The sequence below is a fragment of the Pantoea sp. NPDC088449 genome (assembly GCF_044753225.1).
In the GTDB taxonomy this organism is placed as follows: domain Bacteria; phylum Pseudomonadota; class Gammaproteobacteria; order Enterobacterales; family Enterobacteriaceae; genus Pantoea; species Pantoea floridensis.
Window position 1 is genome coordinate 403,701 of the sequence record NZ_JBIVMT010000001.1, and the last position, 113,071, is coordinate 516,771.

At 56.9% G+C, this 113,071-nt stretch carries 104 protein-coding genes and 1 riboswitch (2 of these 105 only partly in view); of the genes, 66 read left to right on the forward strand and 38 right to left on the reverse strand.

Features of this window, described 5'->3' with window-relative positions; all coding sequences use genetic code 11:
* The 6 genes from gpmA to modE form a co-directional block, all read right to left on the reverse strand.
* A protein-coding gene (gene gpmA, locus ACIP6T_RS01960) for a 2,3-diphosphoglycerate-dependent phosphoglycerate mutase (RefSeq protein ID WP_008109047.1) crosses the window boundary here: on the reverse strand, positions 1 to 612 show its 5' portion. 141 nt of this gene lie to the left of the window's left edge; only the first 612 of its 753 coding nucleotides appear in the window; the start codon lies at positions 610 to 612; its stop codon lies off the left edge, out of view.
* A gap of 151 nt (positions 613 to 763) precedes the next feature.
* On the reverse strand, positions 764 to 1,798 hold the full coding sequence (galM, locus tag ACIP6T_RS01965) for a galactose-1-epimerase (RefSeq protein ID WP_097094530.1): 1,035 nt from the start codon (positions 1,796 to 1,798) through the stop codon (positions 764 to 766).
* Positions 1,792 to 2,940 (reverse strand): galactokinase, encoded by a 1,149-nt coding sequence (gene galK / locus ACIP6T_RS01970; protein ID WP_097094529.1) that lies wholly within the window; start codon positions 2,938 to 2,940, stop codon positions 1,792 to 1,794. Before galK ends, galM begins: the two co-directional genes overlap by 7 nt.
* Positions 2,941 to 3,984: a galactose-1-phosphate uridylyltransferase gene (gene galT, locus ACIP6T_RS01975; protein WP_097094528.1), complete on the reverse strand. Its 1,044-nt coding sequence runs from the start codon at positions 3,982 to 3,984 to the stop codon at positions 2,941 to 2,943.
* Between the two features lie 268 nt (positions 3,985 to 4,252).
* Positions 4,253 to 5,725, reverse strand: coding sequence for a molybdate ABC transporter ATP-binding protein ModF (modF, locus tag ACIP6T_RS01980; RefSeq protein ID WP_400455079.1), 1,473 nt, complete (start codon positions 5,723 to 5,725; stop codon positions 4,253 to 4,255).
* Between the two features lie 76 nt (positions 5,726 to 5,801).
* The gene (gene modE, locus ACIP6T_RS01985) at positions 5,802 to 6,584 is read right to left on the reverse strand and encodes a molybdenum-dependent transcriptional regulator (RefSeq protein WP_400455081.1); all 783 of its coding nucleotides are present in this window, start codon (positions 6,582 to 6,584) and stop codon (positions 5,802 to 5,804) included.
* Positions 6,585 to 6,702: 118 nt separating this feature from the next.
* Between modE and ACIP6T_RS01990 the strand changes: the two genes are divergently transcribed.
* The 4 genes from ACIP6T_RS01990 (at position 6,703) to modC (ending at position 9,510) form a co-directional block, all read left to right on the forward strand.
* Positions 6,703 to 6,861 (forward strand): AcrZ family multidrug efflux pump-associated protein, encoded by a 159-nt coding sequence (locus ACIP6T_RS01990; protein ID WP_097094525.1) that lies wholly within the window; start codon positions 6,703 to 6,705, stop codon positions 6,859 to 6,861.
* Between the two features lie 128 nt (positions 6,862 to 6,989).
* Positions 6,990 to 7,763, forward strand: coding sequence for a molybdate ABC transporter substrate-binding protein (gene modA, locus ACIP6T_RS01995; protein ID WP_097094524.1), 774 nt, complete (start codon positions 6,990 to 6,992; stop codon positions 7,761 to 7,763).
* Complete coding sequence (modB, locus tag ACIP6T_RS02000; RefSeq protein ID WP_097094523.1) at positions 7,760 to 8,452, forward strand: molybdate ABC transporter permease subunit; 693 nt, start codon at positions 7,760 to 7,762, stop codon at positions 8,450 to 8,452. Before modA ends, modB begins: the two co-directional genes overlap by 4 nt.
* Positions 8,452 to 9,510 carry a molybdenum ABC transporter ATP-binding protein ModC gene (gene modC, locus ACIP6T_RS02005; RefSeq protein WP_097094522.1) on the forward strand — a complete coding sequence of 353 codons (1,059 nt, stop codon included), beginning with the start codon at positions 8,452 to 8,454 and terminating at the stop codon, positions 9,508 to 9,510. The genes modB and modC overlap by 1 nt, the downstream gene beginning before the upstream one ends.
* 56 nt (positions 9,511 to 9,566) lie before the next feature.
* Here modC and ACIP6T_RS02010 read toward each other — a convergent pair whose 3' ends face one another.
* Positions 9,567 to 10,385, reverse strand: coding sequence for a pyridoxal phosphatase (locus tag ACIP6T_RS02010; protein WP_400455086.1), 819 nt, complete (start codon positions 10,383 to 10,385; stop codon positions 9,567 to 9,569).
* A 148-nt stretch (positions 10,386 to 10,533) separates the two neighbouring features.
* Here ACIP6T_RS02010 and pgl point away from each other — a divergent pair, with 148 nt between their 5' ends.
* On the forward strand, positions 10,534 to 11,526 hold the full coding sequence (gene pgl, locus ACIP6T_RS02015) for a 6-phosphogluconolactonase (RefSeq protein ID WP_097094520.1): 993 nt from the start codon (positions 10,534 to 10,536) through the stop codon (positions 11,524 to 11,526).
* 70 nt (positions 11,527 to 11,596) lie between these two features.
* Here the strand turns inward: pgl and ACIP6T_RS02020 are convergent, their stop codons facing one another.
* A complete protein-coding gene (locus tag ACIP6T_RS02020; protein WP_097094519.1) occupies positions 11,597 to 12,073 on the reverse strand; it encodes a kinase inhibitor in 477 nt (158 codons plus the stop codon).
* Between the two features lie 29 nt (positions 12,074 to 12,102).
* The gene (gene bioA, locus ACIP6T_RS02025; protein WP_400455090.1) at positions 12,103 to 13,398 is read right to left on the reverse strand and encodes an adenosylmethionine--8-amino-7-oxononanoate transaminase; all 1,296 of its coding nucleotides are present in this window, start codon (positions 13,396 to 13,398) and stop codon (positions 12,103 to 12,105) included.
* Positions 13,399 to 13,487: 89 nt separating this feature from the next.
* On the opposite strand from bioA, the gene bioB reads away from it, so the two are divergent.
* The 4 genes from bioB to bioD are packed head-to-tail and all read left to right on the forward strand — an operon-like array spanning position 13,488 to position 17,078.
* Positions 13,488 to 14,519: a biotin synthase BioB gene (gene bioB, locus ACIP6T_RS02030; RefSeq protein ID WP_345827049.1), complete on the forward strand. Its 1,032-nt coding sequence runs from the start codon at positions 13,488 to 13,490 to the stop codon at positions 14,517 to 14,519.
* Positions 14,520 to 15,671 (forward strand): 8-amino-7-oxononanoate synthase, encoded by a 1,152-nt coding sequence (gene bioF / locus ACIP6T_RS02035; RefSeq protein WP_400455093.1) that lies wholly within the window; start codon positions 14,520 to 14,522, stop codon positions 15,669 to 15,671.
* Positions 15,655 to 16,410: a malonyl-ACP O-methyltransferase BioC gene (gene bioC, locus ACIP6T_RS02040; protein WP_400455095.1), complete on the forward strand. Its 756-nt coding sequence runs from the start codon at positions 15,655 to 15,657 to the stop codon at positions 16,408 to 16,410. Before bioF ends, bioC begins: the two co-directional genes overlap by 17 nt.
* Positions 16,407 to 17,078: a dethiobiotin synthase gene (gene bioD / locus ACIP6T_RS02045; protein ID WP_400455097.1), complete on the forward strand. Its 672-nt coding sequence runs from the start codon at positions 16,407 to 16,409 to the stop codon at positions 17,076 to 17,078. Before bioC ends, bioD begins: the two co-directional genes overlap by 4 nt.
* A 123-nt stretch (positions 17,079 to 17,201) precedes the next feature.
* Here bioD and ACIP6T_RS02050 read toward each other — a convergent pair whose 3' ends face one another.
* The gene (locus tag ACIP6T_RS02050; RefSeq protein ID WP_097094513.1) at positions 17,202 to 17,918 is read right to left on the reverse strand and encodes an ATP-binding cassette domain-containing protein; all 717 of its coding nucleotides are present in this window, start codon (positions 17,916 to 17,918) and stop codon (positions 17,202 to 17,204) included.
* A gap of 903 nt (positions 17,919 to 18,821) precedes the next feature.
* Here ACIP6T_RS02050 and uvrB point away from each other — a divergent pair.
* Positions 18,822 to 20,843 carry an excinuclease ABC subunit UvrB gene (gene uvrB, locus ACIP6T_RS02055; RefSeq protein ID WP_097094512.1) on the forward strand — a complete coding sequence of 674 codons (2,022 nt, stop codon included), beginning with the start codon at positions 18,822 to 18,824 and terminating at the stop codon, positions 20,841 to 20,843.
* 86 nt (positions 20,844 to 20,929) lie between these two features.
* Here uvrB and yvcK read toward each other — a convergent pair whose 3' ends face one another.
* Positions 20,930 to 21,832, reverse strand: a complete 903-nt coding sequence (gene yvcK / locus ACIP6T_RS02060) for a uridine diphosphate-N-acetylglucosamine-binding protein YvcK (RefSeq protein WP_400455102.1) — start codon at positions 21,830 to 21,832, stop codon at positions 20,930 to 20,932.
* Between the two features lie 196 nt (positions 21,833 to 22,028).
* A riboswitch (molybdenum cofactor riboswitch) is annotated at positions 22,029 to 22,164 on the forward strand.
* Between yvcK and moaA the strand changes: the two genes are divergently transcribed.
* The 7 genes from moaA to ACIP6T_RS02095 all read left to right on the forward strand — a co-directional run bounded on the left by moaA (position 22,154) and on the right by ACIP6T_RS02095 (position 26,793).
* Positions 22,154 to 23,140, forward strand: coding sequence for a GTP 3',8-cyclase MoaA (moaA, locus tag ACIP6T_RS02065; RefSeq protein ID WP_097094510.1), 987 nt, complete (start codon positions 22,154 to 22,156; stop codon positions 23,138 to 23,140). It overlaps the preceding riboswitch by 11 nt.
* Before the next feature lie 17 nt (positions 23,141 to 23,157).
* A complete protein-coding gene (gene moaB, locus ACIP6T_RS02070; protein WP_097094509.1) occupies positions 23,158 to 23,673 on the forward strand; it encodes a molybdenum cofactor biosynthesis protein B in 516 nt (171 codons plus the stop codon).
* 2 nt (positions 23,674 to 23,675) lie between these two features.
* Positions 23,676 to 24,161 (forward strand): cyclic pyranopterin monophosphate synthase MoaC, encoded by a 486-nt coding sequence (moaC, locus tag ACIP6T_RS02075; RefSeq protein ID WP_345827045.1) that lies wholly within the window; start codon positions 23,676 to 23,678, stop codon positions 24,159 to 24,161.
* Positions 24,154 to 24,399, forward strand: a complete 246-nt coding sequence (moaD, locus tag ACIP6T_RS02080) for a molybdopterin synthase sulfur carrier subunit (RefSeq protein WP_097094507.1) — start codon at positions 24,154 to 24,156, stop codon at positions 24,397 to 24,399. Before moaC ends, moaD begins: the two co-directional genes overlap by 8 nt.
* Before the next feature lie 2 nt (positions 24,400 to 24,401).
* Entirely contained in the window at positions 24,402 to 24,854 is a 453-nt protein-coding gene (moaE, locus tag ACIP6T_RS02085) for a molybdopterin synthase catalytic subunit MoaE (protein WP_400455108.1), read from the forward strand.
* Between the two features lie 80 nt (positions 24,855 to 24,934).
* The gene (locus tag ACIP6T_RS02090) at positions 24,935 to 26,029 is read left to right on the forward strand and encodes a DUF1615 domain-containing protein (protein WP_097094505.1); all 1,095 of its coding nucleotides are present in this window, start codon (positions 24,935 to 24,937) and stop codon (positions 26,027 to 26,029) included.
* Between the two features lie 56 nt (positions 26,030 to 26,085).
* Entirely contained in the window at positions 26,086 to 26,793 is a 708-nt protein-coding gene (locus ACIP6T_RS02095) for a Bax inhibitor-1/YccA family protein (RefSeq protein ID WP_097094504.1), read from the forward strand.
* A 93-nt stretch (positions 26,794 to 26,886) separates the two neighbouring features.
* On the opposite strand, the gene ACIP6T_RS02100 is transcribed toward ACIP6T_RS02095, so the two are convergent.
* Genes ACIP6T_RS02100 through ACIP6T_RS02110 form a run of 3 tightly spaced genes read right to left on the reverse strand, consistent with a single transcriptional unit; the run spans position 26,887 to position 29,863 of the window.
* Positions 26,887 to 27,861: a lysylphosphatidylglycerol synthase domain-containing protein gene (locus ACIP6T_RS02100; RefSeq protein WP_400455111.1), complete on the reverse strand. Its 975-nt coding sequence runs from the start codon at positions 27,859 to 27,861 to the stop codon at positions 26,887 to 26,889.
* A complete protein-coding gene (clsB, locus tag ACIP6T_RS02105) occupies positions 27,861 to 29,105 on the reverse strand; it encodes a cardiolipin synthase ClsB (RefSeq protein WP_400455114.1) in 1,245 nt (414 codons plus the stop codon). Before clsB ends, ACIP6T_RS02100 begins: the two co-directional genes overlap by 1 nt.
* Positions 29,102 to 29,863, reverse strand: a complete 762-nt coding sequence (locus tag ACIP6T_RS02110; RefSeq protein ID WP_097094501.1) for an endonuclease/exonuclease/phosphatase family protein — start codon at positions 29,861 to 29,863, stop codon at positions 29,102 to 29,104. The genes clsB and ACIP6T_RS02110 overlap by 4 nt, the downstream gene beginning before the upstream one ends.
* Before the next feature lie 177 nt (positions 29,864 to 30,040).
* Between ACIP6T_RS02110 and ACIP6T_RS02115 the strand changes: the two genes are divergently transcribed.
* The 4 genes from ACIP6T_RS02115 to ACIP6T_RS02130 all read left to right on the forward strand — a co-directional run bounded on the left by ACIP6T_RS02115 (position 30,041) and on the right by ACIP6T_RS02130 (position 34,403).
* Positions 30,041 to 30,433, forward strand: a complete 393-nt coding sequence (locus tag ACIP6T_RS02115; RefSeq protein ID WP_400455117.1) for a YbhQ family protein — start codon at positions 30,041 to 30,043, stop codon at positions 30,431 to 30,433.
* Positions 30,434 to 30,648: 215 nt separating this feature from the next.
* Positions 30,649 to 32,034 (forward strand): ATP-dependent RNA helicase RhlE, encoded by a 1,386-nt coding sequence (rhlE, locus tag ACIP6T_RS02120; RefSeq protein WP_097094499.1) that lies wholly within the window; start codon positions 30,649 to 30,651, stop codon positions 32,032 to 32,034.
* Between the two features lie 4 nt (positions 32,035 to 32,038).
* The gene (gene dusC, locus ACIP6T_RS02125) at positions 32,039 to 32,989 is read left to right on the forward strand and encodes a tRNA dihydrouridine(16) synthase DusC (RefSeq protein ID WP_097094498.1); all 951 of its coding nucleotides are present in this window, start codon (positions 32,039 to 32,041) and stop codon (positions 32,987 to 32,989) included.
* A gap of 205 nt (positions 32,990 to 33,194) precedes the next feature.
* Positions 33,195 to 34,403: an MFS transporter gene (locus ACIP6T_RS02130; protein ID WP_097094497.1), complete on the forward strand. Its 1,209-nt coding sequence runs from the start codon at positions 33,195 to 33,197 to the stop codon at positions 34,401 to 34,403.
* Here the strand turns inward: ACIP6T_RS02130 and ppk2 are convergent.
* Positions 34,400 to 35,320 (reverse strand): polyphosphate kinase 2, encoded by a 921-nt coding sequence (gene ppk2, locus ACIP6T_RS02135; RefSeq protein ID WP_097097568.1) that lies wholly within the window; start codon positions 35,318 to 35,320, stop codon positions 34,400 to 34,402. The two genes, ACIP6T_RS02130 and ppk2, sit on opposite strands and share 4 nt — an antisense overlap.
* 12 nt (positions 35,321 to 35,332) lie before the next feature.
* Complete coding sequence (locus ACIP6T_RS02140) at positions 35,333 to 36,943, reverse strand: inorganic phosphate transporter (protein WP_400455121.1); 1,611 nt, start codon at positions 36,941 to 36,943, stop codon at positions 35,333 to 35,335.
* Positions 36,944 to 37,108: 165 nt separating this feature from the next.
* On the opposite strand from ACIP6T_RS02140, the gene ACIP6T_RS02145 reads away from it, so the two are divergent.
* Positions 37,109 to 38,134, forward strand: coding sequence for a transporter (locus ACIP6T_RS02145; protein ID WP_400455124.1), 1,026 nt, complete (start codon positions 37,109 to 37,111; stop codon positions 38,132 to 38,134).
* A gap of 133 nt (positions 38,135 to 38,267) precedes the next feature.
* On the opposite strand, the gene ACIP6T_RS02150 is transcribed toward ACIP6T_RS02145, so the two are convergent.
* Entirely contained in the window at positions 38,268 to 39,320 is a 1,053-nt protein-coding gene (locus ACIP6T_RS02150; protein ID WP_097094494.1) for a L,D-transpeptidase family protein, read from the reverse strand.
* 196 nt (positions 39,321 to 39,516) lie between these two features.
* A complete protein-coding gene (locus tag ACIP6T_RS02155) occupies positions 39,517 to 41,331 on the reverse strand; it encodes a glycoside hydrolase family 15 protein (RefSeq protein ID WP_400455126.1) in 1,815 nt (604 codons plus the stop codon).
* 117 nt (positions 41,332 to 41,448) lie between these two features.
* On the opposite strand from ACIP6T_RS02155, the gene ACIP6T_RS02160 reads away from it, so the two are divergent.
* Positions 41,449 to 42,225, forward strand: a complete 777-nt coding sequence (locus tag ACIP6T_RS02160; RefSeq protein ID WP_400455128.1) for an SDR family oxidoreductase — start codon at positions 41,449 to 41,451, stop codon at positions 42,223 to 42,225.
* Here ACIP6T_RS02160 and ACIP6T_RS02165 read toward each other — a convergent pair whose 3' ends face one another.
* Positions 42,226 to 42,801, reverse strand: coding sequence for a DedA family protein (locus ACIP6T_RS02165; RefSeq protein WP_097094491.1), 576 nt, complete (start codon positions 42,799 to 42,801; stop codon positions 42,226 to 42,228).
* A 167-nt stretch (positions 42,802 to 42,968) separates the two neighbouring features.
* On the opposite strand from ACIP6T_RS02165, the gene ACIP6T_RS02170 reads away from it, so the two are divergent.
* The 3 genes from ACIP6T_RS02170 (at position 42,969) to ACIP6T_RS02180 (ending at position 47,391) form a co-directional block, all read left to right on the forward strand.
* Positions 42,969 to 43,556: a Yip1 family protein gene (locus ACIP6T_RS02170; RefSeq protein ID WP_097094490.1), complete on the forward strand. Its 588-nt coding sequence runs from the start codon at positions 42,969 to 42,971 to the stop codon at positions 43,554 to 43,556.
* A 214-nt stretch (positions 43,557 to 43,770) separates the two neighbouring features.
* Complete coding sequence (gene pbpG / locus ACIP6T_RS02175) at positions 43,771 to 44,709, forward strand: D-alanyl-D-alanine endopeptidase (RefSeq protein ID WP_345827038.1); 939 nt, start codon at positions 43,771 to 43,773, stop codon at positions 44,707 to 44,709.
* Positions 44,710 to 44,946: 237 nt separating this feature from the next.
* Complete coding sequence (locus tag ACIP6T_RS02180) at positions 44,947 to 47,391, forward strand: DUF3772 domain-containing protein (protein ID WP_400455131.1); 2,445 nt, start codon at positions 44,947 to 44,949, stop codon at positions 47,389 to 47,391.
* A gap of 87 nt (positions 47,392 to 47,478) precedes the next feature.
* Here the strand turns inward: ACIP6T_RS02180 and dld are convergent, their stop codons facing one another.
* A complete protein-coding gene (dld, locus tag ACIP6T_RS02185) occupies positions 47,479 to 49,188 on the reverse strand; it encodes a D-lactate dehydrogenase (RefSeq protein ID WP_400455133.1) in 1,710 nt (569 codons plus the stop codon).
* A 155-nt stretch (positions 49,189 to 49,343) separates the two neighbouring features.
* On the opposite strand from dld, the gene bglX reads away from it, so the two are divergent.
* From bglX to idi, 5 genes are all read left to right on the forward strand, one after another.
* Positions 49,344 to 51,641, forward strand: coding sequence for a beta-glucosidase BglX (gene bglX, locus ACIP6T_RS02190; RefSeq protein WP_400455135.1), 2,298 nt, complete (start codon positions 49,344 to 49,346; stop codon positions 51,639 to 51,641).
* 152 nt (positions 51,642 to 51,793) lie between these two features.
* Entirely contained in the window at positions 51,794 to 52,657 is an 864-nt protein-coding gene (locus tag ACIP6T_RS02195; protein WP_097094485.1) for an oxygenase MpaB family protein, read from the forward strand.
* Between the two features lie 114 nt (positions 52,658 to 52,771).
* Entirely contained in the window at positions 52,772 to 53,884 is a 1,113-nt protein-coding gene (locus ACIP6T_RS02200) for a suppressor of fused domain protein (protein ID WP_400455137.1), read from the forward strand.
* 152 nt (positions 53,885 to 54,036) lie between these two features.
* A complete protein-coding gene (locus ACIP6T_RS02205) occupies positions 54,037 to 55,932 on the forward strand; it encodes a methyl-accepting chemotaxis protein (protein ID WP_097094483.1) in 1,896 nt (631 codons plus the stop codon).
* A 540-nt stretch (positions 55,933 to 56,472) separates the two neighbouring features.
* On the forward strand, positions 56,473 to 57,006 hold the full coding sequence (idi, locus tag ACIP6T_RS02210; RefSeq protein ID WP_345827032.1) for an isopentenyl-diphosphate Delta-isomerase: 534 nt from the start codon (positions 56,473 to 56,475) through the stop codon (positions 57,004 to 57,006).
* Positions 57,007 to 57,117: 111 nt separating this feature from the next.
* Here the strand turns inward: idi and ACIP6T_RS02215 are convergent, their stop codons facing one another.
* Complete coding sequence (locus ACIP6T_RS02215; RefSeq protein WP_345827031.1) at positions 57,118 to 58,584, reverse strand: MFS transporter; 1,467 nt, start codon at positions 58,582 to 58,584, stop codon at positions 57,118 to 57,120.
* Positions 58,585 to 58,799: 215 nt separating this feature from the next.
* Between ACIP6T_RS02215 and ACIP6T_RS02220 the strand changes: the two genes are divergently transcribed.
* From ACIP6T_RS02220 to ACIP6T_RS02235, 4 genes are read left to right on the forward strand one after another with little or no spacing between them, the layout of a single operon-like run.
* Positions 58,800 to 59,708, forward strand: coding sequence for an ABC transporter substrate-binding protein (locus tag ACIP6T_RS02220; protein WP_400455140.1), 909 nt, complete (start codon positions 58,800 to 58,802; stop codon positions 59,706 to 59,708).
* A 3-nt stretch (positions 59,709 to 59,711) separates the two neighbouring features.
* Entirely contained in the window at positions 59,712 to 60,878 is a 1,167-nt protein-coding gene (locus ACIP6T_RS02225; protein WP_400455143.1) for an ABC transporter permease, read from the forward strand.
* Positions 60,871 to 61,806, forward strand: coding sequence for an ABC transporter ATP-binding protein (locus ACIP6T_RS02230; protein WP_400455145.1), 936 nt, complete (start codon positions 60,871 to 60,873; stop codon positions 61,804 to 61,806). The genes ACIP6T_RS02225 and ACIP6T_RS02230 overlap by 8 nt, the downstream gene beginning before the upstream one ends.
* Complete coding sequence (locus ACIP6T_RS02235; protein WP_400455147.1) at positions 61,806 to 62,537, forward strand: ABC transporter permease; 732 nt, start codon at positions 61,806 to 61,808, stop codon at positions 62,535 to 62,537. The genes ACIP6T_RS02230 and ACIP6T_RS02235 overlap by 1 nt, the downstream gene beginning before the upstream one ends.
* Before the next feature lie 170 nt (positions 62,538 to 62,707).
* Here the strand turns inward: ACIP6T_RS02235 and ACIP6T_RS02240 are convergent, their stop codons facing one another.
* Positions 62,708 to 63,442 carry a MerR family transcriptional regulator gene (locus tag ACIP6T_RS02240; RefSeq protein WP_097097566.1) on the reverse strand — a complete coding sequence of 245 codons (735 nt, stop codon included), beginning with the start codon at positions 63,440 to 63,442 and terminating at the stop codon, positions 62,708 to 62,710.
* A 151-nt stretch (positions 63,443 to 63,593) separates the two neighbouring features.
* On the opposite strand from ACIP6T_RS02240, the gene ACIP6T_RS02245 reads away from it, so the two are divergent.
* Together ACIP6T_RS02245 and ACIP6T_RS02250 are read left to right on the forward strand one after the other, a co-directional pair.
* Positions 63,594 to 64,157 carry a helix-turn-helix domain-containing protein gene (locus tag ACIP6T_RS02245; RefSeq protein ID WP_097094477.1) on the forward strand — a complete coding sequence of 188 codons (564 nt, stop codon included), beginning with the start codon at positions 63,594 to 63,596 and terminating at the stop codon, positions 64,155 to 64,157.
* Positions 64,154 to 64,672, forward strand: a complete 519-nt coding sequence (locus ACIP6T_RS02250; protein ID WP_097097565.1) for a GNAT family N-acetyltransferase — start codon at positions 64,154 to 64,156, stop codon at positions 64,670 to 64,672. Before ACIP6T_RS02245 ends, ACIP6T_RS02250 begins: the two co-directional genes overlap by 4 nt.
* 233 nt (positions 64,673 to 64,905) lie before the next feature.
* Here ACIP6T_RS02250 and ACIP6T_RS02255 read toward each other — a convergent pair whose 3' ends face one another.
* Positions 64,906 to 65,877, reverse strand: a complete 972-nt coding sequence (locus ACIP6T_RS02255; RefSeq protein ID WP_097094476.1) for a LysR family transcriptional regulator — start codon at positions 65,875 to 65,877, stop codon at positions 64,906 to 64,908.
* 157 nt (positions 65,878 to 66,034) lie between these two features.
* Between ACIP6T_RS02255 and argH the strand changes: the two genes are divergently transcribed.
* From argH to ACIP6T_RS02290, 7 genes are read left to right on the forward strand one after another with little or no spacing between them, the layout of a single operon-like run.
* Positions 66,035 to 67,462: an argininosuccinate lyase gene (argH, locus tag ACIP6T_RS02260; RefSeq protein WP_400455151.1), complete on the forward strand. Its 1,428-nt coding sequence runs from the start codon at positions 66,035 to 66,037 to the stop codon at positions 67,460 to 67,462.
* A gap of 10 nt (positions 67,463 to 67,472) precedes the next feature.
* Complete coding sequence (locus ACIP6T_RS02265; RefSeq protein ID WP_097094474.1) at positions 67,473 to 68,348, forward strand: amino acid ABC transporter permease; 876 nt, start codon at positions 67,473 to 67,475, stop codon at positions 68,346 to 68,348.
* Between the two features lie 13 nt (positions 68,349 to 68,361).
* Entirely contained in the window at positions 68,362 to 69,126 is a 765-nt protein-coding gene (locus tag ACIP6T_RS02270; RefSeq protein WP_097094473.1) for an amino acid ABC transporter ATP-binding protein, read from the forward strand.
* 16 nt (positions 69,127 to 69,142) lie between these two features.
* On the forward strand, positions 69,143 to 69,964 hold the full coding sequence (locus tag ACIP6T_RS02275; RefSeq protein ID WP_097094472.1) for an ABC transporter substrate-binding protein: 822 nt from the start codon (positions 69,143 to 69,145) through the stop codon (positions 69,962 to 69,964).
* Positions 69,965 to 69,976: 12 nt separating this feature from the next.
* On the forward strand, positions 69,977 to 70,822 hold the full coding sequence (locus ACIP6T_RS02280) for a polysaccharide deacetylase (protein WP_400455155.1): 846 nt from the start codon (positions 69,977 to 69,979) through the stop codon (positions 70,820 to 70,822).
* A complete protein-coding gene (locus tag ACIP6T_RS02285) occupies positions 70,815 to 71,702 on the forward strand; it encodes a polysaccharide deacetylase (protein ID WP_400455157.1) in 888 nt (295 codons plus the stop codon). The genes ACIP6T_RS02280 and ACIP6T_RS02285 overlap by 8 nt, the downstream gene beginning before the upstream one ends.
* Positions 71,686 to 73,047: an MmgE/PrpD family protein gene (locus tag ACIP6T_RS02290; protein WP_400455160.1), complete on the forward strand. Its 1,362-nt coding sequence runs from the start codon at positions 71,686 to 71,688 to the stop codon at positions 73,045 to 73,047. Before ACIP6T_RS02285 ends, ACIP6T_RS02290 begins: the two co-directional genes overlap by 17 nt.
* 172 nt (positions 73,048 to 73,219) lie before the next feature.
* Here ACIP6T_RS02290 and ACIP6T_RS02295 read toward each other — a convergent pair whose 3' ends face one another.
* Positions 73,220 to 74,305, reverse strand: coding sequence for an iron-containing alcohol dehydrogenase family protein (locus ACIP6T_RS02295; protein WP_345827024.1), 1,086 nt, complete (start codon positions 74,303 to 74,305; stop codon positions 73,220 to 73,222).
* Entirely contained in the window at positions 74,305 to 75,261 is a 957-nt protein-coding gene (speB, locus tag ACIP6T_RS02300) for an agmatinase (RefSeq protein WP_400455162.1), read from the reverse strand. The genes ACIP6T_RS02295 and speB overlap by 1 nt, the downstream gene beginning before the upstream one ends.
* A 124-nt stretch (positions 75,262 to 75,385) precedes the next feature.
* Between speB and ACIP6T_RS02305 the strand changes: the two genes are divergently transcribed.
* Genes ACIP6T_RS02305 through ybiB form a run of 3 tightly spaced genes read left to right on the forward strand, consistent with a single transcriptional unit; the run spans position 75,386 to position 79,502 of the window.
* Entirely contained in the window at positions 75,386 to 76,282 is an 897-nt protein-coding gene (locus ACIP6T_RS02305; protein ID WP_345827022.1) for a LysR family transcriptional regulator, read from the forward strand.
* 54 nt (positions 76,283 to 76,336) lie between these two features.
* Positions 76,337 to 78,481, forward strand: a complete 2,145-nt coding sequence (gene dinG, locus ACIP6T_RS02310) for an ATP-dependent DNA helicase DinG (RefSeq protein ID WP_097097564.1) — start codon at positions 76,337 to 76,339, stop codon at positions 78,479 to 78,481.
* Between the two features lie 52 nt (positions 78,482 to 78,533).
* A complete protein-coding gene (ybiB, locus tag ACIP6T_RS02315; RefSeq protein WP_400455165.1) occupies positions 78,534 to 79,502 on the forward strand; it encodes a DNA-binding protein YbiB in 969 nt (322 codons plus the stop codon).
* 122 nt (positions 79,503 to 79,624) lie between these two features.
* Here ybiB and ACIP6T_RS02320 read toward each other — a convergent pair whose 3' ends face one another.
* The 3 genes from ACIP6T_RS02320 to hutH (ACIP6T_RS02330) form a co-directional block, all read right to left on the reverse strand.
* Positions 79,625 to 80,782, reverse strand: coding sequence for a M20 aminoacylase family protein (locus tag ACIP6T_RS02320; RefSeq protein ID WP_097094464.1), 1,158 nt, complete (start codon positions 80,780 to 80,782; stop codon positions 79,625 to 79,627).
* 275 nt (positions 80,783 to 81,057) lie between these two features.
* Positions 81,058 to 82,743 carry a urocanate hydratase gene (hutU, locus tag ACIP6T_RS02325; RefSeq protein WP_345827019.1) on the reverse strand — a complete coding sequence of 562 codons (1,686 nt, stop codon included), beginning with the start codon at positions 82,741 to 82,743 and terminating at the stop codon, positions 81,058 to 81,060.
* A 10-nt stretch (positions 82,744 to 82,753) separates the two neighbouring features.
* Positions 82,754 to 84,307 carry a histidine ammonia-lyase gene (hutH, locus tag ACIP6T_RS02330; protein WP_400455167.1) on the reverse strand — a complete coding sequence of 518 codons (1,554 nt, stop codon included), beginning with the start codon at positions 84,305 to 84,307 and terminating at the stop codon, positions 82,754 to 82,756.
* Between the two features lie 319 nt (positions 84,308 to 84,626).
* On the opposite strand from hutH (ACIP6T_RS02330), the gene hutC reads away from it, so the two are divergent.
* Positions 84,627 to 85,382, forward strand: coding sequence for a histidine utilization repressor (gene hutC / locus ACIP6T_RS02335; protein WP_097094461.1), 756 nt, complete (start codon positions 84,627 to 84,629; stop codon positions 85,380 to 85,382).
* Here hutC and ACIP6T_RS02340 read toward each other — a convergent pair.
* On the reverse strand, positions 85,366 to 85,905 hold the full coding sequence (locus tag ACIP6T_RS02340; RefSeq protein WP_400455169.1) for a HutD family protein: 540 nt from the start codon (positions 85,903 to 85,905) through the stop codon (positions 85,366 to 85,368). The two genes, hutC and ACIP6T_RS02340, sit on opposite strands and share 17 nt — an antisense overlap.
* Positions 85,902 to 87,257: a formimidoylglutamate deiminase gene (locus tag ACIP6T_RS02345; RefSeq protein WP_400455172.1), complete on the reverse strand. Its 1,356-nt coding sequence runs from the start codon at positions 87,255 to 87,257 to the stop codon at positions 85,902 to 85,904. The genes ACIP6T_RS02340 and ACIP6T_RS02345 overlap by 4 nt, the downstream gene beginning before the upstream one ends.
* Positions 87,258 to 87,342: 85 nt before the next feature.
* Here ACIP6T_RS02345 and hutI point away from each other — a divergent pair, with 85 nt between their 5' ends.
* From hutI to hutH (ACIP6T_RS02380), 7 genes are all read left to right on the forward strand, one after another.
* Entirely contained in the window at positions 87,343 to 88,560 is a 1,218-nt protein-coding gene (gene hutI, locus ACIP6T_RS02350) for an imidazolonepropionase (protein WP_345827015.1), read from the forward strand.
* Positions 88,557 to 89,348 (forward strand): N-formylglutamate deformylase, encoded by a 792-nt coding sequence (gene hutG / locus ACIP6T_RS02355; RefSeq protein WP_097094457.1) that lies wholly within the window; start codon positions 88,557 to 88,559, stop codon positions 89,346 to 89,348. The genes hutI and hutG overlap by 4 nt, the downstream gene beginning before the upstream one ends.
* A 377-nt stretch (positions 89,349 to 89,725) precedes the next feature.
* Positions 89,726 to 90,577 carry a transporter substrate-binding domain-containing protein gene (locus ACIP6T_RS02360; protein WP_400455174.1) on the forward strand — a complete coding sequence of 284 codons (852 nt, stop codon included), beginning with the start codon at positions 89,726 to 89,728 and terminating at the stop codon, positions 90,575 to 90,577.
* Positions 90,578 to 90,589: 12 nt separating this feature from the next.
* On the forward strand, positions 90,590 to 91,309 hold the full coding sequence (locus tag ACIP6T_RS02365; protein ID WP_400455176.1) for an ABC transporter permease: 720 nt from the start codon (positions 90,590 to 90,592) through the stop codon (positions 91,307 to 91,309).
* Positions 91,310 to 91,320: 11 nt separating this feature from the next.
* A complete protein-coding gene (locus ACIP6T_RS02370; RefSeq protein ID WP_097094454.1) occupies positions 91,321 to 92,049 on the forward strand; it encodes an ABC transporter permease in 729 nt (242 codons plus the stop codon).
* A 1-nt stretch (position 92,050) separates the two neighbouring features.
* Positions 92,051 to 92,845, forward strand: a complete 795-nt coding sequence (locus tag ACIP6T_RS02375; protein ID WP_097094453.1) for an ABC transporter ATP-binding protein — start codon at positions 92,051 to 92,053, stop codon at positions 92,843 to 92,845.
* The gene (gene hutH, locus ACIP6T_RS02380) at positions 92,842 to 94,323 is read left to right on the forward strand and encodes a histidine ammonia-lyase (protein ID WP_400455178.1); all 1,482 of its coding nucleotides are present in this window, start codon (positions 92,842 to 92,844) and stop codon (positions 94,321 to 94,323) included. Before ACIP6T_RS02375 ends, hutH (ACIP6T_RS02380) begins: the two co-directional genes overlap by 4 nt.
* A gap of 87 nt (positions 94,324 to 94,410) precedes the next feature.
* Here the strand turns inward: hutH (ACIP6T_RS02380) and ACIP6T_RS02385 are convergent, their stop codons facing one another.
* A complete protein-coding gene (locus tag ACIP6T_RS02385) occupies positions 94,411 to 95,046 on the reverse strand; it encodes a flavin reductase family protein (RefSeq protein WP_097094451.1) in 636 nt (211 codons plus the stop codon).
* A gap of 151 nt (positions 95,047 to 95,197) precedes the next feature.
* Between ACIP6T_RS02385 and ACIP6T_RS02390 the strand changes: the two genes are divergently transcribed.
* The 6 genes from ACIP6T_RS02390 (at position 95,198) to rlmF (ending at position 100,614) form a co-directional block, all read left to right on the forward strand.
* Entirely contained in the window at positions 95,198 to 96,103 is a 906-nt protein-coding gene (locus ACIP6T_RS02390) for a LysR family transcriptional regulator (RefSeq protein ID WP_400455181.1), read from the forward strand.
* Between the two features lie 110 nt (positions 96,104 to 96,213).
* Positions 96,214 to 98,097, forward strand: a complete 1,884-nt coding sequence (locus ACIP6T_RS02395; protein WP_400455182.1) for an FUSC family protein — start codon at positions 96,214 to 96,216, stop codon at positions 98,095 to 98,097.
* Entirely contained in the window at positions 98,087 to 98,281 is a 195-nt protein-coding gene (locus ACIP6T_RS02400; RefSeq protein WP_097094448.1) for a DUF1656 domain-containing protein, read from the forward strand. The genes ACIP6T_RS02395 and ACIP6T_RS02400 overlap by 11 nt, the downstream gene beginning before the upstream one ends.
* Positions 98,274 to 99,194, forward strand: coding sequence for an efflux RND transporter periplasmic adaptor subunit (locus ACIP6T_RS02405; RefSeq protein ID WP_400455185.1), 921 nt, complete (start codon positions 98,274 to 98,276; stop codon positions 99,192 to 99,194). Before ACIP6T_RS02400 ends, ACIP6T_RS02405 begins: the two co-directional genes overlap by 8 nt.
* Before the next feature lie 18 nt (positions 99,195 to 99,212).
* On the forward strand, positions 99,213 to 99,608 hold the full coding sequence (locus ACIP6T_RS02410) for a hypothetical protein (RefSeq protein ID WP_097094446.1): 396 nt from the start codon (positions 99,213 to 99,215) through the stop codon (positions 99,606 to 99,608).
* Between the two features lie 79 nt (positions 99,609 to 99,687).
* Complete coding sequence (rlmF, locus tag ACIP6T_RS02415) at positions 99,688 to 100,614, forward strand: 23S rRNA (adenine(1618)-N(6))-methyltransferase RlmF (RefSeq protein ID WP_345827007.1); 927 nt, start codon at positions 99,688 to 99,690, stop codon at positions 100,612 to 100,614.
* Between the two features lie 2 nt (positions 100,615 to 100,616).
* Here rlmF and ybiO read toward each other — a convergent pair whose 3' ends face one another.
* From ybiO to rhtA, 6 genes are all read right to left on the reverse strand, one after another.
* The gene (gene ybiO / locus ACIP6T_RS02420) at positions 100,617 to 102,893 is read right to left on the reverse strand and encodes a mechanosensitive channel protein (RefSeq protein ID WP_400455193.1); all 2,277 of its coding nucleotides are present in this window, start codon (positions 102,891 to 102,893) and stop codon (positions 100,617 to 100,619) included.
* 157 nt (positions 102,894 to 103,050) lie between these two features.
* Positions 103,051 to 103,773: a glutamine ABC transporter ATP-binding protein GlnQ gene (gene glnQ, locus ACIP6T_RS02425; RefSeq protein ID WP_097094443.1), complete on the reverse strand. Its 723-nt coding sequence runs from the start codon at positions 103,771 to 103,773 to the stop codon at positions 103,051 to 103,053.
* The gene (gene glnP, locus ACIP6T_RS02430; RefSeq protein ID WP_097094442.1) at positions 103,770 to 104,429 is read right to left on the reverse strand and encodes a glutamine ABC transporter permease GlnP; all 660 of its coding nucleotides are present in this window, start codon (positions 104,427 to 104,429) and stop codon (positions 103,770 to 103,772) included. Before glnP ends, glnQ begins: the two co-directional genes overlap by 4 nt.
* Before the next feature lie 83 nt (positions 104,430 to 104,512).
* Entirely contained in the window at positions 104,513 to 105,259 is a 747-nt protein-coding gene (gene glnH / locus ACIP6T_RS02435; protein WP_097094441.1) for a glutamine ABC transporter substrate-binding protein GlnH, read from the reverse strand.
* Between the two features lie 322 nt (positions 105,260 to 105,581).
* The gene (gene dps, locus ACIP6T_RS02440; RefSeq protein ID WP_097094440.1) at positions 105,582 to 106,085 is read right to left on the reverse strand and encodes a DNA starvation/stationary phase protection protein Dps; all 504 of its coding nucleotides are present in this window, start codon (positions 106,083 to 106,085) and stop codon (positions 105,582 to 105,584) included.
* A gap of 299 nt (positions 106,086 to 106,384) precedes the next feature.
* Complete coding sequence (gene rhtA / locus ACIP6T_RS02445) at positions 106,385 to 107,290, reverse strand: threonine/homoserine exporter RhtA (RefSeq protein ID WP_400455196.1); 906 nt, start codon at positions 107,288 to 107,290, stop codon at positions 106,385 to 106,387.
* Between the two features lie 378 nt (positions 107,291 to 107,668).
* On the opposite strand from rhtA, the gene ompX reads away from it, so the two are divergent.
* Complete coding sequence (gene ompX / locus ACIP6T_RS02450; RefSeq protein ID WP_097094438.1) at positions 107,669 to 108,181, forward strand: outer membrane protein OmpX; 513 nt, start codon at positions 107,669 to 107,671, stop codon at positions 108,179 to 108,181.
* A 152-nt stretch (positions 108,182 to 108,333) separates the two neighbouring features.
* Here the strand turns inward: ompX and ACIP6T_RS02455 are convergent, their stop codons facing one another.
* Positions 108,334 to 108,528, reverse strand: coding sequence for a hypothetical protein (locus ACIP6T_RS02455; protein WP_097094437.1), 195 nt, complete (start codon positions 108,526 to 108,528; stop codon positions 108,334 to 108,336).
* Between the two features lie 231 nt (positions 108,529 to 108,759).
* Here ACIP6T_RS02455 and mntR point away from each other — a divergent pair, with 231 nt between their 5' ends.
* From mntR to ACIP6T_RS02475, 4 genes are all read left to right on the forward strand, one after another.
* Positions 108,760 to 109,218, forward strand: a complete 459-nt coding sequence (gene mntR / locus ACIP6T_RS02460; RefSeq protein WP_008102536.1) for a manganese-binding transcriptional regulator MntR — start codon at positions 108,760 to 108,762, stop codon at positions 109,216 to 109,218.
* 19 nt (positions 109,219 to 109,237) lie between these two features.
* Positions 109,238 to 110,347: an SLC13 family permease gene (locus tag ACIP6T_RS02465; RefSeq protein ID WP_097094436.1), complete on the forward strand. Its 1,110-nt coding sequence runs from the start codon at positions 109,238 to 109,240 to the stop codon at positions 110,345 to 110,347.
* 116 nt (positions 110,348 to 110,463) lie between these two features.
* Complete coding sequence (locus ACIP6T_RS02470; protein WP_097094435.1) at positions 110,464 to 111,594, forward strand: HlyD family secretion protein; 1,131 nt, start codon at positions 110,464 to 110,466, stop codon at positions 111,592 to 111,594.
* Positions 111,591 to 113,071, forward strand: the 5' portion of a protein-coding gene (locus ACIP6T_RS02475; RefSeq protein ID WP_345827004.1) for a DHA2 family efflux MFS transporter permease subunit. The gene runs 88 nt beyond the window's last position; 1,481 of the gene's 1,569 nt are visible here — the first part of the coding sequence; it begins with the start codon at positions 111,591 to 111,593; its stop codon lies off the right edge, out of view. Before ACIP6T_RS02470 ends, ACIP6T_RS02475 begins: the two co-directional genes overlap by 4 nt.

Sequence of the window (113,071 nt, forward strand, 5' to 3'; positions counted from 1 at the left end):
AAGGATTTCATCTTCGCTCAGGTTATCGAGGTATTTTACCAGTGCGCGCAGGGAGTTACCGTGTGCGGCAACGATCACTTTCTCACCGCTCTTGATGCGCGGCAGAATGCTTTCGTTCCAGTAAGGAATAACACGTTCGATGGTCAGCGCCAGGCTTTCGGTGGTTGGCAGCTGCGCGTCAGTCAGTGAAGCGTAACGCGGATCGTGGCCTGGGAAACGCTCATCAGCGCGGTCCAGTTCCGGTGGCGTGATGGCAAAGCCACGACGCCACTGTTTAACTTGCTCGTCACCGTATTTAGCGGCGGTTTCTGCTTTATCCAAACCTTGCAGCGCACCGTAGTGACGCTCGTTCAGACGCCAGGTTTTCTCAACCGGCAGCCAGGCCTGATCCAGTTCATCCAGCACGTTCCACAGCGTGTGGATAGCGCGCTTCAGCACTGAGGTGTAAGCAAAATCAAACACGAAACCTTCTTTCTTCAGCAGCTGACCAGCTGCTTTGGCTTCCGTGCGACCTTTGTCAGACAGATCCACGTCGTACCATCCGGTGAAGCGGTTTTCCTGGTTCCACTGGCTTTCGCCGTGTCGCACCAGTACCAGCTTAGTTACGGCCATAGCTTTACTCCTTAATGCTCGATTTACGATTAGTATTGAAACCGGCTGCGGCCGCCTAAGAAGCGGCTCACTAATAGCGCCATACCATAGCCGAAAACAGCGCACTGCGTAAGCCTGTCGGTGACGCAGTGCGCGTTTTTCATCCGGCGGCTCAGTGCGGCGTGAAGCGATAACGCGTCACGGACTGCCAGCTGTCGCCAGGTTGCAGCCAGCAATCGGGCTGCGGCCATTCAGCATGGTTGGGCGAATCCGGTAAAAATTCACTTTCAAGAGCAATGCCCTGGAAAGCAGTATAGCTGTCTTGCTCACGGGCGCGGGTGCCCGCTAAATAGTTACCCGTATAAAATTGCAGCGCCGGTGCGGCGGTAAAAACGCTCAACTCCAGCTTGCCATCCGCAGACCACAAATGGGCCGCGGGCTGGCTGCTGTCGCCTGCCGTGTTGAGTAAAAAGGCATGGTCATAACCTTTCACCGCTTTTTGATCGTCATCGGCAAGGAACTCATCAGCGACGCGCTTCGGCTGGCGGAAATCAAAACTGTTTCCAGCCACTTCTTTCAGCGGCGCGTTGGGGATTCCCTCGCTATCCACCGGCAAGTAACGATCGGCGTGCAGTTGTAAGCGATGCTGGCGCGCATCGCCATGATGCGCATCAAGGTTAAAGTAAGCATGATTGGTCAGATTGACCGGGCAGGGTTTATCCGTCTTCGCTTCATAGCGAATCGACAGGCAATTATCATCATCCAGGTGATAGATCACGTCAGCAATCAAATTGCCGGGATAACCCTGATCGCCATCGGGCGAATCGAGGCGATAGTGCACCTCGCTTTCGCTCTGGCTAAGAATTTGCCAGCGACGTTTATCAAAACCTTCCGGTCCGCCGTGCAGCTGATGTGCACCTTGATTAGCGGCCAGCAGCAGATTAAGCGGCTTAAGTTCTGCCGAGGCGATGCGGTTGGCGTAGCGGCCGATGGTAGCGCCGAGATAGGCATCCTGATGCAGATAATCGGACGGTGTGGCGCAGCCGAGCAGCGCTTCACGCACGCTGTGATCGCGCATTGGCACGCGTGCCGATAGCCAGGTGGCGCCCCAATCCATAAAGGTGGCGACCATGCCGTTGCGATTGCGCAACACGGTGATGCGCCACGGTTGCCCATCTGGCGCGTGTGAATTAACGTCAGTTACCATTGGCCTGCTCCTGCGGAGGCTTTGCACACGTAGAAGGTTTCTTTAATGCCGGTTTGCGCTTCATACTTTGCGGCCACTGCCGCCTTCACGGCATCGACCAGATCGATTGGCATCAGCGCCACAATACAGCCGCCGAAACCGCCGCCGGTCATGCGCACGCCGCCGCGCGGGCCGAGCTCTGCTTTCACAATTTCAACCAGCTGATCGATTTGCGGTACGGTGATTTCAAAATCATCACGCATCGAGGCATGTGATTCAGCCATCAGTTCGCCCATACGCTTCAGATCGCCCGCGCTTAAGGCATCGGCCGCTTCCAGCGTACGCGCATTTTCCGTAATGACGTGGCGCACGCGCTTCGCTACCAGCGCATCCAGCTCACCTTCGGAGGCTGCAAACTCCTCCAGCGTGACATCACGCAGTGCGGGTTTGTTGAAGAAGCGGGCGCCGGTTTCACACTGTTCGCGACGCGTATTGTATTCGCTGCCCACCAGGGTGCGCTTGAAATTAGAGTTGATGATCACCACCGCGATGTCTTCCGGCATGGAGACCGCGCGCGTACCCAGCGTGCGGCAATCGAGCAGCATGGCGTGATCGGGTTGGCCGAGCGCAGAAATCAGCTGATCCATAATGCCGCAGTTACAGCCTACAAACTGGTTCTCGGCTTCCTGACCGTTCACCGCAATGGCGGCGCCGTCCAGCTTCAACGCATACAGCTGCTGGAACACGGTGCCGACCGCCACTTCCAGAGATGCCGATGAACTTAAGCCTGCGCCCTGTGGCACGTTGCCGCTGATCACCATATCCACGCCGCCAAAGCTGGCATCGCGTTTCTGCAGATGTTTCACCACGCCGCGCACGTAGTTGGCCCACATCGGCTCTTTTAACGGCTCAATGGGTGCATCCAGCGAGAAACTGTCTTGCTGATTGTCGTAATCAACGGCAATCACGCGCACTTCACGATCATCGCGTTTGGCGCAGGCAATCACGGTTTGATAATCGATGGCGCACGGCAGCACGAAGCCATCGTTATAGTCAGTGTGTTCGCCGATCAAATTCACGCGGCCCGGCGCCTGAATGCTGTGGGTGGGTTGATAGCCGAAAGTGTCAGCGAAAACCTGTTGAGTAATGGATTTTAATGACATTTATTGCGCCTCGCGGAAATGGACATCGCTGACAGAACGCAGACGTTCAGCTGCCTGTTCCGCCGTTAAATCACGTTGGGTTTCGGCCAGCATTTCATAGCCAACCATAAATTTGCGCACCGTGGCTGAACGCAGCAGCGGTGGATAGAAATGGGCATGCAGCTGCCAGTGATCGTTGGCTTCACCGTTAAACGGCGCACCGTGCCAACCCATCGAATAGGGGAATGAGCACTGGAACAGGTTATCGTAGCGGCTGGTCAGCTGCTTGAGCGCCAGCGCCAGATCGGTGCGCTGCGGTTCCGTTAAATCGGTAATGCGCTTCACATGGGCTTTTGGCAGCAGCAGCGTTTCAAACGGCCAGGCGGCCCACCAGGGCACGACCGCCAGCCAGTGCTCGGTTTCCACCACCGTGCGGCTGCCATCTTTCAGTTCGCGCGCCGCATAATCAACCAGCAGCGGCGAACCTTTCTCATCAAAATAACGGCGCTGATTGTTGTCTTCTTTTTGCGCTTCGTTAGGTAAGAAACTGTTGGCCCAAATCTGGCCGTGCGGATGGGGATTAGAGCAGCCCATCGCCGCACCTTTGTTTTCGAACACCTGAACCCAAGGGTAATGCTGCCCGAGGTCGGCGGTCTGTTCCTGCCAGGTACGCACAATGTCTTCCAGGCCGCTCAGCGGCAGCTCAGGCAGCGTTTTGCTGTGGTCCGGCGAGAAGCAGATTACGCGACTGGTGCCGCGCGCGCTTTCGCAGCGCATCAACACATCTTCGCTCTGCGGCGCGTCGGGCGTATTGGTCATCAGCGCAGCAAAGTCGTTGGTAAAGACATAGGTGCTTTTGTAGTTGGGATTTTTGTCGCCGGTAATGCGGGTGTTTCCAGCACACAGGAAACAATCAGGATCGTGAGCGGGCAGCTGTTCCAGCGCCGGCGTTTCCTGCGCGCCCTGCCACGGACGCTTAGCGCGATGCGGCGAAACCAGCACCCATTGGTCGATCAATGGGTTATAGCGGCGATGCGGATGATCAACCGGGTTAAATTTTTCCATGATAAGTCCTGGTAAACGGCAAAAAGATAAAAATGATTTTGATCAAAGTAGCACAAAGACCCGCGTGAAAGCGTGATCCAGTCTGGATAAATGGTATCGTTTACACAAGGTGACGATTCTCATTTTGTGGGGTTATCGCGTGTGATTGTTGATTTACCAGGCAATGAAATGGTAGCGGTTACATTAAGGGGGGATTTTAATTCCGGTGCGCATGAATGCGCATCCTACTAAGCGCTTTCGTAGGGTCGCCATTAATGGCGACCGCCAATTACCGCAGTGCTTCCTGCAGGAAACCGTAACCCTGTTCTTGCGCGACAAAACTTAAGCGATGCGTGATGCACTGCGGAGCATCTTCGGCATGATGGGACACAAACAGCAGCTGTGTACGGCCTTCACCAATCAGCACATCGACAAAGCGACGCACCAGCTGGCGGTTTATCGGATCAAGTCCTTGCAGTGGTTCATCGAGGATCAGCAGCGTGGGATGTTTGACCAGCGCACGCGCAATCAGCACCAGCCGCTGTTGTCCCCACGACAAACTGTGAAATGGCGCGTCGGCCAGCTGATTATCCATGCCGAGCAGCGCCAGCCACTGCCGCGCCAGGGCTTTTTGCCGATCGGACACCGCTTGATACAGGCCAATGGAATCGAAGAAACCGGAAAGCACCACCGTGCGCACATTGCAGCTGACGCGATAATCAAGGTGCAAGCTGCTACTAACGTAGCCGATATGCTGCTTGATATCCCAGATGGTTTCGCCGCTGCCGCGTCGGATACCGAATAGCGTTAAATCGTTGCTGTATCCCTGCGGATGATCGCCGGTGACCAAACTGAGCAGGGTCGATTTTCCTGCGCCGTTCGGCCCAACAATCTGCCAGTGTTCACCGGGATTCACCTGCCAGGTTAAACCATCAATTACCGCTTTATCGTTGTACGACACCACGCCGTTACGCAGTATCACGCGCGGCGCATCTTCGGCCAGCTGCGGCAGTTGATCGGGCTGATCTGCTTCCGGCAGCGCCATGCCGGAAAGCGTCTCGCTGTGCGCCAGCTGTGCTACCAGCGCCTCGGCCAGCACGGCACGACGCTCGCCCACATGCATCAGCGTGCATTCCGCCAGCACGCCCACTTTCTCCACGAAATCGGGAATATCGTCAAAGCGATTCAGCACCAGCACCACGGTGTAACCGTTTTGATGCAGATCGTTGAGAGTGTGTGCCAGGCTGGCGCGTGATGCCACATCCAGCCCATCAAAAGGTTCATCGAGGATCAGCAGATCCGGTCGCGCCATCAGCGCCTGACACAGCAGCGTTTTGCGCGTTTCACCGGTGGAGAGATATTTAAAGCGGCGATCCAGCAAATAGCTGATACCAAATTGCTGCGCCAGCGTCTGACAGCGCGCGTCATCTTTAACTTCGTCCTGGATGATCTGCGCAGCCGTGCGACCGGTATCGTCTTCGCCATCACTTAGCAGGTCGGTGTTATTGCGTTCCCACTCATCGCTCACCAGCTTCTGCAGCTGCTCGAGTGAAAGACGTGCACGGCGTTGGAAATCCTGCCGCACGCTGCCTTTACCCGGCAATAACTCGCCGGAGAGGGCGCGCGCCAGCGACGATTTACCGCTGCCATTTGCGCCGACGAAGGCCCAGCTTTCGCCGCTGTTGAGGGTTAAATCGCGAAGGGACAGTGCTCGGGAGTCGCTAAGGTGAAATGTGCCTTGCGAAATTTGCAATGAAGCCATGATTCATTCCGTTTTTTGCATCGTGTCGTTCTGTTTTAACCAGCGATACCCGCGAAGTCAAATCATGGCGCTGAATTCAGAGCAGTGTGGCGATGATGGCGTGTTCGGCATTAAAACTGGCGGTCACACTGGCGCCAACCTGTAGATTCTGCTGTTTAACCTCGTCGTTGGTGACGGTGGCGCATAGCGTCTCTCCGCTCGGCAGCGCCATTAGCACTTCGCTAACCAGCTCGCCAGGCTCAATGGCGCTAATGTGTGCCGCCAGCTGGTTACCGCTGTGGCCTGGCGCGCTGCTGACGTGAATCCACGGCGCTTTAATCAACACCAATACCTCTTTGCCGCTATCGAGTTGCAGCCGCTCGGCGCTGCGTTCGGTGATGGCCACCTGTAAACGCGTAACGCCGTCGGCGAGCAGCACGTCAATATGCTGTTGTACATGCTGGTGATCGCTGGCCAGCACTGTAGCAAACAGCTGGTTACGCGCGCTGGTTTGCAGCGAGAAACGTGCAATCGCCGCCAGCAGACTGTCGAGCGGCAAGCTGTCGTTTTGCAACACATCGAATGCCTTCTGCTGAATCTGCTCCATCAGCAGGAACAGCTGAATCAGACGCTCGCCATACTGTGTTAGCTGCGCACCACCGCCGCCTTTGCCACCGGTAGCGCGCTCAACTAAGATTTGATCGGCCATCTGGTTCATTTCATTAATCGCGTCCCAGGCACTTTTGTAGCTGATGCCCGCCAGCTTCGCGCCCTGGCTAATGGAGCCGGTTTGCTGCACGCGTTTCAGCAGCTCGATACGGCGCGGATCGGCAAACAGCTTCTGCTGAAGACGAATATGAAGAGAAAGTTCTGCCTGCATGTCAGCTCCTTTGGTTAATCAGCTCAGTTTACTGCTTAAAAGTAAAAGCACGAAAAGGGCAGTGCGTTTTTTTCTCTAACCGTTACAATCACTTTTTTATTTTCTGCGTGAGGTTTCCATGCTGGAACTGCTAAAAAGCCTGGCCGTGGCTATCATCATGGTGCCGATTGTGATGGCGATTATGCTCGGTCTGATTTATGGCCTGGGTGAAGTTTTTAACGTCATCTCTAAATTTGGTCGCCGCGAAGACCGTCCTGCCAATAGCTCACAACACTAATTCCTCAACGCCCGCATCTCGCGGGCGTTTTGTTTTTTAACTTCCGAAAAATCCTGCCGATAACAATCTCATGACGCATGTGTGCTCACGTTGTATTATCAAATATATAACGTAACAAGGAGCAACAAATGCAAAAAAATCATTACTGCTGGGCAGCTGCAACGGTTTTAAGTGTGACCCTGGCCGGTCAGGCTGTGGCCGCGGAGAAGATCACCGTGTTCGCCGCCGCGTCATTGACTAATGCGCTGCAGGAGATCGCCACGCAATACCAGAAGAAAACCGGCGTTGAAGTGGTCTCTTCTTTTGCCTCTTCATCGGTGCTGGCGCGCCAGATTGATCAGGGGGCACCTGCCGATCTGTTCATCTCAGCCGATCAGCAGTGGATGGACGATGTCGTCGGTAAAAACAGCGTAGTGACCCGCACGCGCTACACGCTGCTCGGCAATGATTTAGTACTGATTGCACCCAAAAGTGACGCAGCGAAAACAGTTACCATCAATAACCAAACCGACTGGAAGAGTTTGCTAAAAGGCGAGCGGCTGGCGGTGGGCGATCCGGATCACGTACCAGCCGGAATTTATGCCAAAGAAGCATTACAGAAACTGGGCGCGTGGGACGCTTTATCCCCGCAGCTGGCGCCAGCGAATAATGTGCGCGCTGCGCTAGCACTGGTTGAACGTAACGAAACGCCTTACGGCATCGTTTATGGATCGGATGCCGTTGCCAGCGAAAAAGTGCAGGTAGTGGGACGTTTCCCGGAAGATAGCCACAAACCCGTGGAATATCCGATGGCGATTGTCAAAGATCATCAGAACGCAACGGTAGAAGCCTTCTACAACTATTTGCAGGGGCCGGATGCCGCTGCAGTGTTTAAACAGTATGGATTTACGCCGAAGAAATGATACTGAGCGATCCCGAATGGCAGGCTGTGTTTCTCAGCCTGAAAGTTTCCTGTGTAGCGGTGCTGTGCAGCCTGCCGTTTGGCATCATGATGGCCTGGATTCTGGCGCGCTGCCGGTTTCCAGGCAAAACCCTGGTGGATAGCCTTATTCACCTGCCGCTGGTATTACCGCCCGTGGTGGTGGGATACCTATTGCTGATCGCGCTGGGCCGACGCGGCTTTATCGGCGAATGGTTATATGACTGGTTCGGCTTCACCTTTGCCTTTAGCTGGCGCGGTGCGGTGTTGGCATCCGCGGTGATGGCCTTTCCGCTGATGGTGCGGGCTATTCGCCTCGCACTTGAAGCGGTCGACACCAAACTGGAGCAGGCGGCGCGTACGCTTGGCGCCGGACGCTGGCGTGTGTTCTTCACCATCACCATTCCGCTCACTTTGCCGGGCATTATTGTCGGGACAGTACTGGCCTTTGCCCGTTCGCTGGGCGAATTTGGCGCGACCATCACTTTTGTTTCCAACATTCCCGGCGAAACGCGCACCATTCCGTCGGCGATGTTTACTTTGATTGAAACGCCCGGTGCGGAAGGCACGGCTGCCCGCCTGTGTGCTGTGGCGATTGCGTTGGCGTTGATGTCGCTGGTGGCATCCGAACTGCTGGCGCGCTGGGGCCGCAAACGGCTGGGAGCCGCATAATGCTCAATCTGCAAATTTCTCAACAGCTGGGCGATCACCAGCTCGATGTCAGCGTCAGCATCCCCGGCAGCGGTATCACGGCGATTTTCGGTGTCTCCGGTGCAGGTAAAACCTCATTAATTAATGCCATTGGCGGCCTGACTCAGCCGCAGCGCGGTCAGATTCAGCTGAACGATCGTCTGTTGTTTGATGCGGAAACGCGGGTCAATTTACCGCCGGAAAAGCGCCGTATTGGCTATGTGTTCCAGGATGCGCGCCTGTTCCCGCACTATCGCGTGCGCGGCAACCTGCAATATGGCATGGCGGCATCAATGAAACCGCAGTTCAACGCGCTGGTAGCGCTGCTCGGTTTAGAGCCGTTGCTCAGTCGTTTTCCGGCCTCATTGTCGGGTGGAGAAAAACAGCGCGTGGCGATTGGCCGCGCATTACTGACTGCGCCAGATATTTTGCTGATGGATGAACCACTGGCATCGCTGGACTTGCCGCGCAAACGTGAGCTGATGCCCTATCTGCAAAAGCTGGCGAAGCAGGTGGATATTCCCATCCTTTACGTCACACACAGTCTTGATGAAATTTTGCAGCTGGCGGATAACGTGCTGGTGCTGGACGCGGGCCAGGTAAAGGCGTTTGGGCCACTGGAGAAAGTGTGGAGCAGCTCGGCAATGCGACCGTGGCTGCCGATGGCTGAACGCACCAGCGTACTGCGTGTGCAGGTGCTGGAGCAGCATCCGAATTACCCGATGACGGCGCTGTCGCTCGGCGATCAGCACATTTGGGTCAGCCGCGTGAATCATCCCCTGAAAACGCCGCTGCGTATTCGCATCGCCTCGGCCGATGTGTCGCTGGCGCTACAGCCACCGCAAAATACGTCGATTCGCAATATCCTGCCGGCGAAGGTGGTCGAGCTGCTGGAGATTGACGATCAGGTGGAAGTGAAACTGCGCATTGGCATCAGCGAGCTGTGGGCGCGTATTTCGCCGTGGGCGCGAGATGAGCTGGGGATTCGTCCCGATCAGTGGCTGTATGCCCAGATTAAAAGCGTGTCGATTACGGCATGATTTATTGCACGGTTTGATAAAATCGGCGCAATAAATTGCGCCGCAACATCCTTCGGTTACAGGATTTCCTGGTTGATCACTTCAGCGATGCCCGGTTCCACATTGGTACCAATCACCTTTTTGGCGCGCGCTTTGATCGCGTCATCGGCATTGCCCATCGCCACACCTAATCCCACCTGTTCCAGCATGCTGAGATCGTTATAGTTGTCGCCAAACGCCAGCACGTCTTGCATGCTGAAGCCCTGTCTCTCCACCCACTGAGCGAGGCGCTTGCCTTTACTGTTTCCTGCCTGCGCAATATCCACCTGATCGTGCCACGACCATTCGCACGCCAGACCGAGTTCGGCTTCGGTGCGCTCGGCAAACTGCTGCAGCGCGCGCGTATCGGGGTGCGACAGCGCAAATTTCCAGATCGATTTGGCTTCAATGGCGGCCTGCGCCAGGCTTGGCACCTGCAGGAACAGCGGGCGCTGCGCTTCCGGCAGTGACTGCGCCCAGTTCAGCGTACGCGTTACGTGGCCAGTTGGCGTTTGATACAGCATCGCGTCATCGACATACAGCAAGCCGTGAATATTCTCTTCATCCAGCATCTCAATCACACGCGCAGCTTTGCTTTTATCCAGCGGATCGGCAGCCAGCACCCTCTTCGCCGAATAATCATACAAATAGGTGCCATTACAGCAGATTGCGGGTGTATCCAGCTTAAGTGCCTGATAAAAAGGGTGGATAGCGCAGTGGTGGCGACCGGTAACGATCAGCACTTTGACGCCCGCCTGTTGCGCGCGGGACAGCGCTTCAATGGATTCTGGCAGAATGGTTTTATTCGGGGTCAGCAGGGTGCCGTCGAGGTCAAGGGCGATTACGCGGTAGCTCATTACACTTTCCGTCCGGGAGTTAGCAAAGCGTTAAGTCTACACCCGGCAGCGGCCCTGAGACAAAAAACAGGGCACAAATGAATCCAGCGCGACAAAATGAAACGCGCTACAGTTATCCCTTTCATCAGGCAGCGAATAAGGAAAACGCATGAAACAAGTCGTGTATACCGCCAGTCCCGAGAGCCAGCAGATCCACGCCTGGCAGTTACAGGAAGATGGCGCACTGACGTTATTGCAGGTAACGGATGTTGCCGGGCAGGTGCAGCCGATGGTGGTGAGCCCGAAAAAAGATTTTCTCTATGTCGGTGCTCGTCCGAATTTTCGCGTACTGGCGTTCCGCATTGCGGCCGACGGTACGTTGAGCCTGGCCGGCGAAGCGCCGCTGCCGGGCAGCCCAACGCACATCTCCACCGATCGTCACGGCAACTATCTGTTCTGCGGCTCGTATAACGATGCCTGCGTCAGCGTCAGCCCAATTGGTAGCGATGGCTTGCCGCAGGCACCAAGCCATGTGATTAACGGTTTAGACGGCTGCCATTCAGCAAATATTGACCTGAACAACCAAACGCTGTTCGTACCGGCGCTGAAGCAGGATCGTATCTGCCTGTACCAGCTGAATGCCGACGGCACGTTAGCGCCGCGCGAGCAGGCGCAGGTCACCACCGTTGAAGGCGCGGGTCCGCGGCATATGGCGTTCCACCCGAACGGTGCCTACGGTTACGTGGTCAATGAGTTGGATAGCACGGTGGATGTCTGGGCATTAAACAACGTACACGGCCAGGTCGAGCGCGTGCAGAGCCTTGATATGATGCCGCCAGACTTCAGCGACACGCGGTGGGCCGCCGATATTCACATTACGCCAGATGGCCGTTTCCTTTATGCCTGCGACCGTACCAGCAGCACCATTACCGTGTTCAGCATCAGTGAAGATGGTGCCGTGCTGGCGATTGAAGGTTTCCAGCCAACGGAAACGCAGCCACGCGGTTTCAACATTGACCATAGCGGACAATATCTGGTCGCGGCAGGGCAGAAATCGCACCATATCGAGGTGTATAAAATTCAGGAGCGCGGCCTGCTGCATCCGCTGGCGCGTTACGCGGTAGGACAAGGTCCGATGTGGGTCGTCATCCACCAACTGTGATATTAGGTGCGCATAAATGCGCACCCTACAAAATCCGTCGTAGGGTCGCCATTAATGGCGACCTTTCTTATTATGCGTATTTCACCGTAATCGACGCGCTGGCTAGCGCATGAAAATGCACGTTAAAACCAACCATCGCGCCACTCGCACCTTCATCCACCTCAATCTTGTCCGTATCCAGCGCATGCACCGTAAAGATGTAGCGATGCGATTCGCCCTGCGGTGGAGCGGCGCCGCCATAGCCGCTTTGGCCAAAATCGGTGCGTGTCTGAATGGCGCTTTCTGGCAGTTCCGCCACGCCAGAACCGGCACCTTGCGGCAGTACGGTTACTTCGGCGGGAATGTTCGCTACCACCCAGTGCCACCAGCCGGAGCCCGTTGGCGCGTCGGGATCGTAGCAGGTCACGACAAAGCTTTTGGTGCCCGCCGGGACATCATCCCATGCCAGATGCGGTGACAAATTGTCGCCCTGATAACCCATCCCATTGAAAACGTGCCGCTCTGGCATCTTATCGCCATCGTTAAAATCCTGGCTGAATACACGCATGATCGCTCCTTTGTAGTTGTGCAGTGTTCTCAATCATGGTGGAAATGCGCCGCAACATCCAGTGCCGCGCTGACCGCCCGTGTGAGCTGCGTCAGCTCGGCGGTAGAAATCAGATAAGGTGGCATCAGATAAATCAAACGGCCAAACGGACGGATCCACACCCCACATTGCACAAAGAACTGTTGCAGCGCCGCCATGTTCACCGGCTTATGCGTTTCGATCACGCCAATCGCCCCCAGCACGCGGGCATCGGCTACCGCGTGATGACTGCGCAGCGGCAACAGTTCCGCGCGTAACTGCTGTTCAATGTGGGGCACCTGTGTCATCCAGTGACCTTCATTAATCATCGCCAGACTTGCCACCGCCACCGCGCAGGCCAGCGGGTTGCCCATAAAGGTTGGGCCATGCATAAAGCAGCCTGCTGCGCTGCGGCTGATAGTATCGGCGACTTCACGCGTAGTGAGCGTAGCGGATAGCGTCAGAGTGCCCCCGGTCAGCGCTTTGCCGAGGCAGAGAATGTCCGGCGTGATACCCGCATGGTCGCAGGCAAATAGCTTGCCGCTGCGGCCAAAGCCGGTGGCGATCTCATCGGCAATCAGCAATAAACCGTAGCGATCGCACAGCTCACGGACCTGCTGCAGATAACGCGGGTGATAGAAGCGCATGCCGCCTGCGCCTTGCACAATCGGCTCCAGAATTACCGCCGCGATGTCACGATGATGGGTTTCGGCCAGCTGCGCGAAATCGGCGAAATCGGCCTCATTCCACTCAGCATCGAATGCGCACTGCGGCGCGTCGGCAAACAGGTGCTCCGGCAAATAGCCACGCCACAGGCTGTGCATGGAGTTTTGCGGATCGCACACCGACATCGCGGCAAAGGTGTCGCCATGATAACCGCGTTTCAGCGTGAGGAATTTCTGTCGCGTTTGATTACGTCCCAGCCAGTATTGCAGAGCCATTTTCATCGACACTTCGACAGCGATCGAACCGGAATCAGCAAGAAATACGCACTCAAGCGCCTCGGGCGTCATGGCAATCAGCTGGCGGCTTAGCTCAACTGCTGCCGGATGCGTAATCCCGCCAAACATCACGTGCGACATCTGCGCCATTTGCTGCTGTAGTGCCTGGTTAAGACGCGGATGATTATAGCCGTGAATCGCTGCCCACCATGACGACATGCCATCCACCAATTCACGTCCATCGGCCAGTTGTAGCTGGCAGCCGTGCGCTGCCACCACCGGATAACAGGGCAGGGGATCGCGCATCGACGTATAGGGATGCCAGATATGCTGGCGGTCAAAGTTGAGGTCGTCCTGAGTGAACATGCGTATTGTAAACCATTTTAAAAAGATTTAGTTTACAAGTATAACCACGTTAATCGTCGGGATGAACCCCCTTTTTTTTGGAGTAAGCAATGGCAAACCGCTGGACACTGGCACAAGCTCAGGCACTTTTCGAAAAACCTTTCCTTGAGTTGATGTTTGAAGCGCAGCAAGTGCATCGTCAACATTTCGATCCGCGTCAGGTACAGGTCAGCACGCTGCTGTCGATCAAAACCGGCGCCTGCCCGGAAGATTGTAAATACTGTCCGCAGAGCGCGCGCTACAAAACCGGTCTCGAATCCGAACGTCTGATGGAAGTGGATGCGGTGCTGGAATCGGCGCGCAAAGCCAAAGCCGCCGGCTCAAGCCGTTTCTGCATGGGCGCGGCGTGGAAAAATCCGCACGAGCGCGACATGCCCTATCTGCAGCAGATGGTGCAGGGGGTGAAAGCGATGGGCATGGAAACCTGCATGACGCTCGGCACGCTGGATGGCAGCCAGGCGCAGCGCCTTGCTGAAGCCGGCCTCGATTTCTACAACCACAACCTCGATACCTCGCCAGAATTCTACGGCAACATCATCACCACGCGCAGCTATCAGGAGCGCCTGGATACACTGGACAAAGTGCGCGGCGCGGGCATCAAAGTGTGCTCGGGCGGCATCGTGGGCCTGGGGGAAACGGTGAAAGATCGCGCCGGTTTGCTGGTGCAGTTGGCTAACCTGCCGACGCCACCGGAGAGCGTGCCAATCAACATGCTGGTGAAGGTGAAAGGCACGCCGCTGGCGGATAACGAGGATGTGGAACCGTTCGACTTTATCCGCACCATCGCGGTGGCGCGCATCATGATGCCATCGTCGCACGTGCGTCTCTCTGCCGGTCGCGAGCAGATGAGTGAGCAAACCCAGGCAATGTGCTTTATGGCCGGGGCTAACTCGATCTTCTACGGCTGCAAACTGCTCACCACGCCAAACCCGGAAGAGGATAAAGATCTGATTCTGTTCCGCAAACTCGGCCTCAATCCGGAACATACCGCGACAACGGCGGGGGATAATGAGCAGCAATATCAGCTCAGCGAACAGCTGCTACAGGCGGATACCGAGCAGTTCTACAACGCGGCTGTGTAAATGGGCTGGTCACAACGTATCGATCACGCGCTGGCGGCGCGGCGGGCCGCCGATGGCTGGCGGCAGCGGCGTCCCATCGAACATAACAACGTGCGGGAAATTACGCTCGACGGCCAACGCTATCGGCACTTCTCCAGTAACGACTATCTCGGCCTGAGCCAGCATCCGGCGGTTATCGCCGCGTGGCAGCAGGGCGCGGCTGAGGCGGGCGCAGGTGCAGGCGCATCCGGTCACGTTACCGGCTACAGCCGCCATCACGCCCAGTTGGAGGAACAGCTGGCCGATTGGCTGGGCTATTCGCGCGCGCTGCTGTTCATTTCGGGATTTGCCGCCAATCAGGCGGTGATCCATCTGCTGGCGGAAAAGCAGGATCGCATCTTTGCCGATAAGCTGGCGCACGCGTCGCTGCTGGATGCCGCCAGCCACAGTCCGGCCAGCCTGCGCCGCTTTGCCCATAATCAGCCGGCAAGCCTGGCGAAACTGCTGGCGACGCCATCAGACGGTGGCACATTGGTGGTCACCGAAGGCGTTTTTAGTATGGATGGCGACAGCGCGCCGCTCGCGGCTATTGCAGAACAGACGCGGCATGGCAACGGCTGGCTGCTGGTGGATGATGCGCACGGCATCGGTGTTACCGGTGCACAAGGGCGCGGCAGCTGCTGGCAGCAACAGGTGAAGCCGGAGCTGCTGATCGTCACCTTTGGCAAAGGGTTTGGCGTCAGTGGTGCCGCGCTGCTGTGCGATGATGCGACCGCCGATTACGTTGAACAATTTTCCCGCCATCTGATCTATTCCACCGCTATGCCGCCGGCGCAGTGCTATGCGCTGCTGGCGGCGCTGCGGCAGATTCAACAAGGCGATGCGCTGCGTGAACGGTTGCACAGTCACATTGCGCGCTTTCGCGCCGGTGCCGCGGATTTACCGTGGCAGCTGGTCGCTTCAGACAGTGCGATTCAGCCGCTGATCGTTGGCGAAAATAGCGCTGCGCTGGCGCTGTCGCAGCGGCTGGCGCAGGCCGGCTGTTGGGTGAGCGCGATCCGTCCGCCCACGGTGCCACCGGGTACCGCGCGGCTGCGCATCACGCTCACCGCTGCGCATCACACCGATGATATTGATCGACTGCTGGAGGCGCTGTATGACGCTGCAGGTTAACAAGCAGGCCGTGGCGCAGGCTTTTGGTCGTGCGGCCGCACATTACGAACAGCATGCGCAGCTGCAGCGACTGAGCGGTGATGCGCTGCTGGCGCGGGCACCGGCCGGTTTTGGTCCGCATCTGCTGGATGCCGGTTGCGGCACCGGCTGGTATAGCCGCTACTGGCGCGATCGCGGGCGTACGCTGACCGCGCTCGATCTCTCACCCGATATGCTGCAAACGGCGCGCGAACAGCAATCGGCGCAGCATTATCTGCTGGGTGATATTGATGATGTGCCGCTAGCGGATGCCAGCGTTGACGGCGTGTGGAGCAACCTGGCAGTGCAGTGGAGCAGTGATTTGTGCACTGCGCTGCAGCAGTTTTTGCGCGTCACGCGCCCAGGCGGCACGGTGCTGTTCTCCACGCTGCTCGACGGTTCGCTACACGAAGTGCATCACGCATGGGCGCAGTTGGATGGTCGCCGCCACGCCAATCGTTTTCTCAGCGCAGCGCAGTTGCGCGCGGCCACCGCAACGCTACCGATGCAGGCAGAGCAGCAGATCGTTACGCTGCATTTCCCCAGTGCGCTTAGCGCCATGCGTTCCCTGAAAGGCATTGGTGCTACGCATCTGCACGACGGACGCGGCAGCAGCGTGCTGACACGAACCCAGTTAGCAACACTTGAGCAGCACTGGCCGCAGGATGAGGCCGGTTACCGCCTGAGCTACCATTTGATGTATGGAGTTTTAACGAAATGACACGCTGGTTTATTACCGGAACCGATACCGAAGTAGGCAAAACCGTGGCCAGCGGCGCACTGTTGCAGGCGGCGAGCGCCGCAGGATTGCGCACCGCCGGCTATAAACCGGTGGCGTCCGGCTGTGAGATCACACAAGAAGGCGTCCGCAACAGTGATGCATTGGCATTGCAGCGCTACAGCAGCGTGCCGCTACGCTACGAGCAGGTGAATCCGCTGGCGTTTGTCGAGCCGACTTCACCGCATATCATCAGTGCAGAAGAGGGCAGGCCAATTGAATTTGCCGCACTTTCTGCTGGCTTACGCGTGCTTGAGCAGCAGGCGGAATGGGTGTTAGTTGAGGGCGCGGGCGGCTGGTTCACGCCGCTATCGGACACGCAGACCTATGCAGATTGGGTTGAAGCCGAGCAGCTACCTGTAATTCTGGTCGTGGGCCTAAAGTTAGGCTGCATCAACCATGCGCTGCTTACCGCCGAAGCGGTGAAAGCGCGAGGTTTATGCCTGGCGGGCTGGATTGCCAATGATATCCAGCCGCCGGGCAAACGCCATCAGGAATATATGGCCACGCTGCGTCAGCGCATTGACGCGCCGTTCCTCGGTGAGATCCCCCACCTCAGCGATGAGGCGCAGCAAGGCGATTGCGGGCGCTATCTGACACTGCCGCAATAATCCAGGTCGCCATGAATGGCGACCCTACGATGCCAGATGCCGTTTTATATGGTCGCCATGAATGACGACCCTACGATACCAGATGCCGTTTTGTACGGTCGCCATTCATGGCGACCTGGCTATCTACGTCACCGTTAACCACTTATTGACGGTGATGTCATCCAACTGCGCCATTTTGCCGTGCGCCACGTTGCGTCCACGATGCAGCAGCAGAAAATAGTCGGCAACGCGGCGGATGAATGACACGTGCTGCTCCAGCAACAGAATCGTCAGACCGTATTCGCGGTTAAGCCGTCGGATAAGATTGCCCATCTCCTCTTCCAGCCACGGCGACATGCCTTCCGTTGGTTCATCGAGAATCACCAGCTTGGGTTGCAGCACCAATGCGCGCGCCAGGGCCAAATGCTGCTGTTGCTCCATCGGCAGTTCGCCGCTGCGCTGGTGGCGCATCGAATAGAGCGCCGGAAACAGATCAAAGACCATTTCCGGAATCGCACGGCTGCGATCGTCCTGCGCTGCCATTAGGGCAATCAGCAGGTTATCTTCCACGCTCATCTGCGAGAAAATGTGCCGCCCCTGCGGGACATAACCAATCCCGGTGCGGGCACGCATCTCGGCCGGTTGCAGCAGTAAATCCTCCGGCGGCGAGCCATCTTCTTGCCAGGTCATCGAGCCGCTGTTGATAGGCAAGCGGCCCATAATGCAATTAACCAACGTGGTTTTACCCATGCCTGGGCTGCCTAACACGCCGGTACAGGTACCCGGCGGCAGATCGAGATCCACATCCCACAGGATGTGATTTTGACCGTAAAACTGATTCACCGAACGTAAACTCAGCATCTGACATACTCCTTCCAGATTATTAGCCTGAATGCTCCCGCTCTGTGTCGTCTGGCATACAGTCGTGCACGATTGATGGACACCGCTGTCGTCGGCAAAAGCCGAGGAGGACGCGTTACTCCCTGGCTTTAAACACTGCAATTCCCAGGCCAGGTTGGAAATGGAAACCGAGCAGCGCCTAAAAACGGCAAAATCAAGGTTTGAAAGTTGAGAAATGCTTAACAATTCCATGCGGTGACAAACCGGCTGCACTTCGGCAGTGCTGATGGCTTAACGTTTCTGGTGCATATGATCGTTCTTAAGGCAATAACTTAGGAAAAAGTGGTATTAAAAAGGCGCTTTTCCCCTTCACAATGGGGGAGCAGAGAGGAAAAAAAGGGGGTTAAGGCTATCCGACAGGTGAGAAAAAAAAGACGAAAAAATTTTTTTTTGCCCTGAAGACGACCTGCAAGAAAATTATACACAGCTGATGGGCTTTGGGCTGGATTCACTTATCCACCATTACTGTGGATAACCTTGTGCATTAGCGACTGAAAACCGGGCGCAAGCGAGTAAATTCGCGGCCTTCATACATTATGATGAGAATCTGGGCTTTTAGGTGTAATTCAATTAAAACAGCAGGTTAGTTAAAATCAAGCATACGATTTATCTGCCTTGTCATCGGACTGCAATTTAATGACACTCTCTTGACAAATGTTAAAAGCATCCTCGCTCTGGGGATAACATTGCGCAACAAGCATTTGCCTCATGCCGCTTAAAATGCACGGAAGAAATTTCCCTGCAGGAACGATTATCGTGCAACGGTACTGTGATTATGTCCAGTATTTTTTTCTGGCAAATTCGCCACAGCAGAGTAGAATTAGCAGCCTGCCCGCCGTCTTCATCTGCTGGAACCGCTAAAACATGAGCAAAGCCTTTAAACTCAACTCCGCTTTCAAGCCTTCAGGCGACCAACCTGAGGCCATTCGCCGCCTGGAAGAGGGGCTGGAGGATGGACTCGCCCATCAAACGCTGTTGGGCGTAACCGGTTCAGGTAAAACGTTTACCGTTGCCAATGTGATTGCGGATCTCAATCGCCCGACGATGGTTTTGGCACCGAACAAAACATTGGCGGCGCAGCTGTACGGCGAGATGAAAGAGTTCTTCCCGGACAATGCGGTGGAGTTTTTCGTCTCTTACTACGATTACTATCAGCCTGAAGCCTATGTTCCCAGCTCCGACACTTTTATCGAAAAAGATGCCTCGGTGAACGAGCACATTGAACAGATGCGTCTCTCGGCGACTAAAGCGCTGCTGGAGCGTCGTGATGTGATCGTAGTGGCGTCGGTTTCCGCTATTTACGGTCTGGGCGATCCCGATCTCTATTTGAAAATGATGCTGCACTTAACGCGCGGCATGATTATCGACCAGCGCAGCATTCTGCGTCGTCTGGCAGAGCTGCAATATACCCGTAACGATCAGGCTTTCCAGCGCGGCACCTTCCGCGTGCGTGGGGAAGTGATCGATGTGTTCCCGGCCGAATCAGACGACATTGCGCTGCGTATTGAGCTGTTTGATGAAGAAGTTGAGCGGCTGTCGCTGTTTGATCCGCTTACCGGGCAGATTGACTCGGTGATCCCGCGTTTTACCGTTTATCCTAAAACGCACTATGTCACGCCGCGCGAGCGTATTCTGCAGGCGATGGAAGATATCAAAGTTGAACTGGTGGACCGCCGCAAGGTGCTGCTGGAGAACAATAAGCTGCTGGAAGAGCAGCGTATTTCTCAGCGTACCCAGTTCGACCTCGAAATGATGAACGAGCTGGGTTACTGCTCCGGTATCGAAAACTACTCGCGCTATCTGTCCGGTCGCGGACCGGGCGAGCCGCCGCCAACCTTATTTGATTATCTGCCGGCTGACGGTTTGCTGGTGGTTGACGAATCGCACGTGACGATCCCGCAAATTGGCGGTATGTACCGCGGTGACCGCGCGCGTAAAGAGACGCTGGTGGAGTATGGCTTCCGCTTACCGTCGGCGCTGGATAACCGCCCGATGAAGTTTGAAGAGTTTGAGGCGTCCGCGCCGCAAACCATTTATGTGTCGGCCACACCCGGCAATTACGAGCTGGAAAAATCAGGCAGCGAAGTGATCGATCAGCTGGTGCGTCCAACCGGCCTGCTTGATCCGATCCTCGAAGTGCGACCGGTCGCGACCCAGGTCGACGATTTGTTGTCGGAAATCCGCAAGCGTGTCGAGATTAATGAGCGCGTGCTGGTTACCGTTTTGACCAAGCGTATGGCAGAAGATCTCACCGAATACCTTGTGGAACACGGTGAGAAGGTGCGCTATCTGCATTCGGATATCGATACCGTAGAACGTATGGAAATCATCCGCGATTTACGCCTCGGCGAGTTTGATGTGTTGGTGGGCATCAACTTGCTGCGTGAAGGCTTGGATATGCCGGAAGTGTCGCTGGTGGCGATTCTCGATGCCGACAAAGAAGGTTTCCTGCGCTCTGAGCGTTCACTGATTCAAACCATTGGTCGCGCCGCGCGTAATATCAATGGGCGCGCGATTCTCTACGCCGATAAAATCACGCCATCAATGGAACGCGCGATGGGTGAAACGGAACGTCGTCGCGAGAAGCAGCAAAAATATAACGAAGAGAATGGTATCGTGCCTCAGGGGCTCAATAAGAAAATCACCGATATTCTTGAGCTGGGCAAAAACGTGGTTAAGACGCGCGGTAAAGGTAAAACCGCATCGCGCACTGCGGCAGAGGCGGAAGCCAACTATATGGCGCTTACGCCACAGGCGATGCAAAAGAAAATTCACGAGCTGGAAGGGCAGATGCAGCAACACGCGCAGAATCTGGAGTTTGAAGAGGCTGCCAGCGTGCGCGATCAGTTGCATCAATTGCGCGAGCTGTTTATTGCGGCTTCGTGATCGTGGTATCCAGGTCGCCATGAATGACGACCCTACAGGAATTCAGCGTGGTTTTCGTAGGGTGCGCATTCATGCGCACCTGGAAATTAAACGGCCTGAATCGCGTGTTCTAGCGCAATGCGCAGCAGTTGGCGATCGTGACGGTATTTAATATCGGCGGCTTCCAGCGGTTCGCGAATAATTAAACGATCTTCCACTCCGCTAATATCTGCGGCTGGACTTACCACCACCGCATCAATCACCCGTTTGCCAATGGCTTTCTCCATGATAGCCAGTTTGTCAGCAACATTCAGGCTGGCCGCTGCTGGACTCAGTTCACGACCAAGATTGCCAATAAATACCATGGTAGCGGGCGTACGGCGCATCGCGCGCGCCATATCTTCCATCAGCAATATTGGCATCAGGCTGGTGTAAAAACTGCCGGGGCCAATCAGAATCAAATCCGCTTCGCCTATCGCCTCGATCGCTTCGCGCGTGGGCAGCACGTTCGGGTGCAGCATCAACTCCTCGGGGGGCTGCTTCATCTCATCAATAGCGGTTTCCCCGTATACCATGTTGCCTTCGCCATCCTGTGCCACCAGATCAACAGGCTGTTCTGACATCGGAATGAGAAACGCATCCACTTTAAGCAAATTACGGATAATGTTGATGGCTTCCAGCGGACGTACGCTCAGGTGATCAAGCGCTTTCAGCATCAGGTTGCCAAGGTTATGCCCGGCCAGCTCGCCATTGCCGCTAAAGCGGTACTCAAACATCGCGGTGGCGACGCTCGGTTCAGTGATCAGCTGATTGATACAGTTACGCATATCGCCCCAGGCAATGCCGCCTTCCGAGCGGCGAATGCGGCCGGTGGATCCGCCGTTATCGGTGGTGGTGACAATACCGGTTAAGCGCGAGCCCAACGGTGCCAGCGCTGACATCACACGTCCAAGACCGTGCCCGCCGCCCAGCGCCACTACGCGATCCAAATCTGCCAGGGTTCGATTCATGTTTCTCCTTTGTCACTGCCGTCCTCGCATTGAGGCGTAGTTGAACTGATGTGCATCAATATCTGCGGCGTATTTTACCGTATCCTGTCGCGAAAATGCGGTGAAAAATACGTTATGCATCAATATATATAGCGAAATTCACTGATGGATGCTAATCGCTAATCGCGCTACCATTCGTTTTAACCGTGTTGTCCACAATGACAACAAACTCCCAAGCCTGGTTTCCTAAGTCGTGAAAGATATGGAATACAGGCCGCAGCATTGAGCTGCCAGGGTGCAGAAAGAAATGCCTGCATCTCCCGACTTTGGAAAGGTGTTCAGGTGCCACAATTTACAGATGCCTACGCGCGCAGCTTTTACTACTTGCGCCTGTCGGTCACGGATGTGTGTAACTTCCGTTGTACCTACTGCCTGCCGAACGGCTATAAGCCGAGCGGCACGCACAACAAAAGCTTTCTCTCGCTGGATGAGATTCGTCGCGTGACGCGTGCCTTTGCGGCGGCGGGCACCGAAAAAGTGCGGCTGACCGGCGGTGAACCCTCTATGCGTCGTGATTTTACCGACATCATCGCCGCGGTGCGGGAAAACGATGCCATCCGTCAGATTGCCATGACCACCAACGGATACCGCATGGCGCGCGACGTGCGAGCATGGCGCGCAGCCGGTCTCACCCACATCAACGTCAGCGTCGATAGCCTCGACGCGCGCCAGTTTCACGCCATTACCGGACAAGACAAATTTGCCGAGGTGATGGCGGGCATCGATGCCGCCTTCGATGCCGGTTTCGAGAAAGTGAAAGTTAACAGCGTGCTGATGCGCGATGTGAACAGCCACAGCCTCAGCACCTTCCTTGAGTGGCTGCGCCTGCGGCCGATTCAACTACGCTTTATCGAGCTAATGGAAACCGGTGAAGGCAGCGATCTGTTCCATCGTCATCATATCTCCGGTGAAGTGATTCGCGACCAGCTGATTATGCAGGGCTGGCAGCGCCAGCCGCGCGGCCGCAGCGACGGGCCGGCGCAGGTGTTTCGTCATCCCGATTATCAGGGTGAAGTGGGCCTGATCATGCCGTACGAGAAAGATTTCTGCGCCAGCTGCAATCGCCTGCGCGTCTCAGCGATGGGTAAATTGCATCTGTGCCTGTTTGGCGACGGCGGCGTGTCGCTGCGCGATTTGCTGGCGTCTGACGATCAGCAAGCAGAGCTGCAGGCGCGCATTGCGCACAGCCTTGGGCAGAAAAAGCAGACGCACTTTCTGCATCAGGGCAATACCGGCATCACGCAAAACCTCTCCTTTATTGGTGGCTAAACACAGGAGTTATGGCCATGGGTAAACCTTCCGGCGAATTTATCGCCTTAAATGTAGCGGTAATGACCGTCTCTGATAGCCGTGATGCCAGTAATGACACATCCGGCGATTACCTGCGTGAAGCGCTGGCAGAAGCCGGGCATCAGGTGGTGGACCGTGCGATGGTGCCGGACAACCGCTATCGCATTCGTGCCACGGTATCGCGCTGGATCGCCAGCGACGATGTGCAGGTGGTGATTATCAATGGCGGCACCGGTTTCAACAGCAAAAACAGTACGCCTGAAGCCTTGCTACCGCTGTTCGATCGTGAGATTGAAGGCTTTGGTGAACTGTTCCGCATGATCTCCTATGAAGAGATCGGAAGCTCAACGCTGCAGTCGCGCGCCGTTGCCGGTTTGGCCAATCAGACGCTGATTTTTGCCGTGCCGGGATCGACCAACGCCTGCCGCAGCGGCTGGGAGCGCATCATTGAAGATCAGCTGGATGCGCGTACCCGTCCGTGTAATTTTGTCTCTCATTTGAAGAAGTTGTAAGTATGTCATCCTTAACGCATATCAATGCCGCAGGCGAAGCCCACATGGTGGATGTCTCTGGTAAAACTGAAACGGTGCGCGAAGCACAAGCGGAAGCGCTGGTGCTGATGAGCGCAGAAACGCTGCAGATGATTATCGACGGCAGCCACCATAAAGGTGACGTGTTCGCCACCGCGCGTATCGCCGGCATTCAGGCGGCGAAACGCACCTGGGAACTGATTCCGCTGTGTCATCCGCTGATGCTGAGCAAGGTGGAAGTGACCCTGATTGCTGAACCGGAACACAGCCGCGTGCGCGTCACTTCACTCTGTCGCCTGACGGGCAAAACCGGCGTCGAGATGGAAGCCTTAACCGCGGCGTCGGTCGCAGCGCTCACCATCTATGACATGTGCAAAGCGGTGCAAAAAGACATTGTCATCGATCAGTTGCGGTTGCTGAGCAAAAGCGGCGGTAAATCCGGGGATTTCAAGGCGGTGAGCCATGATTAAGGTGCTGTTTTTTGCCCAGGTTCGGGAATTAACCGGCACCAGCGCGCTGGAACTGGCACCGGACTATGCCGATGTTGCCACGCTGCGTGCGGCGTTAGCCGGGCAGGGCGACCGCTGGGCGCTGGCGCTGGAGTCTGGCAAATTGCTGGCGGCAGTGAATCAAACGCTGGTGCCTATGAGCCATCCGCTGCGCGCGGGTGATGAAGTGGCATTTTTCCCGCCGGTTACCGGAGGTTGAGCATGGAAACGCGAATTCGTGTCGGCGCTGAGCTGTTCGACGTTGGCCAGGAATATAGCTTACTCTCCGCCCACGATAGCGATGGCGCAGTCGTCACGTTCACCGGCAAAGTGCGTAATCACAATCTCGGCGATGCTGTTGCGGCGTTAACGCTGGAACATTATCCCGGCATGACGGAAAAAGCGCTGGCGGATATTGTCGTCGAGGCGCGTCAGCGCTGGCCGCTACAGCAGGTAACGGTGATTCATCGCGTTGGCGAACTGTTCCCCGGTGATGAAATCGTGTTTGTTGGCGTCAGTAGCGCCCATCGCAGCAGCGCGTTCGCCGCCACCGAGTTCATTATGGATTACCTGAAAACCCGCGCGCCGTTTTGGAAGCGCGAAGCCACTGCCGAAGGCGATCGCTGGGTTGATGCGCGTGACAGCGATCATCAAGCCGCTGAGCGCTGGAGCTAGCGCGCAAAATCTTCCCGCTCCGATAGCGGCAGACCACTGAAAACGTTAAGGTACGGTTTTTGTTGGCGTCAGGGAGCAGGATGAAAACCACGAAAATTGTGAAGGGCGCAGCAGTGCTGGCTGCGCTGGTGCTGGCCGGTTGTAGCACGAAAAAAGAGCCGCAGGCACCGGCGCGTCAGCCTGCTGATGTCAAAAGTCAGATCCAGCAGCTGTTGCCCAGCGACGTGAAACAGAAATCCGCCTGGGCTGACGATATCTATACCGCTTTCCGCGTGCAGCAAATCGATCCCAGCGCCAGCAACATTTGCGCGGTGATTGCGGTTACCGATCAGGAATCCAACTTCAGTGCCGATGCGGAAGTGCCGGGCTTACCTAAAATTGCCTGGGGTGAAATCGATCGCCGCGCCGCCAAGGTGCACGTTCCGGCGTTTCTGGTGCGCACCGCGCTGCTGATTAAATCGCCGAATGGCGAAAGCTATGCGGCACGACTGGATAACGTGCGCAGCGAGAAAGAGCTGAGCGCCATTTTCGATGATTTCATTGATATGGTGCCGATGGGGCAGAAGCTATTTGGCAATCTCAACCCGATCCACACCGGTGGGCCGATGCAGGTCAGCATTGCGTTTGCCGAAGCGCATGCCAAAGGGTATCCGTATGCGGTGGATGGATCGATTCGCCGCGAGGTCTTCACCCGACGCGGTGGCATCTACTTCGGTACGCTGCATTTGCTCGGCTATCCAGCCGATTACAGCCAGATGCTGTACCGCTTCGCCGACTTCAATGCCGGCTGGTACGCCAGCCGCAATGCCGCCTTCCAGGCCGCGATCGCACGCGCCAGCGGTATCAAGCTGGCACTGGATGGCGATTTGATCATGTATGGCAGCGAGCAGGCCAGCTCCACCGAACTGGCGGTGCGCAGCCTGAGCAAGCAGCTGGATATGAGCAACCGCGAAATTCGCCGCGATCTGGAGAAGGGCGACACCGCCGACTTCGCCACCAGCACGCTGTGGAAACAGACCTTTATTCTTGCCGATAAGATGGCCGGCAAACGAGTGCCGCGTGAAATGCTGCCGGGCATTAAGCTGGAGAGCCCGAAAATCACCCGCAACCTCACCACCGCGTGGTTTGCCCAGCGCGTAAATGGCCGCTATCAACAGTGCTTGACGCGCCGTTGACGCAAACGGGTGTACACTCCACACTTACCTATTGTTTCGCATTAATGAGGTGCTTCATGGACCGATATCCACGTAATGATTCAATCGTGCAGCAGGCATCCACCTCGCTGCAGACCTATATGGCGCAGGTGTATGGCTGGATGACCTGCGGCTTACTGCTCACCGCGTTTGTTTCGTGGTTCGCTGCTCGCACACCGGCTGTCATGGAATTGGTGTTTGCGAACCGTATTACTTTCTTTGGACTGATCATCGCGCAGCTGGCGGTGGTATTTGTGCTGTCGGGTATGGTGCATCGTCTAAGCGGCACGCTGGCAACCGGGCTGTTTATGCTCTATTCGGCGCTCACCGGGCTGACGATGGCGAGTATTTTCCTCGTCTACACCTATTCATCCATTGCCAGCACTTTCTTTGTAACGGCCGGGATGTTCGGGGCGATGAGCTTCTACGGTTACACCACCAAGCGCGACCTGAGCCGTTTTGGCAGCCTGCTGTTTATGGCGCTGATAGGTATTCTGCTGGCGTCGCTGGTAAACTTCTGGCTGAAAAGCCCGGCGTTAATGTGGGCAATTACCTATATCGGCGTGGTGGTGTTTGTTGGTCTCACCGCGTATGACACGCAGAAGCTGAAAGCGATTGGTGAGAACATCAACGTGAATGACAAAGAGAACCTGCGTCGAACCTCAATTATGGGCGCGCTAACGCTGTATCTCGATTTCATTAACCTGTTCCTGATGCTGCTCCGCATCTTCGGCAACCGCCGCTAACCGCCGCTTCAAAACACCACTTGTGGTTCGCTCCAAACTGTCCCCTCTCCCGCTTGCGGGAGAGGGTTAGGGTGAGGGGAAATCCGCACCCACTCAGCGCGACACTGATTTCTCCATCTTCTGCTCATTCTTCTGGCGCAAATGTTTTGCGCGACTCTCCAGCCACAAATAGAGCACCAGCGCGACTAACAGCGGCAGAATAAAGTAGAGCACGCGATAGGCCAGCAGCGCCGCGATAATGGTGCCGTGCGAGGCATGTTGCCCACTCAGCAGCGCCAGGAAAACCGCTTCCAATACGCCGATTCCGGCCGGAATATGAATAATGACGCCGGCAATACTGCTGATCAGCAGCACGCCCAGCACGATAGGATAATCAACCTGACGTGCCAGCAGCAGCCAAATGATCATCCCCATCACCATCCAGTTGGCGCAGGAAACCGCAAACTGAAACAGTGCCATCCGCAGCGACGGCAGCTGCAGATGCTGGCCTTTCACCGTCCAGCGGCGTTTCTTCGCGAAGGCGCAGGCCCATAAATAGATCGCCACCGTCACTAACAGCACTGCGCCAATGATGCGCAGCGTGGTTTCGCCAATAAACCACCCGGAAGGAATGGGCACCATGCCCGCCGCGAATACCACGCCAGCCAGCAAAATATAACCGAGCCAGTTGGTGGCGATGCTCAGTGAAAAAATGCGCGTGATGGTGTTGCCCGGCAGGCCAAGCCGCGAATAAAGCCGATAGCGCATCGCCACGCCGCCCACCCAGGTGCTAAGCGTCAGGTTGAAGGCATAGCAGATAAATGACACCAGCATTACCTGGCGTTTCGCCAGCTTATGCCCGCAGTAGGCGCGTCCAATCAGATCGTACAGGCCATACGTTAGATAACTCACTATCACCAGCGCGGCGGCGCTCAGCACCACGTAACGGTTGTAGCCGACGATAACCGTATAGACATCTTCCCAGTTCACCTTGCGCGCATAGATCACCAGCAGCACGATCACCGCAATAAAAAAGAGCGCAGTAAGGATCTTCTTTGCCAGTTGCCAGTGTGGATTCTTTTTCGACATTAGGATTTTGCTCCTGGATTATCGGCTTCGACCCGATCCTGAGTTTCCATTTCGGGTTGTACGGGCGGAGCAACCTGTGACAGGCGCGGCGTATGGGCAGGCAACCAACCGGCGATGGCAGGGAAATGGCGTAAAAAGTGGAACACAATGATGCCTTTGGTCAGCTGCCACCAATTGCGCGGCGGCAGCTTGTCATCGTCTACGCGCACGCAATCGTGCTGCAGCAGCAGTTCCAGATTCTCACGCAGCGCCTGATTGAAGGCGCGATCGTGTACTATCAAATTCGCTTCCAGATTGAGCGATAAACTCAGCGGATCGAGGTTGCTCGATCCTACCGTTGACCACTGCTCATCCTGCACCGCAATTTTGCCGTGCAGCGGGCGACGGCAGTATTCATACACTTCCACGCCGCCGTCGACTAAATAGTTGTACAGCAGCTCAGCGCCCACTTTGACGATCGGCATATCGGGTTCGCCTTGCACAATCAGCCTGACGCGCACGCCGCGTTGGGCCGCGCTGCGCATCTCACGCAGCAGGCGATAGCCGGGGAAGAAGTAGGCATTAGCGATAATCACATCCTTCTTCGCCTTGCGTAGCATAGCGAGATAGTGCTGCTCAATATCGTCGCGGTGTTCATCGTTATCGCGATAGACAAACAGCACCTGAGCCTCGCCAGGCAGGGCGTTGACTGCCGGACGATGCGATCGCCCGCCCCACCAGCGCCGCGTGTGCTGTTCGCTGCCCATCTGCTGCTGCACGTATTGGGTAATATCCAGCACCACCGGACCTTTTACTTCTACGGCATAATCCTGTTTGGACTGGGCGCCGTAATCGGTATTGTGCTCAGCAGAGAAGTTAATGCCGCCAACAAAGGCGATCACCTCATCGATCACCACAATTTTGCGATGCAGACGGCGGAACACATTGGTGCGCATACCAAGCACCAGCGGGCGCGGATCGTAATAGATAAAGCGCACGCCGGCGGCCGTCAGGCTATCGACAAAGCGGTCAGATAGCTCATGCGACCCGTAACCATCCACCATCACCTCTATTTTCACGCCGCGCTGGGCCGCCTGCAGCAAGGCTTCGTGCAGATCGGTACCGACTTCATCCTCGAACAGAATAAAGGTTTCCAATAGCAGCGTGCGTTCGGCGCGCGCGATAGCGCCTAGCACGCGCGGGAAGAACTGGTCACCATTTTCTAATAGACGGAGCTGATTACCGTCGCGCCAACTAAAACTCATAGGAAAATCTCCACCGCTAACGGCGCGTGATCGGACAGGTGGGACCAGGGTTTCACCGGTAACGCCCAGGGTTTACTCACCGTAGCATTGCGGATATAGATGCGATCGAGCCTCAACAGCGGGAAACGTGCCGGGAAAGTGCGGGCAGGGCGGCCAGTTTTGATACTGAACACTTCCTCTAACCCGACGGCACGTTTAAGAAAGCGGTTGGCGCTCACCTGCCAGTCGTTAAAATCACCGGCCACCACGACAGGCGCATCTGGCGGCAGCGTAGCAATGAAGTCGCACATCATCTTCATCTGTGCCTGGCGGTGCTTCTCTTTCAACCCCAGGTGCACGCAGAACACATGCAGCGGTTCGCTACGATCTGGCAGGCGGATCTGGCAGTGCAACATGCCGCGTTTTTCACTTCCTGCCACAGAAATATCGCGGTTTTGATATTCAACGATGGGGAAACGTGACAATATCGCGTTCCCGTGATGTCCCTCAGGATAAACGGCGTTGCGGCCATAGGCGAAATCGTCCCACATGGTATCGGCCAGAAACTCATAGTGTGAGGTTTCCGGCCAGTTCTCAATGTGCAGCGAATGGATCGCGTGGGTGCCCATCACCTCTTGCAGGAAGACGATATCCGCGGAGGTTGCGCGGACAGCATCGCGCAATTCCGGCAGGATAAAGCGGCGATTGAAGCTGGTGAACCCCTTGTGGGTATTGATCGTCAGGACTTTAAATGAAAATCCTTGCGTATTTTGTGGCATACTGCGACGCGCTCCTTTTCATCATCAACAGCCCAAAGTGTAGTCTTTGTCACAAATGAGTGGTGTTGAGGGCTGAAAATTAGGGCGTAATCTGAAATTTGCTTTACATTGAGGAAGTTCGTCTGGCCTCCAGCCAGATACACTTGGGCGACCTGTTGGGTCTGCCAGGAGAAGAGAATGAAATGGTCTAATCGTGTTCAGATTGTTACCGGACAAACCTGTTTGCACATTGCGATGCACCTGTTGGTGGTTGCAGCGCTGGTTTGGGGCTGGAAACATAGGGCGCTGGTTGAAATGAGCAGTACCCTGGTGGCAGCTTATGCGGTGGTATTTATTACCATGCTGGTCATGCAGCGTAGTGCCCGTTTACGTAGAATGGGTGATTCCCTTGAAGAGGTAACCACCACTTACTACTTTGGTGCAGCCATGTTGACGCTGTTCCTGATCTCCCGCTTTATCCACAACAACCTGCTGATCGGTTTGCTCGGCGTAGTGATGTTGGTTGGTCCGGCGCTGGTTTCATTGCTGGCGAAAGAGCCAGTGCAGCGCATCGAGAAGAAGCGCAGTTGATCGCTTAAGGACCGCAGTAATGCGGACCTGACGAAAAGGAGCCGAATGCGGCTCCTTTTTTTATGGATGCTGTGGCCGCGGAAAGCTGCTAAACTCGCGCCCTTACGCATGGTAGTTTGTGCCCTTTTCACACGTGAGCCCCGCGCTTGCGTCATATCCCTCCTGAAAACTACACCGCTAACGGCGGTCAGGACGGTTTGGAGTAATACACCTGCATGTCATTTGACTCTCTCGGCTTAAGTGCCGATATTTTGCGTGCGGTAGCAGAACAAGGCTACCAAGAGCCGACGCCAATTCAGCGTCAGGCAATCCCCGTGGTGCTGGCTGGTCGAGACCTGCTGGCAAGCGCCCAGACCGGCACCGGTAAAACTGCCGGCTTTACGCTGCCGTTGCTGCAGCGTCTGACTGCAAAACCGTCGACGGCGCGTGGCCGCCGTCCGGTGCGTGCGTTAATCCTCACCCCGACCCGCGAACTTGCGGCACAGGTTGGCGAGAACGTGCGCGAGTACAGCCAATATCTCGATATCCGTTCGCTGGTAGTGTTCGGTGGCGTGAGCATTAACCCGCAGATGATGAAGCTGCGCGGCGGCGTTGACGTGCTGGTGGCAACACCGGGTCGTCTGCTCGATCTGGCTCACCAGAACGCGGTTGATCTGTCGCAGGTCGAAATCCTCGTGCTGGATGAGGCGGACCGTATGCTCGACATGGGCTTCATCCATGACATCCGTCGCGTGCTGGCGCGTTTGCCTGCGAAGCGTCAGAACCTGCTGTTCTCCGCGACCTTCTCTGATGAGATCAAAACGCTGGCGGAAAAGCTGCTCACCAACCCAGAACAGGTTGAAGTGGCGCGTCGTAACACCGCGTCTGAGCAGGTTTCACAGCAAGTGCATTTCGTGGATAAGAAGCGCAAGCGGGAACTGCTGTCGCTGATGATTGGTCGTGATAACTGGCAGCAAGTGCTGGTGTTCACCCGTACCAAACACGGCGCGAATCATCTTGCTGAGCAACTGAATAAAGACGGCATTACCGCCGCCGCCATCCACGGCAACAAGAGCCAGGGCGCACGTACCCGTGCATTGGCTGACTTCAAATCTGGCGGCATTCGCGTGCTGGTGGCCACCGACATCGCGGCGCGTGGCCTCGACATTGAAGAGCTGCCGCACGTGGTGAACTATGAGCTGCCAAACGTGGCCGAAGACTACGTGCACCGTATCGGTCGTACCGGTCGTGCGGCCGCAACCGGTGTTGCACTGTCGCTGGTGTGCGTGGATGAACACAAACTGCTGCGCGATATTGAGCGCCTGCTGAAGCGTGAAATCCCGCGCATTGAGCTGCCAGGTTTCGAAGTCGATCCGAGCATTAAAGCGGAACCGATTCAGAACGGTCGTCAGCAGCAGGGCGGTGGTCGCGGTCAGGGCCGTGGTCAAGGCCAGGGCCGCGGTCAGGGCGGCAACGTCTCGCGCCCGCACAGCGGCAATGCGCCACGTCCGCAGGGTGAAGCGCGTTCAGCGCGTCGTCCAGCGCAGGGCGCAGGTCAGGCGGCTCCAGCGGCCAACAGCGGTCGTCGTCGTCCGGCACCGAAGAAAACCGGGAACGCCTAACGTCATGAGGGTTTTGCTGGCGCCGATGGAGGGCGTGCTCGATTCGCTGGTGCGTGAGCTGCTCTCCGGGGTGAATGATTATGATTTGTGCGTGACCGAGTTTTTGCGCGTGGTCGATCAGCTGCTGCCGGTAAAATCCTTCTATCGTTTATGTCCTGAGCTGCATAACCATAGCCGCACGCCATCAGGCACGCGCGTTCGCATGCAGCTGCTTGGGCAATATCCCGAATGGCTGGCAGAGAACGCCGCGCGTGCGGTGGAACTCGGTTCGTGGGGCGTGGATCTCAACTGCGGCTGTCCATCGAAGTTGGTGAACGGCAGCGGTGGCGGCGCCACTTTGCTGAAAGATCCTGAACTGATCTACCGCGGCGCGAAAGCGATGCGTGAAGCGGTGCCGGATCATTTGCCGGTAACGGTGAAAGTGCGCCTTGGCTGGGATGCCAGCGATCGTCGCTTTGAAATCGCCGATGCCGTGCAGCAAGCTGGAGCCAGCGAGCTGGTGGTGCACGGTCGAACCAAAGAAGACGGCTATCGCGCCGAAAGTATCAACTGGCAGGCGATTGGCGAAATTCGTCAGCGTCTGCGCATTCCGGTGATCGCTAACGGCGAAATCTGGAACTGGCAGGATGCGCAGGATTGCATGCGCATTACCGGCTGCGATGCGGTGATGATTGGCCGCGGAGCGCTCAACGTGCCGAACCTGGCGCGCGTGGTGAAGTACAACGAAGCACCGATGCCGTGGTCCGAAGTGGTGGCACTCTTGCTGAAGTACACCCAGCTGGAGAAGCAGGGCGATACCGGCATGTATCACGTGGCACGCATCAAGCAGTGGCTTGGCTATCTGCGCAAGGCCTATCACGAAGCCGACGGCTTATTCAGTGAAGTTCGCACCCTCAAAGTTTCCGCCGAGATCGCCACAGCGATAGAGCGGCATGCAGCCGCGATAATCGCTTAATACCGCAAAAAATTGCCTGTGTATGCCGGTGCGCATCAATGCGCACCCTACGAAACCCTCGCCACATAGCCGTAGGGGCGCCATTCATGGCGACCGTATTATTCAAATGTGGTTAAAACTTTATAACTAAAAAATCTGCGATCTATTAGCAGGCTAAGGTTATAGTGGTTGACTCCTTTCATCATTGTTTTCGATGCCATTTCCCATGTCTGACGCCGCTGTACTGAGTAACGCTCAGTTAAATAAACGCATTCTCTCCGTCATTATTTTCACTTTCTTTTGCTACCTTTCGGTGGGTTTACCGCTCGCGGTGCTGCCGGGATTCGTGCATAACCAGCTCGGTTTCAGCTCATTCATCGCCGGATTGATCATCAGTCTGCAATACTTCGCCACCCTATTAAGCCGCCCACATTCGGGGCGTCTGGCGGATCGCTTGGGTCCAAAACGCGTGGTGATGATGGGATTGCTGTTCTGCGGCATGAGCGGTGTGCTATCGATTCTCGCCGCGCTGTGCAGCGACGTGCCGATGTTGAGCCTGGCGCTGCTGGCGGCCGGACGTCTGTTCCTCGGCGTAGGTGAAAGCTTCAGCAGCACCGGATCCACCTTATGGGGCATGAACATCGTCGGTCCACTGCAAACCGCGCGCGTCATCTCGTGGAACGGCGTAGCCACCTATTTCGCCATGGCGATTGGTGCGCCGCTCGGCGTACTGCTGAATCAGTGGTTTGGCATCAGCGGCTTTGCCGGTTTGGTGGCGATCATGGGCGTTGCGGGCTTCTGGATGGCGAGCCGCAAAGCGAGCGTCAGCGTCACGGCCGGCGTGCGTATTCCGTTTCATCGCGTGGTCAGCCGCGTGTGGATGTTTGGTCTGGCGCTCGGCTTTGGCACTATTGGTTTTGGCGTTATCTCCACCTTTATCACCCTTTATTTCGCCAGCCGCGACTGGAGCGGCGCGGCGTTTGCGCTCACCTTATTCAGCCTGGGCTTCGTGGTGGTTCGCCTCGGGTTTGGCCGCTATATCACCCGCTTTGGTGGCTTGAAAGTGTCGCTGGTGTCATTGGTGCTGGAGTGCGCTGGATTGCTGTTGATTTGGCAGGCCGACAGCGTGTGGCTGGTAGATGTTGGGGCATTTCTCACCGGCGGCGGCTTCTCGCTGGTGTTCCCGGCGCTTGGCGTTGAGGCGGTGAAGCGGGTGCAGCAGCAGGATCAGGGCTCGGCGCTTGGTACCTATTCGGCCTTCCTCGACTTAGGGCTGGGATTAACCGGTCCGGTGGCGGGTTTGCTGATTGGTCACTGGGGCATGCAGTCGGTGTATCTGGCGGCGGCGTTAATGGTGCTGGGTGCCTTTGGCCTGACGCTGCGTCTGCAACAGCTGCACGGCCGCCAGCCAGCCGTGCAAACTGCGAGCGATTAATACTTCTCTGGCACCACCATGTGCTCAGGTACTGGCGCGCGGCGATAGTCTTCCGAACGTTCGCGCGGCGGTAACATAACCGGTTTGGCTTCACTCTCTTCGTACGGCATCTGCTGCAGCAGATGACTAATACAGTTGAGACGCGCACGTTTTTTATCCACGCCTTGCACCACCCACCACGGTGCTTCGGGGATGTTGGTGCGTTCCAGCATCTCCTCTTTCGCCTCAGTGTAATCTTCCCAGCGGCGACGGCTTTCGAGGTCCATTGGGCTCAGTTTCCACTGCTTAAGCGGATCGTGAATGCGGCTGAGGAAACGCAGCTCCTGTTCTTCATCGGTGATTGAGAACCAGTATTTAACGATCTGGATGCCGCTGCGCGTCAGCATTTTTTCAAACTCTGGCACGCTGCGGTAAAACTCTTCCACTTCCTCTTCGTTGCAGAAACCCATGACGCGCTCCACGCCTGCGCGGTTATACCAGCTGCGGTCAAACATCACGATCTCACCGGCAGCCGGCAGATGCGCTATGTAACGCTGGAAGTACCACTGGGTTTTTTCGCGATCGTTAGGCGCGGGCAGGGCGGCTACGCGGCAGGTTCGCGGATTCAGACGTTGAGTAATACGTTTGATCACGCCGCCTTTCCCCGCCGCATCGCGGCCTTCAAACAGAATCACCACGCGATGGCCGGTGCGCATCACCCAATCCTGCAGCTTCACTAGCTCGCCCTGCAGATGTAGCAGCTCGCGGAAATAGCGGCGGCGAAACGCTTTGTCGCCCTCGGCCTGCGTCTCACCGTTATCATTGAAGCGCAGGTCGTCCAGCTCCATTTCCAGCTCTTCGTCGTAGCTGTCGTAAAACTCCTGCAGCAGACGCTGATTAAAGGTCTCGCTGTGGAAGCTGTTGTCGTGTGTCGCCATCATTTTCTCCCATTACAGGTGGATAAACAGGGCGTAAAGGAGCCCCGAAAGTAAGACAGAAACCGGCAGCGTCAGTACCCAGGCCATCGCCAGATTGCGAATGGTGGCGAGTTGCAGACCTGAGCGGTTGGCGGCCATCGATCCGGCGACGCCAGAGGAGAGTACATGGGTGGTGGAAACCGGCAGGCCGAAGACGTCGGCTGCGCCGATGGTCGCCATTGCCACCAGCTCGGCGCTGGCACCTTGCGCGTAGGTGAGATGCGTTTTGCCGATGCGCTCACCCACGGTGACCACGATGCGGCGCCAGCCCACCATGGTGCCAAGGCCCAGCGCAATCGCCACCACCACCTTCACCCACATCGGGATAAAGCGCGTGGCGGCATCCAGTTCTTTTTTCACCGCCGTCAGATTGCGCGCGGTCTCTTCCGGCAGTGTCACTTTGGCATTTTGCAGATGTTTAATGGTTTCCGACGCCAGATACATCTCGTTGCGCGTGTTGGTCACCGCCTGCACCGGGATGTTCTCCACCGCGCCATAGCGGCGAATCTGGTCACCGATATCGCCCAGCATCATGCCGAGTGCAGGTAATACCTGCGGACGGTTTTGGCTGGTGCGCACGAATTCGGTCAGTACCTCGCGCGGCGCAGGCATCGCGGCGGGCGCCGGTTGCAGCGTCAGTAGCTGCTGTTCGGTGACCTGTGTTAAGGCGGCGACGCGCGGGATTTGCTCCGGCGGCAGCGAGCGGTTCAGGGCATAGGCAATCGGCATGGTGCCGACCAGAATCAGCATGATTAAGCCCATGCCTTTCTGCCCGTCATTCGAACCGTGCGCGAAGGAGACGCCGGTGCAGGTGAGGATCAGCAAGCCGCGGATCCACACCGGCGGCGGCTGATTGCCTTTCGGCGCTTCATACAGTTGGCGATTGCGGATAAACGCTTTCATCGCCAGCAGCAACAACCCGGCGCAGATAAAGCCGACAACCGGCGACAGCAGCAGCGCGTAGCCCACTTTAATCGCCTGATCCCAATCGACTCCGCTGGTGCCGCTGCGCCCGTGCAGCAACGCATTCGCCACGCCGACGCCGATGATCGAACCGATTAGCGTATGGGATGAAGAGGCGGGCAAGCCGAAATACCAGGTGCCGAGGTTCCAGATAATTGCCGAAAACAGCAGCGCATACACCATGGCAAAACCGTGGCCGCTGCCCGCTTGCAGAATCAGTTCTACCGGCAGCAGCGAAATGATGCCGAACGCCACCACGCCGCTGGAGAGCAGCACGCCGAGGAAATTACAAAAACCGGACCACATCACCGCCACGCCGGGCGACAGCGAATGGGTGTAAATCACCGTGGCGACGGCGTTGGCGGTATCGTGGAAACCGTTCACAAATTCAAAGCCGAGCGCAATAATCAGCGCCACGCCAAGCAGCAGGAATGGCGTGTAGCTGGTCACCGGTGCGCCAGTCTCTTCAACGTCGTTAAACAGGTTGATGCCCGCATACAGCAGGCCAGCCATCAGCAGCAGCACAAAGATCAGGCGTGAGGCAGGACCGTTGCCTCGATTAAGGTTCGGGCGTCCGTTATGGGACGAGGAGGTCGATGCGGGTAAACTGTTTTCAGCCATAAAACACCTCAGTGTTAAATCACGATGCTCGAACGGCACCCTTTGACTTCCAGTGTGATACGGGGTTTGTATGACAGAATGATGATGGTGAACGGCCAGTGTCATATTGCTGCAACATCCCTGTCGCACCCTGTGGATCTGACCGCTTCGGAATGACCTGCTGCTATGCTCCAGCCCGTGTTACCGCTTGCCTCCCTGCCGGACTTCAATAACGAAGTGGCCGGACTGATTCATGGTTATCTGTTTACCCCGGCGTCGCCTCCACAGCGGTTAAATGCGCGTGAAGCCTCACAATTGGCGCAGCAACAGCTGCCGGAATCGACCTTTCTTTGGCTGCACATAAATCTTAATCACGCACGTGCTGAACGTTGGGTTCAGGACCACTTTGGCGTAGATCGCGATTTTTTCGATGAGATACATTCAGCTTCACCGCGCACCCGTTTAGCCCATCAAAACGATGCGCTGCTGGCGGTGCTCAATGACGTCACCTTCAGTAAAGAGGAGCGCAGCACCCAGAATGCCACGCTGTGGATGTGGTGCTGCCCGCATGTGATTGTCACCGCGCGCTTTCGGCCCGTTGGCATGATTGAGCGTATGCATCAGCAGATCGACAAGCTGGTGTTTGCGGAGTCCGATGCGATGCTGCTGTGGCTGCTGGGCGAGCAGGAGGCGCAGTTGGAACAGGTGGTGCGTCGCTCCAGTCAGGCGGTGGACGCCATTGAAGAGCGCCTGTTGAGTGCGGCGATCAAAACTAACCGTCATGAACTGGGTCATTTACGACGCATGCTGTTGCGCGTGCAGCGCCTGCTCGCCCCCGAACCCGCGGCGCTGTTTCGTTTGCTAAATCGCCCGCCTCAATGGCTAAAGCGCGAACCGCTGGGTGAGCTGCGTATCTTCACTGAAGAGTTCAGCGTGGCGCTGAATGATTTGGCTGGGCTAATGGAGCGGATCCGTTTGTTGCAGGAAGAGATTGCCGCGCGTCTGATGGAGCAGAGCAACCGTACGCTGTTCTTGCTTACGGTGATAACCGTGCTGGCGCTGCCGATCAATATCGTGGCGGGTTTTTTTGGCATGAACGTCGGCGGCATTCCGCTGGCGAGCAATACGCATGGCTTTCTGCTGCTGGTGTTAGTGGTGCTGGCGTTTACGTTAGTGGCGGGCTGGCTGGCGTTTCGACGCCCGCGCGATTGAGGTGACCAGGTCGCCATAAATGGCGCCCCTACATAACCCTGATGATTTTTTCGTAGGGTCGCCATTCATGGCGACCTGGCTAATCGCACGCACAAAAAAGCCAGCCCGCAGGCTGGCTCATCACAACACGTAATTACAGGCTGGTAGCCGGCTGAGCAGCAGGCGCTGCGCCGTTAGCACCCTGCGGCGTCATCGGTTCTTCTTTCGGCGTTGCGTCAGAAGATTCTTGTACCGGCACCGGTGCTGGCTGGGCTTCACCTGCTGGGCCATTAATTTTGATCGGCATACCGTTACGCGCCTGGATTGCGTTATTCACCGCATCCTGGTTGGTGCTGGCATCGGCAATCACTTTGGTCACCGCAGACGTCAGGTTAATCGGCACCAGCTCACGAGAGTTGAACTGCTCTTCGGTGGTCGACAGCGGATTGTGGACTTCAATGTAGCGCGAACCGTCTGGCTCAACGCTCGCTTTCACCGGCTGATCGATGAACTGGACGCGGGTGCCGACTGGCACGTTGTCGAACAGCCATTTAATGTCGTCAGAGCGCAGACGCACACAGCCGTGGCTCACGCGCAGGCCGATGCCGAAGTTGGCATTAGTACCGTGAATGGCATACAGGCGGCCAATGTAGAGCGCATGCAGTCCCATCGGGTTATCTGGACCCGCCGGGAACACGGCTGGAATGCTTTCACCACGCGCTGCGTATTCCGCGTGCATCGCTTTGGTTGGTGTCCAGGTTGGGCCATCTTTCTTACGCTCAACCTTGGTGATCCAGTTCATTGGCGTATCTTTACCCAATTCGCCGATGCCGATTGGCAGCACGACCACGGTCTTGGTGCCTTTCGGGTAATAGTAAAGACGCATCTCAGCGCTGTTGATCACGATGCCTTCACGCGGCGCGTCAGGCAAAATCAGCTGCTGCGGGATGATCATTTTAGTGCCAGCTTTCGGCAGATAAACGTCAACACCCGGATTGGCTTCCAGCATATTGCTGAGGCCCATCTGATACTGCGCAGCAAAGGCTTCCAGCGGAAGTTTGCTGTCATCAGGAACGGTGATTTCAATATTTTCGCCGATCAGACGGCTATTAGCCGGCGGCAGCGGATAGACTACTGCAAATGCCGACTGGCTGAACGCCGCCAGTGCGAGGGCGAGTGAAGCGAACGCGCGAATGCTCATTTTCATGTTTTTCAAGTCGTTATGGCCATGTTTCAGGCTTGTCAGTGTGTCGAATCCATCGTGGTCAGTATGACCCGCTGCGCATTATATGTGCATTGGTGCATTGATGGAAATCAGGATTTTCGCAGGCTGAAGATACTTTACGCAATTCCTTGTGTTTACCAGACAATTCTCTTAGCTCCTCAGCCCAAAATGTGAATTTTTAAGGCTGCCACAGCGTCACTTCATTACTCAATTTGCGATTGAGGAAAAAAGCGGCACTGATCAGCGCCAGATGCGACAGCGCCTGCGGCATATTACCCAATGCATTGCCGTGAGAGGTAAATTCTTCGGCGTACAGGCCAACCGGATTGGCGTAGCTCAGCAGCTTCTCAAACTCAAAATGTGCTTCATGCACCCGCCCGGCGCGCGCCAGACACTCTACGTACCAGAAGGAGCAGGCCGCAAAGGAGCCTTCTCCGCCACTTAATGCATCGGCAGGCGTCTCATGAATGTTATAGCGGCGCACTAAACCATCGCTCACTAAATGGGTTTTAATCGCATCCAGCGTGGCCAGCCAATCTGGATCGGTTGAGCTGACAAAGCGCACCAGCGGCATCAGCAGCATCGAGGCATCAAGGAAGTTTCCGCCACGTGTCGCGGTGAAGTGGCCCAGCTCAGGATTCCAGAAGTTTTGCCAGATATCATCGCGGATCTCGCTGCGCACGCGATCCCAGCGTTCATAGGGCATTGGCAGCGAACGCTTCATACCCAGCCGCAGTGCGCGATCGAGTGCCACCCAACACATTAAACGCGAATGCAGGAAATGCTCCGGTTCACCGCGCATCTCCCAAATGCCGGCATCGGGTTGATTCCAGTTCACGCAGACATAATCGATCATGTCGGAGACATACTTCCAGCCGCGCTGCGAAATCGCCTCGCCATATTTGTTGGCGAGATAAATGGCATCCATTAGCTCGCCGTAAATATCGAGTTGGGTTTGGCGCCAGGCATCATTGCCGATGCGCACCGGACGTGAATTAGCGTAGCCGGAAAGATTGAGCAGCTCGGTTTCATGCAGCTCGGTGCCGCTATCCAGGCGATACATCACCTGCAGATGTGGGGTGTCGTCGTGACTGTGCTCGACGCAGCGGCCCACCCACTTGGTGAAATCTCGCGCTTCTTCGGTGTAGCCAAGGCGCATCAGCGCATACATGCTGAACGAGGCGTCGCGAATCCATGAGGCGCGATAATCCCAGTTGCGCTCACCCCCCAATTCCTCCGGCAAACCAAAGGTGGCGGCGGCGGCAATCGAACCGTGCTGATGTGAGGTCAACAGCTTGAGCGCCAGCGCCGAACGCGTCACCTGTTCCTGCCAGCGCCCACGATACGAACTGTGGCTGCTCCAGCGTCGCCAGTATTCCAGCGTGTCGCGGAAGCACTGTTCGGTGGCAATTTTCGCCACGTTTGGATCGTCATCGTTACCAAAAATAAACTCGGCGCACTCACCGGCTTTCAGGGTGAACTCCGCCACTGCGCTGTGGTTCTCGCGCGTCATCACCACCGTGGCGCTGAGGCGTAAAGCCAGTTGTCCTGCGGCCAGAAAAGCGATACCACCAGGACGCACTTCGGTGGTGGTTTCTGCGCGCGCATAATCGTGGCGCGGCGCGCACAGCAGATGGAACTTCGCCGTGCCGCGCACCATTTTCACGCGACGTACCAGACGCGGCACTTTGCTGTGCTCGTCGCAGATCGGCATGTAATCGGTGATCTCCGCCACGCCCGCATCGTCCAGCCAGCGGGTTTGCAGAATATTGGTATCGGGCAGATAGAGCTGCTGCTGGCGGGCATTTTTCCAGTCGGGGGCGAGAGAGAAAAGTCCGGCTTCGTCGCTATCGAGCAGCGCAGCAAATACCGAAGGGCTATCAAGCTCTGGCCAGCAGAGATAATCGATGGTGCCGTCGTTGGCGATCAGTGCGCAAGTGCGTAAATCACCAATCACACCGTGGTCGTCTATTCTGCGTTTAATGTCGCTCATCTTGCCCCCTTTGCGGTATGTAATGGTTAACTATAGACGCAACGGCAGATTCGGCGGCACTGAGGCACAGAAGGATAACTTCTATACTGTTAAGACACCCTCAATCAGGAGAATGTTATGAGTTCAGGAAAACAGAAAGTCGCCGTGGTTACCGGTTCCAGTTCTGGCATTGGTCGCAGTTGTGCGGTGATGCTGGCCGAAGCGGGCTATACGCTTGGCATCACCTGGAGTTCGGATGAAGAGGGCGCCCAGGAAACCGCTCGTATGGTGGAGAGTCGTGGACAGATGGCGCAGGTGCGGCAGGTTGCCCTTGCCGATCCGCAAGCCGGCGGGCAACAACTGGCGCAGCTGATCAACTCGCTGGGGCGCATTGACGTGCTGGTTTGCAACGCGGGCGTGATGACCAAAGCTGACTTTCTCGATGTCACTTTTGAGGATTGGCGCAAAGTGTTTAATGTGGATGTTGATGGTGCTTTTATCTGTGGGCAGATTGCCGCAAGGCATATGGTCGATCAGGGCGACGGTGGACGTATTATCAATATCACTTCGGTGCATGAACACACGCCGCTACCGGACGCCAGCGCCTATACCGCCGCGAAACATGCACTCGGTGGCCTGACCAAATCAATGGCGTTGAGCTTATTGCCGCACCATATTTTGGTCAACGCGGTGGCGCCGGGCGCAATTGCCACGGCGATGAATGATATGAAAGATGACGAGCAAGGCCGACCTATGCCGGAGATCCCGATTGGACGTCCCGGCGATACGCGTGAGGTGGCGAGCTTAGTGGCCTGGCTCTGCTCGGAATGGGCAACCTACACCACCGGACAATCTTTCATTGTCGACGGTGGTTTTATGCTGGCGAATCCGCAGTTTAAAGGTTATCACTCGTAATTAACCCGCGCGGCGGCGGTTCCAGTGGCGAATAATGTAGCGCAGCACGATGCCAAAAATAACCGCCGCCGCTAACCACAATACGGGTTTGAGGTGCTGATCGATCTTATGCAGCCACGGCGCAACGATCTCGCCAGCAAAGTAGCCGATAGAGACAAAAATCAGTGACCATAGCGCGGCGCCGATGACGTTGAGAATAAAGAAACGCAGCGGCTTAAGGCGGCTGGTGCCAATGATGATTGGCCCAACAATGCGGAAGCCATACATAAAGCGCACGCCGATGACGAATAAGCTAGGGTGTTTCTGAATCAGCCGATTGGCTTTGCCAATGGTTTCCTGATGTTTGCGGAAACGGCGCAGAATGCGTGTACCGTAGCGGCGTCCCAGCCAAAACAACAGCTGATCGCCAATAATGCCGCCAATCATCGCGGCCAACACCACGCCGGTGAAGTGCAGCAAGCCTTCATGCGCCGCGACCCCGCCCAGTAAGGTGAAGGTTTCTCCTTCGGCGATACAGCCAATCAGCAGCGCCAGATAGCCGTATTGGCTAATTAATCCATTGATATCGAGATGCAAATCATCCTCCCTGTAAATGTTGAGACTGTTACCAGTTTATACGCCAGCGCCTTTATTTGTAGGGTTAGCCGCAAAAACAGCGGCGACGATTATACTTGAGAGACGCTGCCTGCGTTGTCGAGGTCTTTTGCTTTAGGGGCAGCCCCTTGCATTAGAGGAGTAACCGTATGAATCATGTCTGGGGTTTACTGGCGCATCCTGGTCAGGAAATGCGCGATATTAAACAGGAAAATGAGAGCGTTTCGCACCATTACACCCATCATGTTCTGCTAATGGCGGCGATCCCGGTGATCTGCGCCTTCATCGGCACCACGCAACTGGGCTGGAATCTGGGCGAAGGGCAGTTCGTACTACTCAACAGGCTGACCGGTATCGGTTTGGGCATTCTGTTCTACCTGATGATTCTTGGTGGCGTTGCCGTGATGGGGCGTGTGATTCACTGGATGGCGCGTAATTATCCGCAGCGCCCGAGCCTGCAACGCTGCACCGTGTTTGCGGGCTATGTGGCAACGCCGCTGTTCCTTAGTGGTCTGGTGGCGCTCTATCCGCTGGTGTGGCTGTGCGTACTGGTCGGCGCGATTGCGCTGGTTTACACCGGTTATCTGCTTTACGTCGGGATTCCGGTATTCCTGAGTATTGACCGTGATGAAAGTCTGCGCTTCTCCGGCTCAACATTGGCGATAGGGGTGCTGGTGTTCGAGGTGCTGCTGGCGCTGACGGTGGTTATCTGGGGATATGGTCCACGGTTATTCTGAGGCTATCCTGGTCGCCATGAATGGCGACCCTACAAAACCGCCCCCGTAAGGTCGCCATTCATGGTGGCCTTTTAACGCCTGGAAACAATCTCGTTAAGAAATTTCTCAGGGAAGTGCGTATGATACTGCAGCCAGCCCGCATCCCGTCTGGCTTGATGTGGGCGGCCTGTGTGTTTACACAGCGCAAAACTCCTGACCGGATTTTTTTGACACGATGTCTGCAAAAATGCGTATTTCCCTGCTGTCGCTGGCGCTGTTTGTCGCCGCGCCAGCCGCTGTGACACCCGCGCTCGCTGCGCCGGCCGCACTCTCAAACCTGGCGCCGATTGCCCAACCGCAAATCGCCTCCGGCAGCGCCATGATCGTCGATCTGGAAAACAACAAAGTGCTGTTTTCCAGTCATCCTAACCGCGTACGCCCAATTGCTTCGCTGACCAAGCTAATGACGGCGATGGTGGTACTGGATGCCAAACTGCCGATGGATGAAATGCTGTCGGTCGATATCAGCCACACGCCTGAAATGCGCGGCGTATTTTCCCGCGTCAAACTGAACAGTGAAATCAGCCGCCGCAACATGCTGCTGCTGGCGCTGATGTCGTCGGAGAACCGCGCGGCCGCCAGCCTGGCGCACCACTATCCGGGCGGTTACGATGCTTTTATTCGTGCCATGAATGCCAAAGCACGTGCGCTCGGTATGACGCATACGCGTTATGTGGAACCGACCGGCTTGTCGATTCAAAACGTTTCCAGCGCGGAAGACCTGATAAAGCTGGCGAAGGCCACACGTCAGTACCCGCTGATTGGTGAGTTAAGCACCACCAAAGAAGACACGGCGGTATTTAAACATCCGAATTATGCGCTGCCGTTCCGTAACACCAACCATTTGGTGTACAAAAATGACTGGCGTATCCAGCTGACCAAAACCGGTTATACCGATGAAGCGGGACACTGCCTGGTGATGCGCACGGTGATCAATAACCGTCCGGTGGCGCTGGTGGTACTGGACGCGTTTGGAAAATATACCCATTTTGCCGATGCCAACCGTCTGCGTGACTGGCTGGAAACCGGTAAAGCAGCACCGGTTCCGGCCGCGGCGCTGGCGTACAAAAAGCAGAAGTCAGGCCTGACGGCCAGCAATAGCGAGGCGGAATAGCGCGCTTGTTTTGGTCGCCATGAATGGCGACCCTACAGGTCATCGGCGGTATGTCGTAGGGTCGCCATTCATGGCGACACCATTAATCTCGGTTTACCTGCAAAAACGCTTATCGTTAGCGCCAATGTTTTACACCTTCATTCCTATAGTTTCAGTGTCGGCAACGTCTTAAACTAGCCGCCATTCACCTGCACACGTGCGTTTATCGGCTGTTATTACGCTGGAATCTTATTAAACATGTTCAAGTTCCGTTTCTTACTTACGCCATTTTTACTGCTGCTGGTGCTGTTAACCCCGGCGCTGAGTTTTGCAGACGACAGCGCGGCAGCGAATCAGCAAGAGGACGCTGCCCCCAAAGTTAACGCCTCGGTCGAGCTGCCTAAGATGCAGAAAATTCTCGATAAAATTAAAGGCCAGGTCTCGGGCGATACCAACGAAAGCCAGCTCAACCAGCTCAATGAGATGGCGCTGGAGCTTTCGGGGAATGCCGAAACCCTTGGTCAGGCACTCATTCCGCAGCGTCAGCAGCTGGATGCACAGCTGGCGGTACTTGGTCCGGCGCCCAAAGCCGACAGCGGCGTGAAAGAGACGCCGGAGGTGACGCGCAAGCGTGCGGCGCTGGAGAACCAAAAAGGTAAGCTAGACGACCAAATCAAGCAGGCCGATGGCATCAAAAACGGTGCGCTGGTGCTGTCATCGCAGATCGTTAACCTGCGTCGTGACCAGTTAAAAAGCCAGCTGGCACTGAACTCGGGCAGTATTTTCGGCCCGCGTTTCTGGTCACCGATCTTTAGCAGCCAGGATCTCGACGCCGAGAAAATCAGTGATTTTCGCGATGAACTGCAAGACACCGCCGCGCTATCGTGGGAATCGGGCTGGCGCTTTGGCACCATCGGTTGGCTGGTCGCCGCGATGCTGGTGATGACGCTCGGCCGTCGCTACGGCGAAGAGTTTCTGGCGTGGGTGAGCATTAACAAAATGCCGGAAGGGCGTTTACGTCGTAGCTTCCTGGCGGCCGCGATAGCCTTGACCACACTTGCGGCCGTTGTGCTGACCTTCAACTTCCTTGCGCTGGCCTTTACGCGCCGCGATGAGGTCTCTGGCGACGTGCAGGATTTTGTTGAGCGCCTGGTGCAGCTCAGCGTCTACTGCGGCTTAATTGCTGGATTGGGGCGGGCGTTTTTATCTACGCGTCGTCCCAGCTGGCGTTTGCCTGCCATCTCCAATGAAGTGGCGCAGGCGCTGAAACCGTTCCCGCCCTTTACCGCGGCGCTGGTGTTTGTTTTCCAGACGGTTGAGGCATTTAACTACAGCGTGGGAACCAGCCTCAATACCACGATTTTTGCTAACGGCTTGACCGCATTGCTGATTGGCTGCACCGGCCTTGCTATCAGCATGCGCGTGAACCGCGTGCGTCGTCGCATGGCGCAGGCCGGCCACCAGCCTGAAGCACGCTCCACTCTAGTTGGCTTAGTACAGCTGGCGTTGATGCTTACGGCGCTGGCGATCCTGATCTCTCTGATCATTGGCTACGTTACGCTGGCACGCTTCCTCAGCTACGAGGTGATTTGGTGCGGCATTCTGTTTGGCTCGTTCTACTTCCTCAGCCATCTGGTACAGGACGGCTGTGAAAGTCTGTTCTCCACCAGCAATGCAACGGGCAAGCGGCTGCAAAGCTCACTCAATATTGATGAGCGCCACTTGCAACAGGCGGCTACGCTGCTGAGCGCGCTGGGTAAAACCTTGCTGATTGCTATCCTCGCGCTGGCGTTGCTCAACGGCACCTTCGCCTCCTCAACGCCGATAGAGCTGATTCAGAAGGTGATTGAGTTCTGGGGCGGCAAAGGGATGGAGTCGCTGAACATTGTGCCGGCGCACATGGTTAACGCGATTCTCTGCCTGGTGATGGGCATTTATGTGCTGCGCTCGGTGCGTCGCTGGCTGGATAAAGACTTCCTGCCAAAAACCACCATGGATGTCGGCATGCGCGTGTCGCTGGTGACGCTGTTCAGCAACATTGGTTACGTGCTGGTTATTCTGTTGACGCTGTCGATTATGGGCTTGCAGTGGAACAAACTGGCGTGGATCGTCAGCGCCCTATCGGTCGGTATCGGTTTCGGCTTGCAGGAGATTGTGAAGAACTTCATCTCCGGTCTGATTTTGTTGACCGAGCGTCCGGTGAAGGTGGGCGATTTGGTGAGCATCAGCGGCATCGAGGGCGATATTCGTCGTATCAACGTGCGTGCCACGGAAATTCAGCTCAGCGATAAATCCACGGTGATTGTGCCGAACTCCCAGCTGATCTCGCAAAACGTGCGTAACGCCACCATGGGTAACGCGCAGGGCGTGGTGACCATTCTGCTGACGTTCCCATTGGATATTGATCCGGTGCGGGTGCGGGAAATTCTGCTGGAAGTGTATCAGGAGAACGAGCGCATCCTGGAAACGCCTGAGCCGTCCGTTTCGTTCAAAGATTTAACGCCAGCGGGGATCGTGTTGAGCGTCACCGGCAACGTTGCCAGCCAGCGCCAGATTTCCGGTGCCAAGAGTGATTTGCTGTTTGATATTCTCACGCGTCTGCGCAAGGAGGGTATTGTGCTTTCCACGCCGCAAACCATGATCATTGAACGCCGCGCGCTTCCGGCGGCCGCGCAAGAGCAGCAGGGCGAGCAACTGCCTTAATTTCAGCGCGTCATGTGACCAGGTCGGCATGAATGCCGACCCTACATGTAAGGTGGCCATTGATGGCCACCTTTTTAACAACCGCACTTAGATTTTTACCGCCCAACCCTTGTGCTTGCTGGTTTTACCAATTCCCGGATTGAAACTATTAGTAGGATCCAGCTGACGATAAAACGCCTGCAGCTGCGGTTTCGCCTGATACAGATGTCCAACGTTATGCTCGGCAGGATACTCCGCGCCACGCTCGGCTAAAATCGCCAGCATCTTCTCTTTCAACGCATGCGCGTCGACGCCCTTTCTGACGATGTAATCCTGATGGAACACATGGCAGAAGAAGTGGCCGTAATAGAGACGGTGGCTTAGATCCTTATCAAACTCGGCGGGCAGGCGCTCAAACCACTCCTCATCGTTACGGCGCAGCGCAATATCCAACGCCAGAATATCTTCCACTTCGTCAGCATGCACCGCGTGATAGCGCACAGCCGCACCGGCAGCGGCAAAGCGATGCAGGAACGCGTGCGCGCCCTCTTTGGCATCGCAGGCGAAGAAGGCGCCGCCGCCTTCGCGGAAATATTCGGTCAGATACGCCTGCGCTTCAGCAACGCCGTCGCCGGACATCTTCAGCATCAGATGGTGTTCATATTTGTCGCGATACTGCTTCAGGCGTTTGGGCAGATGCGCCGGTAACCAGCCGCTGACGCGCTGCAACAGGCGATCGGTAAGATGCGGTTTTACCCAACTCAGCTTGCTCAGCCAGGCATCAACGCGGCCCTTAAGGGTAAAAAACAGCGGCATTTTATCGGTGCCGAGCTTGTCGATCATCACGAAGGTATCTTTGCCATACACCTCAGCGATATCGAAAATGTCGCGGTGCATATATTCACCCGCCACCGGCAGATGCGTAAATTCTGCCAGAATATGACGGCGAATATCGCCCAGCTCAGCCGGATCGTTGGTGCCGATATAAAATACCTGCTGCTGCGGTTCGGTAGGGAAGGTGTCGAGACGCACGGCAAATACCGCCAGCTTGCCCGCGCAGCCAGACGCTTCGAACAGGCGGCGCTCATCGGCATTAAAGCGCGCCGGGGTGTCGGCAGTGATATCGCGCACGCGCTCGGCATATTCATGATCGGAGGCGTGGCGCTCATCCCAACGCACATCGTTCTGCTGCCAGCGATCGTCATCCAAACGCCCCAACATCTCCTCCGGCGAATGGCCAAGATCGATGCCAAGATGGTTTACCAGCTTGAGTTTGCCGCTGGCATCAATCTGCGCGTACAGGGCCATTTCACTGTAGGCCGGACCGCGTTTGATCAACGAACCGCCTGAGTTATTACAGATTCCGCCCATTACCGATGCGCCGATACAGGAGGAACCGATAACAGAATGCGGCTCACGTCCTAACGGTTTCAGCACTTTTTCCAACTGATACAGCGTGCTGCCAGGGAAGGCGAGGATCTGTTTGCCGTCATCGATCAGCTGCAACTTATCCAGCCGCAAGGTGCTGATGATGACCAGCGGACGATCGTAATCATTACCGTGCGGCGTGGAACCTTCCGTCAGACCGGTATTGGCGGCCTGCATTAAAATAATGGCATCGGCGCTAACCAGCGCTTGCAACGCACGCCATAACTCCAGCAGCGAGCCGGGAAAAATCACCGCCAGCGCGTCGCCTTCGCCCGAGCGAAAACCTTTGCGGTAGCGCGCGGTCTGTTCTGCATCGGTTAACAGGTGTGACGAACCCACCAGACGACGCAGTTCGGCGAGCAGAGTAGGGTGCGAAGTGTTGTTATTCATTGGCCTATCCTTGTCTTTAACATGGCGCTTCTACTGTAGCACGCGTCTGCGGTAGGGTCGCGGTGTGACATCGGCAGCTACCTGCTATCCTCATCTTGTGGCAAACTGCCCCGGTTATTTCGATATTGCGCAGTCACTTAAGAGAGCCCGACCTGATGAAATGGATTTACTCTGTTAGCCTCGCTGTTTCCTTAGCCATGCAACCTGCGTTTGCAGACGATTTGTTTGGCCCACATCCCATGACCGAGCAGGCGCGCGACGCCTTTGTTAATCAGCTGCTTAGCAAAATGACCCTTGATGAAAAAATCGGGCAGATGCGTTTGATTAGCGTCGGACCGGATACGCCGAAAACGGCGGTTCGCGACATGATTCAACACGGTCAGGTCGGGGCCATTTTTAATACCGTAACGCGACCGGATATTCGTGCCATGCAGGATCAGGTGATGCAGCTCAGCCGCCTGAAAATCCCGCTGTTCTTTGCCTATGACGTGGTGCACGGTCAGCGCACCATCTTCCCGATTCCGCTTGGCCTGGCGGCCAGCTGGGATCTGGATGCGGTGGCGGAAGTCGGGCGCATATCGGCCTATGAAGCGGCGGATGACGGCCTGAACATGACGTGGGCACCGATGGTGGATGTATCACGCGAACCGCGCTGGGGTCGCGTTTCGGAAGGTTTCGGTGAAGACACCTTCCTGACGTCACAAATGGGCAGCACCATGGTGAAGGCCATGCAGGGCAAAAGCCCGGCGGATCGCTTCAATATCATGACCAGCGTAAAGCACTTTGCGCTTTACGGTGCGGTGGAAGGCGGGCGTGATTACAACACCGTCGACATGAGCCCGCAGCGCATGTTCCAGGATTATCTGCCGCCGTACAAAGCCTCGCTTGATGCGGGCAGCGGCGGCGTGATGGTGGCGCTTAACTCGATCAACGGCACCCCGGCTACGGCCGATAGCTGGTTGCTGAAAGATCTGCTGCGCGGTGACTGGAAGTTTAAAGGCATTACCATTAGCGATCACGGCGCGATCAAAGAGCTGCTGAAACATGGTGTGGCCAGCGATCCGCAGGACGCGGTACGCATCGCCGTGAAATCGGGCGTCGATATGAGCATGAGCGACGAGTACTACAGTAAATATCTGCCGGGCCTGGTGAAAAGCGGCGCGGTGAGCATGGCGGAAGTTGATGATGCCGCGCGTCATGTGCTGAACGTCAAATATGATATGGGGCTGTTTAACGATCCTTATAGCCATTTAGGGCCGAAAGGCAGCGATCCGCAGGATACTAACGCCGAAAGCCGTTTGCATCGCGCCGAAGCGCGTGATGTGGCGCGTAAAAGTATTGTGCTGTTAAAGAACTGGCATGAAACGTTGCCGCTGAAGAAGGACGCCACCGTGGCGTTAGTGGGGCCGCTGGCAGACAGTCAACGCGACATCATGGGCAGCTGGTCAGCGGCGGGCGTCGCCAAACAATCGATTCCGCTGCTACAGGGCATGCGTAATGCGATGGCGGGCAAAGGCACCGTGCTGTATGCCAAGGGCGCAAACATCACTGACAACAAAGGCATTCAGGATTTCCTCAATCTGTACGAGCAGGCGGTGAGCGTGGATCAACGTTCGCCGCAGGCGCTGATTGACGAAGCGGTAGCGCAGGCGAAAAAAGCCGATGTGGTGGTGGCTGCCGTCGGCGAAGCGCAGGGCATGGCGCATGAAGCCTCAAGCCGTAGCGATTTGGTGATCCCACCAAGCCAGCAAAAATTGCTGGCGGCCCTGAAAGCCACCGGTAAACCGCTGGTGATCGTGCTGATGAACGGCCGTCCGTTGACGGTGGTGAATGAAGATAAACAGGCTGATGCGATGCTGGAAACCTGGTTCAGCGGCACCGAAGGCGGTAACGCTATTGCCGATGTGCTGTTTGGTGACTACAACCCGTCGGGCAAACTGCCGGTTTCCTTCCCGCGTTCAGTGGGACAGATCCCGATTTATTACAACCATCTGCCAACCGGACGTCCTTACAACTTCGCCAAGCCGAACAAGTATACGTCGCACTATTACGACGCCATCAACGGCCCGCTTTATCCGTTTGGCTATGGCCTGAGCTACACCACCTTTAGCGTATCGCCGGTGAAGATGTCATCGCGTACCATGCCGCGTAATGGCTCGGTGGAGGCGTCAGTTACCGTGACCAACACCGGTAAACGCGATGGTGCTACCGTGGTGCAGCTGTATCTCAACGATCCGGTCGCCAGCATCAGTCGCCCGGTGCAGGAGCTGCGTGGTTTCCAGCGCATTATGCTGAAAGCCGGCGAATCGCAGACGGTGAAGTTTAAGATCGATGTTGATGCGCTGAAGTTCTGGAATCAGAAGATGCAGCAGGTGGCGGAGCCAGGCAAAATCAACGTGATGATTGGCCTGGATTCGGTGCGTACGCAAGATGCGCAGTTTGATTATTTATAGTCGCTGATGCACTTATGCCCTCACCCTAACCCTCTCCCGCAAGCGGGAGAGGGAACCGATGGGTGCGATTGTTGATATTTTGCTCGATCTTCCCCCTCGCCCGCTTGCGGGAGAGGGCCGGGGTGAGGGCCTAACCGCACAAATCGAAATCAATGAACATCCGCGACCGCATCCAACAGCAAGTCTTCCGCCTCAACGGCTTATCCCTCAACGAATTTGATATCTCGCAGCCACCCGGCGATCCGGGATTATTTGGCCCAGACCACGTCATCTGGCGCGTGCATGGTGACTTTGCCTCGATGCTGTGCGGCGGCATCAGCGCTTTAATGCTGCAAATGCTGCATCCGGCTGCACTGGCCGGCGTATGGGATCACTCCAACTTCCGTCAGGACATGATGGGGCGTTTGCGCCGCACCAGCCAATTTATCGCCGTCACCACTTTCGGCAACACCGCTGATGCCCAAACCCTCATCGAACGCGTCAAACGTATTCATCTGCGCGTCACCGGCTGCGATAACGCGGGCAAGCCTTATGCCGCTAGCGATCCGCATCTGCTCACCTGGGTACACGTGGCGGAAACCAGCCGCTTTTTGGCGGCGCATCTGCGCTATAAAAATCCCCAGCTTAGCCAGGCCGAGCAGAATCGTTATTACCAGGAGGCGGCACGCGTTGCGGAAGCGCTTGGCGCTCAGCAGGTGCCGAAAAGCGTGCAGGCGGTAGAGGACTATTTACACATGATGCGCCCGGCGCTGATTTACGATGAACGAACGCGGGAAGTGTTGCAGCTATTAATCAACGCACCTGCGCCAAGCTGGCAGGCGAAACCCGCCATGCGCGTGATGCTAACAGCCGGTATGGGATTGCTGCCGCCGTGGGCACAGCAGCAGATCCAGCGGCCGATTGGGCCAGCGCATCAATGGCTGGTGGATAAAGAAATGGCGGTGATTGGCGGGTTGCTGCGCTGGTCAATTCAGCGCGGCGCTTACTCACGCGCTATGCAGCGCATGGGGCGCTGAGCATCAAGGGTGCGCATGCACTTTGAGAGTTTTACCCTTGTGTCACATGGCGCGAGTGCCGATCCTGCTCTATTCTCGGGGAAAATGGATTCCTCCAGGTAATATCGAGGCGCTATGACCCACCAACCTCTGATTGCTGAGGTGCCGAATCAGCAACACACATTAACCGCGATCGTCGAGCAGGATGCGCGCACGGCCTATTTCTATATCTGGCCGAACGATCTGTTTCGCAGCCAGTATGCGGTGCGCGGCTGCTGGCTACGTAATCTGCTGCCTGCGCCAGCGCAGGAGGATCGTGAAGCGATGGAGCAGGGCATTGCGCCGCTGCTGAGTGCCGAATATTGCCGTACGCTGGAAGCCGAGCCGATGCTCGATCCGGCCGGATTGCAGATTCTGTGGGAACCCAGTGATGACGGGGCGGCACTGTGGTATTACGGCCAGCTGCTGGCGGTGATCCCCGGCTGGAGCCTCTATCAGGACAAGCAGGTCAGTTTCTCCGCGGCCTGCATCAAAGAGAACCGCCTCACCGCGCCGCTCGGCTCCGCCTCCACCAATGATTACTACGCGCGTGCCGAACAGCAGCGCCACTTCTGGCGCGACTGGCACGATGGTCATCTATGGGATCGGGTGCAGCGCGAACTGATGCAGTGCTATCAGGCACAGTTTGGCGAGTCGGTAAAATATTACGCCATCGATCAGGGCAGCTGGCCACCGATGGCCATTTCGCAGCACCTGCATCATGGCGTTTGGTACTTCGTGACCCTCGGCATGAGTATCCGGCCGATGCCGCAGGTGGATCATCTATTTGATGAGCTGGCACCGCAGTATCGTCGCGTTGAGCTGGCGATGGCGGTGGACGGCGAAGTGATGACCGAAGCCAATGCGGTGCAGATGGCCAGCGCGCTGGCGGAATTTGCACATTTACCGTGGGCGCGCCTCACCTGGATTGGTGAAGGGCATACGCTGGCGTCAGAAGTCGCGCCAGTGGGTTTTGAAAGCTTCCTGCTAGCTAATGATTTAGCGCCGGAAACCGCCCAGTTTCGTCTGCCGAAACGCGAGGGCGACCGGGTGAATCTGCTGTGGTCAACGCCGATTACCGAAGCCGAACGCCAGTTTGCCCAGGCGGACGATCGCGGTGGCCAACAGCTGTTACAGCGTTTGCTGGCGGAAGGCAACGATCACGTGTTTCGCCCGCGCCAGGAAGTGGTAGCGCCGCCCGCACCGTAAACCAGGTCGGCATACATGCCGACCCTACAATTTTAAATTATCACTCAAATCAACTATTTCACTTCTTTGTGATCTCGCTCACCTCAAGATCCTCATTAACACGCCGTTAACCTCGATCAGGCAACTCGCCAACCAGGGTAAGGGCACACAACATGTTAAAAACGACACAATCCCGTTTCACCGCGACGCTGGTCGCCTTTTTTGCGGTGCTAATGCTGGTTACCGTGCTGGTGATCAATCAGTTTATCGCACCGCAGCTCACGCAAAACGAGAGCCGTTTAGTGCGTTACGAAGTGGATGGCCTGGCCGGACGCATCGTAGAGCAGATGAACCGCGTACAAGCGCAGCAGCGTGCAATCACCGAAGCCGCAGGCGTGATGGATAGCGCTGCCATCGACACCTTGCTGCCCGCCTTAGTTAACCAGTATCAGGATAGCAACGTGTTTGGCGGCGGCATCTGGCCGTTGCCCAACCGCCGCGATCCCGCCAAAGAGAAAAACAGCTCGTTCTTCGCGCGTAACGCCAGTAACCAGCTGCAGGTCAATACCTACTGGAACTCGGATGCCGCCGACAAATACTGGGAGCAATCCTGGTACAAAGACGGTTTAGCTGCGCCGAAAGGGCAGTGTGCCTGGGCGAAAGCCTATCAGGATGCGGCCAGCCCGCAGCCGCGTACTAACTGCGCGATGGCAATCTATCGCGATGGCAACGCATGGGGCGTAGCGACAATTGACGTGACGCTGGGCTTCTTTAACCAGCTGGCAAAACAGATGGGTGAAGCGATTAAAGGGCGCGTGCTGATTGTTGAAGCCGACGGCAAAGTGGTTGGCAACGCCGCGCTGGTGGATGGCGCGCCGAAGCTGGAAAACCTTGCCGATACGCAGCTGCCGATGGCGGCGGCGCTGAAAGGTCTGTTAGCACAGGCGGGTAGCCAGCCGACGCAAACCACGTTTGCCGGTGAAGATGGCGAACACACGCTGTTCCTGCAGGCGATTGCCGGTAGTCCGTGGTATCTCGCCAGCGATGTGCCCTCCAGTTTGCTGGATGCGCAGACGCACAGCATGTTAACGCGCCTCGGCCTGGTGCAGATTCCGCTGGCGGTGATCCTGCTGCTGGTGCTGCTCGGTTTTGTGCGGGCAATGATGACGCGTCTTGCCTTGCTGCATCGCAACATTGAAACGCTTTCAACTGGCGGGGCCGATCTGACGCAGCGTCTGCCGGCCAGCAACAGCCCGGAATTTAACGCGGTGGCGCAAAGCTTTAACCAGTTCATCTCCTATCTGCAAGGGCTGATGCGCCAGGTGGGGGATAGCGCGCTGGCGATTACTGCGGCTTCACGTGAAATCGCCAGCGGCAACGCCGATCTCTCGGCGCGAACCGAATCGCAGGCCAGCTCTATTGTCGAAACCGCCGCGTCGATGGAAGAGCTCACCGGCACGGTGCGCCAGAACGCCGACAACGCCACTCATGCCAATCAGCTGGCGGATGGTGCGTCACAGGTGGCGGCGCGCGGTACCGAAGTGGTGCGTCAGGTGGTCACGACCATGGGCGCAATCAACCAATCCTCACGTAAAGTGGTCGATATCATCAGCGTCATTGATAGTATCGCCTTCCAGACCAATATCCTGGCGCTCAACGCCGCGGTAGAAGCGGCGCGAGCGGGCGAGCAGGGCCGTGGATTTGCCGTGGTGGCATCGGAGGTGCGTAATCTGGCGCAGCGTTCGGCCAACTCCGCACGTGAAATTAAGAAGCTGATTGAGGAGTCGGTGGCCAATATCGATACCGGCAGCGATCTGGTGCAGCAGGCCGGGCAAACCATGGATGAGCTGATGCAGGGGGTTAGCAGCGTTACCACGTTGATGAGTGAGATCATGTCGGCGAGCCGCGAGCAGAGCATGGGGATCGATCAGGTCAACGTGGCGATTACTCAGCTGGATGGCAGCACCCAGCAGAACGCCGCGCTGGTTGAGCAGGTTTCAGCCGCCGCTCAGGCGATGGAGCAGCAGAGCGTACAGCTGGAGCTGGTGGTGCAGAGCTTTAAACTTTAATCCTGTGCCAAACGGTGCGCATGGATGCGCACCCAACAATTGTAGGGTCGCCATTTATGGCATAATGCCGCTCACTTAAGCAAAAAAATGCCTGTTTATGCAGGTGCGCATGAATGCGCACCCTACGAAAACCCGGCGATATTCACGTAGGGTCACCATTCATGGTGACCGATTCACGCTTAACTGACGAGCATTACGCCATGAATGGCATAATGTTGGGCAGTTAACAGATGAAAAACCTTCTTAACAAGCGCATATGTCGTAGCGGCGCAATTCATTGCGCGATAAATCGCGCCGCTACGGAATGTGCGGTGATTTGGTACCGTGCTTAACTGATCGATATTACGCCATGAATGGCGATCCGCTCACACTCTGCCCACATCTCCTCTGTTAACGCCTTTTTCCGCCTTTTTATGCTGAAACGCCCGCAGGCTGCTACGCTTTACGTTGCCCCCGTTAACGCACGGAATGTGCGCTATTTCCTCCATCAAACTTTTGGCGGTTGTGTACAATAGCTGCGAATTTTCCGAAGGAGTTGTCATGTCCGCCATTGAAGTTATTCTCGTTGACCACCTCGATCGTCCTATCGGCCAGATGGAAAAGCTGGAAGTGCATGAGAAAGGATTGCTGCATCGTGCGGTAACGGTTTACGTGTTCAATTCGCGCCATGAAGTGCTGTTACAACGCCGGGCCAGCGGTAAATATCACTGCGGTGGATTATGGAGTAACACCTGCTGCAGCCATCCTTATCCGCAGGAATCGACGCGCGATGCCGCCGAACGCCGTCTGCGTGAAGAGATGGGCATGAACCTGGCGCTGACGCCGGTGTTTGAGTTGAGCTATAACTTGCCGCTCAGCAACGGCTTAACTGAGCATGAGTATGGTCACGTGTTTTTTGCCATCAGCGATGAGCAACCGGAACTCAATCCGGATGAAGCCGATGCATGGTGCTATCGTTCGATTGCGCAAATTCAGCAGGAGATGGTAGAGAATCCCGAGCAGTTCACGCCGTGGTTCCTGCACACCTTCCCGCGCATCCCCAATACGCTCGGCGATTTCCGCCTGACCGCATAATGCTGGAGGTCGCCATCAATGGCGACCCTACGACGTGATGCAAGGTCGCCATTGATGGCGACTATGCGACGTGATGTAAGGTCGCCATTAATGGCGACCTCTGTTAATCAATCACTGAAAATCTTCCGCATCCACGTCGTAACCCGACGGCTCCCAGCGAATCGCCAGCAGCGCCAGTAAGCCAATCAGCGGGGCGAGGAAAATCACCCAGAACACGCCGGTGCCAAAGGCGGCGACCAGCAGCGGGAAAGCAAACAGCGACACGGTTGAACTCCCGCGCATCAGCGTCTGATTGAAACCCACGCCAACGCCCCGCAGCGAAGCGGGATAGCTCAGCGAGGCAAAGGTCATCGTATGCGAGCCGGGACCAAAGCCCTGGCCAAACAAGAACAGCGCCAGCATGGCAATCGCCACCGCGGCCTGTTCGCCACCTTCTGGACGACCAATCAGCGCCAGGCCCAGCAGCGCTATGCACTGGCAGGCATAACCGGCAACCGACATTTTCCACGCGCCAAGACGCGGCACCAGCCGCACCGCCAACAGACCGCCAACAAAAGCGAACAGCAGATTCAGCGCCAGCGACACCAGAATGGTGGTCAGCATCGATTGGGCAAAAAAGCTGGAGATTATCACCGGCAGGCCAAACGCCACCGCGTTATAGGCAAAGGAAGAAGCGATAGAGGTGACGGTCGCTAACAGGGTGCGACGGCGATAAACGCCCTGCAGCAGCGCGCCGTAGTTGCGCCAGCTGGCCTTACGCACCACCTTCTGCGGCGTTAAATCGGCATCCTCCGCCACCTGCGCATTGATGTTATAGGCGCTGCGCAGAATCTCCGCCGCACCTTTCAGGTTACCCTGATTGGCGGCCCAAATCGGCGATTCACTCATATAGCGGCTGCGAATGGCAATGATCAGTAGCGCCGGCACTGCGCCAAAACCCAGGATCAAGCGCCACAGCCAATCGGTGTGGGTTGCCGGCAGCACCGCATACAGCAGCAGTACCAGCAAATAGGAAATACTGATCGCCGCATACCATGTCGGGCACCACATCGCGATGCTGGCCGCTTTATTCCCTTGTCCGCGAAGCTTGGAGAACTCCGCCAGAAACGCCATCGCCACCGGTAAATCGATACCGACGCCCAAGCCCATCACGAAGCGCGCAGCGGCCAATACGTATTCGTTAGGTGCAAACGCACAGGCTAACGCCGCCACCACGAAGAAGAACATGTCGGCCATGAACACGCGATAGCGGCCAATTTTGTCGGTGAGATAGCCGCCGATCAAGGCACCGACTATCGCGCCAAAAGTGATCGCCGAGGCCACCATGCCGGTGCCCGCTGGCGTGAGCTGGAACTCGCGCGTCACGTCTTTGATGCCAAAGGCGAGTGCGCCAAGATCGTAGGCGTCGAGGAACACGCCGCCCAGCGCAATGGCGATAACGATACGCGCATTGCTACGCGATTCGTTGCTGTTATTGACCAAACCAGAGACGTCGGCCGCGCTGCGGATCCATTTCGTCTCACCGCCTGGTGTATTCCCTGCCTGCGCGACATGCGCGGGAGAAGCTAAGTCGGACATGATGTTATGTAATTTATTGTAATGAGTGGGACTGTGAGAATAAGCCGCTGCCACGCCATTAAAAATTCCATTTGGTTATAAGTGCTGCGTTTGGGTTATAACCAGCGCGCTATTGATAGCAGAAAAAGAACGAAATGCAGCGCTTGACCGCACCCATCCGCTTTCGCCAGGCTACGCTTGATAGTCACACAATGAAAACAAATGAGGGAAGCACAATGATAAAGCAGGGGTTATTGGGGATGATGGCACTGGCGTTGAGCGTAAGTGCGGCACAGGCAGCGGACCCGGTAAAAGTCGGTTCCAAGATTGATACCGAAGGCTCGCTGCTGGGTAACATCATCCTGCAAGTGCTGGATAAGCATGGGGTGAAAACCGTCAATAAAATTCAGCTGGGGACCACTCAGGTGGTGCGCGGCGCCATTACGGCTGGTGAGCTGGATATCTATCCGGAGTATACCGGCAACGGTGCGTTCTTCTTCAACGATGAGAAAGACGCTGCGTGGAAAAACGCCCAGCAGGGCTATGAGAAGGTGAAAAAACTCGATAGCGAGAAAAATCACCTCGTGTGGCTGGCACCTGCGCCCGCGAACAACACCTGGACGATTGCGGTGCGCGGTGACGTGGCGCAGAAGAATAACCTCAATTCACTCGACGATTTGAGCGCCTATCTGAAAAAAGGCGGCACCTTCAAACTGGCGGCCTCGGCGGAATTTATCGAACGCAGCGATGCGCTGCCAGCATTTGAAAAAGCCTACAACTTCAAGCTGGAGCAGTCGCAACTGCTGTCGCTGGCCGGTGGCGACACTGCGGTGACCATCAAAGCCGCTGCACAGCAAACCTCGGGCGTGAATGCGGCGATGGCGTACGGCACCGACGGTCCGGTGGCGGCGCTGGGCCTGCAAACCCTCAGCGATCCGAAAGGCGTGCAGCCAATTTATGCGCCTGCGCCGGTGATTCGTGAAAGCGTCCTCAAGCAATATCCCGACATTGGCAACTGGCTGCAGCCGGTATTCAGCAAGCTGGATGAGAAAACCCTGCAGCAGCTGAATGCGCAGATTGCTGTCGATGGCCAGGATGCCAGCCAGGTGGCGAAACTGTGGCTACAGCAGAATAAGTTGTTGTAAGCAGTGCTGTCGCTGTTACTCAGACCACGCCAGCAGCCGGTGCTGCTGGTGTTAACCACGCTTATCACGCTGGCGCTATTTGCCTTGCCGCTTCTGAGCTTTGCGGCCAATCGGCTGGTTTCCGGCCAGCCGCTGCTGTTTTGGCAGGTGTCGAACAGCTGGCTGGTATTGCTGCCGCTACTGTGGCTGTGGCAGGGATTATGGTGGCCCGCACGCCGCCTTAGCGCGGTGATGGTGCTGCTGGATGCCGAAATCCTGCTGGCGCTGCTCTTCTGGCTGGCGGGAAATCAGGCCACCGAGCTGGCCAACAGCGGCAGTCCGCTGGCGCGCACCGCGTTTGGCAGCGGCCTATGGTGCGCGGCTGCGCTGTCACTGCTGCTGGCGGCGGAAGCGGTGCGTCAGATCACGCGCAGTACGCCGTGGCGCATCGTACTCAACCTGCAACTCTGGCTGCTGCCGCTACTGCTTCTGCTCAGCGGTCATCTCGATCGACTCTCTCTCCTGAAAGAGTACGCCAACCGGACGGCGGTATTTGACGCGGCCTTCACTCAGCATTTGTGGCTGCTTGGCGGCACGCTGCTGCCAACAGTGCTCATCGGTTTGCCGCTCGGTCTGGCGATTGCTCGCCGTCCGCGCTGGCAAAATGCCGCCTTCAGCGTGCTTAATCTGATTCAGACTGTGCCATCGGTGGCGCTGTTTGGGTTGCTGATTGCGCCGCTGGCGGGCTTGGTGGCGCACTTTCCCGTGCTGGTGCGCTGGGGCATTAGCGGCATCGGCATTGCACCGGCGCTGATTGCCCTGGTGCTGTATGCGCTGCTGCCGCTGGTGCGCAGCGTAGTGGCCGGCTTGCAGCAGGTGCCGCAGGAGGTGCGTGAAACCGCACGCGGTATGGGCATGAGCGCGTGGCAGCAGTTCTGGCACGCCGAGCTGCCGCTGGCGCTGCCGGTGTGGCTTTCTGGCTTGCGCGTGGTCGTGGTGCAAACCGTTGGCCTGGCGGTGGTGGCGGCTTTGATTGGCGCGGGCGGGTTCGGTGCCATTGTTTTTCAGGGATTGCTCAGCAGCGCGCTGGATCTGGTGCTGCTTGGCGTGATTCCGGTTGTGGCGCTGGCGGTGATTTTTGATGCGCTGCTGCGTTTACTGTCGGCATTGCTGGAGAGACGTCATGATTAAATTTCACCAAGTGAGCAAAGTATTCGCCGGGAAAGAGGCGATACGTAACTTATCGCTAAAGATTGAGAAGGGCAGTTTTACCGTGTTGATTGGCACCTCGGGTTCCGGTAAATCCACCACGCTGAAGATGATCAACCGCCTGGTGGAGCACGATAGCGGGGAAATCCGCTTTGCCGGCGAACCCATTGAGCGCATGGATGCACGCGCCTTACGTCGCCGCATCGGTTACGCCATTCAGTCGATAGGCCTGTTCCCGCACTGGAACGTCGCCCGGAACATTGGCACCGTGCCGGCGCTGCTCGGCTGGCCGCAGGCGAAGATCAATCAACGCGTCGAGGAGCTGCTGGCGCTGCTCAATCTCGATAGCCATCTGGCAACGCGCATGCCGCATCAGCTTTCAGGCGGACAGCAGCAGCGCGTGGGGGTGGCGCGTGCGCTGGCGGCCGATCCGGAACTGCTGCTGATGGACGAACCGTTCGGCGCGCTCGATCCGGTCAATCGTCTGGCGCTGCAACACGAGATGCTGCGCATCCAGAAAATGACCGGCCGCACCGTGGTGCTGGTGACGCACGACATTGACGAAGCGCTCACGCTGGCCGATCAATTGGTGCTGATGGACGGTGGTGAAATTGTGCAGCAGGGCAGACCGATTGATTTGCTGACGCAGCCGGTGAATGACTTTGCCCGCGAATTCTTTGGTCGCAGCGAGTTGGGCGTACGTTTGCTGGCATTGGGGCGTGCAGGCAGTGCCGCCCGACGCGGCGAGTGGCTTGATGCCGAGCCGATAGCGGCATCACTGACGCTGCGTGAAGCGTTATCGCAGTTTATTGCGCGCCGCACCGACAAACTCCCGGTGGTTGATCAGCAGCAACAGCCGCTTGGCGTGCTGCACTTTAGCGATCTGCTGCGCCAGCGGGAGGCGAGCTGATGCGCCTGTTACGCGATCCGCTCTACTGGCTGCTGGCGGCCTTTCTGCTGTTGCTGTGGGGATTGCCGCACAGCGGTCCGCTGTTTGCGCACTGGTTCCCCCAGCTTGAGCGTCCACTCTATCAGCAGGAGAGTTTCTGGCGACTGGCGCTGGCGCATCTGGCGCTGGTGGTGAGCGGCAGCCTGCTGGCATTGGTGGTGGGCGTGGGCTGCGCGGTGTTTGCCACTCGTCATGCCGGGCGCGCATTTCGTCCGTTACTGGAAACGGTGGCCGCGGCAGGTCAGACGTTTCCACCGGTGGCGGTGCTGGCGATTGCGGTGCCGGTGATGGGATTTGGCGCAACGCCCGCGATCATGGCGCTATTTCTCTACGCGCTGCTGCCGATCCTGCAGGGCACGCTGGCGGGATTAGATAGCGTTCCGGCCAGCAATCGCGAAATTGCCGTGGGCCTTGGCATGGGGCCATGGCGACGTCTGTGGCAGATTGAGCTGGCGCTGGCTGCGCCGGTGATCATGGCGGGGGTGCGGACGTCGGTAATGATCAGCATCGGCACCGCGACCATCGCCTCCACGGTGGGAGCTGAAAGCCTGGGGTCGCCGGTGATTATTGGTCTGAGCGGTTTTAACACCGCGTACGTCATTCAGGGGGCGCTGCTGGTGGCGCTGCTGGCGTTGATTTGCGATCGCCTGCTAGAGCGCGTGCAGCGCAAACTTAGTTGGTATGCACAATAAGGCTGTAGCCGACCAGCATCATGCCGCCCATGCCGCCAATTGCCATAATGGCAAACAGAGAACCGACAAGCAGTTTATTCCAGTTCATAACGGGACCTGAAAAAAGAAATTGAGGGCGGCATCATAACGCGCACACCTGGCCAGGCAAAGGCCGTGTGTGCGATTTTTACTTACGCGGGATCGTGCAGGTGGATGGCAAAACCTTGTGCCTGCCAATGTTCAAACTGCTCAATCTGGCGACGCGTCGGCTTTTTACCGGTCCAGATAAACAGGTTTTGTCCGGGGAACAGTTCAGGCCGCGGCATGTCGAGCGGCTCTGCCAGCACATCCATACGCCAGCCCTGCTGCGACAAGCGCCAGGCCTCCAGCCAGATACGGGTGCGATCTTCCACGCCCCAGCCAATCATCAGCGCATCTTTTCCGGCTTTCTTGCGTGCGCCTGTCAAACAAAACGCCACATAATCAATCAAGGCGCCATCAAGCAGGCTGCACATCGTGCGCGCGGTGTTTTGATCTAAGCCCAGGCGCTGACGAACCGGCACGAACACGTGATCGATCAGCGCATCAACCGGATGTTCCCGGCCGATGGTGGCAATTTTCGCGCGCAGTTTTGCCGGACGAACGTGACGCAACACGCTCATCAACTCTTCCTGCAGGGCGCTCCAGCCGTCATGTGCGTTAACGGTTTCGCCTTCCAGCAACGCTTTTACCTTGCCAACAGGCACGCCACTCTCTATCCAGCGTTTTATCTCTTCAATACGCTGAACATCTTCATCATCAAATTGCCGATGACCACCTTCGGTGCGCTGGGGTTTTAACAGACCGTAACGTCGCTGCCATGCGCGAAGCGTTACCGGGTTGATTCCACAGCGCTCGGCAACATCCCCGATACTGTATAAGGCCATAGTGCCCTCGAAAATTCTGACCTGCATTACAACACCTTAACCCCCCAATCTGGGTTGTACAACGATTTTTTAGTTGTACAACTTGACCGTGTGGCGGATTCGTAGTGTTATCTCATATATGAGATTTAATTCCCAAAAGTGAGAGGTTAACATGTCTGTGACGGATACCGACGACCGTTTGGCGTCGCGACTGGCCGAATTACGTGTACAACGCGGTTGGTCATTAGATGAATTAGCGATGGCGACCGGCATCAGTCGGGCATCATTGTCGCGCATTGAACGCGCCGAAACTAGCCCCACAGCCGCTTTGCTTAATCGGCTATGCGTGGCCTACGGATTGACCATGTCGCGCCTGCTAAGTGAAGTGGAAGAAGAGGCGGCGCTGCTGCTAAAAGCAGATCAACAGCCGGTTTGGCATGACGATGCCAGCGGTTTCCAGCGCCGCAACGTATCGCCACCCGCCAACCACTTTAAAGCGGAGCTGGTGGAAGGCGTGCTTCGTCCCGGTGCGCGCATTGAATACGACGCGCCGCCGGTGCAGGGGCTGGAGCAGCATATCTGGCTGCAATCAGGCGAGCTTACCATCAGCATGGATGCTCAGCGCTGGACGCTACACGCGGGCGATTGCCTGCGCTTTCATCTCACTGGCAAATCCACCTTCGCAGCCCATCACGAAGGCGGTGCGCGCTATTTTTTAGTGGTATGCAAACCATGAATGATATCGAACTGTTAAGCGCCACCCAGGCGCAGCCGCTGCTGGCGGCATTGTGTGATGTATTACAGGCGTGCGTGGCCGATGGCGCCAGCGTGGGCTTTATTGATGCGCACGATCGCTCGGCGATTGAGCGCTTCTGGCAGGATAAAATCTTCAGCCTGGCGAGCGGCGACAATCAGCTGCTGGTGGCGTATCAGCAGGGTGTGATTATGGCAACGGTACTGGTGGGTTTCAGCGCGATGCCGAATGGGCGTCATCGCGCTGAAATCAGCAAGTTGCTGGTGCATCCCCGCGCGCGACGTCAGGGCATTGCGCGTCGCCTGATGCAGCAGGCGGAACAGCTGGCAGCGCAGCAGGGGAAAACCCTGCTGGTGCTGGATACCCGCAGCGGTGACGTGGCAACCACATTGTATTTGTCGATGGATTGGCACATTGCCGGGTCAATTCCGTTCTATGCGGAGTCAACCGAAGGTGTGCTGGATGCGACTACGGTGATGTATAAGGTGTTGCGCTGATTTTCCCCTCACCCTAACCCTCTCCCGCAAGCGGGCGAGGGAACCGATCGGAGCGAGCATGTGGCAGCATCTCCCCCTCCCTGTGGGAGAGGGCCGGGGAGCGAGCATGTAGCAGCATCGCCCTCTCCCTGTGGGAGAGGGCCGGGGTGAGGGCATGTGGCAGCATCTCCCTCTCCCTGTGGGAGAGGGCCGGGGTGAGGGCATCAGGCCGCACAATCCCAAAATGCACCAACTCAGTGCGCCGCATCCGCCTCGGCAATCCCCAGCGCCTGCATAAACAAACGGATAATCGGATTTATTTTGCGGCCCTTTTTCATGATCAAACAAAACGGGTTTTCGCGGCGAATCGACTCATCGCCCAGTTCGCATAATTGACCGCGCGCAATAAACGCGGCGGCATAATGCTCGGGTAAATAACCAATAAAATGGCCGGTTAAAATCAGCATCGCCACCGATTCGACCTGTACCGCTTGCGCACCGCTCTCCTGCAAAGGAATGATGCGACGATCGTCACGCGGGGTCACATATAAATGATTAATAATCTTCTGCTCACGTAATGTTTCCAGCGATATATTTTTATCATGTGATCCTGAATATAAAGGATGTGACATGGAGCAATATAATTTTGAATATTCCTTATAAAGCGGGAAGTAATCAAAGTCGCTTTTCATTTCATAAACTGGGGCAATGCCACAATGAAAACGACCTTCGCTGATGCCGCGCTCAATATCGTCTAATTGCGCGGTTTGCAGGCGGATTTGTACCTTTGGCGCTTTCTGGTGCAGCTGTTGCACCGCCGCGGTGACCGGGGATTGCGCATCGGAAATGGTGTTATCGACGACGCAAATGGCAATATCGCCCAGCAGTTCGTTGCGGCTATTGTGCAGCCGCTCACGAAACAGATTCAGCGACACGAACAGCTCTAGCGTGGCTTGATACACGTTAATGCCGTATTGCGTCAGCTCAAAACCTTCGCGCCCGCGGCTGCACAACGTCATGCCGAGACGTATCTCTAAATCGGAAACCTGTTTACTGATGGCCGCCAGACCAATATTCAATTCGTGACTGGCAGCGGTTAATCCGCCGGCTTCCACCACGCATTTAAATACGCGCAGCAATTTTAAATCGATATTACTCAGTGCCAGAACCGCATTATCACTACGATTATTTGCATTGTTTCCGGACTGGGAAACTTTACTTTCCATTTTTGCTATTCAACTCCGGAATAATTGCGGTAATTGTACAGTGAACCTGAAATGCGCGGTATTTACTAGTTTGTTCATAAAATAAGTTTTTATTATCGCTAGTGGCGCATCCATATCTTTTTCATATCGCTGATGATTATCTGTAAGGGGAAATAGCATGTCTGATAATGCCGAACTGTTATGGGGCGCGCGTTTTAAAGCGGCACCGGCGGCGAGTTTAACCGCGCTGTCTCGTAGCCCGGATTATTATTTTGCGCTGGCACCTTACGATCTGGCGGGCTGCCGGGCGCATGCCCGTGAGTTGGCGCGCGGCGATCTGCTGAGCGCAGAAGAACTCAGTACCATGCTGGCAGCGATTGACGCATTGGATGCCGATTATCGTGCCGGTCAGCTGCATCCGATTGCCGCCGATGAAGATGTGCACACCTTTATCGAACGCGCGCTCACCGAACGCTTAGGGCCGCTCGGCGGCAAGCTACGCGCCGGACGTTCGCGTAACGATCAAACCGTCAACGATCTGCGTCTCTATCTGCGCGATAACGGCCGCAAGGTGGTGAGTGCACTGCTGGCGCTGCAGCAGGCGCTGGTGGAGCAGGCGGCAGCGCACACCGAAAGCGTCGCGCCCGGTTTTACCCATTTGCAGCAGGCGCAGCCGATTGTGTTTGGTCACCAGCTGCTGGCCCATGCGCAATCTTTTGCTCGCGACATCGAACGCATGCAGGATTGGGATCGCCGCAGCGCGCGCTGTCCACTCGGCGCCGCCGCCATGGCCGGTTCCGCCATTGCGCGTCAGCCGGCGCAGGCCGCCGCCGATCTTGCCTACCTCGCGCCGTGCGAAAACTCGATTGATGCCGTTGCCAGCCGCGACTACGCCGCTGAATTCCTGTTTGTCACCAGCATGATCGGCATCAACCTGTCGCGCCTGTGCGAAGAGGTGTGCATGTGGGCCTCGCGCCAGTTCCGCTGGGTGGAGCTGCACGACAGCTACGCCACCGGCAGCTCAATCATGCCACAAAAGAAAAACCCGGATATCGCCGAGCTGACGCGTGGTCGCTCTGGCCGCTTGGTCGGCAACCTGATGGCGCTGCTGACCACCATGAAAGCGATGCCACTCTCCTACAACCGCGATCTCAGCGATGACAAGCGTAACGTGATTGATGCGGTAGATACCCTGCTGCTGGTGCTGCCGGCGATGGCCGGGATGATGGCAACGCTAACGTTCAATACCGAGGTGATGCGCGAGCAGGCGCCAGATGGCTTTACGCTGGCGACGGAAGTGGCCGACTGGCTGGCGATGCGCGGCGTGCCGTTCCGCGAGGCGCATGAGATCACCGGACAGCTGGTGCAGCTGTGCGAGCGCGAAAGCTGCGGGCTGTCGGATCTCAGCGATGCGCAGCTGCAGACGGTAGACGCCCGCTTAACGCCCGAGGTGCGCCACGCCCTGACGCTGGAAGCCGCACTGGCGGCGCGCAGCGGTTACGGCGGCACCGCGCCGGTACGGGTGCGTGAGCAACTGGCGCGTCTGCAAACCCTGATGCAGGACCAGCAGCGCTGGACCGAAGATTACGCTGGCCCGCGCGCCTGAGGAGGCTTTTATGTCGTCAACGCCTATTGAGCCGAGTTTAAACAACAGCCGCGAGCAGACGCATTACGATCTCGATCGCTATCAGGTGGTGCCACGCCGCTACTACGGCCGCATAACGGCGTCGGCGGTGATTCTGATCCTGTTAGCGCTGCTGGTGAATGCGTTTGCCCACGGCAATATTGAGTGGTCATTTGTAGCGCAGTTCTTCACCGCGCAGGCAATTCTCAACGGCGTGGTGAATACGCTGATCATGTCGGTGCTGGCGATGGGGCTTGGCGTGCTGTTCGGCGTGATCACCGCCATCATGTATATGTCGCCGAATCCGGTGCTGCACTACATCGCCGTTGGCTATGCATGGATCTTCCGCGGTACGCCGCTGATTTTGCAGCTGCTGCTGTGGTTCAACCTCGCGCTGGTGTTTCCCACCATCAGCATTCCCGGTCTGTTCAGCGTGCAAACCGTCACCTTTATGACGCCATTCCTCGCCGCGCTGCTTGGGTTGAGCATCAATCAGGGGGCGTACACCTCGGAAGTGGTGCGTGCCGGATTGTTGTCAGTGGATACCGGACAGTACGAAGCGGCGAAAGCCATCGGCATGCCGCGTCTGCAGGCGCTGCACCGCATCATTCTGCCACAGGCGATGCGCGTGATTCTGCCGCCGGTCGGCAACGAATTTATCAGCATGATCAAAACCACCAGTCTCGCCAGCATGATTCAGTACTCCGAACTGCTCTACAACACGCAAACCATCTACTTCGCCAACGCGCGCGTAATGGAGCTGCTGTTCGTGGCGGGCATCTGGTACCTGATAGTGGTCACGCTGCTGTCGTTTGGGCAAAGCAGACTGGAACGTTACTTCTCACGCGGCCATCGTCAGCGTCAGTAAGCAGGAGCCAAACATGAGAAACATCGTGCGCGCCGTGAAGGTGAACAAATATTTCGACCAGTTCCACGCCCTAAAGGATGTCAGCCTCGAAGTGAACTACGGCGAGGTGATGTGCATCCTCGGCCCGTCCGGTTCCGGCAAAAGCACCTTTTTGCGCTGTATCAATCAGCTGGAAAAGGTCGATAAAGGCGGGATTTGGGTCGACAACGAACTGGCGGGCTATCGCATCGCTGGCAACAAATTGCATGCCTTAAGCGACAAGCAGATTGCGCGTCAGCGCCTGCAAACCGGCATGGTTTTCCAGCGCTTCAATCTCTTCCCGCACAAAACCGCGCTGGAGAACATCATCGAAGGGCCGTGTCGCGTGCTGCTGCGCCCGAAGCGTGAAGCCTGCGAAGAGGCGATGGCGCTGCTGGAGCGCGTGGGCATGGCGCATAAAGCGCATGACTATCCGCAGTCGCTCTCCGGCGGCCAGCAGCAGCGCGTGGCGATTGCCCGCGCGCTGGCGATGAAACCCAAACTAATGCTGTTTGACGAACCCACTTCGGCACTGGATCCGGAGATGGTGGGCGAAGTGCTGGCGGTGATGCGTCAGCTGGCAAAAGAGGGCACCACCATGCTGGTGGTCACCCACGAAATGGGTTTTGCCCGTGAGGTGGCCAATCAGGTGGTGTTTATGGACGAGGGACGCATTATCGAGCAGGGCGCACCGGAAGACATTCTGCTGAACCCGCAAAATCCACGGATGAAAAACTTTATTAACGCGATTCTTCTTTAACGTGACCGGGGTGAATATGAAAAAGCTGTTATTGAGTGCCATCAGTGCCGCCGTGCTGCTGCAATCGTCTGCCTGGGCAGATATCGCCGTGCCTGCCGCCATCAAAGAGAAAGGGCTGACGGTAGCGATCATGCCGAACTATCCGCCAATGGATTTCAAAGATCCGGCCACCAACCAGCTAACCGGGGTGGATTACGATCTCGGTCAGGCGATTGGTGAAAAACTCGGTGTGAAGATCAACTGGCAGGAGATCGCCTTTGAACAGATGGTGAACGCGGTAGTAACCAAGCGCGTCGATCTGGTGATGTCCGGCATGACCGACACCAAAGAGCGCCAGCAGGTAGTGAATTTTATCGACTACTTCAAAACCGGCCCGCAGTTCTATACCCAAACCGCGCGCAGCGATATCAATAGCGCGATGGATCTGTGCGGTAAGAAAGTCGGCACCAGCCGTCGTACCACCTTCCCGTTAGAAATTGCCAACTGGTCTAAAGCCCACTGCGAGGCGGCTGGCAAGCCCGCCATCATCGTGGTCGGCGCCGAAGGTACCGCCGATGCGCGCACCCAGCTGCGTCAGAACCGTCTGGATGGCGTGGTGCAGGGCAGCGAAACCCTGCCGTACATCATGGATCTGGAGAAGGGCAAATATAAGCCGCTCGATAAAGCCTTCTCCTTCCAGTACACCGGCATGGCGGTGGGCAAAGATGCGGGCGAACTGACCACGGCAATTCAGGCAGCGATTGATGCCATGATCGCCGATGGCTCTTACCAGAAAATCCTCGGCAAATGGGGCCTGGCCGATAACGGCGTGACCAAGGCAACGGTCAACCAGGGCTAAAGGAGCGAGCAGATGCAACAACCGGGCGCAGTGCGCTGGCCGCAGGGAAAACGCGGCTGTATGGCGCTGGCGTTTGACCTCGACGGTCCCACCGGCGATGCCATGTTGAATGGCAGCCTGTGGTCAACGCCTGAGTATTTCACCTTTGGAGCCTACGGGCCGTACCGCGCGCTCGGGCGTCTGCTCGACCTGCTGCGCACCTTCCAGATTCCCGCCACCTTTTTCGTTCCGGCGTGGGTGGTGGAGCAGTGGCCGCAGCAGTGTCAGGCGATTATCGAACAGGGCCACGAAGTGGCCTATCACGGCTATCGCCACGAATCGTTCTGGTCAATCTCGCCGGATGAACAACGCGCAATAATGGCGAGGTCCGCTGAGATTTTTAAACAGTATCTCGGCATCACCGCCTGCGGTTTTCGCACGCCATCGGGCGACTGGCATGCCGAAACGCCGCAGATTCTGCGCGACGCGGGTGTGATCTACTCCAGCAGCATGCGCGGTGACGATCGTCCCTACAGCATTCCGGTGGCGGGGCATACGCCGCTGGTGGAGATTCCCGGCAAGTGGGAGATGGACGATTACGCCTCGCTGGCTTATACGCGCCAGCCCGATTTCCCCAAAGGCGGCGATCGTATCGCCAGCTATGCGCACACGCGCGATAACTGGCAGCGCGAGTTTGATGGCGCGATGGATGAGGGCTTGTGCCTCACCACGCTGTTCCACCCGAAAATCTCCGGCCAGCCGGGACGACTTCTACTGTTGGAGCAGCTGTTTGAACAGATGACGGCGCGCGATGACGTGTGGTTTGCGCGCTGCGACGCAGTGGCGCAGTGGTATCTGCAGGAGCAACAGCATGACTGAACCTTCACGCTGGCCGCTGGGCTTCCAGTCGGCGGCGATCCTCACCATCGATTTCAACGATATCCACGGCATTCTCACCCAGGCACCGGCGGTGGCGGGCCGCGATAAAACCCTGTCGGTGTGGCGTTACGGCACGCTGCGCGGCGTCGATCGCCTGCTGGCGCTGCTGGCGGAAAAGCAGCTCAAAGCCAGCTGGTGCATGCCGGCGATGGTTGCCGAAGAGCAGCCGGAATTAGTGCAGCGCATGGTGGCGGATGGCCATGAAATCGCCTGTAGCGGCGATGGGCATGAAGATTTCTCGGCTTTAACGCTGGAGCAGCAGATCGCCAGCGTGACGCGCGGTTGTGACAAGCTGGCGCAGCTCACCGGTCGCGCCATCACCGGCTTTCGCACGCCTGCCGGACAGTGGAAACCGGGGCTGGCGCAGGCGCTGGTTGAGCGGGGCATCCGCTGGTCATCGAGCTGGCGCGGCGACGATTTACCGTACTTCCATCCCGGCACGCGCTTAGTTGAGCTGCCGATGCACTACACGCTGGAAGATGAGCCGTACTTTGCTTTTAATCTCAGCCCGGCGATCCCGCCAGGCCAATCGCGCATCGCGCCCTACGGTGAAACGCTGGCGAACCTGACGCAGGATTTTCACGGTTTCCACCGCTTTGGTCTGTGCTATTTGCTGCGGCTGCATCCGGAAATCATCGGCACCGCCGGACGCATTGGCCTGCTGCGTTCGCTGCTCGACACGCTGCAACAGCACAACGTGTGGATCGCCACTGCTGAGCAGGTGGCGGCGCACTGGCAGACGCAGCCGGAGAACGATTTCTCGCATCCGGCGGAGGTGTTCAGCCGCATCATTGGAGGTGCACATGACGAGCACGCTTGATCAACTGGCAGCCTTTATCGCCGAAACCCGTTTTGCACAATTGCCTGCGCCGCTGGTGGAGCAGGCGAAACGCCATCTGCTGGATACGCTCGGCGCTTCACTGGCGGGCTGCGATAGCCCGATTTGGCGTGAGTGTCTGGCACTGGTCAATGCTGAAGGGGGACGCGAAGAGGCGCAGGTTTGGGGCAGCGCGCAGCAGGTCAATGCGCGTCAGGCGGCGTGGCTGAACGGCGTGGCGGCGCACATGTATGAACTGGATGATACCGGCGGTTGCGATCACTCCGGTGCGGTGGTGATCCCGGCGCTGCTGGCGGCGCTGCCGCTGGCGACGCAGCCGGTGGATGGCCAGGCGCTGATCGTTGCGATGATAATTGGCTATGATGTTGGCCGCCGGGTGCTGGAAGCCTGCGGCGGCTATTCCGCCCACAACGGTGCGGGCTGGCATTCCACCGCCAGCTGCGGCGTATTTGGTGCGGCAGCGGCGGTCTGTTCGCTGTTGCAGTTAAATCGCGCACAGAGTGCTTCAGCGTTGGGCATTGCCGCCAGCTTTAGCGGCGGTTTATGGGGCTTTATCCACGACGGTTCGCACACCAAAAAACTGCATGCCGCGCGTGCCGCAGAAGGCGGCGTGCAGGCGGCATTGCTGGCGCAGCGCGGCATTAACGGGCCTGCCGTGGTATTCGAGGATCGCTGGGGCGGTTTTCTGCAAACCGTAGCGCCAGAGACGCAGCAGCCGCAGGCGCTGACGGCGGATCTTGGCGAGGTGTGGAAGCTGGCGCGCTGCTCAATCAAGCCGTACGCTTCGTGCCGTGGCACCCATGCGGCGATTGATGCGCTGAATATATTGCTGCAACAGCATGATGTGCGCGTGGAGCAGATTGCGCGCATCGTGGTGGGGGTGAATTCGTTCCTGCTGGAGATGTGCGGCGGACGCGAGCTGCGCAGTCTGGCAGCGGCGCAAATGAGCTTGCCCTATGCGCTGGCAGCGCGCGCGCTGTATGGCTCGGCGGAGCTGGCGAGCTATGACGACGCTAAACGCCTGCATCCGAATGTGGAAGCGCTGCTGGCGCGGATTGAGCTGGTGATTGATGAGCAGCAGAGCCGCGACGACGAGCCGTGGGTGCGGCTAGAAACGCAGCAGGGCGCACAGTGGCAGCAGCATGTACCGGTGCCATCGGGCGCGCCGACCAATCCGTTAAGCCTTGAGGCGCTGTTGACGAAGTACCGCAGTCTGGCGGGGCGCGTGCTGCCGCTGCCGCAGGTCGAACAGCTGGAAGCGGTGTGTCTGGAATTGGATGAAGTGGCCGACGTACGCGAAGTGGTGGGGCTGTTGGCTGTGAGGTGATTTTTCCCTCACCCTAACCCTCTCCCGCAAGCGGGAGAGGGAACCGACCGAGCCAAAACATGCATAGGGCAGCGTCTCCCTCTCCCGCAAGCGGGAGAGGGAACCGATCGAGCCAAAACATGCATAGGGCAGCGTCTCCCTCTCCCAGTGGGAGAGGGCCGGGGTGAGGGCATCAAACCGCGGAGGATAACCTTTCAACCCGCTCAATCGCCGCCAGCAAACGCGCCTCTGTCACCGCTTCGGCCATATTCGCCATATCCGGCGCGTGCACCGATTCACGTACAATCAGCGCCAGCTCACGCTCATCCAGTTCTGCAATCTCGCCCAGCGTCAGCGGCACGCCGCAGTCGCGCGCCAGGCGCATCTCATCCAGCACCTCTTCATCCGCGCGGTGCTCCAGCGCCAGCAAGCACAGGTTGCCGAAGCCCACCAGCAAACCGTGGCCAAATTCACGCGTTTTATCGCAGAAGGTGAAGCCTTCATAAATCGCATGCGAAGCCGCCGCGTGCGCGCCGTTGCTCATCAGCGAGGTCAATCCCGCCCAGGTAAAAATCGCATCCAGCACCTGATCCAGCGACGCGCTGCTCTCACTGCGCTGTACTGCGGCATAGGCCGCTGGGCCGTGTTCCGCAATCACGTCATAACAGATTTGGCTGTGCGCCAGCGAGGATAACGCATTGCCTGCGCGCGCCGGATGACGTGCACTGACCGCGCGGAACTCGTACCATTTCGCCAGCGTATCGCCCAAGCCAGCCGCCAGCCAGCGCGGCGGCGCGTTGGCCAGCAGTTCGCTGTCGATAATCACTGCCGCCGGTGCCTGCGGCAGCGGGAAGATATCGAAGAAATTGCCGTTATCGTCATAGCGAATACTCAGCGGCGTCACCGCTGAACAGGTGGCGGCGATGGTCGGCAGCGTCACCACCGGCAAGCCGAGCTGCGCGCCGACCGCTTTCACCGTATCCAGCGACTTACCGCCGCCAACGCCAATCAGCACCTCGGCGTGCAACTCGCTGGCGATGGCGGCCAGACGATTGATGTGTGTGATCGAGGTTTCGCCGCCAAACCATTCCTGTGCCAGCAGCGTGACGTTGGCCGTCAGCAGCTGCGCGCGTACCTGCGCTTCTACCGCCTGCAATGCCTGATGGCCGCCAATCAGCAGCGCACGCTGCCCGAGTCCGGCGCAAATCGCGCCCAGTTGATTGATCACGCCCGCACCGCGCAGCACGCGCGCCGGAAACACCAGATTCTGTTGTGTCATCACTTGTTCTCTGTGTAACGGACGCCGGGCAACACGCACAGCATCTCATAAAGGATATTGGCCGCCAGCTGTGAGGTCATGCCGCTGAGGTCATACGGCGGCGACACTTCCACCAGATCGCCGCCCACCAGGTTCAGCCCACGGCAGCCGCGCACGATCTCCAGCCCCTGCATTGAGGTCAAACCGCCCACTTCGGGCGTGCCGGTACCGGGCGCCCAGGCGGGATCGAAGCTGTCGATGTCGTAAGAGAGATACACCGGGCCATCGCCGATGCGCGCGCGCACCTCGGCCATCAGCGGCGTCATCGAGCGATACCAGCACTGCTCGGCAGGCACCAGATGGAAGCCTTGATCGACGCCCCATTGGAAATCGTCGGCGGCATAACCCTGCGCACGCTGGCCAATCTGCACCACGCGTTGGCAGTCAAGCAGCCCTTCTTCCACCGCGCGGCGGAAAGTGGTGCCGTGCGCGATCGTCTCGCCAAACATCTCGTCGTTGGTATCGGTATGCGCATCAATATGAATCAATCCCATTGGGCCATGCTTCTTCGCCAGCGCGCGTAAAATTGGCAGCGTTAGCGTGTGATCGCCGCCGAGCGTTAAGGGAATAATCGGCCAGTTATTCAGTTCGGTATAATAGTTTTCAATGATATCGACCGATTTCAGCAGGCTGTAAGTGTTAATCGGCACATCACCGAGATCGCCAACGCGCAGCGAATCAAACGGCGCTGCGCCGGTGGCCATGTTGTACGGGCGAATCATCACCGAATCGGCGCGAATGGCGCGCGGACCATAGCGCGTGCCGCTGCGCTGCGAGGTGCCGATGTCCAGCGGGATACCGACAAAAGCGACGTCCAGATTGGCCGGGGACTCCACGGCGGGCAAACGCATCATGGTGCCGCGTCCGGCGAAACGGGGCATTTCATTGCCGCCTTGCGGCTGAGGGAAATCGGTCATCACGGGCTCCTGCGGCTAAGTGAAGCCCATCTTTACCCAGGCGTTGCGCAGGAAAAATCCTTGACAGCAGATAATCACTTCAGAGATTACTTAACTTTAGCCAGCAATCTCTGAAGGATAATCGGTGCAGACGCTTCCCAACCTTAAACTGCTGCAGGTGTTTGCCAGCGTGGTGGAACATCAGGGTTATTCACGCGCGCAGCAGGCGCTGAACATGACCACCCCGGCCATCAGCGCCTACATGAGTGAACTGGAAAGCCAGCTTGGTTTTATCCTGTGTCAGCGCGGACGCGGCGGCTTTACGCTCACCAGCAAAGGCGAACAGTTTTATCGCTACAGCCAGGAGATGCTGGCGACGCTGGCGGGATGGCAGCAGCAGGTAGAAACGTTGAAAAGCGCGCAGGGCGGCACTTTTTCCCTTGGCGTAGTCGATGCGACCGTCACCGACGGCACGCTGGATCTGCCCGCCGCGATTGCCCGCTTCAACCAGCGCTTTCCGGCGGTATTCTTTAATCTGAGCGTGCGCGATCCCAATGAGTTGCAGCAGCAGTTGCTGGAAGATCGGCTCGACCTGGCGATTGGTCACTTTCCGCTGCGCGCCAGCAATCTGGTCACCGTTCCGCTGTATGAAGAGCAGCATTGGCTCTATTGCAGCCCTGAACATCCGCTGGCTGAGGGCCATCCAGATGTGCGTACCGTGCAGCAAACTGGCATGGTGACGCGGCGTTACTGGAATCAGCAGGAGCTGAACAAGCGCGGATTCCGCCAGAGCAACGCGTCGGTAGAGAGCATCGAAGCGCAGCTGACCTTAATACTCTCCGGTCGTTTTATCGGCTATTTGCCCGAACACTACGCACGCGGCTGGGAACAGCAAGGCGCGTTATGCCGCCTGTTGCCGCAGCATTTCCACTTCCGCGCGCCGTTTTCCTTTGCTTTTCGCCGCGGACGTGCGCGCGAAATGCTGATCCGCGCGATGCGTGAAATTCTGAATCCAGCGCGAAAAAATAGCAGCGAAAGCTGACGCTGCGCCAATACTGTGTAAAAATACAGGCCAATTCAGCAAACAGTAATGAATATGGCCCTGACAGCAGCGATAAAAAGCCAGATTGCGCAATGGTATAAGGCGCTGCAGCAGCAGGTTCCTGACTTTATCCCGCGCGCGCCGCAGCGCCAGATGATTGCCGAAGTGGCAAAAAGCCTGGCCGGTGACGAGGGGCGCCATCTGGCGATTGAAGCCCCAACCGGCGTGGGTAAAACGCTGTCTTACCTGATTCCCGGCATTGCGGTGAGTCGCGCCGAAGAAAAGCGCCTGGTGATCAGCACCGCCAATGTGGCATTGCAGGACCAAATCTTCAGCAAGGATCTGCCGCTGTTGAAGAAAATCATTCCCGATCTCACCTTCACCGCCGCCTTTGGCCGCGGACGCTATGTGTGCCCGCGTAATCTTGCGGCGCTGGCGGCCACCGAAGATCAACAGGGCGATTTATTGCTCTATCTTGATGAAGAGGCGGTGACCGGTTCGAAAGAGGAGCAGAAATTCTGCGCCAAATTAGAGAAACAGCTCAGTAGTTACCGCTGGGATGGCTTGCGCGATCACACCGATGTGAACATTGAAGACAGCTTATGGAAACGCCTCTCCACCGACAAAGCCAACTGCCTCGGCCATCACTGCCGCTGGTATCGCGAATGTCCGTTTTTCGTTGCACGTCGCGAAATTGAGCAGGCGGATGTGGTGGTCGCGAACCATGCGCTGGTGATGGCGGCGATGGAGAATGAATCGGTGCTGCCGCCGGCAAAAAACCTGATGCTGGTGCTGGACGAAGGCCATCATCTGCCAGAAGTGGCACGCGATGCGCTGGAGATGAGTGCAGAAATCACGCCGGGCTGGAGCAGTTTGCAGCTCGACCTGTTCGTACGGCTGGTGGAAACTATTATGGCGCAGTTTCGGCCAAAATCGCCGCCGCCGCTCACCAATCCGGAACGCCTCAAAGGCCACTGCGACGAAATGCGCGAGCTGTTGCAGATGCTTTGCGATGCCCTCAATCCTCTGCTGCCGGGCAACAATCAGCCGGGCGAATTCCGCTTTGTGCTGGGAGAGCTGCCCGAAGAATTGCTGACGATGTGCGCGCGGCTGTTCAAGCTTAGCGATGCACTGCGCGGCTTAAGCGAAGGCTTGCTTAATGAGCTCGGCGATCAAACCGGTAAAGCCGACATCATGCGGCTGCATAAAGCCATCATTCAGCTCAATCGCCATTTCGGCTGGTTCGAATCGATCAGCAAATTGTGGCGACTGGCGGCGATGGAGAAAGCCTCGAATGCGCCGGTATCGAAGTGGATCACGCGCGAAATCCGTGAAGGACAGGCGCATCTGCTGTTCCACTGCGCGGGCATTCGCGTTAGCGATCAGCTGGAAAAAATCCTGTGGCGCAAAATCCCGCACGTGGTAGTAACCTCGGCGACGCTGCGTTCGCTCAACAGCTTTAATCGATTGCAAGAGATGTCGGGGCTGAGCGAAAAAGCCGGCGACCGCTTTGTGGCGCTGGATTCACCGTTTAACCATATCGATCAGGGTAAGCTGGTTATCCCACAAATGCAGTTTGAGCCGCTGATGGCGCAGGAAGCCGAACACATCGCCGAGATGGCGCGTTTCTTCCGTCAGCAGATTGCCGAAGAGAAACACAAAGGCGTGCTGGTGCTGTTCGCCAGCGGACGCGCGATGCAGCAGTTTGTTAGCCACGTTACCGATTTGCGCTTGTCGATGCTGGTGCAGGGCGATCAACCACGTTCGCGCCTGGTGGCGCTGCATCGCGAACGTGTGGAAGCGGGCAAAACCAGCATTCTGGTCGGGCTGCAATCTTTTGCGGAAGGGCTGGATTTGAAGGGCGATCTGCTATCACAGGTGCATATCCACAAAATCGCTTTTCCGCCGGTGGACAGTCCGGTAATTTTGACCGAAGGCGAATGGCTGAAGAGCCTGAAACGTTATCCATTTGAGGTGCAGAGCTTGCCGAGCGCCTCGTTTACCTTGATTCAGCAGGTCGGGCGTTTGATTCGCAGCCACAGCTGCTTTGGCGAAATCGTGATTTACGATCGCCGCCTGCTCAACAAGGCTTACGGCAGTCGACTGCTGGCCGCATTACCGGTGTTCCCGATTGAGCAACCGCCGATGCCGGAAGCCAGCGGTGAAAAAGCAAAAAAACGCCGCAGTAAAAAAACCTAATTATCAATGTTGGCAGCCGCACTGCGGCGCGCCCTGGAAGCGGGAATGCCTGATGGAACTGAACAAAATCATTAAAGAGATTGGGCGTGGCAAAAATCACGCGCGCGATATCGATTTCGACACGGCGCAGGCGCTATACAGCGCGATGCTGGCGGGTGAAGTACCGGAACTGGAGTTGGGTGGCATCCTGATTGCGCTGCGCATTAAAGGCGAAGGTGAAGAGGAGATGCGCGGTTTTTACCACGCGATGCAGCAGCAGATGATGCCGCTGCAGGCGCCCGCTAATCGTCCAATGCCGATCGTTATTCCCAGCTACAATGGCGCGCGTCGTCAGGGCAATCTGACGCCGCTGCTGGCGCTGCTGCTGGTGAAACTCGGCTTTCCGGTGCTGCTGCACGGCGTGAGCGACGACCCGACGCGCGTCACCAGCGAAGCGGTGCTGGCGGCGCTGGATATCGCGCCCGTCACGACAGCGGAACAGGCGCAGGCGAAGCTGGATAACGGCGAACTGGCGTTTATCACTATCGACCATTTGTGCGCGCCGATGGCGAAACAGCTGTCGCTGCGCTGGCGCATGGGCGTGCGCAACAGCGCGCATACGTTGGCGAAGCTGGCCACCCCGTTTGCTGAGCGCGCCGCGCTGCGGCTGGCCAGCGTGTCGCATCCGGAATATGTGCCGCGCGTCGGTAAATTCTTTCAGGACATTGATGCACCGGCGATTTTGCTGAATGGCACGGAAGGTGAGGTGTATGCCAATCCGCAGCGCTGTCCGGCGATTAACCACATTCGCGGCGCAGGTGCCGAAGCGGAAGTGTGGGTTGAGCGCCAGCCGGAAGTGAGTGTGGAGCTGCCGGAAAGTAAAAGCGCACCGGATACCGCCGCGTGGATCAAGCAGGTGTTAGCCGGTGAACGCGCCGTGCCGCAGGCGCTGCGTTTGCAGCTGGCATGCTGTTTGGTGGCGACCGGTGAATCGGCCAACCTGGCGGACGCGGAAGCGCGTTTGCAATTGGCAGAGATTTAATCGAATGGATGTCGCTGCCCGGTGCGCATTAATGCGCACCCTACAGGTTTCGTAGGGGCGCCATTTATGGCGCCCAAAAGGCGTAATCATTGTTGTAGGGGCGCCATTTATGGCGACCGCGATCAGGTTTTCGCCAGCACGCGCTCCACTAACTGCTGCCAGAAGGTAATACCAATCGGCAGCAGCTCATCATTAAAATCGTAATGAGCGTTGTGCAATGGTGCGGACGGCGTCGCACCATCGGCACCCAGCCAGAAATAGGCGCCGGGGCAGGCTTCCAGCATGCAGGCAAAATCTTCTGATGCCATAGAAGGGTTAACCTGCCAGCTAACCTGCGCCTCGCCGAGCATATCCACGGCAACTGCGCGCACCTGCTCTGCCTGCTCGGCATGGTTGGCAGTAACCGGATAGCCGGGATACCAATGAATCTCGCCGCTGACGCCAAACGGGCGCGGCAATGTCGTCACAAAATCCTCAATCAGACCGCGCACGCGATTGCGCACGTCGGTCTGCAAACATCGCACCGTGCCGCGCAACACAATCTGCTCGGGGATAACGTTAATCGCTTCGCCACCGTGGATCTGCGTTACGCTCACTACCGCCGATGCCAGCGGCGACAGCCGACGCGACGGAATGGTTTGCAGCGCCAGAATCAGTTCCGCCGCCACCACCATTGGGTCGGCACCGCTTTCCGGCATCGCTGCATGGCAGCTTTTACCGTGCAGCGTAATTTCAAACGAGTCGAGTGACGCCATCATCGCATCAGGATTCACTGCCAGCGTACCCACCGGCATACCCGGCCAGTTGTGCATGGCGTAAACCGCATCCATCGGGAAGCGCTGAAGCAGACCTTCTTCCACCATCTTGCGCGCGCCGCCGAGATTCTCTTCGGCGGGCTGGAAGATAAAGTGAAGGGTGCCGCTAAAGTTACGCGTTGTCGCCAGATGACACGCCGCCGCCAGCAGGATAGCGGTGTGGCCATCGTGACCGCAGGCGTGCATCACCCCCGCTTGCTGTGACTTCCACTGGGGATCGCCTTTTTCGGTGATCGGCAGCGCATCCATATCAGCACGCAGACCAATTATTGGGCCGGGACCGTTTTCTAACGTGCCAATGACGCCGGTGCCCGCCAGGCCACGAAACACCTGTAATCCGGCATCAGCCAGAACGTTAGCGACCAGCTCGCTGGTTTGCTGCTCCTGGTAACCCAGTTCAGGATGTTGATGTAACTGACGACGCCAGTGCAGGGCGTTTTCCAGCAGGACAGCAGGCAGGCTCATAAGATAAGGCTCTCCATCAGCAGCAAGGGCTGCAAAATAATGTATTTACTGTAGTGGCAAGCGCATGGCGGCGTCTATCGTGGAGCGTAAGAATTTGGCTATAGGGTATAGCGGAATGGAATATAGCGAACGGGCTGTTACGCTCCTTCTCCCGCTTGCGGGAGAAGGCTGGGATGAGGGGAATGGGGCAATGTTCAGATAGTGCGTGCTGGCCCTCACCCTAACCCTCTCCCGCTGGCGGGAGAGGGGACTGATTGGAGAACGTGGGTTAGACGTTACTTCTGCATCGGCAGGTTTAAGTCATGCTGTTGCGCACAGGCCTGCGCCTGCTCGTAACCCGCATCCGCGTGACGCATCACGCCGGTCGCCGGGTCGTTCCACAGCACGCGACCCAAGCGTGCATCGGCTTCTTTCGTGCCGTCACACACAATCACTACGCCGGAGTGCTGCGAGAAGCCCATGCCGACGCCGCCGCCATGATGCAGGCTCACCCAGGTTGCGCCGCCTGCGGTGTTCAGCAGGGCATTCAGCAGCGGCCAATCCGACACCGCATCTGAACCGTCTTTCATCGCTTCGGTTTCACGGTTAGGTGATGCAACGGAACCACAATCCAGGTGATCGCGCCCAATCACGATAGGCGCTTTCAGCTCGCCGTTGCGCACCATTTCATTGAACGCCAGCGCCGCTTTATGACGTTCGCCAAGGCCGAGCCAGCAGATACGTGCCGGTAAGCCCTGGAAGGCGATGCGCTCCTGCGCCATATCCAGCCAGCGATGCAGGTTTTGATGGTCCGGGAACAGCTCCTTCAGTTTGGCATCGGTCTTGTAGATATCTTCTGGATCACCCGACAGCGCCACCCAGCGGAACGGGCCTTTGCCTTCGCAGAACAGTGGACGTATATAGGCCGGTACAAAACCCGGGAAATCGAAGGCATTCTGCACGCCTTCTTCCAGCGCGACCTGACGAATGTTATTGCCGTAATCCACGGTTGGCACGCCCATATGATGGAAATCCAGCATCGCCTGCACATGCACCGCCATGGCGGCGCGCGCGGCTTTTTCTACCGCTTTCGGGTTGCTGATGCGCTCAGATTCCCAGCGTGCTACATCCCAACCGATCGGCAGATAGCCGTTAATCGGATCGTGCGCCGAGGTCTGATCGGTAACAATATCCGGCTTCATGCCGCCCGCCTTGGCGCGCTTAACCAGCTCTGGCACGATTTCAGCCGCGTTGCCCAGCAGGCCAACAGAAATAGCGCGCTTCTCTTTATTCGCCTGATCGATCAGTTCCAGCGCGTCGTCGAGCGTGTAGGCTTTATGGTCGACATAGCGGGTGCGGATACGGAAATCGATACGCGACTCCTGGCACTCAATGGCTAACACGCTGGCACCGGCCAATACGCCCGCCAGCGGTTGTGCGCCGCCCATGCCGCCTAAACCGGCGGTGAGGATCCAGCGGCCGCGCAGATCGCTGGCGTAATGCTGGCGACCGGCTTCGGCAAAGGTCTCAAACGTACCCTGCACGATGCCCTGTGCGCCGATGTAGATCCACGATCCGGCCGTCATTTGGCCGTACATCATCAGGCCTTTTTTATCCAGCTCGTGGAAGTGATCCCACGTTGCCCAATGCGGCACGAGGTTGGAGTTAGCCAGCAGCACGCGCGGCGCATCGGCATGGGTGCGGAACACGCCAACCGGTTTACCAGACTGGATCAGCAGTGTCTCTTCCGGCTGTAATGCACGCAGCGAACGCAGAATTTGTTCAAAGCACTCCCAGTTACGCGCGGCTTTACCGATGCCGCCGTACACCACCAGATCTTCCGGGCGCTCTGCCACATCAGGATCGAGGTTGTTCTGGATCATGCGGTACGCCGCTTCAATCAACCAGTTGGCGCAGTGTAATTCATTACCGCGCGGTGCACGGATTTCACGGGCTACAGCCTGAGTCAAAGTTTCGCTCATCATCGATTCCTTAATTAACAGTCTTACGCTGACTTGGCAGCAGCGCGGTAAGGGATTGTGGCCAGACAGAATCGCTGGCCCACAGGCGCATAGATTCAATATCCGGCGCCAGTAAACGGTCGTGATCGAGGAAGGCCACTTTTTCACGGATGCGGCTCATCTCCTGTTCCAGCGTCGGCGAACTCTGCAGCGGGCGATGGAAATCAATACCTTGTGCGGCAGCCATCGCTTCAATGCCCACCACGGCTGCGGTGTTGAAACACATGCTGCCGAGGCGGCGTGCCGCATAGGTCGCCATGGAGACGTGATCTTCCTGGTTCGCCGAGGTGGGCAGGCTGTCAACGCTGCCCGGATGCGCCAGCGATTTATTTTCGGAAGCCAGCGCCGCCGCAGTCACCTGGGCAATCATAAAGCCGGAGTTGACACCGCCATCGTGTACGAGGAACGGCGGCAGGCCTGAAAGACCGGTATCCAGCAGCAGCGCCAGGCGACGCTCAGAAATGGCACCGATCTCGGCAATCGCCAGGGCCAGAATATCGGCGGCAAAGGCCACCGGTTCGGCGTGGAAGTTACCGCCGGAAATCACATCGCCGCTGTCACTGAACACCAGCGGATTATCGGAGGCGGCGTTGGCTTCAATCTGCAATACCCGTGCAGCGTGCGTCAGGTTATCCAGGCAGGCGCCCATTACCTGCGGTACGCAGCGAATCGAGTAGGGATCCTGCACGCGACCACAGTGGGTGTGTGAGCTGAGAATTTCACTGCCGGATAATAAAGAAGAGACGGCGGCGGCGACGTTGATCTGTCCCACCTGACCGCGTGCTTCATGAATCCGCGCATCAAACGGTTTTACTGAGCCCTTGATCGCTTCCAGCGATAGCGCACCGGCCATCAAGCCCGCTGCGAACAGGTTTTCTGCTTCAAACAGACCGCGCAGCGCCAGCGCAGTCGAGACCTGGGTGCCGTTTAGCAGCGCCAGGCCCTCTTTTGGCCCCAGCACGATTGGCTGTAAGCCAACGCGCGCCAAACCTTCGGTGGCGGGGATCAATTCGCCATTAACGCGCACCTGGCCTTCGCCCAGCAGCATCAGTGAAAGGTGTGCCAACGGCGCCAGATCGCCGGACGCGCCGACCGATCCTTTCTCCGGAATGCAGGGCATCACACCCGCGTTGAATAGCGCCAGCAGTGCTTCGATCAGTTCGATGCGCACGCCAGAATGGCCGCGCGCCAGGCTGATAATTTTGGTCGCTACCACCAGGCGTGCGACATTATCCGGCAACAAATCACCCAGGCCAACGCTGTGCGACAGCACCAGATTACGCTGCAGCTCCGCCAGCCGCGCCGAAGGAATCTGCGTCTGCGCCAGCTTGCCAAAACCGGTATTAATGCCGTACACCACGTTGCCGGATGCCACAATGGCATCAACGGTTTTATGGGCACGGTCAATGGCCGCACGCGCTTCATCTGCCAACGTAAGCGTCACCTTGCTCTGATAAATACTGCGCAAGGTCGCGAGGTCCACTTCACCGGGAATGAGGCGAATTTCCTGAACCGAACCTGACATGGTCTACTCCTGTCTATACAAGTGTGCTGGCAGGTATTGGACGCCGATACTTTGCGATGTAGCTGACCAATTTGCCGTGGATTGCGATGAGTGAAGCATAAGTGTCTAATCTTGTCTATACAAGTAGCAAGCGCTATGCCAGATTGATCGTATTCTGTGAAATGTGCCGCAATGCGCGATAACCGGCGAAACGGTAAACCGGCTGCACCAAACTGGATCGAAAGCTGCACCAGCGCTGGGCGCGCTGCACTATTGGATGTATATACATTTACGCCCTGAGACAGTAAACTTTAGACATTATTGGAAAAAGGAACAGGAAATGGCGGAGCAAACGGCAGTAGCACAGCTGGCTGCGGCGATGGGGGATGAACCCGCGCCAATTTACCAGCGGGTGAAGCAGGCGATCGTTAGCCAGATCCGTGAAGGTCACTGGAAAGCCAACCAGCGTGTGCCCTCTGAAAGTGAGCTGGTCAATGAGCTAGGCGTAAGCCGTATGACCATTAATCGCGCGCTGCGTGAGTTAACCAGCGAAGGTTTTCTGGTGCGGATGCAGGGAGTTGGCACCTTTGTCGCGGAGATGAAGGGCTACACCGCGATGCTGGAAGTGCACAACATCGCCGATGAAATTGCCCAACGTGGGCATCAGCATAGCTGCCAGATTTTGTCGATTGGGCAGATGAAGGCCGATCCGGAACAGGCGGCGGTGCTGGGCTTGTCTACCGGGCAAACGCTATTCCACTCGCTGATCGTGCATTACGAAAACGATCTGCCGGTACAGCTGGAAGATCGTTTGGTAAACCCGCTGGTGGCGCCGGATTATCTTAGCCAGGATTACCATCAGCTGACGCCCTATACCTATTTGATGCGCGTGGCGCCGCTGACGGCGGGTGAACATATTGTGGAAGCCGTATTGCCGGATCTGCGCCAGCGTAAGCATCTGGCGCTGGATGAGCACGAACCCTGCCTGCTGATTCGCCGTCAGACGTGGAGCGATAACAAGATTGTGACTTACGCGCGTCTGCTTTATCCGGGCTCGCGCTATAAGTTGCTGGGACGGTTTAGAGGTCACGGGTAAGCGCCACGAACAGCAGCCTGGCATCATGCGTTTGCGGTGCCAGCTGTAGCTTTTCATCCAGCCACCAAATCCCCTGATTCACTGCCAGCGTTTCCCCGGCTGGCGTTTGCCATGAGCCCGCTACCACCCACGCCACACCGTTTTCACTGCTGACCGCTGTTTGCGCAAGGTTGACCGCAGAGCGCCAGCTGCCGCGCCGCGTCATAATATTGAAGTCCTGACAGCTGCCGCTAATTTTGGCGTTAATCGCCCATTCACCGGGGAATGGCCACGGCTGCAGCGGCTGTAACCGCTGCTGAAGGTGGGCACTTTCCAGCAAGACGCTGTCGCCGTGCAGCAGGGTAATCACGCGATCAATGCCGGGGAAGGGGGAAAAGGGGCCGTCGGCGGAAATGGTCGCGATGCTGGCGCGCCACTCAAACTGCGCTTCGCCCGGCGGATAGCTGATAATTTCACGCGTCTCACCGCCGCCGTTGCGCCAGCGGCTCACCGGCAGCTGGTCATAGGCAAAGCGCGTTCTCATTGTAACGCCCTCATCGCTTCGGCAAAGTGCGCTGCCGCCTGGTGTTCTGCCGCATGATGGCCTTGATGAATGACCTGCTTGGCCGCCACAAATACGTCGCGAATCTGCTCGCGTTGCCCACCAAACAGCCAGCGATTCAGCAGCGAAGCGGTGCTAACGCTGCCGAGAAACGCATCTTCTGCCAGCACCAGCCAGTCGGCACGTTTGCCGATGGCTAATTCGCCAGCCTGCACGCCGCACGCCTGCGCGCCACCCTGCGCGGCTTGCTGCCACAGCAGATCGCCCACCGACGGCAGGTTCGGCAACGTAATGCGGTTGCGCCGACGATCGCGTAGTCGTTGGCCGTACTCCAGCCAGCGTAATTCCTCCAGCGCGCTAAGCGATACATGGCTGTCGGAACCAATGCCCCAGCGGCCACCGCGTGCGATGTACTCCACCGCCGGGAAAATGCCGTCGCCGAGATTGGCCTCGGTGGTTGGGCATAAACCTGCCACTGCGCCACTCGCCGCCATGCGCTCAATCTCATCGTCATCCAGATGGGTGGCGTGAATCAAACACCAGCGTTGATCGACATCGAAGCGATTGAGTAGCCAGGCCACCGGACGTTCGCCGCTCCACGCCAGGCTGTCATTCACCTCTTTTTCCTGCTCGGCAACGTGGATGTGCACCGGCACATCCTGCGGGCAGGCGGCTAACACCTCGTGCATCTGCGCTTCATCCACCGCGCGCAGCGAATGGAAACAGATGCCATGATTAAGCAGCGGCTTATCCGCGCTCCAGCTCGCCACGCGCTGCTGCTGTTGCAGGTAGGCCGCAGTTTGCTGGATAAAACGGCGCTGGCCGTCGCTGGCGGGCTGCGAACCAAAGCCGCTGTAGCTGTACAACACCGGCAGCAGCGTTTGGCCAATGCCGGCGGTATCGGCCGCAGCCATCAGGGCGAGCTGCATCGCATCATCAGCATAGGGTTGGCCGAGCGGATCGTGGTGCAAATAGTGGAATTCCGCCACCTGGCTGTAGCCACCTTTCAGCATATCGATGTAGAGATGGGTAGCGATAGCACCGACCTGCTCTGGCGACAGTCGCTGCACCATGCGATACATCAGATCGCGCCACGTCCAGAAGCTATCCTGCGGATCGCCCGCCACTTCGGCCAGCCCGGCCATCGCACGCTGGAAGGCGTGGGAATGCAGGTTGGCCATCGCCGGGATAACCGATCCAACCAAGCGCGTCGCCGTGCCGGGCTCGCTGTTGGGTGTAAGGTCAGTGATGTGTCCGGTCGCGTTGGTGGCGATCAGCACGTGTTCGTGCCAGCCATCAGCCAGCAGCGCGCGGGGGGCAAAAAAAGTTGTCATGGTTGATCCTCCATGGCGGAAAGTTGTATATACATATACATACTTTGATGCGCAGTGTAAATCGCCGAACGTGAAGGGGAGTGGGATGGCAGAAACGAAGCAGATCGACAGCCTGTGGCTGGGGGCCGACATCGTTACGATGCGTGACGGGCACTACAATCTGATTGCCGACGGCGCGCTGGCGGTCGATCAGGGGAAACTGATTTGGCTAGGGCCGCGCAGCGAATGCCCGGCGTTTACTGCACGCGAAGAGCATGCATTTAGCGGCGGCATCATCACGCCCGGTCTGGTGGATTGCCATACGCATCTGGTGTTTGGCGGCGATCGCAGCCAGGAGTTTGAGCAGCGTTTGAATGGCGTAAGCTACGCGGAGATCGCGGCGCAGGGCGGCGGCATTCTCTCCACGGTGCGTGCTACCCGCGCTGCATCGCAGCAAGAGCTGGTGGCGAGCGCGCGCTGGCGGTTGGATCGGCTGCTGGCGGAAGGCGTGACCACGGTAGAGATCAAATCGGGTTACGGTCTAGATGAAGCCAGCGAGCTGACCATGCTGCGTGCCATCCGCGAGCTGGCGGAAACGGTACCCGCCGATGTGCAGGCCACCTGCTTAGCCGCGCACGGTTTCCCGCCGGAGTTTAAAGATAACCCGCAAGGCTGGATCGATATCATCTGCCAACGCCTGTTACCGCAGGTGAAAGCCGAAGGATTGGCGGATGCGGTGGATGCATTTTGTGAGCATTTAGCCTTTTCGCCGCAGCAGGTCCGCGCGGTATTTGATGCAGCTAAGGCACTGGATTTTCCGGTGAAACTGCATGCTGAACAGCTGTCGGCGCTGGGCGGCGCGGCGCTGGCGGCGCGTTATGGCGCGCTCTCCGCCGACCACCTCGAATACGCTACCGAAGAGGATGCGAAAGCCATGGCGCAGCACGGTACCGTTGCAGTACTGCTGCCGGGCGCGTTTTATCTGCTGCGTGAAACCCAGCGCCCGCCGGTGGAACTCTTCCGCCAGCACGGCGTGCCGATGGCGCTGGCCAGCGATGCCAATCCGGGCACTTCACCGGCATTATCGCTGCGCCTGATGCTCAACATGGGCTGCACGCTGTTTGGTTTAACGCCGGAAGAGGCGCTGGCAGGCGTGACCTTGTGGGGGGCCAAAGCGCTAGGACTTCAGCAGTCGCACGGTTCGCTGGAAGTGGGCAAGGTGGCGAATTTTGTCCACTGGCCGCTGGCGCGTCCGGCTGAGTTGGTTTATTGGCTGGGCGGCGAACTGCCGTGCCAGGTTATTTATCGTGGAGAAGCGCAATGACATCTTTTCATTTCACGGCCGGTAAGATTCCGCTGCTGGTCAGCATTCCGCATGCGGGCATCCAATTAACGCCAGAAGTGGAGGCCGGATTGAGCGACGCGGCGCGCGGTTTACCGGACACTGACTGGCATATTCCGCTGCTGTATGACTTTGTCCGCGATCTCGGCGCCAGCGTGTTAATTGGCCACTATTCGCGTTTTGTCATCGATCTTAATCGGCCGGCGGACAATCAACCGCTCTACGCCACGGCCACCACCGGTTTGTATCCGGAAACATTATTCGACGGCACGCCAACCTTTGCCGCCGGTAAAACGCCGAGTGCCGAGGCGCGCCAGGGCTATCTGGACACGATCTGGCAGCCGTATCACCAGCAGCTGCAGCAAGAGCTGACGCGCCTGAAAGCGCAGCACGGTTATGCATTATTGTTTGATGCGCACTCCATCGCTTCGGTGATTCCGCGCCTGTTTGAGGGACGCTTGCCGGATCTCAACATCGGGACTAATGATGGCGTCAGCTGCTCCAGCGCGGCGATCGATGCGATTAAACACGTGTGCAATGCGCAGAAGGATTACAGCTGGATCGTTAACGGTCGCTTTAAAGGTGGCTATATTACGCGCGCTTATGGTCAACCCGAGCAGGGCGTGCAGGCGGTGCAGCTGGAACTGGCGCAGCTCAATTATATGGATGAGACGCCGCCGTTTGCGTGGCAACAGGATCGTGCTGCGCAGCTACAGAAGGTGCTGAAACCGCTGCTGCAGGCGTTTATTGAAGCGGGTAAAACGGTTTAAACACGCTCCCAACATCTGTAGGGTCGCCATTTATGGCGACCGGTTTACCCTGTGCGTCATCCAGACGGTCGCCATGAATGGCGACCCTACGTGCACCATAGTGATGCGCGCCTCGCCTCCTTGTAGTGCACTATTTACGTTCATCGCGTGATTATCCCCCTGATTTTGCGGCTTTGCTATTTTGGCATAGCGCTTGCTAGGTTGTATGTACAAGTAAAGACCACGTAGCGATTATGTTTTTTTATAGTGGCTGGCTCACAAAAAGCTTATGCCGACAATGATCTGCCGCACGCTAACTTGTATATACATGAAAGGTCATCTGCAAATTCACCTTCAGCAGAGACCGCCTCATTCGATTAATGACCAGGAGAAGCCGCATGACGCACCGCGCTCAGATTCGCCGTTTTTGCCTCACGACCCTGTTTGCCAGCCTGATGATCAGCGGCGTTGCTGCACAGGCTAAAGAGTGGAAATCGATCACTATCGCTACCGAAGGCAGCTATGAACCCTGGAACCTGACGCTGCCGGGCGGCAAGTTAGGCGGTTTTGAACCTGAGCTGATGGAAGATCTGTGCAAGCGCATGGGTGTTCAATGCAAACTGGTGGTGCAGAACTGGGACGGCATGATCGCCGGCCTGAATGCCGGTAAATATGACGTAATCATGGATGCGATTGTCATCACGCCAGATCGTAAAAAAGTGGTCAACTTCACCGCGCCTTATGCTTCAACGCCCGCCACCTTTATCACCACTAAGGACAGCCCGCTGCTGCCGGCCGATCACAACATCATCAAGCTGCATGACGATGAGAAAGAGATCAACGCAGCGATTGCCCCGCTGAAAGCGGCGCTGAAGGGCAAAACCATCGGTATCGCTTCCGGCACCGTCTACACGCCGTTTATTGATAAGTACTTTAAAGGTGATGCCGACGTACGCGAGTACACCTCATCCGCGGATGCCATCCTCGATTTGCAATCAGGACGTATCGATGCGGTGTTTGATGACGTCACTTTTGCGCAATCGATGCTGGCGCGCAAAGAGAACAACAACCTGATCTTCAGTGGTCCACAGCTCGGCGGCCCAATCTGGGGCGAGGGCGAAGCGATGGGCGTACGCATGGCGGATAACGATTTGAAAGCCAAACTCGATGAGGCTATTCATGCGGCGCTGGCTGACGGTACTGTCAAAAAGCTCAGCGAGAAGTGGTTTAAAACTGACGTAACCCCGTAAGTGAGGTGAAAGATGATGAGCCTGCTGAGTTTTGGTGCTGATGGCTGGGGCCGCCTGATCCTGAGTGCTGCCTGCACCACGCTGCTGCTGTCGCTGGCGGCGCTGATGATTGGTGCGGTAGTCGGTTCCGGGGTCGCGGCGGCTAAGTTATCACCTCAGCGCTGGCTGCGCTGGTTGGGTGAAGGCTATTCGGTGGTGTTTCGTGGCATCCCGGAACTGCTGGTGATCTATCTGTTCTATTTTGGCGGATCGGGCCTGATTACGCTGGTGGGACAGATGTTCGGCGCGGATGGCTTCATTGAAGCGCCACCTTTTCTGATTGGTGCGCTAGCGATTGGGCTCATCTCCGGTTCATATCAGGGGGAAGTGTATCGCGCGGCACGTTTGGCGCTGGCCAAAGGTGAAGTTGAGGCGGCCGTGGCGATTGGTATGCCGCGTTGGCGTATTGCGCAGCGCATTCTGCTGCCGCAGGTGGTGCGCTATGCGCTGCCGGGCATGTCGAATGTGTGGCAGATGAGCCTGAAAGATTCAGCGCTGGTATCGGTGACCGGCATCGTTGAATTGATGCGCGCCAGCCAGGTCGCGGCCGGATCCACGCGCGATTACTTCACCTTTTATCTGGTCGGCGCTGCCTGCTATCTGGTGCTGACATTAGTGTCTAATCATGCGTTCCGTCGGGCGGAATCGCGCCTGGGTCGTGCGTGGCAAAGTCGCACTGCGGCACAGCATTAAGGAGCAGCAGCATGATCGATTTCGCCTTTCTCTCCGACACCTTTCTCAAGCTCAGTGCGGCGCTGCCGGTGACGCTCGGCCTGTTTATCAGCGCCTTTCTCTGCGGCGGCATTTTGGCGATTGGCATTTTGTCGCTGCGCATGAGTCGCTGGCGGGTGCTGAGCGGCTTTGCGCGCGGCTACATTTTAGTGTTTCGCGGCTCGCCGCTGATGATCCAACTGTTTCTGATTTATTACGGTCTCGGCCAATTTGGTGTGATTCGCCATAGCTTTGTCTGGCCGTTCCTGCGTGAGCCGTTCACCTGCGCGGTGCTGGCGTTGTCGCTGTGTACGGCGGCCTATACCGCGGAAATTCTGCGCGGGGCGCTGCTGGCAGTGCCTGCCGGACAGGTGGAAGCCGGGCTGGCCTGCGGCATGTCGCGCTGGCTGCTGCTGCGCCGCATCATCGCACCGATCATGCTGCGCTATGCGCTGCCGGCTTACTCCACCGAGGCGATTCTGCTGGTGAAATCCACCGCGTTAGCCAGCCTCGTTACCGTTTGGGACGTTACTGGCGTCGCACAGCAGATTATTCAGCGCACCTATCGCACCATGGAAGTGTTTATCTGCGCCGCGGCTATTTATCTGATTCTTAATTTTATTATCGTCCAGCTGTACGCGCTGTTAGAGCGCCGTCTGAGTGCGCAACATCGTGCCGCAAAAAAGCCGTTGCCCGCCGTTAAACCGCTTGCCGGAGAGTAATATGCACCACACATCACCCGTTACCTTATCCGCCACCGATATCCATAAATCTTTTGGCGCGATGGAAGTTCTGAAAGGCATTTCGCTGCAGGCCCATAAAGGCGATGTCATCTCGATTCTCGGTGCCAGCGGCTCGGGCAAAAGTACCTTGCTGCGCTGCATCAACCTGCTGGAAACACCGGATGCCGGTGTGGTGAGCGTCGGTGGTGAAACCATTGAGATGAAACACCATGCGCGTGGGCACCGCCTGGCGGCGAATCCCAAACAGATTGAGCGTCTGCGCTCGCGCCTTGGCATGGTATTCCAGAGTTTTAACCTGTGGTCGCACATGACGGTGCTGCAAAACGTCATTGAAGGCCCGCACTTTGTTCTGAAACGCGATAAGAAAAGCTGCATCGCACAAGCGGAGCAGCTGCTGGACCGCGTGGGTTTGCTGAATCGCAAAGATTTCTACCCGGCGCAGCTCTCCGGCGGCCAGCAGCAGCGTGTGGCGATTGCCCGCGCGCTGGCGATGGATCCGGAAGTGATGTTGTTCGATGAACCGACTTCTGCACTCGATCCTGAACTGGTAGGCGAAGTGCTGAAAGTGATGCGCAGCCTGGCAGAAGAGGGGCGCACTATGCTGGTGGTGACCCACGAAATGGGCTTTGCGCGTAATGTCTCTAACCGCGTGGTGTTTATGCATCAGGGCACCATTGATTGCCAGGGCGCGCCGGAAGAGATGTTTGGTGAACAGGGATCGCAGCGCTTCAAGCAGTTTATCTCCAGCCATCATGGCGCGGAGCCGCAAGCATGACCGTGGTGTGGGGCGATGGCCCCTTAACGTGGCAAGAACTGGTGCAGGTGGCGCGGCACGATGCGGAACTCGGTCTGAGCGTCAGCGCCTGGCAGCGCATCGCGCAAGGGCGCGCTATTGTTGATGAGATTGTGGCGAGCGGCCACATCGCTTACGGCATCAATACCGGATTGGGCGCACTGTGCAACATCACGCTGCCGGAAGACCAGCTCAGCCAGCTTTCACGCAATACGTTGCTGAGCCATGCGTGTGGCGTGGGCCCGCTGCTAACGCGTGAACAGGCGCGCGCCATTCTGTGCGCGGCGATTGCCAACTACAGCCATGGCAAATCTGGCGTGTCGGTAGCGCTGGTGCAGCATCTGCTGGCGCTGCTGAATCAGCAGATTACGCCGCAGGTGCCGTCGCAGGGATCGGTCGGTTATCTCAGCCACATGGCACATATTGGCCTGGCGCTGATTGGTGTGGGTGACGTGGAGTATCAGGGCCAGATTATGCCTGCCGCGCAGGCGTTGGCAACAGCAGGGCTAACGCCCTATCGCCCCGGCGCCAAAGAGGGGTTGAGCCTGGTCAACGGTACGCCGTGCATGACCGGTTTATCCTGCCTGGCGCTGGATGATGCGGCGCGTCTACTTGATTGGGCGGACGTGACCGGCGCGATGAGTTTTGAGGCGTTGCGCGGACAGCTGGTGGCCTTTGATGCCGAAGTGATTGCGCTCAAAGCCAGTCCGGGTATGCAGCTGAGCGGCCAGCGCTTGCGCCAGCTGCTCAGCGACAGCCCGCTGCTGGCGGCAAGCGTGGGTATTCGCACCCAGGATGCGCTCAGCCTGCGTTCCATGCCGCAGGTACACGGCGCCAGCCGCGATCAGTTCGATCACGCCGCGCGCCAGATTGCTACCGAACTCAATGCCTGCACCGACAATCCGCTGGTGCTCGGCACGCCGGATGCGTGGCGCGTGGTGTCGCAGGCTAATCCTCACGGTGAATCGGTGGCGATGGCGGCGGATCTGCTGGCGATTGCGATGGCGGAAGTGGGCAGCATCGCCGAGCGTCGCCTCGATCGCCTGGTCAATCCTTTGGTTAGCGGCTTACCGGCGTTTCTGGTGGCGCAGCCGGGCGTCAACTCCGGCATGATGATTGCGCAGTATGTGGCGGCGTCGCTGTGTGCGGAGAACCGTCAGCTAGCGCAACCGGCGGTGCTGGATAACTATGTCACCTCCGGTTTGCAGGAAGATCATCTCAGTCTCGGTACCGGCGCAGCGCTCAAGCTGCTGAAGCTGCTGGGCAATGTGTGGCAGATTCTGGCGATTGAGTATCTGCTGGCGGCGCAGGCGCTGGATTTCCACGGTGAAGCGCAGCTGGCGCAGGGTACGGCGCAGGCCCTACGCCGCCTGCGCGCGGTGGTCGCTAACTGGCAGGAAGATCGCTGGCTGGCACCGGAGATCGCGCGCGCGGTAGCGGTGTTGAAAAACGGGTTGTAACGCGTGGTTTTTAAGGCGGCCGCCATCAATGGCGACCCTACAAACCGCATGAGCCCATCGTAGGGTCGCCATTCATGGCGACCGGGCTTACGAGGAGCGGCGGGCGTCCGGGCGCACCAAATCAAAGCGCAGCGCTTCACTGATGCCGTAATAGGCCGACGGGCCACCGGCACGCAGGATCGGTTGCGCTTTGGCAGTTTGATAGATGCCATTTTCCAGCAGTGCTTCATCAATATGAATGGCGACGGCTTCTCCCAGCACCAGCCAGCTATCAATCGGGTTACCCTGCGCATCCTGCAGCTGAATCAGCTGTGTCAATTTACACTCAAAATTTACCGGGCTTTCCGCCACCATGCTGACATTCACGTGTGACGCCGCAAGCGGCGTTAATCCCGCCAGCGCGAACTCATCCTGATCCGCAGCCACCGAGGCGGAACTCTCGTTCATTGCTTCAGCCAGCGGGCGCGTTGCCAGGTTCCAGACAAACTCTTTGGTCTCTGAGATATTTTGTACGCTGTCTTTCCAGCCGCTGCTGGCAAAACCGATAATCGGCGGATGGTAATTGAAGCAGTTAAAGAAGCTGTACGGCGCCAGATTGCGCGTACCGCTGGCGCTCTGTGAGCTGACCCAGCCAATGGGGCGTGGACCGACGATGGCATTCAGCGGATCGTGCGGCAAACCGTGTCCAGCGCGTGGCTGATAAGAGTAACGTTGGCGTGTCATTTCTGCTCCCGATGATGATCAATGTTTTATCTTAGCGGGTTAGCTTCTGCCGCCATAGCCAGCAGTTGCGTACAGCGCACGCATTGCTCCCCGTTGTTTACCCAAGCGTAATGCGGCTAGTATGGCCTTTTCGTGAGGGCAGGGAGCGATAATGAAACATCCGGATTTAAATTTATTAATTGCGCTGGATATCCTGCTGGAAGAGGGCAGCGTGGCGGCGGCTGCCCGGCGCATGCATCTTAGCGCACCCGCCATGAGCCGCACGCTCGGCCGAATTCGCGAGACGTTGGGCGATCCGATTTTTGTTCAGGCAGGGCGCAAAATGGTACCGACACCGCGCGCGCTGGCGCTGCGTGAGCAGGTGCGCGCGGCAGTTGAACAGGCGACGCAGGTACTGACGCAAGGGGAGAATGCGCCTTTGGCGGAGCTCGAGCGCCGCTTTAATGTGCGCGCCAATGACACCTTCACCGGCTTTTATTCTGGTCGCGTATTAGAGGCGATGGCGCAGGAGATGCCGCGTGCGCTGCTGCATTTCGCTCCGGAAGAGGATGATGTGGATGTTGAATTACTGCGCAGTGGCCGTGTCGATCTGTTTATCAGCGCCGCTCGTCAACTGGGGCCAGAGATTCGCGTACAGCCGCTGTTCACCACGCGTTTTGTCGGCCTGGCGCGTAACGACCATCCCATTTTCGCCAGCGATATTTCCCCCGAACAGCTGACGCGCTGGGGACATATCAGCATTTCCCGGCGTGGTAAAGCCAGCGGGCCGATTGATAGTGCTCTGGAGCAGCAGGGGTTGCAGCGTCAGGTCTCGCTAATTGTAGCAACACCCTATAGCGCGATTTTTGCGCTGCAGGATTCGGATCTGCTGCTGCCGCTACCGGAACATCTGGCGCGCAGTGCCATTACCGCCGGAATGCGGGTGCGCATGTTTGAGCTTCCGGTGCCACTAGAGACCGTGCTGCTGACGCAAGCCTGGCATCCACGCTTTCAGCAGGATGCGGCGCATCGCTGGTTGCGTCAGACCCTCCGCCAGTTATGCAGCAGCGACAGCTGAAGAGTGATTAACCCGTGCGTTTAACGCACTCATCAATTTAATAATCGTCACTTTTACGCATGGATTCCTTTCCCTACAGTGAGCCCAACTTTCACGGTTGAGGATCATCCATGCAGTCCCGTATTCTCTCATCTATCCACCGGCTCGTGTCGCAATGCGATTTCACGACGCCGCGCGCGACCTATGTATTGCGCGCTTTGCTGGCCGCCAATCTCGCGCTGGTGGTGGCCTACGCGCTGGAACTGGATATGCCGTATTCCGCGGCGACCACCGTATTACTGGTATTGAACCCCGTTCAGGGGGCGGTATTGGGTAAGGGAAAATGGCGTTTGATCGGCACGCTCGCCGGCATGGTGGTGGCGCTGGCGCTGATGGCCGCTTTCGCTCAGCTTCCCTGGCTATTCGTCCTGACAGAAAGCCTGTGGCTCGGCGTCTGCGTACTGGCGATGAGCGTGCTGCGTCACTTTCGCGCCTCAGGCGCGGCGGTGGCCGGATACACCATTGGGCTGGCAACGCTTGGTGCCATGCAGCATCCCGAACTGGCTTTTGAACATGCGGTGGGGCGCGCCTCGACCGTCGCGATCGGCGTGATGTCGCTGGGTTTGGTGACGGCGCTGTTCAGTCGGCGCACGCTCAGCAGCAAACTTGATGCTTTACTCCTGCGGTTAACGCAACAAACCGCCGCGCTGCTGGCCGCTCAAGGGCCCGCTACGGCGCAACATCGGCTGATGACAGAAATCTACAGCGTTGATGATTTGCTGGCGGCGGCACGTCACGAGTCCGTCACGCTGGCGCAGCATACGCGCGCGATCCAACAGGCGATGGATGCGTTGGCTGAAATGGTGGCGTCTTGCCAACACTCGCAACAGGCAATCTGGCGGGATGTCGCCGCTGCGCTCGCGCAGGGCCGGGCGGGATTAGCGGCGGCACGACATCTGCTGCGGAAGGCGCGTGCCGATGAAGCGCAATCTCATCAGTCTCATATCGTCGCCATGCAACGCGTGGTGCAGGTGCTCAGTTATCTGCCGTATACCTCTTCTTCGCCCCGCCTGGTTGCACCGAGTTTTCATCGTGACTGGAGCGGTGCGCGGCGCAATGGATTACGCGCTTTTGTAACCTTGCTAGCGGCATCATCTCTGTGGCTTGGCAGCGGCTGGCCAGCCGGGGACATCATGCTGCTGATCATTGCGCCTTATTGTGCGCTGCTCTCTACATCTCCTCATCCCGCCGCGGGTGCGCGCCAGTTTCTGCGTGGAACCTTCTATGCGCTGCCAATGGCATTGATCTGCGCCTTTGTGGTGCTGCCGCTGATTAATGGTTTGCCGCTGTTGTTACTGGTATTGAGTCTGTTCTGGCTGCCGGGCATTTATGCCACCAGTTTTCCACAGCATCTATTGAGCGGACTGGCGTATCTGGTGGGATTCAACACCTTAACTGCGGCCAGCAATCCGATGGTGTATGACATTTCCCAACTTCTCAATTGGTCGCTGGCGTGGCTGACGGGCACGGCCTTGACGCTGCTGGCCTTTCAGTTAATGCCCCGCAACCCGGCGCGGCATGTGCAGAGACTGCAGGCGCGGATTCGGCTCAGTAGCCTTGCACTGCTGGCAGGAAAGCCCGCCAGGCCGCTGCGCTGGCAGCAGCAACAGCAGCATCGATTGGCGCAACTTGGCGCACTGCTGCGCACGCACCCAGAAGAGCACGATCGCGTATTGCAGCAGGGATTAGCCAGCCTGCAATTAGGGCGTGAAATCCTGCGCCTACGCGCCCTGACGCTGAATTCTCAATGGCAGGCGCAAATGGTTCGCGCTCAACAGCGCATCGCACGGCGCGTTGGCAACCCGCGCCAGGCGGCAAAACATGCCCAACGCACGGCACGCATCCTGCGGGAAGATGCCGCCTCGGCGGCCTGTTTAACCGCCATCGCCCATGTTTTACAGCAGCATGCCGACTACTTCTCGCCGCAGCAGATAGGGGGATCGCATGTTAAGTGAGGTGTCGATTGCGGGCATCTATCTGCCGCCTTTCTTTATCTATCTCTGTGCCACGTTCCCGCTGTTCCTTGCAGCACGCGCGCTGCTGTTGCGTTGTGGTGTGCTGCGTTGGGTCTGGCATCCGGCGCTGTTCGAATTTGCTTTGTCGTTTCTCTTACTGGCGGTGTTCATTCTCTATGTCTGATTCAACATTCTCATGGAAGTCTTCCCTTAAGGTCTTAATGACGTTGGCCGTGGTGGCGGCCGCACTCTGGCTGGCGATGGTGTTATGGCGCGCCTACGTGCTGGCGCCCTGGACACGTGATGGTCGCGTCAGTGCGCAGGTGATTCGTATCGCCCCGGAGATCTCTGGCACGGTGCAGGCGGTGCCGGTAGCGGATAACCAGTTTGTCGCGCGCGGCACCACGCTGTTTGTGATTGATCCGCTGCGCTTTCAGCTGGCGCTGGCGCAGGCGGAAGCCCAGCTCAGGGAGGCCAATGCCACGTTGCAACAAAAACGCGATGAGGCGCAGCGGCGGCGACAGATGGCTGCATTACTGGCGGCCGAGGAGGTCCAGCGCGCGCGCGAAGCGTTGCAGGTAGCGGAGGCGCAGCAGCAGCAGGCGAGTGCGGCGCTGGCCCTCGCGCAGCTGAATTTACAGCGATCTACGGTGCGGGCGCCGGTGGATGGCTACGTGACGCATTTGCGCTTGCAGGCGGGTGATTACGCGGTGGCCGGTACGCCGGAGGTGGCGCTGGTGGATGCACATAGCTTCTGGATCACCGGCTACTTCGAAGAAACCAAATTACATGCCATCCGAATTGGCGACCGCGTTGATGTTCATCTGATGGGCGATAGCCAAACGCTCAACGGCCACGTTGCCAGCTTTGGGCGTGGCATCAGTGACGCCAATCAGCAGGTTGATGCGCAGGGCTTGCCCGGCGTAGAGGCCACCTTCAGCTGGATTCGCCTGGCGCAGCGCATTCCGGTGCGTATCGAACTGGATGCGTTACCGAAAGATAAATTACTCACGGCTGGCATGAGTTGCAGCATTGCGGTGGCGGGTGAAACGCCCGCGCACGGGCGTCTGACAGCGCTGCTGGCGAAATGGCTTTAATCCTTCTCAGGAGGTTGTATGTCTTTAAATCAAAACGATTTTTACGTCTATGATGTTCAGGATTTCCCGCTGGTTTATCTTAACCAGCAGGCCGTGCTGCCAGGTTACGCCAGCCAATGGGAAGCCGAAATGCTGGCGCTGCTACAGCAAGAGTCGCCGTTTGTGGTGGTCTATGATCATATGCGGGTAGAGGAAACCGAGGCCGACCGGCGGCAGCGGGGGGACTGGCTGATTCGCCATCGCCAACTGCTGAGTCAACGCTGCAAAGGAATGCTGAGTATTGAGAGTGAGGCATCGCGCTGTGCGGAATTGCGCAAGATGCGCAAAATGTTCGGCATTCCGCATCAGGTGGTGAGTTCACGCACTTATGCCCTGGCGCAGATGCAGCAATGGCTGGCTCGCGCACAGAAATAATGGCAAAAAACGGCGGCTGATAATTTCTTTTACGCGCGCAGCGGGGTATCTTACGCCCGCGCTATTTTCCGGAGAAACTATGAACAAGCCAGCCGCCACGTCACCTTTCCATCCGCGTAACCGCCATCAGGGCCGTTATGATTTTGCGGCTCTTACCGCAGCCCATCCGCCGCTGGCGGTGAAAGTGCGTCCCAACGGCTACGGCGAGTTGTCGGTGGATTTCGCCGATCCTGAAGCAGTGATGCTGCTGAATCAGGCGTTATTAAAACTTTTCTATAACCTGAACTGGCAGCTGCCGGCAGGCTACCTCACCCCGCCGGTGCCGGGCCGCGCTGACTATGTGCATGCGCTGGCCGATCTGCTGGCGAGCGATAACGGCGGCGTGATCCCGCGTGATTTGGATGTGATGGATATCGGCTGCGGTGCGAACTGCATCTATCCGCTGATTGGCAATGCCGAATATGGCTGGCGCTTTACCGGTACCGACATCACCGCGGAGGCCATTACCGCGGCGGGACAGATCGTGGCGAGTAATTCTGGCCTGCAGCGCGCAATTCGTTTGCGTCGACAAAAGGATGCGTCATCCATTTTCGCGGGCGTAGTGCATAAAAACGAACGCTACCATGCGGTGCTGTGTAATCCACCGTTCCACTCCTCTGCAGAAGAAGCAGCCAGCGTTGGCCAGCGTAAAACGCGTAACCTGGGCCTGGGCAAAAACGCGCCGCTCAATTTTGGCGGTCATCACAGCGAATTATGGTGCGACGGCGGTGAACGTAAGTTCGTTGGTCAGATGATCGATGAAAGCGTGACGCACGCGGACCAGATTGTGTGGTTCACCTCGCTGGTCTCTCGTAAAGAGAATCTACCGGCGCTGCGTGACCAGCTGCGCGATCGGGAAGCCTATGAAGTGCGCATCATCGAAATGGCACAAGGGCAGAAGCAGAGCCGCTTTATCGCCTGGACATTCCAGCCGCCCGCGTCACGCGCGAAGCGGCTGAAACGCTAAGCTTATTGCGCCGGTGGCAACGCCGGTAAGCTGGCAGCCGAGGTGATATCGCTGCCGGTTTGCATCACTTCCACCGTTTGGTGCGGCGCTTTAATGCCGGCCGCATCAAAATGCTTCTTCACCTTATCATCCAGCGCAAAACGCACCGTCCACTGCTTCAGCGGTTGAGTGGTGAAGGAGACGCGCACGGTAAAGGATTGATTGGTTAATCCCACCAGGCCGGCAAAGCTTGGCTCGCCGATCACCATGCCGCGAATCTCCGGGTTCTCCAGCAACTCTTTTACTGCAGCTTGCAGCGTCGCGTTAACGCGTTCGGTATCTTCACTGCGATCCACATCATAGTTGGCGACGAATGAGCCGATGCCGCGCACAAAGTTGGCGAAGGTGGTGATCGAAGACCACGGAATAATGTGATAGGCGCCAGTATCCTGACGTACGCCCACCGAGCGAATCGACATGCGCTCCACCGTGCCGGTAATCGGCCCAATCGTCACTAGATCGCCGGTGTTCATGCCGTTTTCAAACTGAATGAAGATGCCCGTAATGATGTCTTTCACCAGCGTTTGTGAGCCGAATGAGACCGCCAGACCGAGCGCACCGGCACCGGCCAGCAGCGGCGCAATGTTCACACCGACTTCTGACAGCAAAATCATGATGGTGATGGTGCTGATGACCACCGCCAGCGCATTACGGAATAGCGTCAGCAGCGTACGGGTGCGCGCGCTGGGCATGGGACGACCGTGCGAATCTGAGGCCAGGCGGCTCTCAATCAGGCTGGCCAATAGCGTCCAGCCTACCGCCGACAGCAGCACAATCATCACGATGCGAATCAGCACATCCACCATTTTCTGTCCGCTGCCGAGGGTCAGCCAGTGCCAGAGATCAAACAGATTCCACGCGTTCAGCAGCAGCAGCAGCGTGGCAAACACGGTGAGCACACGCGCCAGTTTCAGCAGCGCTTTTACCCAATCATTAACGCGCTTTTGCAATTCAGGGTAGTTGCGACGCAGATCCGGCGACAGCGTGACGGTTTTACCTATCCAGCGCGTGAGGATGCCGGAAATCAGTGCGGCAATCACGACGATCGCCAGGCTGCGCACCGTGGCGGACATCATAAATTTCAGACTGTCGCCAGGATTGAAGATCGAAAGGAGAAACAGCGTGAGAAAATAGGCGCTTGCCAGCCAGTGCCACACCACGCCAAAGGCGCGAATAAACAGCGCGAAAAACGTCATGCTGCGATCGGCCAGTCGCGACAGCTCATGCTGAATATTGCTTCTGTTGCGGAAAATCAGCCACAGGGCCCAGCCGGTCATGATGAACATAATCAGCATGTTAACCAGCGCAGCCACCTGAATGTTGACCTGATTGGCAACAATGGGCACCACGACTAATAAACCATAACCAATAATCCCGCTCAGCCAGCTTAACCGGGTATTCCAGTAGCTGGCGCGCGCGTCCGCCAGGTGGAAGAAGCGCAGCGCGGGAAAGTGCGGGCAGAAAATCAGGCGCAATACCGCTTTGAAAAATTCAATCAGCGCGAAGGCGTTGAGGAACAGCCCTTGCTGATAGGCGATGGTGCGGTTGCCGTTGTGATAGTTGTCGCTGATGATCTGGCCGACAAACAGCGTCAGCGCCAGCAGCAGGAGATCGAGGATAAAGGCCAGTACGATCATAGCGGGCAGGTGCAGCCATTTGGTGCGCTCAAGATTTTGCTTGCGTCCCCAGCGGCCCATGCGCTGCCAGACTGGCCACATCAAACGGCGCGTCAGCCAGTAGAAAGCAAACACCGCCGTGGCGAGGGCGGCGAAGTATTTCAGCGCATTGAAAAAGGTTTGCTGGTTAAAAGCCTTATGCGGCGCATTGGTGATGTTGTCATGCAGCTGAACGAATTGTGACGCCACCGCGCCGCCATATTCACGCGTGACGCTGGTGATACTCTCCAGCACCGTCGGATCTTCCTGATCCGCCTGCGGCGGCGCCAACACCGGCTGTTCGCTGGAGGATTTGCTGTTGGCGGCCTGGCGCAGCTGATCGATCAGTTCCTGACGTGAGGCGTTGTTATCCAGAATATTGGCCAACGCGGCGTAAGCGGCTTTTTTTTCTTCTACGCTGGGTTCGCCTTGGGCGGTGCTGCTCGCGGCCGGCGTTTGTGACTGCTGTGCCGCGACGGCGGCCTGAGGCAGATTGACGGCCTGCGCTGAAGGCATGAGAAACAGGGTGAGCAAACTGAAGAGTAACCACAGGGTGGCACGACCTGGTGGGCTGGCAGACAACATCGCTTTCTCCTTGTACGGCACAAGAGAGAAGTATAGTCAGTGATGGAAGGTACAGATTCTGAAAGGAAAATTGATTTGCGCGCGAGGCGGTGGGGAAAGAAGGTCGTCATCAATGACGACCTTACAGAATCGGTCGCCAACGATGGCGACCAGGCTATCAGGAAACGTGCTGCAGGAACTCGCGCAGGCGATCGCTTGGCGGGTTGGTGATCAGTTCATCCGGGTTACCGTCTTCAGCTATGGTCCCTTTATCGATGAAGATCAGACGCGAAGCCACTTTCTGCGCGAAACCGACTTCATGCGTTACGATGACCATGGTCATGCCTTCTTCGGCCAGATCCTGCATCACTTTCAATACTTCGTGACGCAGCTCAGGATCGAGCGCTGAGGTAGGCTCATCAAACAGCATCATTTTCGGCTTCACCGCCAACGCGCGCGCAATCGCGACGCGCTGCTGCTGACCACCAGATAGCTCAGAAGGGAAGTGGTGCGCGCGCTCGGCGAGGCCCACTTTACCCAGCAGCTCACGGGCCAGCTTGTGGGCTTCTTCTTTCTTCGCACCACGAACGCGGATGGGGCCAAAGGCGACGTTATCCAGCGCGCTCATCTGCGGGAACAGATGGAACTGCTGGAACACCATGCCCGCTTCCTGACGAATCAGGCGGTCATCGACTTTCGGATCATTGACCTTCATGCCATCGACAATCAGCTCGCCGGTCGTGATCTCTTCCAGCTTGTTGATGCAGCGCAGCAGCGTAGATTTCCCGGAGCCGGATGGTCCAATAATCACCACCACTTCGCCTTGATTAATTTTCAGGTTGATGTCGTGCAGAACCTGGGTCTGGCCGAAATTCTTCGAGACGTTTTTAAATTCAATCACAGGATTTTCACCCTTTTCTCAATACGGCGCAGCACAAAGCTCAACACCAGCGTAATAACCAAATAGATGATGGCAACGGCGCTCCAGATTTCTAACGCGCGGAAGTTACCGGCGATGATTTCCTGGCCCTGACGCGTCAGTTCAGCCACGCCAATCACGATAAACAGGGAAGTATCTTTAATACTCACAATCCACTGGTTACCCAGCGGTGGCAGCATACGGCGCAGAGCCAGTGGCATAATCACATAACGCAGCGTCTCGCGGCTCGATAAGCCCAGCGCCAGACCCGCTTCACGGAAGCCTTTGTTAATGGATAGCACCGCACCGCGTGTGATTTCTGCGATATAAGCACCGGAGTTGATCATGATGGTGACCACCGCCGCGCTGAACGGATCGATACGCAGGTCGGGGAAGGCCATGGGCAGGGCGAAGTAGATAAACATCACCTGTACCACGATAGGTGTACCGCGGATCAGTTCGATGAATACCAGGGCGATGTTATTCGTGATCCAGCCGCCGTAAGCGCGGGCAAAACCGGCGACCAGGCCGATAATTAAACCGCCGACCAGGCCGAGGACCGAGATCAGCAGGGTCATTTTGGCGCCTTCGATTAAAATCGGCAGTGCGGGCCAAATGACGCTCCAGTCAAACTCCATGGTGTGACTCCAAAATCTGTTGCGTGGAAATGTAAAAAGCAGGGAGGCAAAGCTCCCTGCTGGAATATCGACTTAAGCCGGCATTATTTTGGTTCAGTACCGAACCATTTTTTATAGATAGTGTTGTAAGTGCCGTTATCACGCAGCGTTTTCAGTGCGCCGTTCACTTTTTCACGCAGATCGTCGCTGCCTTTCGGGAAAGCGATGCCATATTGTTGCGCTTCAATTGACTCGCCTACCGCTTTGAAGCGGCCTTTACCGGCGGTATTGATGAAGTAAAGAATGTTTGGCGTGTCGTGAAGGACGGCGTCAGCGCGGTTGGTGCCCAGTTCCATGTAAGCGTTATCGATGTTCGGGAACTGACGCAGGTCTTTCGATTTGATGTGCGCTTTGGCGTAATCCACCGAACCGGTGCCGCTCTTCACTGCCACCACTTTGCCGTTCAGATCGTCGATACTTTTAACGTCTTTTTCATTCTCGCGCACCATCACCAGCAGGCCGCTTTTGTAATAGCCGTCTGAGAACTCAATGGCTTTCTTACGCTCTTCGGTGATGGTGATACCTGCTAATGCCAGATCCACGTTTTTAGTTTGCAGAGCGGGGATAATGCCGCTGAAATCCATCGGTTTGAAAGTGTAATCCAGCTTCAGTTCTTTGGCGACCGCGTCCCACAAATCGATATCAAAACCGACGTACTTATCGCCTTGTTTAAACTCGAAGGGAACGAATGCGGTGTCAGTGGCGACAATCAGTTTTTTATCTGCTGCGGTGGAGGAAAGCGAGAAGGCCAGCGCCAGCGCGGCCACGGAGACTTTAATCAATGACTTCATCATTATTTTCCTTATTACCCTTCAGGCCTGGTGGCCCGATGTACGGCTTATCATATGAAAAAATTATGCCAACTTTTCATTTTTCACGAAATCAGTCGTTTTAAGCACTTGCTGACACGATTTTGCGCAGAAGACAAGTTTTGCACCAGTGATGGGCACCATAATGGTGCGTAGTGCCGTTGTGGTGCAGGAACAGTGTGCACCAAGGGCGTGGCAAGCGAAAGAAGGGATTAAGGAATTGTTAACAACGTCAAAAAAAGCACCAGAATGTTACAGGCATAAAAAAAGGCGGGATAACCCGCCTTCACTGTTACGCTGAAAATTATTCGATGTTGGATTCAATGAACCACAGGAATTTATCCAGATCGCGCGATGCCGCAGTGAAAATATCCGCAGTATCTTCATCGCTCACTTCAGTAATCGCTTTGCGCGTGTCATTAGCGACAACGGCATAGCGATCGGCCAGCGCTTTCAGGTGATCCTGTACGCTATGGATGTTTAGCGGATAACTTTTCAGTGGTGTCTTATCGTTGACGATCTGAGTCGTACCCAGCGCCACACCGCCTAGCTGAACCACACGTTCAGCGATAGTGTCCTGGTGATCGGTAATTGCCGTGCGGAAGCCATCAAGCATCTCATGCACGCCAATAAAGTTGGCGCCACGCATATTCCAGTGCGCCTGCTTGGTGATCAGCGACAGGTCAATAAATTCCACTACCAGACGGTTGAGCACCTCGATGGTCGCTTTTTTATCGCTGTCAGCGACGTCATTACGGGTGTAAATCAGATCAGACGATTTAGTTTTAACCAGTTTTGCGGTACTCATCATTAATGTCCTCTTATTGATGGTTGTCCTAATCAAGCACGGAAATAAGTATAGCAGCACATTTAAGTTCTGCAGGAATGATTAGATCAATGACAGGAATAGATAAACCTTACTGTTGCTCAGGAATTGTTCTTTATTATTTTTAAGGTTTATAAAACAACGAGTTAATCTATATGTTAATTATTTATTAATCGTGTTGCAAAATAATAATAAGCACCGGTGGGGTAACCGGTGAAATGATAATGAGAACGCTTTTATATTCAACCTGCTATATAGCAGGTTGAATAGTCACTTATTTATTACTGATGAGAAATATCTACTTCGTTTATTTGCGCGCTTTTTTGCTTCATGGTGAGAGTTGAACCGGCAGAGGCGATAATAATCGCCAGCAGCGCAATCCACTGCTGCAGCGTTAACAGTTCACCGAGGAACAACATGCCCGAAAGTGCTGCCATTGCCGGTTCCAGGCTCATCAGGGTGCCGAAAATACGGGCAGGAAGACGCGTCAGCGCCATCATCTCAAGAGAGTAAGGAATAGCGCTGGAGAGCAGGGCGATAAGCAGCGCCAGCGGCAGGATTTCCCAATGCCAGATGCCCGGCGCGGCAAATGTCAGGCCAAGAGGAACAAAGATTACGGAGGCGATGAGCGAGCCCATCGCCACCGTTGCCGGCCCATGTTCGGCACCAGCGCGCTGGCCAGCAAGAATATAAACCGCCCAACAGGCACCGGCACCTACCGCCAGCAGCGCACCGAGTGGATCGATATAGCTCACACCATCACCGATTGGCAACAGGAACCATAAGCCCACTACCGCGAGCAGTACCCAAATAAAGTCCAGCGGACGGCGCGCGCCAATCAGAGCCAGCGTCAGCGGACCCAGGAACTCTAATCCGACCGCCACGCCAAGCGGCACGGTGCGAATCGCTAAATAGAAGAGATAATTCATGCAGCCGAGCGCAAGGCCATACATCAGCAGCGGCTTGCGCTGTTCACGTGTGAAACGTAAACGCCAGGGTTTAAAGATGACGCAAAGAATGAGGGTGCCTAAGCCGAGTCGCAGCGCGGTAATGCCTGGAGCACCAACGGTAGCAAACAGCGATTTCGCCAGTGAAGCTCCACCCTGCAGCGAAAGCATCGCAATGAGAAGAACAGCGATGGGGAACAAAACCGGGGCCAGATTTTTAGTCGTTAAAGGCGCAGACATCCTGTTATTCATTCCTTTATTTATTAACAGCGGAGCAACAAGAGCTCAGTGTAAAGGAATCTTCAGTAAATAAGGAGATACGATCCGGGGAAAAAAAACGTGATGAGTGGTTAGAATTTGGCCATTTTCAGGGCCATTTCCGTAAAGAAATGTCAGGTTAGTTTAGGAATTTACTTAAACGCATTTTTTGTGATCGAAATTTATGTTGCAGGAATATGAAGGTTTTTATAAGTAAAATGAATGACATAGGAAACTTCATTAACTTTCTGTTACACCAAACAATCTGTTAGACAACAAATTGCGGGCAGAGTTTCTTGCTGTTTTTTGTTATATTTATAGCGTTGTCAGGAGAGAAGTATATTCACATTTGAGGTGGTTATGAAAAAAATTGCATGTCTTTCAGCATTGGCTTGTGTACTTGCAGTTTCTGCAGGTTCTGCCATGGCACAAAGCACCGTTACCGGTGGTTACGCTCAGAGCGATTATCAAGGCGTTGCTAACAAAGCAAACGGCTTCAACCTGAAATATCGTTACGAAGACGGTACTAACCCACTGGGTTGGATCGGTTCTTTCACTTACACCGAGAAAGATCGTACTGACGCTGGCGTTTACAACAAAGGTCAATACTACGGCATCACCGGTGGTCCAGCTTACCGTCTGAATGACTGGGCAAGCATCTACGGTGTTGTGGGTGTAGGCTACGGTAAATTCCAGCAGAACGATACTGCAGTACGTTCTAAGTCTGATACAAGCGACTACGGTTTCTCTTACGGCGCGGGTATGCAGTTCAACCCAATCGAAAACGTCGCACTGGATGTCGGTTACGAGCAGAGCCGTATCCGCAGCGTCGACGTTGGCACCTGGATTGCTGGCGTAGGTTACAGCTTCTAAGTTTTTGCTTAGACCAGTTGCACAATAAACGGTCCTTCGGGACCGTTTTTTTATGGGTGCAATTCACCGTTCAGCAGGCTTTACCACATCAAAAAGCACAAAGCCCGCGACAGAGGCGGGCTTTGTAGGAATAAGCGTGAGTAGGGAGAGCGTTAGCCGCGCCAGATCAGGTTTGGGCACGGACGTTCAACCAGCTGTTTGCCCGTGAGCTTTTCAATCAGCATCAAACGCAGTGCAAACGGCGAGCGAGTAAACAGGCACAGCAGCGATTTCAGCTCGAAAGCCGGTTTGCTCTGTTCTGTCTGGAAGCACTTACCACAGTCGAGGCAGTTTTTCATGGTAGTCATGTTCACCTCCCGAGTGAATTACGACATAAAACAAGCAGGAGCAGCGAAACGGTGTTCGTCTTTGCATCCTTTATAAGCTATTCGCTTACATTATCAACAAAGATAGCACTGGCTATACTCTTTAGCCAACACTATTTAGGAAAAATTTGTGCTTATTTGTGCCTGGTTTACAATGGGCGCAGCCAGACCGCATCGCAGGTACAGTGCGGCAGATAATAAAGAGGAAGCTGAATGAGTCGTCGTGCAAAAATCGCCACCAACATGCCCCAGGGGCCGCTGAAAGAAATTGAGGAGCATGTCGAAGGGTTTCGGCAGGTGCGCGAAGCGCATCGTCGTGAGCTGATTGATGACTACGTTGAGTTAATCTCTGATTTGATTCGTGAATTTGGCGAGGCGCGTCAGGTAGACATGGCTGCACGCCTTGGCGTTTCTCAGCCGACGGTGGCGAAAATGCTTAAGCGCCTCGGTACCACCGGTTTAGTGGAGCAAGTGCCATATCGTGGCGTGTTCCTCACCGCTGAAGGTGAGAAGCTGGCTGAAGCGAGCCGCGTCCGCCACCACATTGTTGAAACCTTCCTGCTGGCGCTGGGTGTTAGTCCGGAAACCGCGCGCCGTGATTCAGAAGGCCTGGAGCATCACGTCAGTGATGAAACGCTGGCCGTCTTCCAGAAATTTTACGAGAGTCGCTAACCACAAGGCTTCCGCCATCATGCCCATAGTGCTTCGTTCCTTAATGCGCGATCGTATCTTGCATTTGCTGTTACTGCTGGGCGTGATTATGGTGCCGCTGGCGAATTTCCATTGGTCGCAGCTGCCTGGCGCGGTTGACTGGCATACCATCATGACGCTTACCGGCTTATTGATGCTGACCAAAGGGCTAGAGAACAGCGGCTATTTTGATGTGCTCGGCGCGCGTCTGATCCAGCGTTTCCAGCATGAGCGCGCGCTGGCGCTGTTTATGGTTTGCGCGGCCGCGTTGCTCTCAACCTTTCTCACCAATGATGTTGCGCTGTTTATTTTGGTGCCGCTAACGTTAACCCTGCGCAAATTCTCACGTCTGCCGATCTCACGCCTGATTATTTTTGAAGCGCTGGCCGTCAATGCGGGTTCGTTATTAACCCCGGTCGGCAACCCGCAAAATATTCTGCTGTGGAGTCATGGAGCGCTCAGCGTTCCCGCTTTTATTGCGCAGATGGCGCCGCTGGCGGCATTTCTGATGTTGACGTTAATGGCGCTCACCTGGTGGAGTTTCCCGGCCCGCAGCATTCAAAAGCATGAACAAGGCGAAAGCCAGCCGTGGCACAAGCCGCTGTTTCTGATCAGCGTGCTGCTTTATATCGTCTTCATTGTCGCTTTGGAGCTAAAAATGACCGGTTGGGCGCTGCTGCTCGTAGCGGCCTGCTTCCTGATCATGGCGCGCAGCGTGTTGATCAGTATCGACTGGAGTTTGCTGCTGGTATTTGTCGCGATGTTTATCGATGTCTTTCTGCTGATGCACTTGCCATGGCTGCAACCCCATTTTGCCGCCATTGGGCAGTTAGGCGAGGGCGGACTTTATCTGTTAGCCATCGGTCTGTCACAGGTCATCAGTAATGTGCCGGCCACCATCCTGCTTTTGCAGAAAGTGCCACCTTCCGATGTGCTGGCGTGGGCGGTCAACATCGGCGGCTTTGGTTTATTGCCGGGCTCACTTGCCAACCTGATTGCCCTGCGCATGGCGCAGGATGCGCGGGTGTGGTGGCGATTCCATCTGTTCTCCCTGCCAATGCTTGCCTGGTCGATGCTGGGTGGATGGCTGCTTTTGCACTTAATGCGTTAGACGGCCAGCCAGTGTCGGCTTGTGTAAAGTTGCATTGGCATTTGTCAATTTCCCATCTAAGGTTATGTTGACCGTTTTTGCCCGGGAATCGGGACAACCGCCTACGATGAAAAATTATGAGTGAAAACCAGAATCAGCCGTCCGAACGCGATCAGCAAGATCCGCAAAACTCTGCACAATCGAATCAAGATAACAACGAACCAGAACGTAAACGCCCCGGAAAGAAGCCCCTGATTTTTCTCGCCATCGTGGTGGTGATTATGATCGTGGTGGCATTATGGTTCTGGCTCACCACGCGCAACATTGAAAGCACCGATGATGCCTTTACAGAAGGTAATGCGGTGACCATCGCCCCTAAAGCCTCGGGTTATGTGGTGAAGCTGCTGGTAAGCGATAACCAGCGGGTGAAGCAGGGCGATTTGCTGGTGGAGATTGATACGCGTGACACCGCGGCACAGCGCGATCAGGCTAAAGCGCAGTTGGGCCTCGCAGAAGCTCAGCTGCATCAGGCGCAGGCGCAGTTAGCCTTATCACGCGTGCAGTATCCGGCACAGCGCGATCAGGCGCTTGCCGATCAGGCCAAAGCGCAGGCAAACCTGTTAAATGCCCAGGCCGATTATCGTCGCCAGCGCGGTGTTGATCCTCGGGCAACCTCGCAGCGCAATATTGATACCGCCGCCGCTCAGTTGCGTTCCGCCGAAGCACAGTTACAGAGCGCCAAAGCGCAGGTTGAAGTGGCTTCGCAGGTTCAGTTGCAGATTCGCCAGCAAGAAACCAACGTTGAAGCGCGCGAGCAGCAAGTTGAGCAGGCTAAAGCGCAGCTCAATACGGCCGAATTAAATCTCTCTTATACCCAGGTACGTGCGCCTTACGACGGCTTTGTGACCAAGCGAAATGTGCAGCTTGGCACCTTGGTTCAGGCTGGCAGCGCGCTATTCTCGCTGGTTTCACCGGAAATCTGGATTAACGCTAACTTCAAAGAGTCGCAGCTGGAACGAATGAAGCCGGGTAATAAAGTGGAGATCAGCGTTGATGCCTGGCCAGATATGAAGTTGGAAGGGCACGTTGATAGCGTACAGATGGGGTCGGGTTCGCGCTTCTCCACTTTCCCCGCTGAGAACGCCACCGGCAACTACGTGAAAATCGTGCAGCGCGTACCGGTGAAAATTGTTATCGATAAAGGTTTGGATCCGAATCATCCGCTACCGCTGGGCCTGTCGGTTGAGCCGAAGGTGACAGTGGAATGAGTGCGAGCGAAAGCTGGCGTCCGGCCAGCAACCCGTGGCTGGTTGCCATCACGGTGACGCTGGCGGTGTTTATGGAGATCCTCGACACCACTATCGTCAACGTGGCGCTGCCGCACATTGCGGGCTCGCTCTCCTCCAGTTACGACGAATCCACCTGGGTTTTAACCTCTTATTTGGTGGCCAACGGCATCGTATTGCCGATCTCGGCGTTTTTTAGCCGACTGTTCGGTCGTAAGCAGTTCTTCCTGATCTGCATTGTGATGTTCACCATCTGCTCATTCCTGTGCGGTATCGCTACCGAACTGTGGCAAATCATTTTGTTCCGCGTCCTGCAGGGCTTTTTTGGTGGTGGGTTGCAGCCGGTACAGCAATCGGTGCTGCTCGACTATTTCAAAGCGGAAGATCGCGGCAAAGCGTTTGGCCTGTCGTCGATTGCCATCATCGTTGCGCCGGTGATTGGTCCGACGCTCGGCGGCTGGATCACCGATAACTACAGCTGGCGCTGGGTGTTCTTCATTAATATTCCCGTGGGTATTTTAACGGTGATGGCGATTTATCAGCTGCTGGAAGATCCGCCGTGGGAACGTAAGTGGGCGAAAGGCCGGCTGAAGATTGATTACATTGGTATCAGCCTGATCACGCTTGGACTTGGCTGTTTGCAAGTATTCCTCGATCGCGGTGAAGATGAGGATTGGTTTGCTTCGCACTTTATCATCCTGTTCGCCACGCTGGCGCTGGTGGGTATTGTCGGCGCCGTGTATTGGCTACTGTATGCGCGCAAGCCGGTGGTCGATATCATGGTAATGAAAGACCGCAACTTCTGGGTAGCGGGTTTGCTAATGGCGGGCATGGCGATGATTCTGTACGGCAGCTCGGTGGTGCTTCCCCAGCTGGCGCAGCAGGATTTGGGCTACACCGCCACCTGGTCGGGGCTGGTGCTGTCGCCCGGCGCGATATTAATTGTGCTGACCATTCCGCTGGTACTGAAGTTGATGCCAATTGTGCAAACGCGCTACATCATTGCGTTCGGCTTTACCTGCCTTGCCTGTGCCTTCTTCTACTCCTCCACGCTTACGCCTGACGTCGATTTCAAAACGTTGGTGATGATGCGAAGCGCGCAGTCAATCGGACTTGGCTTCCTGTTTGTGCCGCTCACCACCATTGCGTTTATTACCGTGCCGCAACGGTTAAATGCCGATGCCTCGGCGCTGTTCACTATGTTCCGTAACGTCGCCGGTTCGATCGGGATTTCGCTCTCAACCGCGGGGATTACGGAACGCATGCAGACGCAATCGGCAAACATGGTGCACAACATGTCGCCGCTGAATGAGCCTTACAACCTCACGCTACAACACTGGGCCGATGCCATCCGTAACTTCACCACGGCGGTAGGCGACCCGCTGACGCTGGCGGGTGGACAGCTCTACCAGGAGATGATTGCCCAGGCGCGTATTCTGGCGTATATCGACGTCTTTAT

What these genes read in the sequence shown, in the direction of transcription:
- galM (WP_097094530.1), bottom strand. Translation starts at nt 1,798, where the DNA reads ATGGTAACTGACGTTAATTCACACGCGCCAGATGGGCAACCGTGGCGC.
- galK (WP_097094529.1), bottom strand. Translation starts at nt 2,940, where the DNA reads ATGTCATTAAAATCCATTACTCAACAGGTTTTCGCTGACACTTTCGGC.
- galT (WP_097094528.1), bottom strand. Translation starts at nt 3,984, where the DNA reads ATGGAAAAATTTAACCCGGTTGATCATCCGCATCGCCGCTATAACCCA.
- modF (WP_400455079.1), bottom strand. Translation starts at nt 5,725, where the DNA reads ATGGCTTCATTGCAAATTTCGCAAGGCACATTTCACCTTAGCGACTCC.
- modE (WP_400455081.1), bottom strand. Translation starts at nt 6,584, where the DNA reads ATGCAGGCAGAACTTTCTCTTCATATTCGTCTTCAGCAGAAGCTGTTT.
- ACIP6T_RS01990 (WP_097094525.1), top strand. Translation starts at nt 6,703, where the DNA reads ATGCTGGAACTGCTAAAAAGCCTGGCCGTGGCTATCATCATGGTGCCG.
- modA (WP_097094524.1), top strand. Translation starts at nt 6,990, where the DNA reads ATGCAAAAAAATCATTACTGCTGGGCAGCTGCAACGGTTTTAAGTGTG.
- modB (WP_097094523.1), top strand. Translation starts at nt 7,760, where the DNA reads ATGATACTGAGCGATCCCGAATGGCAGGCTGTGTTTCTCAGCCTGAAA.
- modC (WP_097094522.1), top strand. Translation starts at nt 8,452, where the DNA reads ATGCTCAATCTGCAAATTTCTCAACAGCTGGGCGATCACCAGCTCGAT.
- ACIP6T_RS02010 (WP_400455086.1), bottom strand. Translation starts at nt 10,385, where the DNA reads ATGAGCTACCGCGTAATCGCCCTTGACCTCGACGGCACCCTGCTGACC.
- pgl (WP_097094520.1), top strand. Translation starts at nt 10,534, where the DNA reads ATGAAACAAGTCGTGTATACCGCCAGTCCCGAGAGCCAGCAGATCCAC.
- ACIP6T_RS02020 (WP_097094519.1), bottom strand. Translation starts at nt 12,073, where the DNA reads ATGCGTGTATTCAGCCAGGATTTTAACGATGGCGATAAGATGCCAGAG.
- bioA (WP_400455090.1), bottom strand. Translation starts at nt 13,398, where the DNA reads ATGTTCACTCAGGACGACCTCAACTTTGACCGCCAGCATATCTGGCAT.
- bioB (WP_345827049.1), top strand. Translation starts at nt 13,488, where the DNA reads ATGGCAAACCGCTGGACACTGGCACAAGCTCAGGCACTTTTCGAAAAA.
- bioF (WP_400455093.1), top strand. Translation starts at nt 14,520, where the DNA reads ATGGGCTGGTCACAACGTATCGATCACGCGCTGGCGGCGCGGCGGGCC.
- bioC (WP_400455095.1), top strand. Translation starts at nt 15,655, where the DNA reads ATGACGCTGCAGGTTAACAAGCAGGCCGTGGCGCAGGCTTTTGGTCGT.
- bioD (WP_400455097.1), top strand. Translation starts at nt 16,407, where the DNA reads ATGACACGCTGGTTTATTACCGGAACCGATACCGAAGTAGGCAAAACC.
- ACIP6T_RS02050 (WP_097094513.1), bottom strand. Translation starts at nt 17,918, where the DNA reads ATGCTGAGTTTACGTTCGGTGAATCAGTTTTACGGTCAAAATCACATC.
- uvrB (WP_097094512.1), top strand. Translation starts at nt 18,822, where the DNA reads ATGAGCAAAGCCTTTAAACTCAACTCCGCTTTCAAGCCTTCAGGCGAC.
- yvcK (WP_400455102.1), bottom strand. Translation starts at nt 21,832, where the DNA reads ATGAATCGAACCCTGGCAGATTTGGATCGCGTAGTGGCGCTGGGCGGC.
- moaB (WP_097094509.1), top strand. Translation starts at nt 23,158, where the DNA reads ATGGGTAAACCTTCCGGCGAATTTATCGCCTTAAATGTAGCGGTAATG.
- moaC (WP_345827045.1), top strand. Translation starts at nt 23,676, where the DNA reads ATGTCATCCTTAACGCATATCAATGCCGCAGGCGAAGCCCACATGGTG.
- moaD (WP_097094507.1), top strand. Translation starts at nt 24,154, where the DNA reads ATGATTAAGGTGCTGTTTTTTGCCCAGGTTCGGGAATTAACCGGCACC.
- moaE (WP_400455108.1), top strand. Translation starts at nt 24,402, where the DNA reads ATGGAAACGCGAATTCGTGTCGGCGCTGAGCTGTTCGACGTTGGCCAG.
- ACIP6T_RS02090 (WP_097094505.1), top strand. Translation starts at nt 24,935, where the DNA reads ATGAAAACCACGAAAATTGTGAAGGGCGCAGCAGTGCTGGCTGCGCTG.
- ACIP6T_RS02095 (WP_097094504.1), top strand. Translation starts at nt 26,086, where the DNA reads ATGGACCGATATCCACGTAATGATTCAATCGTGCAGCAGGCATCCACC.
- ACIP6T_RS02100 (WP_400455111.1), bottom strand. Translation starts at nt 27,861, where the DNA reads ATGTCGAAAAAGAATCCACACTGGCAACTGGCAAAGAAGATCCTTACT.
- clsB (WP_400455114.1), bottom strand. Translation starts at nt 29,105, where the DNA reads ATGAGTTTTAGTTGGCGCGACGGTAATCAGCTCCGTCTATTAGAAAAT.
- ACIP6T_RS02110 (WP_097094501.1), bottom strand. Translation starts at nt 29,863, where the DNA reads ATGCCACAAAATACGCAAGGATTTTCATTTAAAGTCCTGACGATCAAT.
- ACIP6T_RS02115 (WP_400455117.1), top strand. Translation starts at nt 30,041, where the DNA reads ATGAAATGGTCTAATCGTGTTCAGATTGTTACCGGACAAACCTGTTTG.
- rhlE (WP_097094499.1), top strand. Translation starts at nt 30,649, where the DNA reads ATGTCATTTGACTCTCTCGGCTTAAGTGCCGATATTTTGCGTGCGGTA.
- dusC (WP_097094498.1), top strand. Translation starts at nt 32,039, where the DNA reads ATGAGGGTTTTGCTGGCGCCGATGGAGGGCGTGCTCGATTCGCTGGTG.
- ACIP6T_RS02130 (WP_097094497.1), top strand. Translation starts at nt 33,195, where the DNA reads ATGTCTGACGCCGCTGTACTGAGTAACGCTCAGTTAAATAAACGCATT.
- ppk2 (WP_097097568.1), bottom strand. Translation starts at nt 35,320, where the DNA reads ATGGCGACACACGACAACAGCTTCCACAGCGAGACCTTTAATCAGCGT.
- ACIP6T_RS02140 (WP_400455121.1), bottom strand. Translation starts at nt 36,943, where the DNA reads ATGGCTGAAAACAGTTTACCCGCATCGACCTCCTCGTCCCATAACGGA.
- ACIP6T_RS02145 (WP_400455124.1), top strand. Translation starts at nt 37,109, where the DNA reads ATGCTCCAGCCCGTGTTACCGCTTGCCTCCCTGCCGGACTTCAATAAC.
- ACIP6T_RS02150 (WP_097094494.1), bottom strand. Translation starts at nt 39,320, where the DNA reads ATGAAAATGAGCATTCGCGCGTTCGCTTCACTCGCCCTCGCACTGGCG.
- ACIP6T_RS02155 (WP_400455126.1), bottom strand. Translation starts at nt 41,331, where the DNA reads ATGAGCGACATTAAACGCAGAATAGACGACCACGGTGTGATTGGTGAT.
- ACIP6T_RS02160 (WP_400455128.1), top strand. Translation starts at nt 41,449, where the DNA reads ATGAGTTCAGGAAAACAGAAAGTCGCCGTGGTTACCGGTTCCAGTTCT.
- ACIP6T_RS02170 (WP_097094490.1), top strand. Translation starts at nt 42,969, where the DNA reads ATGAATCATGTCTGGGGTTTACTGGCGCATCCTGGTCAGGAAATGCGC.
- pbpG (WP_345827038.1), top strand. Translation starts at nt 43,771, where the DNA reads ATGTCTGCAAAAATGCGTATTTCCCTGCTGTCGCTGGCGCTGTTTGTC.
- ACIP6T_RS02180 (WP_400455131.1), top strand. Translation starts at nt 44,947, where the DNA reads ATGTTCAAGTTCCGTTTCTTACTTACGCCATTTTTACTGCTGCTGGTG.
- dld (WP_400455133.1), bottom strand. Translation starts at nt 49,188, where the DNA reads ATGAATAACAACACTTCGCACCCTACTCTGCTCGCCGAACTGCGTCGT.
- bglX (WP_400455135.1), top strand. Translation starts at nt 49,344, where the DNA reads ATGAAATGGATTTACTCTGTTAGCCTCGCTGTTTCCTTAGCCATGCAA.
- ACIP6T_RS02195 (WP_097094485.1), top strand. Translation starts at nt 51,794, where the DNA reads ATGAACATCCGCGACCGCATCCAACAGCAAGTCTTCCGCCTCAACGGC.
- ACIP6T_RS02200 (WP_400455137.1), top strand. Translation starts at nt 52,772, where the DNA reads ATGACCCACCAACCTCTGATTGCTGAGGTGCCGAATCAGCAACACACA.
- ACIP6T_RS02205 (WP_097094483.1), top strand. Translation starts at nt 54,037, where the DNA reads ATGTTAAAAACGACACAATCCCGTTTCACCGCGACGCTGGTCGCCTTT.
- idi (WP_345827032.1), top strand. Translation starts at nt 56,473, where the DNA reads ATGTCCGCCATTGAAGTTATTCTCGTTGACCACCTCGATCGTCCTATC.
- ACIP6T_RS02215 (WP_345827031.1), bottom strand. Translation starts at nt 58,584, where the DNA reads ATGTCCGACTTAGCTTCTCCCGCGCATGTCGCGCAGGCAGGGAATACA.
- ACIP6T_RS02220 (WP_400455140.1), top strand. Translation starts at nt 58,800, where the DNA reads ATGATAAAGCAGGGGTTATTGGGGATGATGGCACTGGCGTTGAGCGTA.
- ACIP6T_RS02230 (WP_400455145.1), top strand. Translation starts at nt 60,871, where the DNA reads ATGATTAAATTTCACCAAGTGAGCAAAGTATTCGCCGGGAAAGAGGCG.
- ACIP6T_RS02235 (WP_400455147.1), top strand. Translation starts at nt 61,806, where the DNA reads ATGCGCCTGTTACGCGATCCGCTCTACTGGCTGCTGGCGGCCTTTCTG.
- ACIP6T_RS02240 (WP_097097566.1), bottom strand. Translation starts at nt 63,442, where the DNA reads ATGGCCTTATACAGTATCGGGGATGTTGCCGAGCGCTGTGGAATCAAC.
- ACIP6T_RS02245 (WP_097094477.1), top strand. Translation starts at nt 63,594, where the DNA reads ATGTCTGTGACGGATACCGACGACCGTTTGGCGTCGCGACTGGCCGAA.
- ACIP6T_RS02250 (WP_097097565.1), top strand. Translation starts at nt 64,154, where the DNA reads ATGAATGATATCGAACTGTTAAGCGCCACCCAGGCGCAGCCGCTGCTG.
- ACIP6T_RS02255 (WP_097094476.1), bottom strand. Translation starts at nt 65,877, where the DNA reads ATGGAAAGTAAAGTTTCCCAGTCCGGAAACAATGCAAATAATCGTAGT.
- argH (WP_400455151.1), top strand. Translation starts at nt 66,035, where the DNA reads ATGTCTGATAATGCCGAACTGTTATGGGGCGCGCGTTTTAAAGCGGCA.
- ACIP6T_RS02265 (WP_097094474.1), top strand. Translation starts at nt 67,473, where the DNA reads ATGTCGTCAACGCCTATTGAGCCGAGTTTAAACAACAGCCGCGAGCAG.
- ACIP6T_RS02270 (WP_097094473.1), top strand. Translation starts at nt 68,362, where the DNA reads ATGAGAAACATCGTGCGCGCCGTGAAGGTGAACAAATATTTCGACCAG.
- ACIP6T_RS02275 (WP_097094472.1), top strand. Translation starts at nt 69,143, where the DNA reads ATGAAAAAGCTGTTATTGAGTGCCATCAGTGCCGCCGTGCTGCTGCAA.
- ACIP6T_RS02280 (WP_400455155.1), top strand. Translation starts at nt 69,977, where the DNA reads ATGCAACAACCGGGCGCAGTGCGCTGGCCGCAGGGAAAACGCGGCTGT.
- ACIP6T_RS02285 (WP_400455157.1), top strand. Translation starts at nt 70,815, where the DNA reads ATGACTGAACCTTCACGCTGGCCGCTGGGCTTCCAGTCGGCGGCGATC.
- ACIP6T_RS02290 (WP_400455160.1), top strand. Translation starts at nt 71,686, where the DNA reads ATGACGAGCACGCTTGATCAACTGGCAGCCTTTATCGCCGAAACCCGT.
- ACIP6T_RS02295 (WP_345827024.1), bottom strand. Translation starts at nt 74,305, where the DNA reads ATGACACAACAGAATCTGGTGTTTCCGGCGCGCGTGCTGCGCGGTGCG.
- speB (WP_400455162.1), bottom strand. Translation starts at nt 75,261, where the DNA reads ATGACCGATTTCCCTCAGCCGCAAGGCGGCAATGAAATGCCCCGTTTC.
- dinG (WP_097097564.1), top strand. Translation starts at nt 76,337, where the DNA reads ATGGCCCTGACAGCAGCGATAAAAAGCCAGATTGCGCAATGGTATAAG.
- ybiB (WP_400455165.1), top strand. Translation starts at nt 78,534, where the DNA reads ATGGAACTGAACAAAATCATTAAAGAGATTGGGCGTGGCAAAAATCAC.
- ACIP6T_RS02320 (WP_097094464.1), bottom strand. Translation starts at nt 80,782, where the DNA reads ATGAGCCTGCCTGCTGTCCTGCTGGAAAACGCCCTGCACTGGCGTCGT.
- hutU (WP_345827019.1), bottom strand. Translation starts at nt 82,743, where the DNA reads ATGAGCGAAACTTTGACTCAGGCTGTAGCCCGTGAAATCCGTGCACCG.
- hutH (WP_400455167.1), bottom strand. Translation starts at nt 84,307, where the DNA reads ATGTCAGGTTCGGTTCAGGAAATTCGCCTCATTCCCGGTGAAGTGGAC.
- hutC (WP_097094461.1), top strand. Translation starts at nt 84,627, where the DNA reads ATGGCGGAGCAAACGGCAGTAGCACAGCTGGCTGCGGCGATGGGGGAT.
- ACIP6T_RS02340 (WP_400455169.1), bottom strand. Translation starts at nt 85,905, where the DNA reads ATGAGAACGCGCTTTGCCTATGACCAGCTGCCGGTGAGCCGCTGGCGC.
- ACIP6T_RS02345 (WP_400455172.1), bottom strand. Translation starts at nt 87,257, where the DNA reads ATGACAACTTTTTTTGCCCCCCGCGCGCTGCTGGCTGATGGCTGGCAC.
- hutI (WP_345827015.1), top strand. Translation starts at nt 87,343, where the DNA reads ATGGCAGAAACGAAGCAGATCGACAGCCTGTGGCTGGGGGCCGACATC.
- hutG (WP_097094457.1), top strand. Translation starts at nt 88,557, where the DNA reads ATGACATCTTTTCATTTCACGGCCGGTAAGATTCCGCTGCTGGTCAGC.
- ACIP6T_RS02360 (WP_400455174.1), top strand. Translation starts at nt 89,726, where the DNA reads ATGACGCACCGCGCTCAGATTCGCCGTTTTTGCCTCACGACCCTGTTT.
- ACIP6T_RS02365 (WP_400455176.1), top strand. Translation starts at nt 90,590, where the DNA reads ATGATGAGCCTGCTGAGTTTTGGTGCTGATGGCTGGGGCCGCCTGATC.
- ACIP6T_RS02370 (WP_097094454.1), top strand. Translation starts at nt 91,321, where the DNA reads ATGATCGATTTCGCCTTTCTCTCCGACACCTTTCTCAAGCTCAGTGCG.
- ACIP6T_RS02375 (WP_097094453.1), top strand. Translation starts at nt 92,051, where the DNA reads ATGCACCACACATCACCCGTTACCTTATCCGCCACCGATATCCATAAA.
- hutH (WP_400455178.1), top strand. Translation starts at nt 92,842, where the DNA reads ATGACCGTGGTGTGGGGCGATGGCCCCTTAACGTGGCAAGAACTGGTG.
- ACIP6T_RS02385 (WP_097094451.1), bottom strand. Translation starts at nt 95,046, where the DNA reads ATGACACGCCAACGTTACTCTTATCAGCCACGCGCTGGACACGGTTTG.
- ACIP6T_RS02390 (WP_400455181.1), top strand. Translation starts at nt 95,198, where the DNA reads ATGAAACATCCGGATTTAAATTTATTAATTGCGCTGGATATCCTGCTG.
- ACIP6T_RS02395 (WP_400455182.1), top strand. Translation starts at nt 96,214, where the DNA reads ATGCAGTCCCGTATTCTCTCATCTATCCACCGGCTCGTGTCGCAATGC.
- ACIP6T_RS02400 (WP_097094448.1), top strand. Translation starts at nt 98,087, where the DNA reads ATGTTAAGTGAGGTGTCGATTGCGGGCATCTATCTGCCGCCTTTCTTT.
- ACIP6T_RS02405 (WP_400455185.1), top strand. Translation starts at nt 98,274, where the DNA reads ATGTCTGATTCAACATTCTCATGGAAGTCTTCCCTTAAGGTCTTAATG.
- ACIP6T_RS02410 (WP_097094446.1), top strand. Translation starts at nt 99,213, where the DNA reads ATGTCTTTAAATCAAAACGATTTTTACGTCTATGATGTTCAGGATTTC.
- rlmF (WP_345827007.1), top strand. Translation starts at nt 99,688, where the DNA reads ATGAACAAGCCAGCCGCCACGTCACCTTTCCATCCGCGTAACCGCCAT.
- ybiO (WP_400455193.1), bottom strand. Translation starts at nt 102,893, where the DNA reads ATGTTGTCTGCCAGCCCACCAGGTCGTGCCACCCTGTGGTTACTCTTC.
- glnP (WP_097094442.1), bottom strand. Translation starts at nt 104,429, where the DNA reads ATGGAGTTTGACTGGAGCGTCATTTGGCCCGCACTGCCGATTTTAATC.
- glnH (WP_097094441.1), bottom strand. Translation starts at nt 105,259, where the DNA reads ATGAAGTCATTGATTAAAGTCTCCGTGGCCGCGCTGGCGCTGGCCTTC.
- dps (WP_097094440.1), bottom strand. Translation starts at nt 106,085, where the DNA reads ATGAGTACCGCAAAACTGGTTAAAACTAAATCGTCTGATCTGATTTAC.
- rhtA (WP_400455196.1), bottom strand. Translation starts at nt 107,290, where the DNA reads ATGTCTGCGCCTTTAACGACTAAAAATCTGGCCCCGGTTTTGTTCCCC.
- ompX (WP_097094438.1), top strand. Translation starts at nt 107,669, where the DNA reads ATGAAAAAAATTGCATGTCTTTCAGCATTGGCTTGTGTACTTGCAGTT.
- ACIP6T_RS02455 (WP_097094437.1), bottom strand. Translation starts at nt 108,528, where the DNA reads ATGACTACCATGAAAAACTGCCTCGACTGTGGTAAGTGCTTCCAGACA.
- mntR (WP_008102536.1), top strand. Translation starts at nt 108,760, where the DNA reads ATGAGTCGTCGTGCAAAAATCGCCACCAACATGCCCCAGGGGCCGCTG.
- ACIP6T_RS02465 (WP_097094436.1), top strand. Translation starts at nt 109,238, where the DNA reads ATGCCCATAGTGCTTCGTTCCTTAATGCGCGATCGTATCTTGCATTTG.
- ACIP6T_RS02470 (WP_097094435.1), top strand. Translation starts at nt 110,464, where the DNA reads ATGAGTGAAAACCAGAATCAGCCGTCCGAACGCGATCAGCAAGATCCG.